The following is a 108,113-nucleotide window of genomic DNA, read 5'->3' as shown; positions in this document are numbered from 1 at the left end:
GCGATACGGCTACTCGCATTACCAGGCTCTTCTAAGGCAAGCACCACATCTCGAAAATTACTGATCAATTCGTCCGCTTGTTTTTGTTTCTGCAGAATATACTGTTGTAGACTTTGTTGAGCGCTATTTTCGAGATCTCTAACCTGCTTGATGAACAGTTCGGCGACATCATCAAGTGCTTTTCCATGTTGACTGCGAATAAGGATCACCGCTAATGCATAACGTTTATTAGACGTTAAGTCCCGCATTTCTTGAGCATCCAGTGCTCGAGCCTCCAACATAAACTGCTGAAACTTGGTAACGGGAATCGCCAGGGTTGGCATTTGACTTTCTAAATCGCGTAACCACTCCACATGTTGCAAATAGCTGCGCACTTCTTTGTTGGTCGGCTTTCTCGGTTCTCGTTTTAGTTGCTGCCAGTGAGAGTACACACCAGCACTGTTTGATTGCCAAAGTTGATCTAGTTTAGATTTTGTCGATTGGCTTAAGGATTGGCAGATCTGCCGATAGTACGCATCATTGACTTGTCGACGTACTGTTCTTGCTAGCTTTTCCAATACGGTAAGCCCAGGAAATTCAAAACAGTGATGGGCCAGTTCTTCTAACATCACATTGATGATATCAGTAACGGTTTCTTTGGTTTGTGCTGCACAATATGCCACATTTTTTAACCAAGAACGTTCTGCCGAAGAGAAGGGCTTTACACCAATGTGTGAGCGGATCATCGCGAGGTGCCGTTGTCGCGTTCCTGACTTATCATATCGTTTCCAATCAGAGGGCTTTGGTACCCAAATAATACCTGCCACTTTTCTGATGTGTTCAATGATCTGATCGGGACAATCGATAGGAGAGATAAAATAGCCAAGACGTTGAAAGAGCTTTAACTGCACCAAGAAGCCTAGGCGGTGTAAGGGATTATGCAGGATTTTACTTAACACAAGCTCATTTTCACTGGGATGATATCGTTGCGATAACACGTTGTATGAGAAGTAGGTTTCTAATCGTGGGTAAGCAGTATTTTCAGCAGTCTTCATAGAAACTCCCTTTCGTTAGTCAATCTGGCTAATCCCAACGTCGGCCGCTTTCATGGTGGACGATTGCCGCTTCCAACATGTATTGATGATCAGTCGCGATACTGTGCATTCGATCCAATAGTTCATCCGCTACTTCATCGAGATCTGCATCCACATATTCAGAGGATAATTGGAGCTGGTAATGGTGTTCATCAATGGTCTTCAGTGCGCCAAAGGCCTTCAACGCAAAGCGTTCTAATTTAAGTCTCACCGTTCTTTCGTTTGGCGATTTATCATGAAAACGCGATAAGCACAGCTGGACGTCCACAATGGTCATTAGTAGGGGGAGAGTAGCTGCGTGCGGTGTAGATGGTTGCAGTTGTTCTGGCGTAAAGGGGGCTCTCACTTCGATATAACGCATTGCTGATTGCGCATCTCTCCAGCCGACATACTCCATTAATTGCTTTAGTGACCATTGCTGCTGCGTTGCCCATGAGGCAAATCCCCGCCGTAATGAATGACTGCTATAGAGGTGAGAGTGACAGATCCCCGCTTGCGCCATTAGCTTTCGCATAAGCGGTAAGATACTGGATGGCCGCAAACTTTCAGAACTCATTTGCCCCCAACGATTAATACCGCGAAAGACCGGACCAGCGGTTAACCCTGAAAGGGCTAACCATTCTTGGTAAGCTTGCACGGGGCATAAGCGTTGTAAGGCGGGGGTACGATATTCCCGACCTTGATTGGTGCGGTCTGATTTAGAACGGGGTAAGTAAATGCTCATCCCTTGAGTAGGCGCGAGCTCGATATGTTCAATGACCATACGACAGAGTTCATCACTGCGGAATCCTCGCCAAAAACCCATGAGTAACAGCGTCTTATCGCGAGTGGCTTTTAAGGCGAGCAGTGGATCATTACTGTGCTGCGTTTGCTCCAAATAGCCACAGATCTGCGTAAGTTCATCAATGGCCAGCGGCTTGGCCTGTCGAGTTCTTGCCGGGTGGATCTCGCGTATGCCTTTAAAGACTTTTCGCACCAGTGGAGATTTCGTTGGATCCACAAATCCCTGCGACACATGCCATTGCCCGAGCGCAGTCAACCGCAGCCGTAGTGTGCTATGTGAAAGCACGTCAGCATAGTGAGCAAGATAACGGGCCACTTGCTCTGATGTGGTGGGCAGCATGCCCCCCCAATCAACTTCGAAGTGCTCAATGGCTGCTTGGTAACTGCGGCGGGTATTGTCCCGTGTTGCTGCTTCAATATAGCGTTCTACATCACTCATGTTAGATTTTTCAGTACACCACTTAGTACACATAAGAAAAGCAGCCTAGCACATTTTTCAACGGCTGTTTTTTGAACAACCTCTATTACGTACCAACTGGCTCCATCAAATCAAGCTTTTTTGTGATAAGAGTAGATAACTCAGGATTATCTACTCTTATAAACTAAATAATATTTGTCTTTTAAATATTACATATTAGTATGTAATTACATGGTACGTAATACAGTATGAAAGGTGGCAATATGGCACGTGGTGGCATAAGTAAAGAAGCGGTTGAGCAGGCAAGAAATGCACTATTGGCGCGAAGAGAGTCAGTATCCATCGACGCGATACGTATTGAATTGGGGAATACTGGTTCTAAAACCACAATCCATCGCTACCTCAAGGAATTGGAGGAGGCTGAAGGTAACACGCAGCTCACAACGTCATTAAGCGAAGAACTCACCTTTATCGTTGAAAAAATGTCGGGCCGTTTGTTACAAGAAGCGAATGAAATCATCGAGAACGAACGCGTGCAGCATCGAGAAGCAATAACGGTAAGAGACGAACGCTATGAACAACTACGCCAAGAACTACTAGAAACTCAATCTCATCGGGATGAATTAATGGGTAAGCTTCAGCAGCAAGAGCATGAAAACAAAGCGCTCAAAACGAATATCGATACTCAGAAGCTGACAATCGAAAGACTGAAGACCAATGAAGAAGCCATGTTATTACGACTTGCCGATAAAGATCAGCAGATAGCCTCATTAGAAGAAAAGCATACACAGTCACGCTCAGCGCTTGAACACTACCGTCATTCCGTTAAAGAACAGCGAGAGCAAGAGCAACATCGCCATGAATCGCAAGTACAACAACTGCAGCTTGAGATTAGAGCGCTAAACCAGCAGTTAACTACTAAACAGTTGGAGAATGCTACGGTACAAAAGCAATGTGCTAGGTTAGAAACTCAGCTAGAGGGGACATCAGCACAGCTGCAAAAAGCAGAAGTATCATTGTCCGCAATGACCAAAGTGAAGCTAGCTTTAGAGGCGGAAAACCATTCATTCAAGCAGCAGATAAGCGCTGTGGAAGATAGGTATCAACACGCAACATCTCGAATTAATTTGTTAAACGCGCAACTCGCAGAGCAGACTGACAAGAACGACGTACTTATCATTGAAGTACAATCGTTGAAATCTACTGCCAATGCACAGAAAGACATTATGGACAGATGGTTCATTGAATTGAAGGGGGCCGATAATTAGAATCGTTCAATATCTAAAAATAACAACTAATTAAGCCCGATTTGGCGGGAATTTCCAGAATCCCGGCGGAACCTCAGAATGACATTGACTGTTTTGAGGTGTGTGATCTCGTTTTGGAAAGTGGGGAGTTATGATTGTCGTTTAGGTAAGCATTCAGGAACAAGCAGCATGGGGAGGCCGCCGTTCCTAACCACAACTGGAAACGAAGCGCCTTTGATATCCTTATATATCCTAACTTGAACATTATCCCTCAAATTATTCATTACATAACTAGATGCCACTTATACATAAATTAACCATAGTTGGCATTTTGATTTTGTAAAGGTAAAAAAACAGATCCCATAAGGAATCTGTTATACGAACTAAGTCTGATTCTTTACTTTTATTTTGGTGGAGAGTACTCGCACAAATCTTCAATAATACAGCTGCCACAGCGGGGTTTGCGGGCAAGGCAAGTGTAACGGCCATGCAGGATAAACCAGTGGTGGACATCGACTTTAAATTCGGCGGGAACGACCTTTAACATACGTTCTTCCACTTCGACCACGTTTTTGCCGGGGGCAAATTTAGTGCGATTGGCGAGGCGAAAAATATGGGTATCTACAGCGATAGTCGGCCAACCAAAGGCGGTATTGAGCACCACATTGGCGGTTTTACGGCCAACACCGGGAAGGGACTCGAGGGCTTCTCTGTCTTCTGGCACTTCGCCATTGTATTTTTCGATCAAGATCTCGCAGGCTTTGATCACATTGACGGCCTTGTTGTTATAAAGGCCAATCGTCTTGATATATTCCTTTAATCCTTCCACGCCTAGGGCATAGATACTGTGGGCGGTATTGGCGACAGGAAACAATTTATCCGTCGCCTTATTCACGCTCACATCGGTCGCCTGGGCCGATAAGGTTACCGCCACAAGTAATTCAAAGGGACTGGAGAAATTAAGCTCAGTTTCGGGTTTGGGATTGTTTTCACGCAGGCGGGTGAGAATTTGGATGCGTTTTTCTTGATTCATAGTGATCCTTGTAAGTCGGTGGGTTTAACGCTAAACCCACCGCTTAAGCTGTTATCTCAATGAGTGGACTGGCTCAACTCACTTTCGTGATCCGCGCCCGTGTCACGCTTGGCTGCACCGCCGCTTCGGGCTGGCGCTCTTTGAGCTTTTTATCGATCACATTTTTAAGGGCGATAAGCAGGCCCATCACGATAAAGGCGCCCGGTGGCAACATGGCCAGCAGGAAGGGCGTTTCCACTTGCCATAGGTGTATGGTTAACGATTTTGCCCAAGGGCCGAGCAGCTGATCGGCGCCATCAAACAGTGTGCCTTGGCTTAGAATCTCCCGGGTCGCACCTAACAGGGCAAGCACTAAGGTAAATCCTAGCCCCATCATCAGGCCATCGAAGGCGGCGCTAAAGGCGTTATTACGGGAAGCAAATGCCTCGGCGCGGCCGATGATAATGCAGTTGGTCACAATTAGCGGTAAGAAGATCCCCAAGGACAAATACAGTCCATAGGCATAGGCATTGATCAACAGTTGTACTGTGGTGACTAGGGCGGCAATGATCATCACAAACACAGGAATACGGATCTCCTTGGGCACATAATCGCGCACTAGAGAGACTAAAATATTCGAGCCAATCAGCACTAACATAGTGGCTACCCCGAGTCCAAGGGCGTTGGTGAGTGTGGCGGTGACGGCAAGTAATGGACATAAACCTAATAGTTGCACTAGGCCAGGGTTATTTTTCCACAGTCCTTGCCAAGCAATATCACGATAATTACTCATGGTTGGTCTCACAATTCAGTGGTTGGCTGAAAATCTGTGTTTGATTTTGGTTAAAATACCATAGCGCCCGTTTGACCGCTTTGACATAGGCGCGTGGGGTAATAGTGGCGCCAGTAAATTGATCAAAATCGCCGCCGTCTTTTTTCACTAACCATTGTTTGTCGTCTTCTGAGCCGAGGACCTTACCGACAAACTGCGTTACCCAATCGGATTTACGTAACTCGATCTTATCACCCAGCCCTGGGGTTTCTTGGTGGGAAAGCGTGCGAACCCCTAATACTTCCCCTTGGGTATTGATCCCGACAATCAACTTGATATTACCGCTATAACCATCCGGTGCTATGGCCTCGATGGCGATTGCCACGGGTTTACCCGCAGCGGTGGCAATATAGGCGGGCATAGGCTCATCAGTGCCCAAGGCCTCTTTGTTCTGTAGCAGAGTGCAATGCGCCGTCAGTTCATTATCGTGGATTTCATCGGGGATCAATTGGTGCAATACCCGCATTAATTCCTGTTGCTCTTGCTGTTTTATTTGGTCAAAGGTTTGTTGATTGACAACGGCAACGAGGCCGGTGCAGATCAGGGCAAACAGTGCCAATAAAAAACCATTTTTAATCATCGGATTGTTCAACATTCTTTCCTTTAGCTTATATCTCTTGCCCGCGGAATGACTCTTCTTAGCTTACAGAATGCCCCCTAACTTACTGAATGACCCTAGTTTACAGAATGACCATAGGTACGAGGACGGACGTAATAGTCGATAAAAGGGGCGCACAGATTCGCCAGTAATACGGCAAAGGCGAAGGCATCGGGATAACCGCCCTTAGTGCGGATGATATAGACCAACACCCCAATCAGGGCACCGAAAATAAGCCGTCCACGGGGACTGGTGGCTGCGGTAACAGGGTCGGTCGCAATAAAGAATGCCGCTAACATAGTCGCCCCAGAAAATAAGTGGAATAGGGGATTCGCTTGGGTGTCTGGGGACAGTAAAAAGCCAACACTCGATGCCACAAATAGCCCTAACAATACCCCAGTGCTGATATGCCAGCGGATCGCTTTCAGTTTAAGTAACACTAGGCCGCCAGCAAGATAAGCTAAATTTACCCAGAACCAACCTACACCAGTACTGCCATCAAAAATGGCCTTGCTCATACTTTCAGTGCTAGTTAATCCCATGGATAAATCGGTTTTTAGGGTATCGAGTGGCGTCGCCATACTGATGCCATCGATCCCTAAACGGAATTGATCCATATTCACATGGGCGCCCATATTAAAGATAAGTTGTAGGCTATCGAGCAGGCTAGGTGAATGCAGCGCTATGGTACTCGGAGCTATCCAAGTGGTCATTTGTAGTGGGAAAGAAACTAACAGCAGCACATATGCCGCCATGGCTGGGTTAAACAGGTTATGGCCTAAACCGCCGTAGAGGTGCTTGACGATCAGGATGGCAAAGGCTGTGCCCATCACTATCATCCACCAAGGGGCCAGTGGTGGGATGGCGACACCAATTAACATCGCTGTCAGCATAGCGCTATTGTCGCTAAGGCTGGCTTTGATGCTGCGATGACGCAATTTCATCACCGCAGCCTCACAGCTTAAGGCCACAATAATTGCCAGTAGCACTTGAACGAGCGTGCCCCAACCAAAAAAGGCACATTGCACCACAAGGCCGGGGAGTAAACATAAAATCACCCTTTGCATAACCGTCGAGGTATGCAAATTACGGGTAACATGGGGTGATGAGGCTATTTTAAACGCCATTCTGATCCCTTTTATCTAATCTTGAGTCGCTAATCTTTAAGTTACTGATTTTTAAATCATTGATTCTTCTGTCACTGATCCGTATATCAGTTGAGCTATTCATTTGAATCACTCGTCGCATCCGCTTCCCTTGCCACTTTTTTCGCCTTTGCCTTGGCAACGGCTGCCGCTATCCTGACTTTTTTTAGCGCGTCTGCGTCCTCTGCCGGCAGTATTGCATTGACCTCTACCACAGTTTGAGTCGCAGTGACTGGCTCTACTGGCGTGTTATCGACTGTGCTATCCGTGTCTGTTACGGCAAGTGTTGAGTCCGCCAGCGCGGCTTTTTTCGCTTTTGCTCGGGCGACGGCGGCAGCGACTCTGGCTTTTTTATCATCCTCAGGACTCAGTGCAGCTGTGCTTGGTTCAGGCTCTGCGGCAGGTGTCTCCACAGTTTGAGCTTTAGTTGCTGTAGTTGCTTTAGTTGCTTGAGTCTCTAATGTTTGATCTTCGCTTAGCATATTACTCTGCTGGGCCGCTTGCTTGGCTTTAGCACGGGCAACGGCAGCGGCGATTTTGGCCTTTTTATCGTCCTCAGTGTTCGAGCCTACCGCATTGGGTTCAGTGTGGTTTGCCTCCAAGGGGGGCGTTTCACTAGCGTTAGCACTCTGCTGTGCGGCTTTCTTGGCCTTAGCTCGGGCAACGGCGGCGGCGACTTTATCCTTTTGCGATAAAGGTGCTGCGCTGTTGGCCTCGGCGTCAGTGGTCTCACCAGTATTAACAGAACTGGCATTAACAGAACGGGTCGTTACTGAGCTGGTATCAGCATCGGCCTGTGCGGCTTTTTTTGCCTTAGCGCGGGCGATGGCGGCGGCAACGACGGCTTTTTCCTTCGGCACTTCATCGGTTACGGCTGCGGGAGTGATTGCCGTGTCGCTTGATGCCTGCGCCGCAGCGGCTTTTTTTGCGGCGATACGGGCCATTGCCTCGGCGACGGCATTTTTATCTGTGCCCGTCATAGTGGCTTGTCGCCGCTCAGCGGCTTCTTTGGCTTTCGCTTCGCGGGCGAGTTTTTCTTCCTCTAGGCGATGTAAGCGTGCTTCGAAGCGGTGCTTAGCCCGTTCTGCCTGCTGTTTTTCATCGGCGGCTTGTTTGAGTGCCGATTTTGCAATGCGGTAGTATTCCACTAAGGGAATATCACTCGGACACACATAGCTACAACAACCGCATTCAATACAATCCTTTAGATTGTAACTCGCGGCCTTATCATATTCCTCGGCTTTGGCATGCCAAAACAGTTGCTGGGGTAACAACAGTGCAGGGCAGGCATTGGCGCATTCACCACAGCGAATACAGGCTTTTTCTTCTGGTGTCGTGCCAATCTCTTGGCTACTCGGCACCAAAATACAGTTAGTACCCTTTAAAATCGGCACTTGGATAGTCGGCAGTGCATGGCCCATCATAGGCCCGCCAATAATAACCTTTTGCTGTGGCTCTGGCTTAAACTCGGTGGTGCTGAGCACGTGCTCAACGGGTGTACCTATGGGCAACCAATAATTGCCGGGTTTACCGACATTTTGCCCTGTGACGGTAACGACCCGCTCAATCAGCGGTTTACCTTGAGTGACTGCTTGATGAATCGCAAAGGCGGTACCGACGTTATGTACAACTATCCCAAGTTTGGCGGGAATGGCCCCCGAAGGCACTTCGCGGCCAGTGATGATCTGAATCAGCTGCTTTTCACCGCCCGAGGGATATTTAGTCGGGATAACCGTTACTCGCACTGTGCCTGCAGGGATTGAGCTCTGCTTGACCGCCTGCTGCATAGCGCTAATGGCTTCGGGTTTATTGTCCTCGATGGCGATAACGATGCGTTTTGGCGTTAATAAGCGATAAATTATGCCTATGCCTGCCAAAATATCCTGACTATATTCGCGCATTAATCTGTCATCGGCGCTGATATAGGGTTCACACTCGACCCCATTAATGATGACTAAATCGATTTCACTGACAGGATTGAGTTTGATATGGCTCGGAAACGCCGCGCCGCCCATGCCTGCAATGCCAGCGGCATGGATTTTCTCAATGATCTGTTGATCGCTCAGGCCTTCAAGCTCGCTTGGGGCTAACTCGCACCAGGTATCTTTACCATCGGCGGCAATCACGCAGGTATTGACCGGCAGTGCGGATGCATGATTACTGGCTCTGGGCTCAATGGCAATCACAGTGCCTGAGGTGGGCGCATGTACGGGCAAATGCCAAATAGAAGTGCCATGGGTTAATGGCATGCCCTTTAGTACTTTATCGCCGACCTTCACCGCAAGAGTGCAGTTTTCGCCGACCTGTGGCACAGGCACTAAATATTCCTGCGCTAAGGGCAACTGTCCTATCGGCGTTGTATTGGAGAGGAATTTGACTTCGGGGGGATGAATACCGCCGGGTGAGCGCCAAAGGGTTCCTTTATCTAATTGATCTAATAAAGTTAGCACCGCTTATCCTCTCTTTTCTTCGTGCTGGCTCTCTTGGATAAGAGTCACGGGAATCGCATTTAAACGCCAATTCCAGTTTTTCAGATTTTGGGTCACAGGGATCATATCAATACAGTCGACGGGGCAGGGCTCAACGCAGAGATCACACCCTGTGCAATCTGTGGTCAGCACGGTATGCATTAATTTGCCCGCACCTATAATGGCATCCACGGGGCAAGCCTGAATACATTTAGTGCAACCAATACATTCATCTTCGCGGATGTAGGCCACTTTTTTAACTTGAGACTGTGCTTCCGCATTGAGTGGCTCGGGATCGACACCCATCAGGCTCGCCAGCTTTTCCATGGTGGCAGTGCCGCCTGGAGGGCATTTATTGATTTTATCGCCATTGGCAATGGCTTCAGCGTAGGGACGACAGCCGGGGTAACCACATTGGCCGCATTGGGTCTGTGGCAAAATGGCTTCGAGCTCATCGACAATGGGATTGCCTTCAACCTTAAATTTAAGGGCGGCAAAACCGAGTAACACCCCAAAGACCAAGGCCAGTAGGGTCAACAATACGACTGCAATTACAATGGTGGACATCTTACTTAACCAATCCTGTAAATCCCATAAAGGCCAGCGACATCAGGCCCGCGGTGATCATGGCAATGGCGCCGCCCTTAAAGGGTAAGGGCACATCTGCGGCGGCTAAGCGTTCACGCATAGCCGAGAAGAGAATTAACACTAAAGAGAAGCCCACCGCCGCACCAAAACCGTAGATAGCCGATTGAATAAAATCGTGTTTTTCATTCACATTAAGCAGAGCTACACCCAATACCGCGCAGTTTGTGGTGATAAGCGGCAAATAAATACCGAGTGCACGGTGCAGCGTCGCGCTGGTTTTTTGGACGACCATTTCAGTAAATTGCACGACAACGGCAATCACTAAAATAAAACTCATCGTGCGCAAATAGCTCAGATCAAAGGGGAGTAATAGGTATTGATTCACGAGATAACTGAGTATCGAGGCTAAGGTCAACACAAAAGTGGTGGCCATAGACATACCAATCGCGGACTCCAATTTACTGGAGACCCCCATGAAAGGACATAAACCTAAGAATTTCACTAAAACGAAATTGTTGACCAGTACAGTGCTGATCAACAACAGGAGATATTCACTCATCTCAATACTTGTCTAAACGGATCTTGGCCGTATTATCGACTTTTCCGTTTGTATAAACAACATATAGAATGCAGGGTTAACCATCTTTACTGTAAATATTGGCGATGAATTAACCGAGTGTACAATTATACTTGGTCGCTAATAGTCAATGCCTGAGGCTGGGCAATATAATAGCCCTGTAGGCCATCGACTAAGAGTTTTTCGAGGGTTAATTTTTCCTCTTGCCGTTCGACACTGGTTGCTATCACGCGAATGCCAATACGTCTGGCGACATCCACCATCATGCGCACGAAAAATTTATTATTGTTATCTTCATCAATGGCGTTGGAATAGCTACCATCGAGCTTGATGTAGTCTGGGCGCACCTCGTGGAAGAATTTGAAGGAGGTGAAGTTCATGCCAAAACGCTCGACAGAGACCCTAGAACCCACACTGTGTATTTCACGGACAAATTTGAAGCTGGCCCCTAAATTGGCCTGCAGACCCGACTCGTTGATCTCAAATACTAAACGAGAGGCGATAGATTTATGCTTGCCTAAAATATCTTTTAGCCAGCCAACAAAGAGTTCTTGATGGGCTGAATACGCACTAATATTGATGCCGAAATTGCCGCTAATGGTGGGATTTTCCTTAAGCATTTTTAATGTGCTGATCACCACTAATTTATCTAATTCCGTACTTAAGCCGTGGCGTTCGGCCATGGCAATCACTGTGGTAGTTGGCAAAAATTTGCCTTCACTATTATAGAAACGGGCCAACAGCTCGCGGTAAACCTCAACATCGTTGCGACAGGGCTGGATCGGCTGTTGATAGAATCTCAAGGCTTGGCGATTGATGAGCTCCAGGATCGCCAGCTTCCAACGGTCATCGCCAAACTGCTCATCACCGTTGAGTTTTTCTTGAATATGATAGCAATTGGGCCCCAAGGTTTGGGCAATACTCACCGCAGTATCGGCAAGGGTGAGTAGGGTAACGGGATTGACCCCTTGCTGATAGGGGACTAAGCCAGTGTGCGCCGTGGACTCGGTCTTGATGAGCAACTGATATTCATCGAGAAAAATTTTGAGCTGTTCTAAAAACTTAGGTCCATCCTTCAGCACAACATCGGGAATGAATACGGCAAAATCGGCGCTCGAAATACGAAAACATTCGGCATCTGGGTATTTTGAACAGGCCTTACGAATACAATTGGCCACGTTAGATAAATATTCATCCCCTGCGGTGCGCCCCTGTAACTGGTTAACATGGGCAAGTTCAGTGGCCTTTACCATCGCTAGCAGGCCCAATTGGGGCACGCTGGGCTGACTAATGCTCTCTAATTTACTGGTGAACGGTGGGCGACTACCAAAACCAGTAATAGGATCTTGATAGGCGGCCCTATGGAGTTTTTCGTTTTCCTGGGTGAGCTTATCTAATTGGGTTTTAAGTTGAGTACGACATTCTTCTAACGCCAGCTTTATCGGACTCATCTCACCGGAGAGTTTGGATGTGGCAATGGCGGAAAAACTCATATCAGGAAGATGGGAAATATACTGGGCGGCATAACCAATAGCGGCTTTCATCCTCGCCATTAACACCATAAAAATGACGAGTAAAATCAAATAAATCACTAACAGCATTAGTCCAAATGTCTCAGTGTTACTAATGGCCTCTTCGATGGCTTGGTTGGCGCTGAGTTTGACCTGTAAGCGGCCCGTCGCTATTTTTTGGGTATGGGCTAAGTTAAGGGGAAATAAGCCCGCGAGTGGATGGTTATCCTTCGCCGTGAGGCTGCCCTCGGTATGATTAAGCTCGCCATCGGTATCATCCACATACTGAAAAAATAGGAACCGATAATCACTCGATAACAGCCGATACAGCTCTGCACCACTGCCTTGCCACTGGGCAAAATCGCCAAGATGTTTTTTAAAATCGTCGAGTTCTTGCTGTTGCTGGATTTGTAATTGGCTATTCTGGCTTTGATAAACCCAGCCAAATAGCGCCAAAAAGATCAGTAATAAAAAGACGGGATATGATTTTGACATGGCCATAAAAAATCCGCTCTCAACGTATGCGAGTACAAAGATAGCTGAGCTCCTGTGATGCAACTACGCTATCTGTGTGATGACACTCAGAATTTTGGTTAATAAATTGATCACAGTGTAACTGTATTTGTTTTAAAACAGAAATTAAAAAGACAATGCAAGGAGCTAAACAACAGGGAGGTAAATAGGAGATTTTGCGAAAGATTGGCTCCCCTGACTGGACTTGAACCAGTGACATACGGATTAACAGTCCGCCGTTCTACCGACTGAACTACAGGGGAGTAGAGGGTGCGATATTGCTATCGACTTTATAACATATGACTAGCTTAAAATGGCTCCCCTGACTGGACTTGAACCAGTGACATACGGATTAACAGTCCGCCGTTCTACCGACTGAACTACAGGGGAATCGAGGTGCGATATTGCTATCGACTTATAAGCTTGCTTAAAGTGGCTCCCCTGACTGGACTTGAACCAGTGACATACGGATTAACAGTCCGCCGTTCTACCGACTGAACTACAGGGGAATCATTTTAACGCTGCAGTGATATAGTAAGTGGCTCCCCTGACTGGACTTGAACCAGTGACATACGGATTAACAGTCCGCCGTTCTACCGACTGAACTACAGGGGAATCGTGATTACTCTTACTGCTTGTTCCTACGCACCAACACTCGTTGAAAGTGGCTCCCCTGACTGGACTTGAACCAGTGACATACGGATTAACAGTCCGCCGTTCTACCGACTGAACTACAGGGGAATCGTTTCACACAGTCGTATTGACTCGTTGAGAACGGAGCGCATAGTAAAACGCTCTGTGGGATGAGTCAACTCGAGTTACTAAAAAAAGTGTAATTATGCTGTTAAGTGCTCATCTAATGTGCATCGTGGTGTAGAAATCAGCATTTTGATGAAGAAATAACTTAACTTTTCGCAAGATAGCGTTTCTTGCTGTGGATGTTTGTTGGCTTAGGGCAGGTAAAAACAGCGCGGCCTTAGGCCTACTAAAACGCTGCGCCGCTCGAAGCTAGGCGCAAGCATTGATAGTCTAGCTACTAAATAGCCGTTTCTTATTATGCTAGATCGCAGGATATTGCTATACGATGTTCACCATGGCCTAGAGGGCCTGCTACCTACTCAGTTGGTACTATAAAGTAAGCTCCATTCGAAACGGCTATTTAGCATTCTTACCTGAGGCAACTCGTCCTCACGGAGCTTAATCCATGGCATGATTTTGATCTAAAGGTCATGGATACAAGTAGCAACATTTATCAAATGTAATTAAATTACCAAATGTTGCTTTGGTGTTGTTTAGGGGGCGAGCAGTGCTCAATCCCGCATGGATCCTAGGTTATTCTGACTTATCAACAAAATCTGTGGATAACCCTGTGGGTTGTGCTTTAAAACAGGCGTCAAAGCCTTGTGGTATGGGCGATGGACTTAAATTGCACTATTTTGGCAGCCAAAAAATAAAATCAATAAATACAATGTGATAGCAAAAGCAATCGCTATTTTATTTGGTCCTTATTTAGGTTGCAATTTTGTAATAGAGTAAAAGCCCACTCTTGTGTATTAAATTGCCATTTCTACTGCGTTTTAGGGTGTTTTTTGGCCAGTTTTAGCCTCAAAAAACTGTGGTCAAAAAATTTCATTTTCCATCCATAAAATTGTCATCTTGTGACGGTATTGGGAGCCGCTATTAGTATATTGCGCCGATAACTGCTGGAGCTTAATGGGCGACTTGATTAGAATGGGGACGGCTAACCACAAGGATATGTACGAGTGTCAGAATCTGTTTTTCAGCTTGAATCACAATTTGCCCCCGCGGGGGATCAACCCACAGCTATCGCGAAATTAGTCGATGGTCTAGAGTCGGGGCTGGCTTGCCAAACCTTGCTCGGGGTCACGGGTTCGGGTAAAACCTTCACCATTGCGAATGTGATTGCCAAATTAGGGCGGCCAACCATTATTATGGCGCCGAATAAAACCCTTGCAGCACAGCTTTATGGCGAGATGAAGGAATTCTTCCCCCATAATGCGGTGGAGTACTTTGTCTCTTACTACGACTATTACCAGCCTGAAGCCTATGTACCCGCATCGAATACCTTTATTGAAAAAGATGCCTCTGTGAATGCCCATATTGAGCAGATGCGGCTCTCGGCAACTAAGGCGCTGTTAGAACGTAAAGATGTGGTACTGATCGCTTCTGTCTCGGCTATCTACGGTTTGGGTGATCCCGATTCTTACCTCAAAATGCTCCTGCATCTTCGCCAAGGCGATACTATGGGGCAACGGGATATTCTTAAGCGGTTGAGTGAACTGCAATATACGCGCAACGATATTGAATTGCAGCGCGGTACTTTCCGCGTCCGTGGTGAAGTGATTGATATTTTCCCCGCCGATTCCGATCGTTATGCCATTCGCGTCGAGTTATTTGACGATGAAATTGAGCGTTTAAGTGAATTTGATCCCTTAACGGGGCAGATCATCAAACGCATTGCTCGCACGACGGTTTATCCTAAGACCCACTATGTGACGCCGCGGGAAAAAATTATTGCTGCCACTGAGTTCATTAAAGAAGAACTGCGCGAGCGTAAACAGTATCTACTCGATAACAATAAGTTAATTGAAGCCCAGCGTATTCATGAACGGGTGCAATACGATGTGGAGATGATGGTCGAGCTGGGTTACTGCTCTGGCATCGAAAACTACTCCCGTTATCTGTCGGGCCGTGCCCCGGGCGAAGGGCCGCCAACACTACTGGATTATTTGCCCGCCGATGGCTTGCTGATCATCGATGAATCCCATGTCACAGTGCCGCAAATCGGCGCTATGTATAAAGGGGACCGTTCCCGTAAAACGACCTTAGTGGAATACGGTTTCCGTTTGCCATCGGCACTGGACAATCGGCCACTGAAATTTGAAGAGTTTGAGCAGCTGATGCCGCAGACCATCTATGTGTCTGCGACGCCTAATCCCTACGAGCTTGAAAAGAGCGGCGGCGAGATTGTTGAGCAGGTCGTGCGCCCGACAGGCCTGTTAGATCCCGAGTTGGAAGTGAGGCCCGTTGGCATACAAGTCGATGATTTATTATCGGAAGTCGCTAAGCGGGTCGCCGTTAATGAGCGGGTATTAGTCACGACGTTAACCAAACGTATGTCGGAGGATTTGACCGAATATCTCGACGAGCACGGGGTAAAAGTGCGCTATTTGCACTCGGATATTGATACGGTCGAGCGGGTTGAGATCATCCGCGATCTGCGTTTAGGCAAGTTCGATGTGCTGGTTGGGATTAACCTGCTGCGTGAGGGCTTAGACATGCCAGAGGTCTCCTTAGTGTGTATTTTGGATGCCGATAAGGAAGGTTTCCTGCGCTCCGAGCGTTCGCTTATTCAGACCATTGGCCGCGCAGCTCGAAATGTGAATGGCAAGGTCATCCTCTATGCGGACCGGATCACCAACTCTATGGCAAAGGCGATGGGTGAAACTGAGCGCCGCCGTGAACGGCAGCGTGCCCATAACTTGAAACATGGAATTGTGCCTAAAGGGGTAGTGAAACGGATCACCGATGTGATGGATGTCGACGATGGTCGTGATAGTAAAGCGGTTTATGGCAGAGTCGCCGAGTCAAAACCTAAACATTATCATGCAGATGCTGCGCAACTAAGTCACGATATCGATAAGCTAGAAAAGAAAATGCATGAACATGCCCGCAATCTAGAATTCGAGCAGGCGGCAGCCGTGCGTGATGAAGTCAAACGCTTAAGGGAATTATTAATCACCGCCTAAGAGCTTTGAAACTGAGCAAAGGTGAAGTGTGTCCATAACAGTGTAAAAAGCCGCTTTCCAATAGGGAGGCGGCTTTTTCATTGGCTGAACTTATGTTGCCATGTAACCTTGCCATGCAGCGCTGCCATGTTATTTTGCCACTTGAGGTGCCCATTTCCCTGCGAGGTACACGCCAAGCGCGCAGATCAGGCCGCAGATCAAACCCACTAAGTGTGACTCAGTGGCAACCCGTGCTCCTATCATGGCAGTTACATCGGTACTGGCACCATAAAATTGTTCATGGCCCACTTTAACCATCACGCCTAATAGTAAAAGATAACCCGAGCGCATTCGACACTGAATATCTCGCACCGCACCATAGGCAAATAGGCCGTGCAGCATGCCGCTTAAGCCGACATAACCCAGCAGCTGCGGATACCCAAGGTATAAACCTAGACCCTCGAGTAAACACAATAGGGCAAATAAACCACTTAAGCCTTTAATGCCATAGTGGAAGTGATGCAAAAAGAGCACAATCCACAGCCCCGCAAGGTTCATCAAGAGGTGCCAATGGTTGGTATGCAGTAGGTTCCCGGTGACGAGTCGCCACCATTGGCCATCTGCAATGGCACTGCGTCGATAGGGCAGTAGTTCATCGATAGTGGGCGTAGCCAGCCCTGCGAAGTACAAGCCTACACAGAGCAAACTGACGACCAATGTTACCCAGTAGGGACCAAGTTTCACGCTTTGGGCTCGTTTTTTTCACTGGCTTGCGCAAGCGAAGCCATAACCGCCGCTTTATTCTGTAGATAGTCATCTAATCCACGTTTGCGAAGATGACAGGCAGGACAATCGCCGCAACCATCGCCTATCACGCCGTTATAGCAGGTGAGGGTATGGTGGCGCACGAGATCGAGTTGTTGATATTTATCCGCCAGCGCCCAGGTTTGCGCCTTATTAAGCCACATCAGCGGGGTGACTATTTGGAGTTTTTTGTCCATCCCCTGTACTAGGGCCGATTCCATGGCTTTGACAAAATCGTTGCGGCAATCTGGATAGCCAGAAAAGTCGGTTTCGCACACGCCAGTGATAATGGCATCCGCACCCAGTTGATAGGCGTAAATGCCCGCTAGGGTTAAAAACAGAATATTGCGCCCGGGCACAAAAGTATTAGGCAGGCCATTTTCCATTAATTCGTGTGAAACGGGGATCGCATCGCGGGTGAGGGCCGATATAGCTAACTCATTGAGTAAACTCACATCCATCACTTTATGGCTGGTGATGTTTAGACGTTTTGCGAGGGATTTTGCGACTTCAATCTCTTCGCGGTGACGTTGGCCATAGTCGAAGGTGATCCCATGGACTTCATCGTATTGGGTGAGGGCCTGAATAAGACAAGTGGTTGAATCTTGTCCACCACTGAATACCACGACAGCCTTTGATACCGCCGCTGTTGACCCTAACGCGTTTGCGCCTAATTTGCTTGCCATAAACCGATCACCGTTCACTGAACTGAACACAAAAAAAGAGGCCGCTAGTGTAACTCAGGCATTAGGGCTTGAAAACTCTTTGCTCCCAGCGCCGCGCCTGAGTTTGCAGTGTAAAAACTTGCAGCTTGGCTTAAAATCCTCTATAACTGCCGCCCCAGAAAAATGGAACGCCAGCATGAACTATCCCGTCAACGAAGTCTTTGAAACCATTCAAGGTGAAGGTGTCTTTACCGGTGTACCCGCCATATTTGTGCGCCTACAAGGTTGCCCCGTGGGATGCGCTTGGTGCGATACTAAACAGACTTGGGATGTCCTTGAGGTCAATAAAGTTGCCCCAGAACAAGTGATTACCGTGGACGGCACCGTTGGCCGCTGGGCAAATCATACTGCCCAGAGCCTTATCGCGGCCTTTAATGCTAAGGGGTTTACTGCGCGCCATATAGTGATCACCGGCGGCGAGCCTTGTATGTACGATTTACGAGACTTGACCGAAACCTTACACGGCCTTGGCTTTGCTACCCAAATTGAAACCAGTGGTACCTTTGAAGTGCTCTGCGACGACAGCACTTGGGTCACGGTTTCACCTAAGGTGAATATGAAGGGCGGTTATCCAGTCTTGCCACAGGCCCTTAATCGTGCCAATGAAATTAAGCATCCTATCGCCACCGAGAAACATTTAGATGAGCTAGATGAACTATTGAAAGGTATCGATATTTCATCCAAGACCATCTGCCTGCAACCGATTAGCCAAAAGCCCAGAGCGACGGAACTGGCGATGAAAACCTGTATAGCCCGCAATTGGCGCTTATCTATCCAAACCCATAAGTATTTAAATATCGATTGATGCCAAAGTGTTAGCCTAGATCTATAAAAAACGCTCCATATATATGGGGCGTTTTTTATATTAAAGCCTGCGGGGACTAAAAATATTGATGAGTTATGGTATGGCTGAATGGAGCCGTATTCTAATACGTTAATTTAGTTAGATTAAGATGATGGCGGAAGATTGGCGGTTTTACTGCTGCAGCGTTGGGCATTTAATACAGATCTAGGCAATAAAAACGAGAACTAGGGGACACACTAAAAGGGGGAATACATTCACTAGATAGTAAGAAATGGTGGAGGGAGAAGGATTCGAACCTTCGAAGGCTGAGCCGTCAGATTTACAGTCTGATCCCTTTGGCCACTCGGGAACCCCTCCACAAAACTTTCTTTTACAAACGCTTAAACATTTGGCCGTGTTTAAGTTTACCGCAGATTAACTCACATCACTGAAATCAACACCACACATGGCGATTGGGACAAGATGGTGGAGGGAGAAGGATTCGAACCTTCGAAGGCTGAGCCGTCAGATTTACAGTCTGATCCCTTTGGCCACTCGGGAACCCCTCCACGAATATCTCAATCGTTGTCGTGCTTACTTCAGTGCAAATGGTGGAGGGAGAAGGATTCGAACCTTCGAAGGCTGAGCCGTCAGATTTACAGTCTGATCCCTTTGGCCACTCGGGAACCCCTCCTCAATTGCGGCCGCCATAGTAGTCAGAAACCTTTTGCATGTAAAGGGCCAAGATAAAAATTTTCCTAAAGTTATGTCTCAACTGGTCGATTAACTAACAACGAATTGTTTTAATGATGTTTTTTTATGCATATTGATGTTCCTTTAGTCAACGAAGCCCAAATCGGCACCCGCTTAAATGCGGCGATAGAACACAACAGGCGGGGAGAGTTCGCCCTGTTGTTGTCTTTGTTGTCGGCCGACGCTCGGGACATGGCGCAGTTTCAATGGCAAAAAGAGCTTGATACGGCACAAAAATTACAACGTCAGTTTGAACTCCCGCCCAAACAGCCCTTATTGGCGGACTTATCCTTAGGTGAGCCTATAGTCGATAATAGCCCGCTTTTTAACGAAGCTGGGGCGAGGGCATTTCAATTACAACAGGCAATATGCCCAGAGGCCTTGGTTATCCGTGGTGGAGAATCGATGGCGATGGCCGAAGTGCTTAGCAACTGCGACTTGAACACTCAATTACGTCAACGTGGGCAACTCACATCCCCTAAGATTGATATTATGCACTTTGCCGATCAATTAGCGATCCAGCGTAATTTAGTTCCCCTATTAGCTACTGCTTGAGTGGGTTCAATAACTACAACTTTCACCCTAAATCGCCATTAGTGGCATTTATTAACTTAATGCATCTAACAAGCGTGAGCTAAACCTGAGTCTGTTTAGTCTAGATTGCCTATAATAATGGCAAATTATCCCACGCTTGCAGACCTAATCCTCTAAACGGATTGCTGGCTTAGCCTAGCGTGAACACTTTGACTCTAAAGAGGAATGTTTAATGAAAGGTATTATCGCGGCCCAGGCCCACACAGTGAATGACACATGTACAGATTGCGGTAGCTTTGTCGATATTGGCGCTGTCATCGATGAACACGATACCCTGTTAGAATTGCAGTTTAACGGCGTTAACGCCCAAAGTGATGCCGAGGCGATGGCCAAGCGAGCTAAGGCGCGTTTTAGCCAAACCCAGGCAAAGACGATGCCGACGGATTCTGGCGTGAGTTTACAGTTAACCTTTGATGTCAGCGCCGAAAAAATGATTTTTCAGTTAGAAAATGGTCTGTAATTGCTCCTATCGCTATGATGCAATAGTGATTTAATTTGTAATTAAATATGCTCGATATTGCTGTGTTGAACGAAGATAGTGTAATCTGCTTCGACAAAAAATAAGCATATATTGGCTCAATTAATGCGCTTTTCCCGATAAAGTGCATTAGTCGCAGCAGTACAGTAGTTACCCAACACGAAGTTTTGTAGGGATCAGCGTGAAGCGACGTCAACATCAGTATTTATTCGAGTCTTTAGTACATTCGGCGGCTAAACAGCAGGGCGATTTTACTAAGACCGCAGAGTTAGCGACAGAGTTGTTGTGCCAGAATTTAGCGGTGTCCTTGGTGTCGGTATGGCTATTTTCCGCCGATCAGCAAACCCAATCTTTGGTGGCTCAATTTGGATCTATGATGTTGCAAGAGGTACATAGACCTCACTTGCTCAAGGATTGCCCCCATTATCTGCAGGAACTCAAAAACCACCGTCATATCGATGCGGGTAATACCTTAGTTGATCCGCGCTTAAGTGAGTTGGCTGGGGTTTATTTTGAACCAAGGCAAGTGCTCTCTAGCCTCGATGTTGGGATCCGCATCAATGGTCACCTTGAAGGCGTACTCTGCATCGAACGCGCCCACTTAACCCACCATTGGCACGATAGTGAAATTCACCTCGCCAGCCAAATGGCCGACCAATTAGCCCTCACCTTAGCCACTAAATACACCTACGATAAAGAAGAGCGCCTTAGCCTCTTTCGCTGTGCAACCGAGCAATCGCGACAAATGAGTATGTTGATCAATCTGCATACGGAAAAGGTCGAATACGTGAACCAAGCCCACGCGGATATTACCGGTGTGTTGCGGGATAAGAGCATAGGCTCGAATCTGCGGGAACTTGCAATATTTAAGCAGCACAGTGAACTGGCCGAGCACACCCTTGCACAAATTTACCGTGGGGAGCAGGCCAAGGGGGAAGTGCAGTTTAGCCGTGTGGACGGCAGCCGTTATTGGCTTAAATTTGTTGTTAGTCAGTTTATTACCGACCGTGGCAACCACTACGCCTTAGTGTCGGGGGAAGAAAGTACCGATGAACACAATTATAAGGCGGAACTCGAGCGTTTAGCCTGGCGCTGCAGCTTGACGGGACTCCATAATCGTAGTCATTTCAATCGAGTGTTAGAACGTACAACGGAGGGGTTGCTGCTCCTTGTCGATCTGGTTGGATTTAAGCGTTTTAACGACACCTACGGCCATGAGAATGGCGACAGTCTATTAATTGAAATTGGGCGGCGCTTAAAACATTTTTCTGAGGTCAATAAAGCCACTGAAATTGCCCGAGTCGGGAGTGATGAATTTGCCGTGCTACTGACGGACAGTCAGGCCGTTTATGATCTCGACTATTTCAGTACGCGTTTATATCAACATTTAGCCATGCCTATATTGATCGGGCGCGAGCAAATAGAGCCTAAACCCGCTTTAGCCGTGGTCGATATTGCCTCCGTGGCTAATTTATTCGCACCTTTAACCTGCGCAGATATTGCCGTGCAATACGCGAAAAAGAAAAAGGGCACAGCAATTCAAGTATTTAACAGCACGTTACTCAGTGCTTTTAAGGAAGATGCACAAATTGAGCGCGATCTGCACAGTGCCATTCGTGGGCGGCAGTTTGAGCTTTATTATCAACCCCTAAGGGATCTTGAGCAGCAAACCTACATAGGTGCCGAGGCGTTGATCCGTTGGCATCACCCGAAAAAAGGGGTGCTTTACCCTGGGGCATTTATCGATATCGCCGAGCAATCGGGGATGATTAACGCGATTGGTAGTTGGGTGCTTGAGGCGGCTTGTCGGCAGTTAAATCTTTGGCAGCACCATAACCCCGATCTGAGCATGCATGTGAATGTGTCTGCGCGGCAATTCTTTAGTGGCAATTTGTACGAACAGGTGTGGCAATTACTGACTCGCTACCGCTTGAAGCCCAAAACCTTGATCCTCGAAATTACTGAAACAGAGTTAATGGGCGATATTCGCCATGCAACTATACTGTGCCAAGAGTTAGCCGAGTTAGGTGTTGGATTGGCTATCGACGATTTTGGCACTGGCTACAGTTCGATGCGTTACTTAAAACAGTTCCCGATCAGTAAGTTGAAAATAGACCGCTCCTTTATCTCAGATCTAACGGTAAGCCGTGAGAGCCGTGAAATTGTGTCCGCGATTATTGCTATGGCGAGCGCGCTGAATATTTCGTTAACGGCAGAGGGGGTTGAAACTTCGGAGCAGGAGGACTTTTTGGCCAAGAGTCTATGTCACCAGGCACAGGGGTATTTGTACAGTCCTGCACTGCGAGAGCCAGAGTTTGCCCAGTTTTTATTGTCGGCGAAAAGCACGCCTATGGTGACGCACTAACTATTCGCCTCAATACAGCCTAATACTGGGTATTAAAAGTGATTAGCAGAATCAAAGCTATAGGCGTTTTAAAGCGTCTTTAAGCAACATTGCTTAAATTTTTTACCGCTATGACAAACACAGGGATCATTTCTGCCGGGTAATTTAGTCCTCATCTGCCTGCCTTGGGTGTAATACCATCGCCCCTGTTGATGAACAAACTCTGAGCATTCATAGATAGCATCTATCTCACCCTCGAGCTTATACCAAGCCTTAAAGGTTACCGTTCCCTCCCTTTGCCCTGAGGCGTCGAGTTGCTCCCTTGAATCAAGCACATCGAGCCCGAGCCAGTGGGGATGGGGCCCGCTTTGCAGGCTTGCTAGGGTTAGATCCTCGAGAAAATCGGGGTGGTGAGTCTTAATAATGTAATCAAAATTTTTCAACACAAACGCACAGTAACGCGACCGCATAAGCTGCTCGGGCGAATCTGCTATTTGCTCCCCACCATCCACATGGATATGCAGTGGTTTACAGCAATCTTGATAGTTTTTTGTGCTGCCGCAGGGGCAGGAAATATCTGAAACCATAGGTATAAAACTTAAAAATTAGCTATAAAATAATGGGGTTAGACTATTTTGTTTTTTTGCTGTCGGGCAAAGGTGAGAACTGACGACCATAGTATAAGTTAGGCACTGGCTTAGCATTGAGATAGAAGCTAGGCTCTGCTCGGTTATTCATATCTAAGGTGACACTCCAGCGAGTCGAAGACACTTTTTGCGTCCCAATAACAAATTTGCCTGCAAATTCACTCACAGGTTCACCGGTCTCTTCGGCGGGGTAGAATCGCACTAAATAATAGCCGGTATCTATGGCGCTGTTGCCGACCATTTTACGTTTCAGTATGCGAAAATCGATATCAATACGTGCTTTTTTAGTGCGGATTTTATCGAAAAACTTTTGATAAATCGCCACTATGCTGTCGCGGCCATAATAGATTTCTTTACTTTGGCTTTCAGAGAGATAACTGGCATCTTCAGTGTAAATTTCGCCGGTGACTTCAGGGGCGAGCTCGTTAAAGGCCTTAGTAAAGAGTAAATAATTGGCATTGATCAGCTGATCCGCCGTTGCAGTCGTTTTGGTTTTAGCTGGATTGGCGAAACTTGAGGTCGACAATAGGCATATCAGGGCTAGCAGCAAAAATCTCATTACATTATTCTAATCGAGCAATCATGGCGCCACTATAATGTAGGCGCCCAGTGAACTAAAGTGTTGAATGTTTACAAAGTGTGTTTCTGCACTAAAAATGTGCGTTAATACTAAAGTAGTGGAAGGAGCATGCCATGCTGGATGATGGAGCTGCGCTGTTTTTTGAAGAAATGGCGGGTGTTGTGCCACTTAAGGGCGATGTAAAAGCGGTGAATTTACAACCTAAGGCATTAACGGTTGAGCAAATTCAGCGCCGTGATGCGCTGCAACGTGAGGCTTATTTGACCTGTATGCCCTTGGATTTAAGTTTAATCCCGATAATGGCACCCGATGATATTGTCAGCTTTAAGCGAGAAGGGGTGCAGGGCGCGGTATTTAAGCGCTTAAGGCTGGGGCAGTACAGCATTAAGATGGAGTTAGATGTACATGCCTACCGTTTGAGTCAGGCCCGTGATGCATTGCTCAATTACCTGTTAGCGGCGCAGGCCCATGGAGAACGCTGCGTCATGCTCATTCATGGCAAAGGCCATAATAGTAAACCTGTCGCAGGGCTACTGAAATCCGCAGTATCTCATTGGTTATCTCAGCTTGATATGGTGCTTGCCTATCATTCGGCGAAAACAGAACAGGGTGGAACGGGGGTTTTGTATGTGATGCTAACGAAATCCGAGCAGCTTAAGCTTGAAAATAAAGAAGCTAATCGCAAGGGGATGGGCTGGCGTTAAGGGAGTGCAGTTTAGTGGAAAATAAAAATGCCCAATCGATTTGGGCATTTTTGTTTTATATATCACAAGATGACGATTAGATTACCAACCGCATTGACGATTAGCGGCGGTATTTTGCTCATCAAGCCATATTTTCAGTGGCGCAAAATAGTCCAGTACGGCTTTTGCATCCATAGTGTCTTTACCTGTGACTTCTTTCAAGGCGACAGGCCAGGGCTGACTCGAGCCTAACGCTAACATTTTATTGAGCTTTTCACCGGCTGCTTGATTGCCATAAATACTGCATCTATGAACTGGCCCTTTATCGCCCGCAGTTTCACACAGGGCTTGATGGAACTGGAATTGCAAAATATGGGCAAGGAAGTAACGCGTATAAGGCACATTGCCTGGCACATGGTATTTAGCGCCGGGATCAAAGTCAGCTTCACTGCGTTGAGTCGGCGCTTTTACGCCTTGATATTTCTCCCTTAAATCCCACCAGGCTTGGTTATATTGCGCCGGAGTGATTTCGCCACTAAAGACCTTCCAGCGCCATTGATCGATCATTAAACCAAAGGGGAGAAAGGCAATTTTATCTAGGGCTTGTTTGAGCAATAAACCTATATCCTTAGAGGCATCGGGCACATCTTCTAATAGGCCAATTTGCTTTAAGTAACTCGGCGTGATGGAGAGGGCGATGGTATCGCCAATGGCCTCATGGAAACCATCGTTAGCACTGTTTTTAAACAGGAATGGTTGCATTTTATAGGCGCGCTGGTAGAAATTATGCCCAAGCTCATGGTGAATAACACTAAAGTCTTCGGCGGTTTTCTGGATACACATCTTAATGCGGATATCGTCGAGATTATCCAGATCCCAGGCCGAGGCGTGGCAAACCACATCACGATCCTTTGGCTGAACAAATAAAGAACGAGCCCAGAAGCTTTCGGGTAGTGCGGCAAAACCTAAGGAAGTGAAAAAGCTTTCTGCTTGTTTCACCATTTTGTGCTCGTCATAGCCTTTTTCTTCTAAGAGTTCGGTGACATCGTAACCCGGATCGGCATCATCGGGTGCCACTAAGTCATATACGTTGCCCCATTGCTGGGCCCACATGTTGCCGAGTAAGTGGGCGGGGATAGGGCCCGTTGTCGGCGCAATAGCATCGCCATATTCTCGGTTGAGTTCCCCCCTCACATAACAGTGCAAGGATTCATAAAGCGGCTTCACTTGGCCCCAGAGACGATCGAGTTCCTGTGAGAAATCATCGGGTTTCATATCATACTGACTGCGCCATAGCTCAGACAGATTGGCATAACCAAGATCCTTAGCGCCTTCATTGGCTAATTCGACTTCCCGCTGGAATAACGGGCGCATAGGTTTAGCGATTTCACGCCAGCCTTTCCATGCTTCTAACAGTTTGGCTGGATCGCGTGATTCGGCCATCAGCGTCGAAAGTTCTGGCTGAGTCATGCACTTACCATCGGCAAAACAGTATTTTCCTTTGCCGTATAAGCCATTCAATTCGGAGCTTATTTGGGCAAGCTCGGCATTTTTCGCAGGATCGAGCGGGGCGGGTAACACTAAGGCGCTGCGCAGTATGTTGAGCTTACGGGTATTAACGGGATCGAGGTCCACATTGGCGTACTTGGCCGCCTCGGTAGCAAATTTTACCGATGCCGCACTGATTTTCTCACCGACCGCAGCGGATAACGCTGCAGTATCATCGGTAATAAAATTGCTATAAATCCACTCTGCTCGGTTGGACTCTATGGATAACTGCGCCATTTGGGCTTCGGCATCATTAATAAAGGCAATGGCCTGCGCCTTATCTGGTACAGCATTTACCGTTGCCGTTTGCGAAGGCGCCGTGCTTTCGGTTTTGTCTTGTGCATCATTACACGCGGTTAATCCCAACGCTAACGCGACAGTAAAGGCGATTTTTGTGGGACGATTCAATCGAATAGCCATGTGTTGCAATCCTTTGTTGTTTTTGTGTTACGCATTTTACCTAACAAAGGTGTTTTTTGCACAAGGCTTAATGGCTTTCTTTATTGTTTGTGGTGATCAGTTAATATTTTGTTGGCCTTGGCGTCGTTAAAGCAGCTTATTTGGCCATTTTTAGTTTGACATCCTGAGTGTCAATGTTTAATTTAAACGAGTGTTTTAAATTAATTCAAGGTCACGGAATGGCAAGTCGATCCGATACAAAAACGAGAATTCTTGATGCCGCGGAAAAACTGTTCGCGGAAAGGGGCTTTTCCGAAACCTCCCTGCGACTCATCACCAGCAAAGCTGAGGTGAATCTGGCATCGGTTAATTACCACTTTGGCTCTAAAAAGGAGCTTATCCGTGCGGTGTTAGCCCGTTATTTAGATATGTTTATGCCAGCTGCGGCGACTGAAATAAAGCGATTGAATGCCGCATCGTCACAGGCTAGCCTAGAAGAGATCTTCTCTTCTTTAGTCAATCCACTGTTAGATCTTAATAAGTTACGTACTGAAGGCACCACGATTTTCCTCCAGCTTTTGGGCCGAGGTTATATCGAAAGCCAAGGGCACTTGCGTTGGTTTATCACCACCCACTATGGCCAACATTTAGATACCTTTGTCAGGGCCGTTTCGGCCAGTGCACCCCATATTCCACCCGCAGAGATGTTCTGGCGCTTACACTTTACCCTCGGCACTATCGTGTTCACTATGGCGTCCGCCGATGCCTTAAACGATATTGCTGCGGCGGAGTTTGGTGAGCATAACGACATCGAAGCCGTTATCCGTAAAGTGATTCCCTACATGGCGGCTGGTGTTTCAGTCCCCGTTGCATCTTAATAAAAGGTCTTGATCATGTTAACGATTATAATCCTTGCCCTGATAGCCGTTGTCCTGTTGTTTGCGGTCAAAAATATCAGAAAGCAATTTATTACCCAGCCTGTATTTCATTTTTTCAAAAAAGTCTTACCGCCATTATCCGATACTGAGCGTGAAGCGATGGAAGCGGGCGATGTGTGGTGGGAAGGGGAGTTATTCCGCGGCAATCCGAATTGGAATACCTTGCACAGCTACGGCAAACCTGTGCTGAGCGCCGAAGAAAAAGACTTTATCGATAATCAAGTGATGACGGCACTGACGATGATCGATGATTTCGACATAGTGCATAACCGTAAAGATTTGCCGCCAGAGTTGTGGGAATACTTCAAGAAAGAAGGCTTCTTTGCGCTGATCATCCCGAAAAAATTCGGTGGTAAAGCGTTTTCGGCCTATGCCAACTCTACTATTGTCAGCAAATTAGCCAGCCGTAGCGTCAGCGCCGCGGTAACGGTTATGGTGCCGAACTCCTTAGGCCCAGGTGAGCTATTGACTCACTATGGTACCAGCGAGCAAAAAGAGCGTTGGTTACCGGCCTTGGCCAAAGGCGATGAAATTCCTTGCTTTGCGTTAACAGGCCCCGAGGCTGGCAGTGATGCAGGCGCTATCCCCGATGTGGGGATTGTGTGCCGTGATACCTTCAATGGCGAAGAAATGCTCGGCCTTAAACTCACCTGGGATAAGCGTTATATCACGCTCGCACCTGTAGCGACGGTTCTCGGTTTAGCGTTTCAAATGCGCGACCCTGACGGTTTGCTTGGGGATAAGAAAAACTTAGGCATTACCTGCGCACTGATCCCCACAGATCATCCTGGTGTGGTCATTGGTCGTCGCCATAATCCACTGGGCATGGCGTTTATGAACGGCACCACCCAAGGTAAAGAAGTGTTTATCCCGCTGGATTGGATTATCGGTGGCCCTGATTTTGCGGGTAAAGGCTGGCGTATGCTGGTCGAGTGTTTATCCGCCGGCCGTGGCATTTCACTCCCCGCATTGGCAACGGCCTCTGGTCATATGGCGACTAAGACGACAACTGCCTACAGCTATGTGCGTCACCAGTTTGGTATGGCAATTGGCCAATTTGAAGGGGTGCAAGAAGCACTTGCCCGTATTATTGCCAATACTTACCAGTTAGAAGCTGCGCGTCGTTTAACGACCACAGGTATCGATCTTAAGGTGAAACCCTCAGTCGTGACTGCCATTGCTAAGTTCCACATGACGGAATTAGGTCGCTCTGTGATGAACGATGCGATGGATATTCAATCGGGTAAGGGTATTCAATTAGGGCCGAAAAACTATTTAGGCCACCCTTATATGTCAAACCCGATTTCAATCACTGTGGAAGGGGCAAATATTTTAACCCGTTCCTTGATGATTTTTGGGCAAGGAGCGACTCGCTGCCATCCTTACGTGCTGGCTGAGATGGAAGCGGCCGCGATGGAAAATCAGCATGAAGCGCTCGAGCGGTTCGATTCATTGTTGATAGGCCATATGGGCTATGCCACCCGCAACGCCTTCAGTGCCTTGTTTAATGCGTTAACCGGCAGCCGTTTTGGCAGCGCGCCAGTAAGTGGTGAAACAAAGCAGTACTATAAAGATATGACGCGCATATCCTCGGCCTTAGCGTTAATAACAGACTTATCAATGCTGATCATGGGCGGCGATTTAAAGCGCAAAGAAATGCTCTCGGCCCGTATGGGCGACGTATTGAGCCAGTTGTATTTAGGTTCTGCCACCCTAAAACTGTTTGAAGACAATGGTCGTCAGCAGGATGATTTACCTGCAGTGCGGTATGTCATGGCTAACCGTTTACACTTAGCGGCGAAAGCATTGGAAGACACAATTCGTAACTTCCCAAGTCGTCCCGTGGCATGGCTACTACGCGGTTTAATCTTCCCGCTCGGCAATCACTTTAATGCGCCAAGTGATAAAATGGTCACCGAACTGGTAGGGGGGATGTTAAAACCAGGGCCAGCCCGTGAGCGTATTACTTTCCTTTGTCCTGAGTTTGAAGGTGATATCGGGGGAATTGCCGAGGTTGAACAAGCCTTTGTGGCACAATATGCCTGTAAAGATATCTATAAAAAACTGAAGAAAGCCCAGCGCGCCGGAGAGTTGCCAGCCAAAGTGCCAAATCTCGTCCTGTTCGCAAAAGCACTCGAGACTGGTGTTATCACTGCCGATGAAGAGCAAAAGTTACAGCATGCCGATAAGCTACGTTTAGCGGCAATTAACGTGAATGACTTTGAGACCCTGTAGTGATCGCCAGTGCTGTAATCTGAGCATTTCTATTGTTTGAGTGATGCAGTCTAAGCGGTTTATGTTCTATTGAGCCGCTTGGATTTTTCTCTGATAAGCCACAACAGTCACAACGAATTGCAGGTATAAAAAAACCACCTTTATCAGGTGGTTTTTTATTGGCTTGGTTTCTAACCCGCTTGAGTCACGAGAAGAAACTTAAGCGACGATCAGCACTTTACAGGTGTTTGTGCCACCGATGGTTTCCATCGCGTCACCCTTAGTCATCAAGACTAAATCACCGCTTTGTAAATAGCCGGCTGTGGTCAGAGCCTCTAAAGCTTTTTGCGCTAATAGATCGGCTGGATAGATAGTTGAATCGAAGTAAATCGGTAATACACCACGATACAGCGCCATTTTTGCCAGCGTCGTAGAATGACGGGATAAACCTAAGATCGGCAGTGAAGAGCTGATGCGTGACATCAGTTTCGGGGTTGCGCCCGATTCGGTTAAGGCGATAATCGCTTTAACACCTTCAAGGTGGTTTGCCGCGTACATGGTTGATAGCGCGATAGTTTCTTCAACCGAGGTGAATCGTGCATCTAATCTATGCTTAGAGACTTTCACACTTGGATGAGACTCGGCGCCCAGACACACGTTCGCCATGGCTTTCACTGTTTCTTCAGGGAAATCTCCCGCCGCCGTTTCAGCTGATAGCATCACAGCGTCGGTGCCATCGAGCACAGCGTTCGCAACGTCCATCACTTCGGCGCGGGTTGGCATTGGGCTCGAAATCATCGATTCCATCATCTGCGTTGCAGTGATAACGATTTTGTTCAATTGACGTGAACGGGCGATGAGTTTTTTCTGCACGGCAACCAGGGCCGCATCACCGATTTCAACCCCTAAGTCACCACGGGCAACCATGACAACGTCAGAGGCGAGGATCACATCATCCATGGCTTCGTCACTGGCAACCGCTTCGGCACGTTCAACTTTGGCAACAATAAGAGCATTACTGCCGGCTTGTTGTGCTAATGAACGGGCATAGTCGAGATCGGCACCACTGCGAGGGAAAGAGACCGCCAAGTAATCCACTTGGATCATGGCTGCCGTCAGAATGTCAGCCTTATCTTTTTCCGTCAGCGCCGCAGCAGAAAGACCACCACCTTGCTTGTTAATACCTTTATTGTTAGATAAAGGACCAGCAACTGTCACTGTAGTGTGGACTTTACGGCCTTCAACACGTTCGACACGTAATTGCACTCGGCCATCGTCTAGCATCAGAATGTCACCGACATTTACATCGTCAGGCAGCTGCTTATAGTCGATACCGACTTGGTTTTCGTCGCCTTCGCCTTTCGCTAAGTCAGCATCTAAGGTATAGGCTTGACCTAATTTCAATTGGACTTTTTTGTTGTCCTTGAAAGTAGAAACACGAATTTTAGGGCCCTGTAAGTCACCAAGAATAGCAACATGAACACCCAATTCTTTTGCTATTTCGCGGGCTTGAGTTGCGCGCTTTAAGTGATCTTCAGGGGAGCCGTGGGAAAAGTTTAGACGTACAACATTTGCACCTGCCGCGATGATGCGGCGTAGATTATCATCACGATCAGTGGCGGGACCAAGGGTGGTGACGATTTTGGTTCTGCGGAACATAAGATACTCCGTTAAAGTTAAAAAATCTTGGGACTATATTACCATGCTATTCCAGATTATGTAGTAAAGTTACAATCAAATTGATCTAAAGTTATGTTTCAAAATTGTGAGGCATCGCTGAAATTTGCACTAAAAATGGCTAGGTGGTGGATTGGTACTAGCCATTTTTAGGATAGGAAGTGAATTACAGTATCGGATCTTTATTGATACGAGATTCCTTCAGCACTTCTTTAACGCGTTTAAGGTTGTCACGGAAACGTGGGCCGCGGCGTAGCGTAAAACCCGTTGCCAATACATCTATAGTCACCAATTGGGCTAAACGCGAGGCCATAGGCAAATACATATCGGTATCTTCTGGTACCTCCATTGTCACTGGCAGTGTACATTCCATCGACAGCGGTGAGTTGCGTGCCGTAATACCAATCACAGCGGCGCCGTTTTCTCTGGCTAAACGTGCTATTTCAATCAATGACTTAGTGCGGCCAGTGTGGGATATGAGCACCACAACATCACCTTCATTGCTGTTGATACAGCTCATACGCTGCATAAGAACATCGTCAAAACAGATGACAGGCACATTAAAACGGAAAAATTTATTTTGTGCATCATGGGCCACAGAGGCCGAAGCGCCTAAGCCAAAGAAGGAAATGGTCTTAGCTTGAGTCAGAATATCAACCGCTTTGTTAATGGCTGAAACATCTAAACTTTGACGGGCGGTATCTAACGAAGCCATTGAAGATTCAAAGATTTTTGTCGTGTAAGACTCGGGAGAATCATCTTCTTCAACATGGCGACTCACATAAGGCGTACCGTTAGCAAGACTTTGTGCCAGATGTAACTTAAAATCAGGGAAGCCTTTGGTATCTAAGCGGCGACAGAAACGATTCACAGTAGGTTCACTGACATCTGCCATCTTAGCCAGTGTGGCGATGCTGGAATGAATCGCTGTTTGTGGGGATGCTAAGATCACCTCTGCAACCTTGCGTTCTGACTTACTAAAATGGGTGAGGCTTTTTTGAACCTTTTCTAGGGTATTCATACGCGTACGTCCGCTAAATTGAGAATGTAATTTTATTTATTTTTGTTTAGTGGGGCAGAGCAAAATGGTTACACCACTAAATAGCTGCTTTGTAGTAATTTTTTAGTACAATTTTGAAATAAGATTTTACTACCTTCAGTAATTTAAGCACAAAAAGCATATCAGATTTATGCCCTAAGTGCCTAGTTAGCTAAAATGTTAATATTGATAAAAATAGATGCATTTAACAAATTCTGTTGTTATATTACAACAAAAGTGTGGATTTCTTCATCGGCATGAAGGGACACGACATACAAAGGAGAGCGTAACGCAATGGGCAAAACAACATCAGGCGCCAAAGCTTGTGACTTCGTACTCTTTGGTACTAAAGGCGACTTGGCACGACGCAAGTTGTTACCTTCTTTATACCAGTTAGATAAGGCTGAACTTCTCGATAAAGATACGAAAGTGATCGGTGTCGCAAAGGATGAGTTTAGTCAGGATGAATTTAGAGAGTTAGTCATTATTGCGTTAAACACCTTCGTCAAAGAACCCCTTTGCGAAGTCACACTCCAACGCTTCCTGTCCCGCTGCCACTATATAGGCACTAACTTTACTGATTCTGCAGGCTACAGTGCCTTCCATGATTTGCTCAAGCCAGAAGAGCGAGTGATGGTCAGTTACTTTGCGACGCCACCCGCTATTTTTGGCGAAATCTGCCGCTGTTTACATGAACAAAATCTTATCCACAGCGATTCTCGCGTGGTACTCGAAAAACCCATCGGTTCCGATTTAGCATCCTCCCATGTTATCAATGATCAAGTTTCCGCCTATTTTAAAGAACGTCAGGTTTATCGCATCGACCATTATTTAGGGAAAGAAACCGTCCAGAACTTGATTGCGCTGCGTTTTGCTAACTCTTTGTTCGCCTCTAAATGGGACAACCGGACCATTGACCATGTCCAGATCACAGTGGCAGAAGAAGTCGGGATTGAAGGCCGCTGGGGTTATTTCGATAAAGCGGGTCAAATGCGCGACATGATCCAAAACCATTTGCTGCAAGTGCTGACACTGGTTGCAATGGATCCACCAGTGAACTTAGACGCCGACAGTATCCGTGATGAAAAGGTAAAAGTGCTTAAGTCACTGCGGCCCATCAATGCCGACAATGTGTATGAAAATACCGTACGCGGTCAGTATAGCGCCGGTTTCTTAAAGGGCAGTCCAGTTCCTGGCTATTTAGAGGAAGAGGGTGCCAATCTTCAGTCTCACACTGAGACCTTTGTGGCGCTGCGTGTCGATATCGACAATTGGCGTTGGGCTGGGGTGCCTTTTTATTTGCGTAGCGGCAAACGTATGCCGTTTAAGAGTTCTGAAATTGTGGTGTATTTTAAAAATCCACCCCATAACCTGTATCGCTCAAGCTACCGTAATCTGCCACCGAACAAGCTGACTATTCGTCTGCAGCCCCATGAAGGGGTTGAGATCCAGATGATGAACAAGGTGCCAGGGCTAGAGCAGAAGCAGCGTTTACAAACCACTAAACTCGATTTGAGTTTCTCGGATACCTTTAAAAACGAACGTATTGCCGATGCCTATGAACGACTATTACTCGAAGCTATGCTCGGTAATCAAGCCCTGTTCGTGCGCCGCGATGAAGTGGAGCAGGCATGGACTTGGGTCGATGGCATTATCCAATCCTGGGAACAAAGTAACGAAAAACCAAAACCTTATCCTGCGGGTACTTGGGGGCCGGTGGCATCGGTTGCCTTGATCACCAAAGATGGCCGCTCGTGGGATGAATAGGGGGCTTCGATGATAAAAGAAACCGTATTTAAATCCTTTGATACCCCTGCGGCGCTTGAGCTACAGCTGGCGAATAAAATTGCCAGTCAGTTACAGGAAGCCGTTGATGCTCGCGGTAAAGCGAGCCTAGTGGTCTCCGGTGGTTCGACACCGCTTAAGTTATTTGAATTGCTCAGTATGCAATCGATTGACTGGAGCGATGTTTACATCACACTTGCCGATGAGCGCTGGGTCGATGTCGAAGACAGTGCATCGAATGAGCGGCTAGTGCGTGAACATCTACTGCAAAATCGCGCCGCTAATGCCAAATTCCGCGGTTTGAAAAATATGTTTTCCACCGCCGAAGCGGGCGCCGATATGGCTGCTGAGTCATTGTCTAACTTTCCCCGTCCCTTCGATGTGGTCGTACTGGGTATGGGCAATGATGGTCACACTTGCTCATGGTTTCCCTGCAGTGCGGAACTAAACGAAGCGTTATCCACGCCGGCGCTGTGTGTGGCAACTCACCCGACAACGGCTCCCCACGGCAGGATCACCTTGTCCAAAAGTGCGATTCTCAATAGCAGACAAATTTATCTGCATTTGGTCGGGGGACAGAAATTATCCGTATATCGTCAAGCCTTAGAGAATGATGATGTTAATGCTATGCCTATCAGAGCCGTATTAGCGCAGCGTAAAACGCCCGTTGATGTGTTCTGGAGCGCTTAAGGAGTCACAATGCACTCAGTAATCATGAACCCAGTAGTTCAAGCCGTTACCGACAGAATTATTGCCCGTAGCACAGCGTCACGTGCCGCTTATCTTGCCGCATTGAACGATGCTCGTAACCATGGCGTGCACCGCAGTTCCTTAAGTTGCGGTAACTTAGCCCATGGTTTTGCCGCCTGTAATCCAGACGATAAAAATGCCTTACGACAATTGACTAAGGCGAACATCGGCATAGTCACGGCATTTAACGATATGTTATCTGCGCACCAACCCTATGAAAGCTATCCTGAACTGCTGAAAAAAGCCTGTCAGGAAGTCGGCAGTGTCGCGCAGGTGGCGGGCGGTGTTCCTGCTATGTGTGACGGTGTGACCCAAGGTCAGCCGGGTATGGAATTGAGCCTACTGAGCCGCGAAGTGATTGCCATGGCAACGGTGGTGGGGTTATCCCACAACATGTTTGATGGCGCTTTACTGCTCGGTATTTGCGATAAAATCGTGCCCGGCCTGTTAATTGGTGCCTTAAGTTTTGGTCACTTACCTATGCTGTTTGTGCCAGCTGGCCCAATGAAGTCCGGTATTCCAAACAAAGAAAAAGCCCGCATTCGCCAGCAATTTGCCCAAGGTAAAGTAGACCGTGCGCAGCTGCTTGAAGCCGAAGCCCAGTCTTACCACAGCGCGGGGACTTGTACCTTCTATGGTACCGCCAACTCAAACCAGCTGATGCTTGAAGTGATGGGTCTGCAGTTACCTGGCTCATCCTTTGTGAATCCAGACGACCCACTGCGTGAAGCCTTAAATAAAATGGCGGCCAAGCAGGTTTGTCGTTTAACCGAAATGGGCACTCAATACAGCCCGATTGGTGAAATTGTTAATGAAAAATCCGTCGTCAATGGCATAGTGGCGCTGTTGGCTACGGGTGGTTCCACAAATTTGACCATGCATATCGTCGCTGCGGCTCGTGCGGCGGGCATCATAGTGAACTGGGATGATTTTTCCGAGTTATCCGATGCAGTGCCTCTACTGGCCCGCGTCTATCCAAACGGTCATGCGGACATTAACCACTTCCACGCCGCGGGCGGTATGGCGTTCTTAATTAAAGAATTGCTCGATGCCGGATTACTGCACCAAGATGTGAATACTGTGGCGGGCTTTGGTCTTCACCGTTACACCCAAGAGCCAAAACTGCTCGATGGTGAGTTGCGTTGGGTCGATGGTCCAACGGTAAGTTTAGATACCGAAGTTTTAACCTCGGTCGCATCGCCTTTCCAAAATAACGGTGGTTTAAAATTGCTTAAGGGTAACCTTGGCCGCGCCGTGATTAAAGTCTCTGCGGTTCAAGACCAGCACCGGGTGGTGGAAGCGCCAGCCGTCGTGATTGACGATCAAAATAAACTCGATGCCTTATTTAAAGCTGGCGCTTTAGATAGGGATTGTGTCGTAGTCGTTAAAGGGCAAGGTCCAAAAGCCAATGGCATGCCTGAGCTACATAAGCTAACGCCACTCTTAGGCTCGCTGCAGGATAAAGGCTTTAAAGTGGCACTGATGACCGATGGTCGTATGTCGGGCGCATCGGGCAAAGTGCCTGCCGCCATTCACTTAACGCCAGAAGCCCTAGATGGTGGTTTAATTGCCAAAGTACAAGATGGCGATTTGATCCGCGTCGATGCGCTCACTGGTGAACTCAGCCTACTGGTGTCCGAGGCTGAACTTGCCGCCAGAGCCGTGGGTGAGGTGAATTTACATCGTTCACGTTATGGTATGGGTCGCGAGTTATTTAGCGCACTGCGTGCAAACTTGAGCAGTCCTGAAACGGGTGCGCGCTGTACGAACGCCATCGATGAACTTTATTAATACTAAGGAAGAATAACGCAATGCTTGAGAATAACTGGTCATTACAACCACAAGATATTTTTAAACGCAGCCCTATTGTTCCTGTGATGGTGATTAACAAAATAGAGCATGCAGTCCCCCTAGCTAAGGCACTGGTTGCCGGTGGGATCACTGTGTTAGAAGTCACTTTACGCACCCCATGCGCCCTTGAAGCTATCACTAAAATTGCGAAGGAAGTACCAGAGGCCTTAGTCGGCGCGGGTACCATTTTAAATGAAGCCCAACTCGAGCAAGCCATTGCCGCTGGCGCGCAGTTTATTATCACACCGGGTGCCACGGTTGATTTACTTAAAGCAGGGATGAAGGGGCCTATCCCTTTGATCCCTGGTGTTGCCAGTATTTCAGAGGTGATGGCAGGAATGGCACTCGGTTACACCCACTTTAAATTCTTCCCGGCGGAAGCCTCGGGCGGTGTGGATGCTCTGAAAGCCTTTTCTGGCCCACTCGCGGATATTCGCTTCTGCCCAACGGGTGGCATTACGCCAAGCAGCTATAAAGATTATTTGGCCCTTAAAAATGTCGATTGTATTGGTGGTAGCTGGATAGCGCCAACGGATGCAATGGAGCAGGGTGATTGGGACCGTATCACTCAGCTTTGTAAGGATGCTATCGGTGCTTTATAAGCTGAGCTCGAAATAGTAAAAATAAAAACCACCGCGAGGTGGTTTTTTGTCTTTCATTTTTCACAGGGTGATAAAGAATGGCTGTGATAGTTGGCGCTATTGAAAGTCAGGCTTTTATAAAAGTAGGAAACTCAATGTTGCTTGCCTACATTTCTTTGCTCAGTTCGACATTCGAGCCCGCTTTGGGGCTAAATAATTGCTGATATAATCGCCCCGCAAACTCATCTGTCATTCCCGAAATATAGTCCGCCAACACTCTGTGACTGTTTAAACCCTGTTGCTCACTTTCGCGCCAGCGCTCCTGGGTGTTCAGCGGCAATAAGCGCTCGGGATCGGAAGCAAAAGCTTCAAATAATCCCATCACAATCTGCTGACCCTTATATTCGAGCATTTGCATTTCGGGTTTACGAATAACGTATTTATATACCAATTGCTTAAGTACATTGAGCGCAATGGCAAATTCGGGTTCAAGGTTGGCATTAAAGCGCAGTAAAGGTTCTTCGAAGGCCGGATCTTCGGTGATGATAATGGCTGTGACAAAACCATTGACCAGTGTGCCTATGGCATCCTTACGCAGATGATGCTCGTGGGAGAACAGTTTTTTGCCAATATCGGCTAGCTCTTGCTTTATCCAAGCATCATTGCTGTGGGTCAGTGTCGGTGCGACATCCTGCTGCCATTGGGATGCTGTGACTATGCCCATCACGATTGCATCTTCAAGATCATGCACCGCATAGGCGATATCGTCCGCCAATTCCATAATCGAGCAGTCGAAGGATTTAAACTGGGTTCGCAGATGTGGATAGTGGTGCAAGGCCGGGTGAGTGCTTTGCTGGGCCGAAGTAAAACGCGCTCTATCCGACTCTGATAAGGGCTCAAGCACCCAGGCAAAAATGTCATTATCGTCGTCGAATATGCCCTTAACGGGTGGCCATTGTGAGGGTTTAAGCTGTCTGTGGCTGGTGATCTCCGTATGCTCACATGGGACAAATAGCTGCGAGCGCGGTGCTGGGTATTTCAAAATCCCCAGCATAGTACGGCGGCAGAGATTCATTCCAAAATCTAAGGTGTAGGGCTCAAGCTTAGATAAAATGCGCAAGGTTTGGCCATTGCCTTCGAAGCCGCCATGATCGCGCATCATGTAATTCAATGCCACTTCACCACCGTGGCCAAAGGGCGGATGGCCAATATCATGGGCAAGGCATAAGGCTTCCAGCAGGCTCATGGAATCGAGTAGGGGCTTATGCTCAGGATATTTTCGGATTAACTGGGCGGCGATCCCCGTACCAATTTGCGAAACTTCGAGTGAATGGGTTAACCGCGTGCGATAGAAGTCATTCATGCCCACACCGAGCACTTGGGTTTTTGCTTGCAAACGACGAAAGGCGGCGGAGTGGAGGATACGCGCCCTATCTCTTTGATAGGGACTGCGGTGATCGTTGCGCCTTTGTTTATCTTCGCCATGGCGGCGTTCTTGCCAAACACTTGAAGTCATAGGTATTCCTAACGGCAGTAGCAAATCAAAGCATCTTGTTTATTTCGTCCAAATTCAGGGTAAAACTCGGGACAAAACAATCCATAAAGTATTTCACCGCAGGATCGGCATTGGCGGCGAGCATGGCCTCTAGGCGTTTACGGGCGGTATTAAATTCGGTATTACCGGCGCGATTCTCCTCTAGGCATTTAAGGTAAGCACACAGAGTATCAGCCGATTTGACTATGGTTTTGTAAAGGGGATCGGTGTAATCGCTGATAAATAGGCTGCGATAATCCTCTTTAAATTCTTCTGGCACCATATCCAGCATACGCTGCTCGGCAATAGCCTCGATTTTTTTATACTCGGCCTCGATCTCTTTATTGAAGTATTTCACCGGTGTCGGTAAGTCGCCCGTCAGGATCTCACTGGCATCATGAAAAATCGCCAGACTCGTGGCTTGGTGGGGATCGAGCGTCGTGCCAAACTTTTTATTGCTAATGATGACGAGTGCATGGGCAACCATGGCAACCTGCAATGAATGTTCTTGTACATTCTCAGGGCGCACATTGTACATCAAGGGCCAGCGTTGAATGAGTTTCATCCGAGCTAAATGGGCAAATAGGTGGCTCATAGTGATCCTTCTATTGAGTTAACTGGATAACGTCATGATCTGCAATGAAAATCACTTAAATCTATTAGGACAGATTTAACGTTAATGTTGGCTTAGACTATCACAGCCATGAACGACAAGTGAGCGCAAATCCTAGGGATTTTATGAAAAAGGCAAAAAATAAAGCGATCGCAAGGATCGCTTTACAGACCAACAGTTAGCTTCCCACTGACTATTGTCGATAGGTCTCAAGGAATGCACCAAACTCGGTCAGCGCTTTAGTGAGATCTTCCTTATAGGGTAAGAATACCACACGTAAATGATCGGGCTCTGGCCAGTTAAAGGCGCTGCCGTGGACTAACAGGATTTTCTTTTCCCTGAGTAAATCCAGCACTAAACGCTCATCATCCCGCAAATTGAATTTTTTCATATCCAGTTTTGGGAAAGCATAGAGAGCACCTTTAGGTTTTTTCACACTCACGCCGGGAATTTGGTTGAGCAGCTCATAACAGGCATCCCTTTGCACCGTGAGCCGGCCATTAGGCAAAATAAGCTCATTAATACTCTGGTAACCGCCAAGGGCCGTTTGAATCGCATGTTGATTGGGCACGTTTGCACACAGGCGCATTGAGGACAACATCTCTAAGCCTTCGATGTAACTTTTAGCGGCCTTAAGATTGCCCGATAACATCATCCAACCGATACGAAATCCGGCAACGCGATAAGCCTTGGATAGCCCATTAAAGGTAACAGTTAAAATATCGTCAGACAGACTAGCCGCCGGAATATGTTTAGCTTCGTCATATAAAATTTTGTCGTAAATTTCATCGGCAAACAGGATCAAATCGTGTTGACGACAGAGTTCAACCACTTGCAGCAGCAATTCTCTGCTGTATACCGCTCCCGTTGGATTATTCGGGTTAATCAGTACTATGCCGCGAGTACGCGATGAAATTTTGCTTTTAATGTCGTTGAGATCGGGAAACCAATCGGCTTCTTCATCGCAGCGGTAATGCACGGCTTTACCGCCCGCAAGGTTGGCCGCCGCAGTCCACAGGGGATAATCGGGTGAGGGGATTAAGATCTCATCATCGGTATTTAGTAAGCCTTGCATGGCCATCATAATGAGTTCTGAAACGCCGTTGCCTATATAGATATCTTCGATATCGACACCAAAAATCCCTTGGGCTTGATAATGCTGCACTATGGCCTTGCGGGCAGAGAATAATCCTTTTGACTCACAGTAGCCTTGGGCACTGGGTAAATTGAGGATCACATCGCGCACAATTTCCTCAGGCGCTTCGAAACCGAAGGGGGCCGGATTACCGATATTCAGTTTGAGGATCCGATGCCCCTCGTCTTCTAAACGTCTGGCTTCCTTGTGCACTGGGCCGCGGATGTCATAGCAAACGCTATCCAGCTTGTTGGATTTGATGATAGGGCGCATTTACACCTCGAAACATGCAGTTAATTTGGGCTTAAGTTAGCGCACCATAACGAAATTTTATCGGTTAAGGAAGAGGACTAAAGCACAGATTGGCACTTTTTTTCATAAAAAAGCTTAGTTAAATATGCTTTAACGGCCAATTAATAAAATGCATACAAGTTTTAAATTCTAAAAATTAATCGATATAAGGCTGAAATGACTTTTACATTAACTGCTATATGGCGGGTTATCGTACAGAGATAACGCTTGAGGATAGTTGTTAAGCGAGTAGATCTTACTCACTGATTTTATTTAACACTTTTTTAATAAATTGGGATAACGCCATGTTCGAGTCTATATTGATAATTAGGCAAATTAACTGAATGCTTATTAAGCATCTGCTATCGAGTGGTCTTTTGATTGTTTTCAATTAAATTTGTTTAATATCATGTTGTTATTATTTTTGTTGGGTGAGCGGGTAAAATTATTTTCCCTTAGAATAAATTTATAGTTGACTCAATATTCGATGCGCTTTATTTTCTGCGCGATGTTTTTGGCAAGGCACCTCAGATAGCAAGCTTTTAGCGGGTTTTATCAGCAGGGTCATCATGAAGCAGCTGTGTTGGCGCTCTGTATCGAGGTGATTTCAGGCGCTGTTCTAAAAACTTTTGCCTTTTAGGCGACTTATTTAGAGGACCTAAGTGCATGTCTGAACCGACAGCGTTAAGTCTTATTCCACCTTTGGTGGTCTTGGTGCTAGCTATTTGGTTACGCCGCCCCATTTTGTCCCTGATCATCGGTGCGGTAACGGGTTTTCTGTTACTCGACCCTGCCCAAGTGTTAAATAATTTTGCCAGTGTCTCCTTAAAAGTCATGGCCGATGAAACCATTGGTTGGTTGATTTTAGTCTGTGGCTGTTTTGGTGCCTTAATCGCGCTGTTAGTGCGTACCGGCGGCGCGCTGGCGTTTGGCCGTAATGCACTTAAATTTGCTAACGGGCCTAGATCCTCCCTGTTTATGACCTTTATCCTCGGCATTGTGATTTTTATTGATGATTATCTCAATGCGCTGACCGTGGGTGAAACCATGAAGCGAGTCACGGATAAGTTTAAGGTGTCCCGTGAAATGCTCGCTTATGTTGTCGATTCAACAGCGGCGCCCGTATGTGTGTTAGTGCCCCTATCGACCTGGGCAGTATTCTTTGGTGGCTTGTTGGTCGATAACGGTGTGGCAGCGGAAGGTCAGGGCATTAGCGTTTACATGCAGGCCATCCCATACATGCTTTATGCTTGGTTAGCCGTGGCTATGGTGCTACTGGTGGTATTAGGCATAGTACCTGCGATTGGTCCAATGAAAACGGCGCAGCTTCGTGCGGCGCAGGGTGAACCTGCACAGGCACAGGTCGATTTTGACCAAGTGCAAACCTCAGACGAATATGCCATTGCTGCTATCGAAGAAGAGTTTAAGCATGCTGACAACCAGGGCAAATTGCACAACTTCCTCGTCCCTATCCTGTTGCTGGTAGCCTTTACCGTGTATTTCGATATCGATGTGTGGAAGGGGCTATTAGCGACCTTAGTGATCACGCTGCCTTATTATGCGGTGCAGCGTTTAATGCCATTATCCGAGATGATGGATCAAATGATCGATGGTTTTAAGAGCATGTTACCCGCCATTGGGACTGTGATTGCCGCGTTCGTTTTTAAAGACGTATGCGATCAGCTGTTACTGCCCCAGTATGTCATTGAATCCTTAAGCCCGTTTATGACACCTAAGTTGCTGCCCGCAGTGGTGTTCTTATCCATGGCGATCCTTGCATTTGCCACTGGGTCGAGCTGGGGTATTTTTGCGGTGACCATTCCAATCGTGATGCCATTAGCGCAATCGGTTGGGGCGGATATCCCCTTAGTGATCGGTGCGCTGTTGTCGGCATCATCATTTGGTAGCCAAGCATGCTTCTACTCTGATTCAACCGTATTGGCGGCGCAGGGCTCTGGTTGTAACTTAGTGAGCCATGCTGTGACTCAGTTGCCCTATACGCTTATTGCTGCTGTACTGGCCTTTATCGGCTTTATCGTGATTGCGTAAAAACTTTCATGTTTAGAATAAGAAACCAGCTGCGGCTGGTTTTTTTATGTCTGCCGTAATTTGGTTCAGTGGTTAAAGTGGGTAAAAGGTGAATGGATGGTGATAGTGAATAGTGGAGAGTCGCTAGGCTTGAACTAGGATAGACGCATAGCGACTCGATGCTGTTATTGTCAAATTATATTTTACGAATTTGTCATTTATATTTTACATTTTTTATGTTCACTATATAGCTTTTCAACAGCAAGCCTGATTATACTCTGCATCCTTCATGGTGTTATTTTCAACATTAGCGGCCAACGGATCAAATGGACTCAACCCTTCTTACTGCGTTTTTCCAGCACGGTACAATACGTGATGTCGAATGTTTATTCCCTGATATTTCTGGCTATCCGAGGGGGAAGCTGATGCCAGCCCGAAGCTTTGCTAAGGGAGCTGAGCTACGCATTGCCCAAGCGATTTCGATGCAGGCGATTACTGGGGAATATTCCTACGATCCCATCTTTCCCGATGCCGATCCTGATCTCCTCTTAATTCCCGATTACAGTACCCTAAAAATGGTCCCCTGGAGCACAGTGCCGCGGGCATTTGCTATCCATGACTGCGTGTTGCTCGATGGCAACTTATGTCCATTTGCGCCGCGATCCATTTTAAAAAATGTGCTGGCCCGCTATCAAGCCCTCGGACTCACGCCCGTGGTCGCCCCTGAGATTGAGTTTTATCTGACTGAAGCCAATACGGATCCCAGTGTGCCTTACCAGGCGCCCATTTCAAAAAGTGGCCGAGCTGAAAACGGCCAATCTGCATTTAGCATGAATATGCTCAATGAACTGGCGCCATTTTGGGATGAGTTTAATGCTGCTATCGATGCGATTGGGATCAAGGGCGATACTTGGATCCATGAGATGGGGCTCTCGCAGTATGAAATTAATTTAGTGCATGGCGATCCGCTGACCTTAGCGGATCAGGCCTTTATGTTTAAATATGCGGCGAAGGAAATCGCGATTAAACATGGCTTGAACGCGATTTTCATGGCGAAACCCATAGCGGGTCAACCCGGCAGTTCTATGCATTTACATCAAAGTGTGGTGGATGATAAAGGCAATAATATATTCAGCCATGCGGACGGCAGCGACAGTGAACGTTTCCATCATTATATCGGTGGATTACAGAAGTATCTGCCTGATTTGATGTTGTTATTCGCGCCTAATATTAATTCCTTCAGACGTTATATTTCCGGCAGTCAAGCGCCGATTAATTTAAGCTGGGGCGTTGATAATCGCACTACAGGTTTACGCGTGCCCTTAAGTGCGCCGGTGGCGAGACGGGTAGAGAATCGTATTGCGGGCGCCGATGCTAATCCGTATCTGATGATTGCCGCATCTTTGGCTGCGGGTCTTGCGGGAATGGAAGAAAAACTCGCACCCAGCGCGCCAGAAACCGGTAGCGCCTATGAGAGCAGCCATGATCTCGCGCCTACGTTCTTAGCTGCGTTAACGCAAATGCGCCAAAGTGGCTCGGCAAGACGTTTACTCGGGGATGATTTTGTCACGGGCTTTGTGTCGGTGAAGGAGATTGAGTTTCAAAGTTATTTGAGTGAGATAGGCGCATGGGAGCGACGTTTCTTAGGGCCGCAATGCTAATGCTTTTGTTGATAAGAAAATGTCTTTTAATCAGTTAAGTACCTGACCTTCTATATGCCTAGCTAAAAAATAGCGACAAAAAAGCCAGTGCAAGCACTGGCTTTTCTTCGTCTGGAAACGGGAAGGGCGATTATACGCGCTTCTTGAATTCACCAGTGCGAGTGTCGATTTCAATCTTGTCGCCAACTTTTACGAAGTCAGCAACGCTGATGGTGCCGCCGCCAGTGATAGTGGCTGGCTTCATCACTTTACCTGAAGTATCGCCACGAGCTGAAGGCTCAGTGTAGATCACTTCACGTACGATAGTGGTTGGCATTTCAACGGAGATAGCTTTGCCATCATAGAAAGTTACTTGGCAAGTTTCTTCCATACCGTCAACGATATAAGCCGCTGCATCACCTAGGTTTTCAGCTTCTACGTCGTATTGGTTGTACTCTGCATCCATAAATACAAACATAGGATCAGCAAAGTAAGAATAAGTACAGTCAAGACGATCTAAGATGATGTCTTCTAACTTATCTTCACCTTTGAAAGTCGTTTCAGTACCAGAGTTAAGCAGTAAGTTTTTCAACTTTAACTTAACGATAGCAGCGTTACGGCCAGAACGAGTTGTTTCAGTTTTCTGCACAACCCATGGGCTGCCATCTAACATGATCACGTTACCAGGACGGATTTCATGAGCAGTTTTCATTACACTATTTCCTATATTTAGATTTTTCTGTTTTCGCGCAGTATCTTAGCTGTTTTTAACGAACTGGACTAGTCGAGTAGCGAGATCTGCAGCATTTAATGCATTAATTGGCCATTGTTTAGCATGGTGCAACAAGGGCAAATTAACAGGATTAAGGTTTTGCCAGTGAAGACTCACGGCCGATTGCTGTGCTTGGTTGAACGCAAGATTCAATTCAGACCAATAACCCGCAATTTTAGGTGGCAGATTATCGCAGTAAAGTTTGAGAAAAGCTTCTAATTTTACGAGGTGATAATCATCTTCTTGGGGATAAATGTGCCAAATGAAGGGTTTTGCGGCCCATTGGGCGCGTAAAAAAGAGTCTTCACCGCGCACGATATTAACATCACAGCTCCAAAGCAGGCGATCAAACCCCTGTTGATCTGTCATTGGCAAAATGTGCAGAGTCAAATTACCATGGGCTATTTGCTGGCCCGGCACTAGGGCGGCAATATCACAGGGGAGTAGATGCTTCAGGCTGTTTAGGCTGCGCCCTTTAGGGATCAGCGCATGGATTTTTTCGCCCGATTGCTGCCATAACTCGCATAGTGCGGGTAGCGCCTCGGTCTCATAGCTAAAGATGCTAATCACAGTATCTTGAGCCTCAATCCCCTTAAGGCCTAACTGACTAAAAAGCTGTAATTTATTGGCCGTGTCCGCTTGCCAGGCATCGCGCTCGGCAAACAACTCTTGCTCGCAAATGAGCCCACCGGTTTTAGCGCTAAAGCCTGGGAAGTAGAAATATTTCTTTAAACCGCTTGCCTGTAGTGAAGGCAAACCATGGCAACCTTCTACCCAGTCTTCGGCACTTAAATACTCTAAATTCAACCAGATAGGCACAGATTTGGGGTCTACTTGATGTAAATGCACCAGTTGGCTTTTTACCTGTTCGGGTAATTCACAGGCAAAGGCCTCGATGATCACAGAACCAGCGACAAACGCTATGGGTAAAGGCTTAGTCCAATGAATAATATTCACGCCATTAAAAGTTTGAGTGGCTTTTAGCGGATCGAGTGTGGGTAATATATGGGAGAAGCTCATCAGATCATCGACCCACAAATTAACGGGGATCTGATACTCATTGGCAATTTGTTTGGCCAAACGCCAAGTTACGCCAATATCGCCGTAGTTATCAACGACGGTGCAAAAGATATCCCAATGATTGGAGTGGGGCGTAGTCATCATGTGTATGGTATGTCGTTATTCAGTGGTGAAACGAGTCGATTCTCTATGGCGATGCATAAAAAAAGCGGCGTCAAGGCCGCTTTAATCGAATGGTTAGGCAAATTAATCTTCTAATTCAGCTAAGCACATTTCTTCGTAAATTTGCTTAACCCAGGCATCGACACGTTCTTCGGTCAGTTCAGGCTGACGGTCTTCATCGATACCTAAACCGATAAAATGGTCGTCATCGACTTGGCCCTTGGAAGCTTCGAAGTTGTATCCCGCCGTTGGCCAATGGCCGATGATAATGCCGCCGCGCGCCTGAACAATATCGCCTACCATGCCCATGGCATCGAGGAAATACTCGGCGTAGTCTTCTTGGTCACCACAACCAAAAATGGCGACAAGTTTGTCGGTGAAATCGATTTGCTCAAGCTCTGGGAAAAAATCATCCCAGTCGCATTGGGCTTCGCCATAATACCAGGTTGGGATGCCGAACAGCAACAGGTCATATTCTGCGATCTGTTCTTTGGTGCTCTTGGCGATATCTTTCACCTCAACCATTTTTTTACCCAGTTTTTTCTGGATCATCTTGGCGACAGCTTCGGTGTTGCCTGTGTCGCTACCGAAAAAAAGACCTACAGTTGCCATTGTCTATCCTTTAATATCTAGTTCACTTATATGTTAATCTTGCTGGTATTGATTGTTCAGCATTCAATTTGTTGCTGAAGAATAAATTCGATTAACTGGCTACGGCTGATGTTACTGGCCAATGCCTGCTCATTCAAGGCGTCATACAAATCTTGTGACACCTTTAACTCTATTCGCTTTAATCCTTTGGCTTTATCCCGCTGGATCTGGTTGCGCTTATTGACCTTGAGCTGTTGGCTACGGGACAAAGGATTGCTACGTGGGCGGCCCCGGCGCTTTTCATTGGCAAAAAGGTCAATGGTGGTTCTGTCTGTTGCTTCTTTTGCCATGTTCTTATTGTTTAACCGATACCTGAACCTTCCCAGGACATCTGGATAATACCTTTTGCAATAAACCCGGCGCAGCCGAGAAATAACACTAACCAAACAATAAATCGACCAAATTTAGGCACATTACCCTGTTTGAGCACATCATGGATGGCCATGCCGATAAAGAAAAATATCGCTGCAAAAAACAGGTTCAGGCCAATGGCTTCAATTTGTTCCATGTACTGAGATAACATACTTTCTTAGTCCTCTAGAGTCTTCTAAGGCTAAAAGAGGCGCGAATATATCACAACAAGATGGCGGCTGCTATATGATTTAGGTCAGGGATCCTTGTCATTTACATTGCTTGTTTGTCAATAAATTCAGACACAATTCGGTTAAATATGGCGGGTTTTTGTGCATGTAACCAATGGCCGCAACCTTCTAGGGTTTTCGCCTGGGCCGATGGGAATTGCGTCATGATGGCATTTCTATGTTCACCAGTGACATAGTTAGATTCCCCTCCACGGATAAAGAGACTGGGCCCCTGGTAAACTTGGCTACTTTCTCCTCCCTGGTTATGCCAACCAATAATGTTGGGATAACACGCTTTTAACCCGCTTAAGTTCATTTTCCAGCGAAAGCCTGTCTCAGTCCGTTGTAGGTTTTTGAGGAGAAATTGGGCTGTCGCTTCATCAATGCCACTATGGGTTAAATGGGTCAAGGCAAAACGGCGATCGGTATGGCCTTCTAATGGCAGACTTTCTAAGGCTGCAAACACTATATCGTGCCTTGGCTCATAGGCCACAGGCGCGATATCGGCCGCCACCACGCTAAGAATGCGTTCGGGATAGGCTAGGGCGGTGGCCATGGCAATCTTGCCCCCCATGGAATGGCCGACGATATGGGCGCGCTCGATTTGGCATTGATCCAATAAATTAACCATGGCCTTAGCTAAGCTTGGGTAATCCATGAGTGCCCAATGTTCACTTAAGCCGTGATTAGGTACATCAACGCGGATAACCTGATGATTAGCTTCGAGTACTTGGCCTAGGCCCTTAAGATTATCGAGATTGCCGAATAGTCCATGGATAAGGAGGACAGCCTCTCCTTGACCTGAGGTTACAAAATTCATGGAGTTACCTGTGCTGTGATGCAAAAAGTTTTGCGGATTGTGCCCCTAATGCCTTTAGTTTGACAAGTGTGTCACGGTTTTTGCCCTCGGATAATGCCGAACTTGGCTGCTTTTTCAGCAATTACCAGCGTTGTGATAATTTGATGTGCGATTTCACCCATTTTTAGATTAATGATGCTTTATCAGATTGATAGAGATAGATACACTGGGGGGCGATCGCAACGATCCTTTTGCGAGGATCGCCCGCGGTACACTTTTTTCGGTTATGCCTATCGAATAACAAAGGATAATAAGGTTATGAAATATATCGAAGTGGATGAAGAGCTCTATCGTCATATTGCCAGCAAAACAGAACGCATTGGTGAGAGCGCCTCTGACATTCTTCGTCGATTACTCGGCCTGTCCGTCAATGCGGTTGAGCAAGCCGAGCCAAAGGCTATCAGTCAGCCTAGTTTGGAAGTTGAGCCCCTCGCTCCAAACGTTGAAGTGAAAGAGATAACACCCTCAGTGGCGGATTTTACCAGCCTAGTGGATGAACACAGATTATCACTGCAAAAAGGGGCCGTTGGGCGTTTCTTATTTTTACTCGAGAGTTTATATCAGCAAAGCCAAGTGGCATTTTCACAGATCCTGCTGATCCAAGGCCGCGATCGCCTCTATTTTGCCCGTTCACGTGAAGAATTACTGCAGGCGAGTCCTTCGGCGAATCCGAAGGAAATCGGCAGCAGTGGCTTTTGGGTGACCACAAATAACAATACCGCGAAAAAACGCGCTATTTTATCGGAAGTGTTAGTGCAGTTTGGTTGCGATGCACAAGTTGCCAGCACTATCGCCGAACGCGTATAAGATTGATCAGCGCCGTAAGTACAGGGCGTTTCACACTATTTAACCGATTTTCCAGTAGGAGAGGATCAGGTGGCAATACATCAACGGGCAGGACAAACCGCAAATCAGACGGATCTGGTGAATATTCCAAAACTGATGAGCCATTATTACAGCATCAAACCCAATGTGGATGATGCAGGGCAACGGGTAGCGTTTGGCACTTCGGGGCACCGTGGCAGTGCTTTTTTGGGGAGTTTTAACCAAGACCATATCTTGGCCATTACCCAAGCTGTGGTGGATTATCGCCAATCGGTGAATATCGATGGGCCGCTGTTCCTTGGGATAGATACCCATGCCTTATCCTACGCCGCTTATGTCTCTGCGATTGAAGTCTTGGCCGCAAATAAAGTGACAGTGCGCACCCAACAAAACGATGGTTTTACGCCGACACCCGTGGTTTCCCATGCGGTGATTTGCGCTAATCGTGAGGCCAATATCAATGGTGCCGCCTTGTCCGATGGTTTGATCATCACGCCGTCCCATAATCCGCCACAGGATGGTGGGATTAAATATAACCCTCCCCATGGTGGTCCAGCCGAAGGCAATATCACAGCGTGGATTGAAGCGCGCGCCAATGATTATCTACGCGCCGAGCTTAAGGGAGTGAATAAACTCGCCTATGCCGATGCACTGACTTCGGGCTATGTGCATGCCATCGATTTAATCAGTCCCTATGTGGCCGATTTAGAAAATGTGATTGATATGCAAGCCATTGCGAAAGCTAAGCTTAAGCTAGGCGTCGATCCATTAGGCGGCTCGGGTATCCATTATTGGGCTCCGATTGCTAAGCACTATGGTATTGATATCACCCTAGTGAATGATAAAGTCGACCCAAGTTTTAGTTTTATGCCACTGGATAAGGACGGCAAGATCCGCATGGATTGCTCGTCTCCCTATGCGATGGCCGGTTTGCTCGCCCATAAAGATGCCTTCGATTTATGTGTCGGTAATGATCCCGACTACGACAGACACGGTATCGTGTGTCCAGGCACAGGGCTGATGGACCCCAATCACTATTTAGCGGTAGCGATTGATTATCTGCTGACCCATAGACCGAATTGGAGCGATAGCTTAGCCATAGGTAAAACCCTGGTATCGAGTGCGCTTATCGACAAAATTTGTGCTTTCCACGGTAAAAAATTGCTCGAAGTGCCCGTGGGCTTTAAGTGGTTTGTCGATGGATTAGCCGAGGCAACTGTTGCATTTGGTGGTGAGGAGAGTGCGGGAGCGGCATTTTTACGCCGTGATGGCACGACTTGGTGTACCGATAAGGATGGTTTTATTTTGGTACTTTTGGCCGCAGAAATGCTCGCGGTCACGGGGAAAACCCCGGGGCAACGTCATCAGGAATTAGTAGCCCAATTTGGCCAAAGCTTTTATAAGCGTATAGACAGCCCGATTAGCCTTGAAAATAAAGCCAAATTTGCCAAACTCAATGCAGATACCTTAAATGCAACTGAACTTGCGGGTGAGAAAATTGAAGCGGTATTGACCCATGCGCCGGGCAACAATGCATCGATTGGCGGCATTAAAGTGACGACGGCCAACGGTTGGTTTGCGGCGCGCCCATCGGGCACCGAAGCCTTATTTAAGATCTACGGTGAAAGCTTTATTAGCGAGCAGCATTTAGCTGAGATCATTAAGGATGCGCAGGCATTAATTGATAAGGCGCTAAACGCTTAAGTGAGCTTTTCAGAGATAAAAGTGAGCTTTTGAAAGATAAAAAAACGCACTCAGGTTAACCCATGAGTGCGTTTTTTATTTGGCCCGATTTAAGGCCAACGCGTATTAGTACTCGATATGACAACTGGGTAAGTTATTCTTATCAATATAATTTTGATGATATTCTTCCGCCACATGGAATTGCTGTAGTGGCACTATCTCAGTCACTATATGACGCAGTCCCCAACGGCCAGAGCGGGCAAAGGCGAGTTTGGAGGCCTCGGCAATGGCTTTTTGTTCACGGTCGTGGAAGAAAATGGTGCTGCGGTACTGAGTACCAATATCGCCGCCTTGCATGTTCAGGCTAGTGGGATTGTGGTTTTTCCAAAACACGTCGAGTAAGTCTTCATAGCTGACAACAGCGGGATCAAATTCCACTTGCACCACTTCGGCATGGCCTGTGTTGCCTTTTTTCACTTCTTCATAGATGGTCGCGGCGTTATTGCCGCCCATATATCCGCAGGTGGCATTCGATACGCCGTTCACTTGCCTAAAAAAATACTCCACGCCCCAGAAACAGCCGGCACCAAAGGTTGCTAACGCCATAATTAAATCCAATAGAAGTCTAGATGGCTAAGGATTGTGATTAATCTCCTGCCTAAAAGCAAGTATCGGAATGAAAATTTATCCCATACTGAACGCTGCCACCGATCCGCTGAGCTTTTGTTATCAACCGGGTTAGCTAAGTTTTTTACTTCAAAATTCAGTTGTATGACCAGAATGACCGAGATACGCCCTAAAAACTTGTGTTAGTATTGATGCGCTTTTAAAGGTGGGTATAGCCAATTGCCGTCATGCACGGTTTTATTGCACTTGATACTGAGTTTTATTGAACTGAATACTGACCTTTAGCACACCATTATAAGGAGAATTCTGTGTTACAAGCTCTGTTAGATTCAAAGGATTTTTTAGCCTTGACCCTCGCCAATCCCGAGTGCCTCGGCGATGAATTCAGCTTTACACTGGGGGAGCATACCCGAGTGGAAGTATGGGATACGGGGGTGATTGTCTTTGAACCAGCCCAAAGCGAAGGTAAAGATATTATCCTCTCCTGCGGTGTCCATGGTAATGAAACCGCCCCGATTGAACTCTGTAATACCTTAATCAAACAGCTTCTCCAGCAAAAAATCATCGCTAAGCAGCGCACGCTATTTCTTATCGGCAACCCATTAGCCATCAACAACGGCACCCGAATTATTGATGAGAACATGAATCGTCTCTTTAGCGGCGAACATTCCAATCCACCGGGCTTAGTCAATCCTGAACGGGTGCGGGCGAAAAAGCTTGAAGCCTATGTGGACAGATTTTTTACCGCAGTGGCAGAGAGTCGGCATCGTATTCACTACGACTTACACACGGCGATGCGCGCCTCAAAGCATGAAAAGTTTGCTATTTATCCCTATCGTCCTGGCCGCGCCTATAGCGGCGAGCAAATTATGTTTTTAGCGGCAAGTGGCATCGATACTGTGCTGTTTCACCACGAGCCGACCACGACATTTAGCTATTTTTCCTCCGAATGTTACGGCGCCGACGCTTTTACCATTGAGTTAGGCAAGGTCTATCCCATGGGGCAAAACGATATGACGCGTTTTATTGCCACCCAAGAGATGTTTATGCGCTTGATCACCGCTAAGCCATTGGAGCTAGATGCATTTGATGTCGAGAAGGTCAACTTGTATCAAGTGTGTCGCGTCATCAATAAACATTTCGATGATTTTGAATTTACCTTCGCCACCGATGTCGAAAATTTCAGATCTTTCCCTAGGGGCTTTGTGCTTGCGCGGGAAGGTGGGCAAGAAATCAAAGTAGAACAAGAATTTGAAGCCATAGTATTTCCCAATGCTAAGGTGCCTATTGGTAATCGAACCGTGATTTGCCTGATCCCCGCAGTCAATCCGAACGTTCGCTAAGGTTGTAAAGCAATATATACATCCAATCCGGGGATAACTTGCGGTTCGAACTGTGCCAACGGTTGATAGGTAGTTTACGTTAACGTAATGTTCGTCCGGCATATTCGTATAAATTAGGCGCCGCAAACCTTTTGCGGTGTAACGAGATAACAAGAGCACAATATGAGCAAAGCAACACTCAACACTGATACAGTGCACCGTGTCGGCTTCTTGGATAAGGCATCGCTTCACATTCCTATCCTGAGAATTCTACAGGCCGATGGCACTACCTATGAAACCGCGGTTTTGCCTGTAATAGATGAAGCCTTAGCCACCAAAATTTACGATACCTGTGTGTTCACTCGGGTACTCGATGAACGTATGTTAGGTGCCCAACGTCAAGGGCGCATCAGCTTCTATATGACCTGCACAGGTGAAGAAGCGGCAATTGTTGGCAGTGTTGCAGCACTCGATCAAGGGGATGTTATCCTCGCGCAATATCGCGAACATGCGGCGTTGCGTTACCGCGGCTTTACCACTGAACAGTTCATGAACCAAATGTTCAGTAACGAGAAAGATCTCGGTAAAGGTCGCCAAATGCCGATCCATTACGGCTGTGCGGCGCTCAACTATCAAACCATTTCATCGCCACTGGCGACGCAAATCCCACAGGCGACAGGCGTGGGTTACAGCTTGAAGATGCAGGGCAAGCGTAATGTCGCCGTGTGTTACTTTGGTGAAGGGGCCGCGTCAGAAGGGGACTTCCATGCGGGTCTCAACATGGCGGCGGTATTAAAATGCCCAGTGATTTTCTTCTGCCGTAACAACGGTTATGCCATTTCAACCCCAACCGAAGAGCAGTTTGCCGGTAACGGTATCGCCAGTCGCGGTGTGGGTTATGGTATGCATACTATCCGTGTCGATGGTAACGATATGCTCGCCGTGTTAGCCGCAACCCAACAAGCGCGGGCATATGCGATTGAGCACAATGTGCCAGTACTGATTGAAGCTATGACTTACCGCCTTGGTGCTCATTCATCATCGGATGACCCATCAGGCTATCGCTCGAAAGATGAAGAAGCGAAATGGCAACAACACGATCCGGTAAAACGCTTCAAGCTATGGCTTATCAATAAAGGTTGGTTAGCCGAAGCGGATGATGTCAAACTGCATGAAAAATATCGTGAAGAAGTATTAGCTGCAGTAAAAGTGGCTGAAAAAATTCCTGTGCCTATGCTGGATGAAATTATTGAAGATGTGTACGACAAGCCAACACCTGCACTGAAAAAACAGCTCAGCGAGCTTAAAGAACACATCAAAAAATATCCGCAAGCCTATCCAAAAAGTGCAGGGAGACTATAAGCCGTGGCTGAAATGAATATGTTACAGGCCGTCAATGAGGCCTTGTCGATCGCCATGCAAGCCGATGAGCGCATGGTGGTGTTTGGTGAAGATGTGGGCCATTTTGGTGGAGTATTTCGCGCCACTTCAGGGCTTCAAGAAAAATTTGGCCGTGATCGCTGCTTTAACACTCCGCTGACAGAGCAAGGTATTGCGGGTTTTGCTAACGGTTTAGCCTCCAATGGCATGACCGCCGTGGCCGAGATCCAATTTGCCGATTATATCTTCCCGGCGTTTGATCAAATCGTCAACGAAGCCGCCAAGTTCCGTTACCGCAGTGGTAATGAGTTCAATGTGGGCAGTTTAGTGTTTCGTACCCCATACGGTGGCGGTATTGCCGGTGGTCATTATCACTCCCAATCACCCGAAGCCTATTTTACCCAAACCCCAGGCTTAAAAGTGGTGGTGCCGCGTAATCCTGAGCAGGCCAAAGGATTATTATTAGCGTCAATCCGCGATAAAAACCCTGTGGTATTTTTTGAGCCTAAGCGTTTGTACCGTGCATCCGTGGGTGAAGTACCCGCAGGCGACTATGAAATTGAACTGGGCAAGGCCGAAGTGGTTCGTGAAGGTAAAGACATCACGCTAGTCGCTTGGGGCGCACAAATGGAAATCCTTGAAAAGGCAGCCGAAATGGCGGCTAAAGAAGGTATTTCCTGTGAAGTTATCGATCTTCGCACCTTAGCACCTTGGGATGCGGACACCATCGCCGACTCCGTTAAAAAGACGGGACGACTGCTTATCAACCACGAAGCGCCGCTAACGGGTGGCTTTGCGGGGGAAATTGCGGCAACGATTCAGCAGGAGTGTTTCTTATACCTCGAATCGCCCATCAGCCGAGTCTGTGGTTTGGATACACCGTATCCACTCGTCCACGAAAAAGAATATATGCCCGATGCGCTTAAAACCTTTGAAGCCATCAAAGCATCAGTGACCTTCTAGGAGTCCGGTATGATTAAAGATTTTATTTTGCCGGACATTGGTGAAGGCGTTGTTGAATGTGAACTCGTGGAATGGCTGGTGAAAGAAGGCGACACAGTCGTTGAAGACCAACCCATAGCCGACGTGATGACAGACAAAGCACTCGTGCAGATCCCTGCGCCCTTTGGTGGTGTGGTGACTAAGCTGTATTACGCGAAAGGCGATATTGCTAAGGTGCATGCGCCGCTCTATGCCGTGCAAATCGAAGGTGCTGATGAAGCCACTCCAGCAACACTTGCAGCAACACCAACGCCTGCGCCGACGGTTCAAACCCCGGCGAGTTCATCTAGTATCGAAGAATTTCTACTGCCCGATATTGGTGAGGGCATTGTGGAGTGTGAACTGGTCGAATGGTTAGTGCAGGAAGGCGATACCGTGGTTGAAGATCAACCCATTGCCGATGTGATGACAGATAAAGCCCTAGTGCAAATTCCGGCCATTAAAGCGGGTAAAATTGCCAAGCTGCATTATCGCAAGGGGCAGCTCGCTAAAGTGCATGCGCCTTTATATGCCATTGAAGTTGAGCAGGCGGCATCTGCATCAACATCTGCCACATCAGCCGCAACGACAAATACTGTGACTGCTTCTATGGCTGGGGCAAATGCAACACCAGCGGCGCAGGCTGTGAGTGCAGAGCCCGCCCGTCAAGGTAAAGCCTTAGCCAGCCCTGCGGTTCGCCGTATGGCGCGGGCGTTAGATATCGATTTAAGCCAAGTACCTGGCAGTGGCAAGCATGGCCGAGTCTATAAAGAAGATATCACTCGCTATCAAACTCGGGGCGTCGATAGCCCGGTTTCTGCCACGGTTCAAAGCCAAGCCGCTTCGCAAACCCAAGTGGAATCGAGTTTAGCCGCACCTCAGAAGGCGGATATTGTAGAGCCTATTCGCGGCGTAAAAGCCGTGATGGCACGCATGATGGTGGAATCGGTATCGAGCATTCCGCACTTTACCTATTGCGAAGAGTTTGATTTAACAGACTTAGTGGCTCTGCGTGAAACCATGAAGGTGAAGTATTCATCCGATGAAGTGAAGCTGACCATGATGCCTTTCTTTATGAAGGCCATGTCGCTGGCATTAACTCAGTTCCCTGTGATGAATAGCCAAGTGAATGCTGATTGCACTGAACTGACCTACAAGGCGCGTCACAATATCGGCATGGCGGTGGATTCTAAAGTCGGTCTTTTGGTACCCAACATCAAAGATGTTCAGGACAAGAGCATTTTAGAAGTGGCGGCAGAAATCACCCGCCTGACCCAAGCAGCCCGCAGCGGCCGCGTGGCGCCAGCGGATCTGAAAGACGGCACCATTTCCATCTCTAACATTGGCGCCTTAGGTGGCACAGTGGCGACGCCTATCATCAACAAACCTGAAGTGGCGATTGTGGCCTTAGGCAAGTTGCAAACCCTGCCGCGCTTTAACGCGAAAGGGGAAGTCGAAGCCCGCCAAATTATGCAAGTGAGTTGGTCTGGCGATCACAGAGTGATCGATGGTGGCACCATTGCGCGCTTCTGTAATCTGTGGAAGCAGTATCTTGAACAGCCGCAAGAGATGCTATTAGCCATGCGCTAAGCCGTTGGCACAAATAACTGACACTAAAAGGACGCTAAAAGCGTCCTTTTTTATTTGCATTGCACAAATGGGTTAATCTTTTGATCCCGATTACGTATAATTCCCGAACGTCGTTATCCTGATGGATGTGTTATGAGTCAGTTAGCCCAAAGCCCATTTGCTCCAACAATAGAAACCATTGATTACCCGTTTCCGCCTAAGCCTGTGCCTTTGTCCGATGCGCAAAAGGCCGAGTATAAGGCACGTATTAAACAGCTGCTCATTGAAAAAGATGCCGTGCTGGTTGCCCACTATTATACCGATCCTGAAATTCAAGCCCTTGCCGAAGAAACCGGCGGCTGCGTTTCAGACTCCTTAGAAATGGCACGCTTTGGCCGCGATCACCCCGCAAAAACCTTAATCGTTGCTGGGGTCAAGTTTATGGGCGAAACCGCGAAGATTTTAAGCCCAGAAAAAACCATTTTAATGCCGACCTTAGAAGCCACTTGTTCATTGGACTTAGGTTGCCCAATCGATAAGTTCAGTGCTTTTTGCGACGCGCACCCAGATCATACTGTGGTGGTTTACGCTAACACTTCAGCTGCGGTTAAAGCCCGTGCCGATTGGGTGGTAACCTCAAGCATTGCCCTTGAAATCGTTGAGCATTTAGACAGCGAAGGGAAAAAGATCATTTGGGGACCAGACCGTCATTTAGGCAGTTATATCGCCAAACAGACGGGCGCCGAAATGTTGATGTGGCAGGGCGATTGTATCGTTCACGACGAGTTTAAGGCCAATGCATTACGGGACTTAAAGAGCGTTTACCCCGATGCCGCTATCTTAGTGCACCCTGAATCTCCCGCCAGTGTGGTGGCGATGGCCGATGCCGTTGGCTCGACCAGTCAGCTGATCAAAGCAGCGCAGACTATGCCAAATGAGCGTTTTATCGTGGCGACCGATCGTGGTATTTTCTATAAAATGCAGCAGGCGGCGCCGGGTAAAACCTTAATCGAAGCGCCAACGGGCGGAAATGGCGCAACCTGTAAGAGCTGCGCCCACTGTCCTTGGATGGCGATGAATGGCTTAAAAGCCATTGAAGCGTCACTCAGCGATAGCGATAAAACCACCCATGAAATCTTTGTGGATGAAGACTTAAGAGTGAAAGCGCTTATTCCGCTGACGCGTATGCTGGATTTCGCTAAGACACTGAATATGAAAGTGAAGGGAAATGCCTAAGCGCATTATTTAGCTTTTCCTTCAGCCTAATAAAAATCCCTACCATAGCGTGGGGATTTTTTATGTCTGTTGTTTTTATTAAAACTAAGGCAATAAAAAGCCCCGCAAATGCGAGGCTTGATTGAGTAACGCGGGATCTAGTGACTAGATTGCTTTACGCTTAATTATTTGGCATTCATCAGTGCAACCGCGTTATCTAACATACGGTTACTGAATCCCCACTCGTTATCATACCAAGACATCACTTTCACTAAACGGCCGTTCACACGGGTTTGAGTAGCGTCAAAGTTTGAAGAAAACGCATTGTGGTTAAAGTCGATAGACACCAATGGCTCTTTATTGACCGCTAACACTTCGCTGAGTGGTGCTACGCTGGCTGCACGTTCGATAATGGCGTTCACTTCTTCAACCGTAGTATCACGGGCAGCGATAAAAGATAAATCCACTAAAGATACGTTAACCGTGGGTACACGTACCGCTAAACCGTCGAATTTACCTTGTAATTCAGGTACAACCAAACCTACGGCCGCTGCTGCGCCCGTTTTAGTTGGGATCATCGACAACGCCGCAGCACGGGCACGACGTAGATCTGTGTGGTACACGTCTGATAAACGTTGATCGTTGGTATAAGCATGAATGGTTGTCATCAGGCCTGATTCGATACCAATCTCGTCATTTAACGGCTTAGCGAAAGGCGCTAAACAGTTAGTAGTACATGACGCATTTGAAATCACAGTCATATCTGAGGTCAGTACATTGTTGTTCACGCCGTAAACAACGGTGGCATCCACATTTTTACCAGGTGCAGAGATAATGACTTTCTTCGCGCCCGCGGTTAAATGGGGTTGCACTGTTTCTTTAGAAGTGAAGATACCGGTACATTCAAAAACTACGTCAACTTGCAACTCGCCCCAAGGCAATTTTGCAGGATCACGTTCTTGGAAGGTCAGGATCTTATCGCCATTCACATAAATGGCTTCGGCATCATGGTCAACTTTCGCATTGAAACGACCGTGAACAGAATCGTATTTTGTCAGGTGGGCGTTGATTGAAGCGTCGCCTAAATCATTAATAGCGACAATCTTAATTGGATACGCTTTTTCGCTTTCATATAAGGCGCGTAATACGTTTCTACCGATACGGCCATAGCCATTTATTGCTACACGGATAGTCATCTCATATCCCTCTGGTGATTATAAAATTCAACTGGTAGTAAAATTACCAAACTGACAGCTATCGTCAAGCTAATTCGGTGATTCCCCCTATATTTGGTTAACAAATTAGGTGTTTTTTTACATTGCTCGCGAATTTGCTATTTTCAGCGGTCTTTTTGGGTAAAAAATTACAAGGTGGCAAACATTTTGCCGACTCAGAAACTGGGCTATTTTTCTTCGACCAAGGCGTCAGCGGTAGGCTTAACGTCAGTGCTTTGAGCCTGTGGTTCGAGCCAAGATCTCACAGTGCTAGTTGGATATTTGCCACTCTTTAATGAATCAATTAAATTCTCGGCATAACTGTCGAGTTCTGCCGCCAAACTTTTGTTACCACCGATCAAGGCTAGCATCTTATCCTCAGAATACTTCTGCTGCGTAAGTAGTAAATTTGCCTTGGTCAGCATATAAGTTTTTTCGAGTTCCTGGGTTTGACGATAGGTTGAAGCGAGTCCAAGCAACCAGTTTGCATCAAAATCATCGTAATGGATCTCTGCAAACACCTTAAGATAGAGTTGTTGTGCTTTAATGGCATTTCGATTGCTATAGTAAGTCGCTACCTGTGCGAGTAGAAAGGGATCGGTGACTTCGCCAGCATTTTCAAGCGCTAACAATCGATTTAATGCCGCGGTATCGTTAAAGCGAGTCCATTGATAGTAAGACATAAAGGGATCTTGCCGTTCGCGCGTTTGTTCTTGTAACAAACTCAAATTTTGGGTGCTAAGCCTAAATGCCCTAGCTCTGTCGGCGGTGCGATTGGTGTGGATAATGTGTTGTACACCCGAGGCCAATTCGATACAACGACTGTAATCCTCAAGATAGGTGAGTTGCTGATAAAGCTGCTTTCCTGTGGGATTAGGAGTGTCCTTTAAATCCAAGCGGTTCTGAATGAGCTTGGTTTTCTCCGGCATACACCAGCTATCTTTATGCAGATCGGCACAAATTTCAGGATTATTTTTACAAATCGTTGTGATATTTCGACCATTATCACAACCGAAAAGACCGAAAAAGCTTATCCCGAGCATAAATGATGTAATTATTACTAGATTTTGTCTCAAAATACTCTCCAATTGATATTTTTTCTAATAAAATTACAGATTTACGGAAAATATCTTACTGGCAAGAAAGCTCGCTTTTCATTACAATGGCGCCGACCAAAACCGGGTTTTCCCTAAAACCTATATAAGATTATTGGTCTTTTCGTCATGTTACTCAAACCTTTCAGTACATTTTATTGAAAAGTGAGATAAAGGATCTGTAAATGAGCGCTGATAAACACCTACAAAGTTGGCAAGAACGTTTTGAAATGGCAGAGGCGATGCAGCCTTTGCTTGGCAAGTTGTACCGTAACCAAGGCGTCGAAGTGGTGGTTTATGGTAAGCCGCTACTCAATGCTTCTACTATTGAAATCATTAAAGCGCACCGTTTAGTTCGTCGCCATGTGGGCGAAAAATTACGTTTACGCGAGAGTTTCCCCTTCGTTCAAGCATTAAGCAAACTCGCCGTTAAACAATGCAAAGTGGATATTGGTAAGCTTGCCGTTAACTATTGGCGCGACCATACCGATACCAGCGAAATTGAAAGTTACATGGCAAAATCCTTGGCTGATGCCATAGATCATGCCGATGATATCGCTCCACGTGATGTTGTACTTTATGGTTTTGGTCGTATCGGCCGTTTATTAGCGCGTTTATTGATTGAACGCACAGGTCGCAGCAATAAGTTAAGATTGCGCGCTATCGTGTTACGTGGCGGTAAGAAAGGCGATTTAGAAAAACGCGCCAGTTTGTTACGCCGTGACTCAGTCCATGGCCCATTCAATGGCTCGGTAGAAGTCGACGAAGAAAACAACGCCATCATAGCCAACGGCACTTATATCCAAGTGATTTATGCTAATTCACCCGATGAAGTGGATTACACTAAATATGGTATTAACGATGCTTTAGTCGTTGATAACACGGGTATTTGGAAGGATGAGGCGGGTCTTGGTTTACACCTTAAGAGCCCAGGTGCTAGCAAAGTATTGCTAACAGCTCCGGCAAAAGGCGCAATCAAGAATATCGTTTACGGTGTTAATGAAGGCGATATTACTCCAGAAGATATTATTGTTTCTGCGGCAAGTTGCACCACCAATGCCATTACACCCGTGCTTAAAGCCGTGAATGATAAGTATGGTATCGAGAATGGTCATGTTGAAACCATTCACTCTTACACCAACGATCAAAACTTGATTGATAACTACCACAGCGCCGACCGCCGCGGCCGCAGTGCACCATTGAACATGGTGATCACTGAAACGGGCGCAGCGAAAGCCGTTGCTAAAGCGTTACCTGTGTTAGCAGGCAAGTTAACTGGTAATGCGATTCGTGTACCAACACCGAACGTCTCTATGGCGATTATCAGCATGAATCTGAATGCTGAAACCAATAAAGATGAACTGAACGAGTACCTCAAAGATATCGCGCTACAATCACCGCTACAAAATCAAATCGATTACACTGACTCTACTGAGATTGTATCGAGCGATTTAGTGGGTTCTCGCTACGCGGGTGTGGTTGATTCGCAAGCTACTATCGCTGAAGGTAAACGTGCAATTCTGTACGTATGGTATGACAACGAGTTTGGCTACAGTTGCCAAGTGGTTGGCGTCATGCAAACCATGTTAGGCTTAACGACGCTCTCTCTACCTGCGTAAGATATTTGTGTAAAAGCAAAATCGCTAAATAAAGCGCCCAATAGGGCGCTTTTTGTTTTGACTATTTTGTGGCTGATGGTGGTTTATTGGGCAAACGATGCGGGGAAGATCATTTTTTAAAAATTGTTGATTGACTCTGAGATCTAAATCGGTAGAATGCCAATCCGCAGTCAGGGAAAGCGGTTAGATTATTTCTTTGAAGCTAAACAGTCAGTTTAAGCTGGCACAAAACGCGACATTAGCTCAGTTGGTAGAGCGATACCTTGCCAAGGTATAGGTCATCGGTTCGAACCCGATATGTCGCTCCAAGTTTTAACACTTGGTAGATTGGCGCGATGGCAGAATGGCTATGCTGCGGATTGCAAATCCGTCGATCTCGGTTCGACTCCGGGTCGCGCCTCCATAGATTAAAGTGTTAATGACACGATTCCCGTCGTTAATACACAGAGTTTGCCCGAGTGGTGGAATCGGTAGACACAAGGGATTTAAAATCCCTCGCTGGTAACAGCGTGCCAGTTCAAGTCTGGCCTCGGGTACCATAATTAAAAAGGCCTAACTTAATCGTTAGGCCTTTTTGCTTTGTCTGTGTTATTCCCATCTCCCCTACAATCATTGCTGTCATCTAATTGTGATCTAGGCAGTAAAAATCATATTTATAAAATATTTCATCATTCTGACTAAGAATGCCTCATTTATTTGCCACTTATGTTGATAAATCTATAATAGTGAAACAATTTCCTTAAGATCGGGGATAAGGAGCTATTACCCCTCCGAAGAGAGTGGTATAAATAAGCCAAAATTTCCCTACACGCGAATATTTAGGATAAGTAGTCATGATTTTCTCTCAGGTAGTACTTGCACCCGCCGATCCCATCCTTGGTTTAACTGATACTTTTAAGGCTGATCCCCGCCAAGATAAAGTCAACCTCGGTGTAGGAATTTATAAGGACGAAGCAGGACAGACCCCCGTATTACAGTCTGTTAAAAAGGCTGAGGCACTGTTGCTCGAGCAAGAGAAGACAAAAAACTACTTAGGGATTGAAGGCGTACAAGCCTATAACCGCGTAGTCCAAGAACTGCTGTTTGGTGCGGACAGTGCACTTATCACCTCGGGTCGCGCGGCCACAGCGCAAGCGCCTGGTGGTACTGGAGCATTACGTATCGCGGCCGAGTTTTTACTGCGTAACACGCCATCCCGTAACGTGTGGGTGAGTAATCCCACTTGGGCAAACCATCAGAATATCTTTGAAACCGCAGGATTAACGGTCAAAGAGTACGGCTATTACAATGCCAGTGCCCATGATATCGATTTTGATGCCATGATGACGGATCTTGCTGGTGCCGAAGCGGGCGATATCATTCTGCTGCATGGTTGCTGCCATAATCCAACGGGTATCGATTTAACGCTGGCGCAGTGGGAGAGCGTTGCAAAGCTTTGTGCCGATAAAAAACTGGTGCCGTTATTCGATTTTGCCTATCAAGGATTTGGTAGTGGAATTGAAGAGGATGCTGCAGGTTTACGTTTGGTCGCATCTAAAGTGCCTGAGCTATTAGTGGCAAACTCATTTTCTAAAAACTTTGGTTTGTATAATGAACGTATCGGCGCCGTGACTGTGGTTGCCGCGGATGCGGATGCTGCCGTACGCGCCTTTAGCCAAGTGAAGCGTACTATTCGTGCAAACTACTCAAACCCGCCCGCCCACGGCGCCTTGATCGTCAGCACCATTCTGGGTGATGCGACACTAAAAGCCATGTGGGTACAAGAAGTGACAGAGATGCGTGAGCGTATTGCCGAAATGCGCACATTATTTGTCGAGAGCTTGAAGGCTGAAGGGGTCACACAGGACTTTAGCTTTATTTCCCGTCAAAATGGTATGTTCAGCTTCTCAGGCTTAAATAAAGCCCAAGTTGCACGCCTAAAGGATGAATTCGGGGTCTATATTGTGGGTTCTGGCCGCATCAGTGTCGCGGGTATGACTAAAACCAATATGCCAGTGATCTGCAAAGCGATTGCACAAGTGCTTTAAGTTATCGCTGTGGTGATATTCGCCATAATGAAAAGGACAGCCTAGGCTGTCCTTTTCATTTTTGCTTACTTTACGTTTTTGCCTTTCATGCTTTTGAAGATGAATTAACAGGCGAGGGATTGTAAGCCTAAATCCGATTTTATTCGCAGCACAGCACTGAGTGCATCCCTCAGTCCCGCTTGATCATGCAGGTTGGGATTATGTCTGTTTTTAAGTGGAAAATAGTTAACTAACGTGTCTAAACGAACCTGCTCACCGTGGCGTAGCACTTTAGTGATCACAGGCTTTCCAATCACCTGATGGCACCAAGCAATGCGTTGTTCAAGACTAAATTGAGCCGCTGGGGATGATTCTTCATCGAGATTATCAATAAAGATCACTGGCGCTTTAGATGCCGCCACACTTTTGGCAAAACGGGGCAATAGGAGCGGAGGCATAATACTGGTCAAGAAACTACCTGGGCCTAAGATGATCAGATCGGCTTGACCAATGGCTTCACAGGCTTCAAAAGTGGCATCCACCATAGGTTCAAGGCACAGTGCAATCGGTGCTTCAGCCATTTTATCGACATTCACTTCACCAAAAACTTTGCTACCACATGCCTGAAGCGCGACCAAGTGTGTAGGCTGTTCCGACATAGGAATAAGCCTAGTCTCTATTTTCAAAAGATTGCGAATAATATCCACCGCCTCGAGAGGCCTAACGCAGAGTTGATCCAGCGCTAACAGCATGAGGTTCCCTAGATTATGACCACTCAACTCAGAATCGCCTTGGAAACGATATTCAAACAGCTGTGAGCCGACAGAAGGGCGATAGGCGAGGTGTGATAGACAATTGCGAAGATCACCCCAGGCAATACAATCCTGCTGCGCCCTTAATCTGCCCGTTGAGCCACCGTTATCCGTTGTGGCGACAATACCAGTAAGGCGCTTACCTAGAAAATCGAGTGAGGAGAGGACTCGGCCTAAACCATGGCCCCCACCAATGGCGACGACATTATTATACTGATTTAAGAGCTGATGCTGCATATGGGTTGTTCCTTCCTGAATACCCGATAAAATCTTGGCCTGTCCATTCGCAAAACCTAAATTACACTATTTGAATTGAATTAAGGTGGGTACGGTTCCAATCCGTGCCCCTCTTAACGCACTCAATCAATGCATTCAATGGTTCTGCCAGCGATGGGAACCTTAGTATAAAAGCTCAGTCAAAAGCATGCACTAAAAATTCGACTTAAATATTGCACCTATGGGTGCTTGCTCTTGTTTTAGAGCTGACGACAAGCTTGCCATATATCCGCTTGATGTCACATAGGAATATTGGCTCAAGATCACTCGATTTCGTAAAATCCAAGATATGGCATATAATCTGGCGTTTATTTTGCCAATACAAACTGAGAGAACAAAGGTGGCTTATTGAAAACGGGTAGAATTGGTTCATTTACACTGGCGTTAGCCATGGTGATATTAGCAATATTTTCGCTGAGAATTTGGCTCATCCCTACTGCAGATGAGTCCGTTTCCATTGTGGCCCAATTGGAAAACTCCGTCGATCCTGTGACTCAAGTACCTGACTTCTCAGCTATAAGCGATATCACGCAAAAGAAGAAAGCTTTTTTCGATTTCCTAAGACCCATCATTCAACAACAAAATGCCATTATTGCTACCGAGCGTGATTTTGTCAGCGACATGGGCAAGTTGATTGAGAGTGGTGAAAGTCTATCGGAAACACAGCTAGCGCAGCTCAATCAACTTTTTGATAAATATCAGTATGCCGCACGAAATATTGACTCTAAGTCACTGAACAGCCTGCTTAAACGTGTTGATATAGTGCCAGAATCTATGGTGCTTATTCAGGCTGCGAATGAATCTGGCTGGGGAAGTTCACGTTTCGCTCGAGAGGGTTTTAACTTTTTTGGCGAGTGGTGCTTTAGTGAGGGGTGTGGCATTGTGCCATCTTCCCGCGGCTCAGGAAAAGTCCACGAAGTCAAAGTCTTCCCTTCGGTTGATGCCTCAGTGGCATCATATATGCGCAATTTAAATGCGAATACGGCCTACACATTGTTTCGCTCTATTCGCGCCGACTTACGGTCGCAGGAACTCGAGCCCACCGCAGATCAATTAATTTATGGATTAGTGAATTATTCTGAAAGGCAAGAAGCTTATATCGATGAATTACTCGATATGTTACGTCACAATGAAAAATATTTGGTGAAGCTTGATGTATAAAAAATGCTTATTAGCAGGGTTATGTTTATGGACGTCTATGGCACATTCATCAACTATATCCCTTGAATATAAAGGTTTCTACGATAGATTAAAGCAAGTTAATAAGGGCGGTTATCAACTCGTCGAAGTGGCATTCAGTGTGCCTATGCAACCAAATTGCATTATACAAAGCGGTACCATTTCAAGTGAAAAAACTTCAACGCCATTAACTTATACCTCGGCTCAGCGATTATTTATCCCCTTCGATGATGCTTTAAAGGATCAGCGGGCCTTAGTTAATCTGAATTTTGCAGGCAGTGCCGAGGGCTGCGCCATTGCGATGCAGGTCCGTGCTAAGCGAACCCTAACTGAGTACGATAAAGCGCAGTTGCAGCAACTCGTTGATGAAATGGATAATTTACTTGGGACCATGCAAGGATTCCCCATGCGCTATTTTAGGGAGCCAATTGCAGGGCTGAATTTTGAGTTTAGCCCCGAGCAAGACATTAGCGTCAGTGTTGATGGACGTGAGCAACACATCAAAGGCAGTTTTAAATTAACCGCCGCAGAGCTTGATTCAGTGAATTCATTAGGTTTCAGCCAACCACCTGCGATATTAAGTCCTTGGGTGAAATAACCCCTTAAGAAACAAAAAGTTTAGCACAATAAAAATGCCCACAGATGTGGGCATTTTTATTGTTAGCCTAGGGCATTAAACCTCATAGACATTGACAATATCGATACGCTTAACCGCGTCTAAATCAATATGGCCATTATTGGCAATATCGAGAAAATCGAAGGCGGGTAAGTCGGCCTCGGCTACATCCCCTTTCATCGGGGCATTGGGGTCGCGTTTGAGCGAGATAAAGTCAAATTGCTCACGGTCAACACCTTGGGATGGCGCGGTATTTTGCATGGCGGTAAAAATGGTTTCGATACGGCCTGGATATTGTTTATCCCATTGGTTAAGCATGTCTTTAACGGCTTGACGCTTTAAGTTTTCCTGTGAGCCACATAGATTACAGGGAATAATAGGGAACTGCTTTAGCTCGGCATATTCCTCTAAATCTTTTTCGCGGCAGTAGGCTAAAGGGCGAATAACCACATTGGCCCCATCATCCGACAGCAGTTTAGGTGGCATAGCTTTCATCTTGCCGCCGAAGAACATGTTTAAGAACAAGGTCTCGATAATATCGTCCCTGTGATGGCCTAGGGCAATTTTTGTCGCGCCGATACGTTGGGCAAAGCCGTAGAGCGTGCCGCGGCGTAGGCGAGAGCACAGGGAGCAGGTAGTTTTCCCCTCGGGGATTTTATCCTTTACTATCGAGTAAGTGTCTTTCTCGAGAATATGATAGGGGATGTTTAACTTATCCAGATAAGCGGGCAGCACATCTTCGGGGAAACCGGGTTGCTTCTGATCTAAATTCACCGCAATAATTTCAAACTGAATGGGTGCGCGTTGCTGCAGATTCATCAGAATATCGAGCATGGCATAACTGTCTTTACCACCACTGAGGCAGCACATGACACGGTCACCATCTTCAATCATATTGTAATCGGCGATGGCGCTACCCACTTCACGACGCAGACGCTTTTGCAATTTATTCAGACGGGTAGTTTGTTTTTTTGATAATTCTTCAGACATTTGACTCGCCATAACTTCAGACATAGCTTCCAACATAAAAAAGCGCCCAGTAACACAGTTTCAGGGCGCGTATTATTCCAGCTATCTTAGGCGGGGTAAAGAGCGGAGTGCTTTAAGCCTCTTCTAAGGGGGATTTATAACCATCAGGCTTAATCGCTAATAAATCGCAATTAATGCTATCAATCACATGCTCTGCGGTATTGCCAATTAATGCGGCGGAGAACCCAGTGCGGCCTACAGTCCCTAGGATCACAAGCTCTGCATCTAATTGCTCGGCCAGTTCAGGAATAACATCCTCTGGTAAGCCTTCTTTTACATGGCAACGGTTTTCATCAATGCCATAAGCCTTCGCAAGGTAATTGACACGTTGTTCATGTTGCACGCGAATAGTGTCATTGTAGGTTTGTGCATCAAAATCAGGCAATTCAATCGCCAAGTTAATTGGCGTTCCCGGATAACCATTGACTAAATGGACTTCGGCAGCAAATTTAAGCGCCAAATCCTTTGCATGTTCGATAATTTTACCGTTTAGCATTTGATGATCGGTATCTTCGGTTGCCACGTTGACGGCACAAAGAATTTTGCCCGCATCTGGCCAATCATGGTCCTTGACCATTAATACCGGCACAGGGGCTTTACGCATTAAATGCCAATCGGTTGGGGTGAAGATCACCGCCTTAAGTTTGTCATGGGCGTGGGTTCCCTTAACAATCAAATCGTATTGACCTGCAATCGCATGGTTAATAATGCTTTCGAAGGGACGATTATGCCAAATGACTTGGGTGTCGATACTGAGTTGTAAATGACTATAGGCCGCGAGTAAGTCTTGGATCCATGCTAATCGTTGGTCGATCACCCCTTGACGCATGGCTTCACGTTCCTGATTAGACAGAATCGAGGTCATTTCATAGGAGAAATCAAAAATAGAAAGAAACACAGTTACATGGGCATTAGATTTACTCGCTAAGGTTACGGCGCGAGCGAGGGCAACCTGATTTTCAGTCGTGGGGTCAACGACAACCAGTATTTTTTGATAATCCTTCATAGCATGTTCCTTTAGTCATAGGCTCATCTTTATCATGAGCCTTTGGCAGTTAGCTGTATTGTTCTAGATCAAAAGTCATTTAAAAAACAGTCTCTAACATTCAAGCAGTATAAATATTAACCCACAAATGTTTTGCCGCAACGTTTGGGTTTAACACCATTAAGGGGGGCGATTCTCTGCGTGAGTTATCTCGCGATTCTGGCGTTCCCGGCTAATAAGTTTAGCTCTTGGTGATCGACTATAGTGATGTATTTGCCTTTCACTTCAATTAAGCCTGATTTTTGGAAACGGCCGAGTAGGCGGCTGATGGTTTCAACGGTAAGTCCAAGGTAGTTACCTATATCACCGCGAGTCATAGTTAAACGGAATTCTTTGGGTGAAAAACCACGGTTGCCAAAACGATTCGCAAGATTGCTAATAAATGCGGCGAGGCGTTCCTCGGCATTTTTTTTACTGAGCAAGAGGATCATTTCTTGATCGCTCATAATTTCATTGCTCATTAGGCGCATAATTTGTTGGCGCAGCTTAGGCATAGTGCCCGAGAGTTCATCGAGAATATTAAAGGGGATTTCACATACCATGGAGGTTTCGAGCGCTTGGGCAAAACTTTGATGCAACTGCGCGTGAATACCGTCGAAACCAATGACATCACCCGCTAAATGAAAACCAGTTATCTGCTCATCACCTTGTTCGGTAATGGTATAACTCTTGATGGTGCCAGAGCGGATCGCAAACAGGGATTTTAAGGGATCGCCTGATTTAAAAATTTGTTCACCTTTTTGGATAGGTTTTTTGCGCTCAATAATATCATCGAGTTGATCGAGTTCATTGGCATTAAGGGTAAAAGGAATGCAAAGGGTACCCATACTGCAGTCGTGACAATGGATTGTGCATCCGCTAGCAGCGGGGCGACGATTTTTATTCTGTTCGATTGTCATGTCGGTTCTCAAGTTAAGCTACTGTTGCCATGTTAAACCAATTCACTCACTTGGGCTAGTTTAGCTGCGCCAGTGCGATATATAAAGTTTGCCCACCGAAGGCGATTAAAAGTAAGCCACTCAATAGTCTAACTGTTTTCTTTTGCACCCAGTTGGCAAGCCGTTTTGCCGCCACGCCAGCACTCAATAGCGCGGGTAAGGTGCCCAAACCAAAAGCAAGCATGATGAGCGCGCCTTGAATTGCAGAGCCAGAAGCCACTGACCAAGTCAGGGTGCTATAGACGAGGCCGCAAGGGAGCCAGCCCCATATAAAACCGGCCATAACCGCTTGATGTGGATTTTTAATAGGAACAAGGCGCTGAGCTAGGGGTTTTAAATAGTGCCATAACCATTGACCGACGCGCTCAATTTGCACTATTCCAACCCAAATTTTAGCGATATAGAGTCCAGTTGCGATCATCATTAATCCGGCAATGATACGCAGGACAATGAGGTAGATATCCAGTTGAAATAAGTGACCCAGACCTGCCGAGGATGCGCCTACCAAACCACCCGCTAAGGTGTAACTCAAAATTCGCCCAAGGTTGTAACTCAGTAAATACTTGAGCTGATGGGCCAGCAGATCACCTGTTTTTGGATGAGGGATTTGGGCTGAAAAAGCGCCAACTAAACCGCCACACATACCAAAGCAATGGGCCGCGCCCATCAAACCAACAAGAAATGCGCCAGTGACATTGTACTCAATCACAAAGGCATGCCTTTTTGCTGATTTTTTATCGCTTGCTGCGCCGCCATTTCATCATGCTGGGCTGCAGTCTGAGTCACGGGTGTCGGTGTTTGGCCGGGTTTATCGGTGTTTTCATCAAACAGAATGGAAACACTTTGACGGTCAAGATCGTCAAATTGTTCTGATTTCACCGCCCAAAAAAATACCATTACCGCGATGGCGACAAAGATCATGGCAATGGGGATAAGCACATAAATAATTTCCATAATGACCTCTTACTATTCTGGTTAAACTTTTAATGATGTTTACACTTTAACCCGCAATAATCTCAGGCTATTACCAACCACGATCAAAGAACTCGCCGACATGCCAATTGCGGCAATATAAGGTGCAACATGGCCAGTGACGGCTAACGGCAAGATCAGGGCGTTATAACCCAGCGCCCAGGCTAAATTTTGCCTGATAATCTGCGTTGTCAGTTTAGCGACCGCCACGGCTTGGGTGAAGCGCGACAGATGATCCCCAAGTAGGATCAAGTCGGCACTGTTTTTGGCGATAGCGCTACCGCTGCCCATGGCGACCGACAAATCGGCCCCCGCCAATACTGGCGCATCATTAATACCATCACCAAACATGGCTACTTGGGTCGATTTTTGTAACTCGGTAACTAAAGCGAGCTTATCGGCCGGGGTTAAACCGCTATGCACATCCTCAATGCCTAACTCTTTGGCCAGTTGGTGCACGTGCATCGAGCTATCGCCGCTGGCGATACTGACAAGGCAACCCTGTTGTTTTAAGGTCTCCACTGTCACTTTGCTGTCTACGCGAATATTGTCTTGAATATCGAAGCAGGCTATCAGCTCGGGTAATTCACCATTTAAACGGGCTAGCCAAATTTGCTGTAGGGTCAAACTGTTATCTACTTTTGCCCCGGTAAAATGGGCATTGCCAATTCGATACTCAACACCCTCTATTATACCTTTGATCCCAAAACCCACTTCGTGGTGAACTTGCTCGGCAACAAGACGACTATCCGCATAGGGAGCAAACGCATTGGCAATGGGATGGCGGGAGCCACTTTCAAGTGCTGCGGCAATCGCGAGTGCTTTATCCTGTGCTATATCACCATAGCAGGCTATCTGGCCTAAAGAGAGAGTACCACAGGTAAGGGTGCCGGTTTTATCAAAGACCACATGTTTAATCTGCGGCAGTTTTTCAAATACCCCGGCCTTACGGGTAATGATCCCAAGGCGGGTAAAAATGGCGGTGGCGCAGGTCACAGCCGTTGGGGTTGCTAGCGCTAGGGCGCAGGGGCAGGTCGCCACTAATACCGACAGTGTGACCCAAAAGGCATCCTCGGGGGAAATCTGCAGCCAAACCAAATAGGTGATGGTCGCAATAGTCAGAATAGTCCCCGAGAAATAGCGGGATAATTTATCGGCTAATAGCGCAATCGCAGGTTTTGTATTGGAGGCGAGCTCCTGCAGGCGAATAATTTCGGCCACCAGTTGATCTTGCCCCAGTGCAGTAACTTTGACTTTGATGGGTTGTTCGACGTTGATGGTGCCTGCGTAAACTTGGCTAGTAACAGGCTTTTCTATCGGCATTTGCTCGCCAGTGAGCATGGCTTCATTGATGCTAGTATGGCCTTCAATCACGACACCATCGGCCGCAACCATTTCACCTGGTTTCACAAGGATCACATCATCGAGACGTAACTTTTTGGCGGGAACTTCTTCTTGAGCATTTTCAGTGACTAAGTGCGCAGTGAGTGGCACCAACTTATGCAAATTACTGGAGCTAACCGAGGCTTTTTGTCTAGCCTTTTGCTCGAAATACCGCCCAAGTAACAAGAAGAAAGTAAACATGGACACAGATTCAAAATACACTTCGCCTGTGCCATTGACGGTAGCAAAACAACTTGCAGTGTAGGCACCACCAATCGCGATGGAGACAGACACATCCATATTGAGTTTACCGCTGAGCAAGGTGCGAATGGCGCTAAAATAGAAGGGCTGCGCCGAATAGAGCACCACAGGTGTGGCGAAAATCATGCTCACCCAACGGAAATAGTCCCGATATTGCACGTCAAGATCGGTAAAATAGCCGGTATAGAGGGCGAGGGCGAACATCATCACCTGCATGGTCGCAAAGCCAGCTAAGCCTAAGCGCAGCAAAAATTTACGACTATTTTGTTTGCTGCTTCGTTCCTGCTCATCCACTTGATAGGGCGCGGCTTGATAGCCGATGCGACTAATTTGCCCGAGAATATCGCTCAGTTTTACCGCGCGTTTATCCCAACTGATCATCGCCCTTTGGGTGGTGGAGTTAACGAGCACTTGGCTCACACCCGCGAGCTGTTTTACTTTATGCTCAATCAGCCAAGCACAGGCAGCGCAGGTAATGCCATCGATGGAGAGTGACACCGACTCGATATTGTCCACTGAATGCACGAAGTCTTGCTGCACTTCGGGCAAGTCATAGGCACTAAATTGCGTTAAGGCTACGGGGACAAGGGCGGTTTGTTTACTGCCAGGTTCGGTGCGAAATTTGTAGTAACTGAGTAATCCCGCATCCACAATGGCTTGGGAAACCGCCTGACAACCCGGGCAACACATCAGTTCATCACGATCATTAATGCGAGTCACAAACTGTGTGCCCGTGAGTACGGGCTCATTACAGTGGAAACAACTTGGATGTGTCATAGCCATTCTTATTCAACTACAATCAATTCAACCACAACTGGACATTATCTTTTAATTCAACACGTTGATGAATACGCCATTTACCATCAAAACCTTCTAAGCGCACTTCCCATGGACCTGTGAGTACATCGGGCAGGGTAATACGGTAGACATGATTCGCATCGGCGGTCACGGTCAGCTTAAGATCTCTGTCTGCCAGTGTTGGGTGATAAAATTCGACTTTCAATGCGGCTTGATAAGCTGGTCCACCGTGTTGAGTCAGCAGCACTTCATGGTGATTCTGCTCGAGTGAAAATTGCATGCCTATTTGTTTGGCATACTTCACTTTACTTAAGTCCATATTGATGGCTTTGCCATCTTTATAGTAATCCTCGGCGACTAAGGAGTCTGAGTTTGAGAGGGCAATTTTTAGTGTGGTAAAACTTGCGACGACAGCACATAAGGGAAGAATAATTAAAAACCAAGGCCAGAACTGCTTATACCAGGCTTGTTGTTCGTTCATGTTAAATACCCATTCAAAAAATTTGCGCCATTTTACCGTTAAAAGGCAGTTTTAGCACTTTAAAAAAAAGGCCTCGAAGTCTTCGAGGCCTTAGGGTTACTCATATCTAATTACTTGTTTGACAAGCTATAAACATAAGCTGTGATCACGTGAACTTTCTCTTCACCGAGAACGTCCTTCCACGCTGGCATCACACCTGCGCGGCCATGTTTAATGGTTTCTTCAACCATGCCACGGCTACCGCCATATAACCAAACATCGTCAGTTAAATTAGGTGCACCCATGAGTTTATTGCCTTTTGCGTCCATACCGTGACACGCAAAACAACCTTTCATAAATGAACCTTGACCAAGAGCTGCGAGTTTCTCGTCATGCTCACGACCAGATAATTTAATAACGTATTCGGCTAAACCCGCAATCTCGCTGTCATCGATTGGCAAACCACCTTTAGGTGGCATCATGCCATGACGACCGCCCATGATAGTGGTTTTAATCGTGGCTAAATCGCCACCATATAACCAGTCACCATCGGTCAAGTTAGGGAAGCCTTTGCTACCACGAGCATCAGAGCCATGGCACTGTGCACAGTTTTGCAGGAACAAACGGCCACCCACTTTTAACGCTTCTTGGTTTTTCACTAGTTCTTCTAGTGGTGTCGCCAAGTAAGCCGCGAAGATGGGACCATATTTTTCGTTAGCGTGTTTTACTTCTTGGTCATACTGAACATAACGGCCTTCTTCCGCTGCTAGCGCAATCGCTGCTGCAGAATCGACTTTGATACCTTGTTCAGTACCAATGCTTTGGTTGGCACTGCTCCAGCCTAATAGGCCTTTGTAGTTACCTAAACCAGGAAATAAGACTAGATAGATCAAGCCAAACACGATAGTGATATAGAACATATAACTCCACCATTTTGGCAGTGGGTTATTGAGTTCTTCAATACCATCGAAACTGTGACCCATAGATTCGCCTTCTTTCACATCCGTGGTGTTTTTTGAACACACACGTAGTAATAGAAAACATCCAGCGATCACAATTAACGAGAGTACGCTAATCCAAATACTCCAGAAGCTACTCATCACTTATTCTCTCCTGAGTCCTTCGATTTCTTGCCGATTTCCTCATCGGAAAACACAAGATTAGCCGCTTCATCAAAGGATTTTTGACGACGCGAGCTATATGCCCAAGCAAATATACCGACGAAGGTCAGCATCACAATGATGGTCAAAATGCCTTGTAATGTGCCGTAATCCATATATTGCCTCCTTATTTGAGTGCGTGACCCAAAGACTGAAGATATGCGATCAAGGCTTCCATTTCTGTCTTGCCTTCAACCGCTTTCTGAGCACCTGCGATTTCTTCATCGGTATAAAGATCATTACCTTTGTAACCGCCTTTATGCAGGTCACGCAGAATAGTCATCTTATCGCCAGTCAGTTTGCCGTCTAACTTGTTTTCGGCAAGCCAAGGGAAGGCGGGCATATTCGATTGAGGTACTACCGCACGGGGATCGATTAAGTGAACTTCATGCCACTTATCGCTGTAGCGACCGCCAACACGGGCAAGATCTGGACCTGTACGCTTAGAACCCCATTGGAATGGGTGATCCCAAACGGATTCACCGGCAACAGAATAATGACCATAACGCTCAGTTTCAGCACGCAGAGGACGGATCATCTGGCTGTGGCAGTTGTAACAACCTTCACGAACATAGATATCACGACCTTCAATCTGCAGGGCAGTGTAGGGCTTTAAACCTTCTACAGGTTCAGTGGTATCCTTTTGGAAAATCAACGGTGTGATTTCTACAAGGCTACCGAAACTGATAGCGATAACGGTAAATATCGCTAACAAACCGATGTTTTTTTCAACTATCTCATGATTAAATTTCATCGAGTTTGCTCCTTAAGCCGCTGTTGGTTCAGCCAATGCTGGCAATGAATCTTTAGAGGCTTTCACAGTACGAATCACGTTATATGCCATGATCAGCATACCGGTTAAGAAGAAACAACCGCCGAGGAAACGTACGAAGTAGAAAGGATAAGAAGCTTCCAGACTTTCAACAAAGCTATAAGTCAAAGTACCGTCAGCGTTAACTGCGCGCCACATCAGACCCTGCATTACACCCGAAATCCACATAGACACGATGTAAAGCACAGTACCAATAGTCGCTAACCAGAAATGGACGTTGACTAACTTGATGCTATACATACGGCCATGGCCGAACAGTACAGGGATCAAGTGATACAGAGAACCGATAGAGACCATTGCCACCCAGCCTAGCGCGCCGGAGTGAACGTGACCTACAGTCCAATCTGTATAATGAGATAAAGCGTTAACTGTCTTGATGGCCATCATAGGTCCTTCAAAGGTAGACATACCATAGAAAGACAGTGAAACAACCAAGAAACGCAGTACAGGATCAGTACGCAGCTTATGCCAAGCACCAGACAAGGTCATGATACCGTTGATCATACCGCCCCAAGAAGGTGCGAATAGGATCAGTGACATTACCATACCTAAAGACTGAGTCCAGTCAGGTAACGCTGTGTAATGTAAGTGGTGAGGACCAGCCCAAATGTACAGTGCGATCAGTGCCCAGAAGTGCACGATTGACAGACGGTATGAGTAAACAGGACGACCCGCTTGCTTAGGTACGAAGTAGTACATCATCCCCAAGAAGCCAGCGGTTAACAAGAAACCTACCGCATTATGGCCATACCACCATTGCACCATGGCATCGACGGCACCACTATACAGAGAGTATGACTTAAACAGGCTAACGGGTACTGCCATAGAGTTAACTATGTGAAGTACGGCGACTGTGATGATAAATGCACCAAAGAACCAGTTCGCTACGTAAATATGCGAGGTAGTTCGTTTGATAATAGTGCCGAAGAACACTATTGCATAGGATACCCACACGATAGTGATGGCAATATCGATAGGCCATTCTAACTCAACATATTCTTTACCTTGGATGAAACCCATTGGCAGAGAGATGGCTGCTGACAGAATGATGGCTTGCCATCCCCAAAACGTAAATGCGGCTAACTTAGGTGCAAATAGTCGGGTTTGACAGGTGCGTTGTACGACATAATAGGATGTTGCAAAGAGGGCTGATGTTCCGAACGCGAAGATCACCGCATTGGTGTGTAATGGTCGCAGGCGACTATACGTTAACCAAGGTGTTTCAAAGTTCAGTTGAGGCCAGATTAACTGAGCCGCAATTAATACACCGACTGACATACCAACAATACCCCACAAAACTGTGGTTAAGGCAAATTGGCGGACAATGGTGTAATTGTAATCAGCGCCTGTTGGCTGGGAATGGTTCATCATAATGCTTCCACTGCTTATTACTTTTACTTTTAGTAAAGACGAGCTTTACCTGTTATAAATGACACAAAACTCGCTTCCCTATTAGGGTTGTTAAGCCATGTCAATGCGTTACCCTGCACATTTGTGCTCAAATATGAGGTTTCGCAATGATACTTGAGCTATGTCAAAAAAGATACCAAAGAAGGGGGCTGGAAAGTTGATCTAGATCAACCTACACAATAGAATGTTAACACATTGCATCACAAGGTTAATTTTTGTGCATATCCGTCAGGTTATCCCTTTGTTCATCACCGCATTAGTACTAAATCTCAGTGCTTGCAATGAAAAAACACAACAAACCGCAGAAAAAAAAGTGGAAGATCCCTCACTTTGTGATTTTTCACGGGGTGAATGCATTAAAAGCGTGGCAGGTGTTGAGCTTAAATTCATGCTTTCACCTAGTCATGCACCAAGCGAAAAACCATTAATATTGAAGCTATTATCCTCAACTGCCATCAGTGATGTGCAGATCCACCTCGAGGGAAGAGATATGTTTATGGGGGTTATTCCCGTCAATATTCGTGAACTGAATGAAAAGGCCTATGAGGGCCAGATGATTTATGGTTCTTGCAGCAGTGGATACATGGTCTGGCGAGGATTTGTCAGTTTTACCCTTAATGGTGAGCCTAAGGCGGTCACGTTCGACTTCCTTGCCGACAGTAACACCTAACTCTGTGGTAAAGCCTCCGATGCATTAAATCCTTGCAGAACTCTACAATGAGTTTTAGTGACTATTTTTGAAGATGGACGTGCACTCATCATGGTCCTTCCAATTGTCTTTTACGTGAACAAAGACATCAATATTTTGAATAAAGAGCTCCAAGAGATCGGGATCAAAGTGTTTACCCGCGCCTTTACGCATCTCAGTGAGCACATCCTCTAATGGCCATGCCGCTTTATAGCATCTGGCATGGGAGAGGGCATCAAACACATCGGCGATTGCGACGATACGAGCAAAGATATGAATTTGATCTTGCTTAAGGTTAGATGGATATCCAGAACCGTCATATTTTTCATGGTGTTGCAGTGCAATAATTGATGCGGCCTTTAAAATAGGGCGCTCGGAGTTCGCCAAGATTTGATGCCCTATGATTGGATGTTGACGCATAACTTTCCACTCATCCTCATCGAGTTTTCCAGGCTTTAGCAATACCGCATCCGGAATAGCAATTTTTCCTATGTCATGCATGGGGGATGCGCGGCGTAATAGATCGGCTTCGCTTTCACTTAATCCCGCAAGTAACGCCAGTTGAGAACAATATTCAGCCATTCGCTTAACATGGTTAGCAGCTTCCTTAGAGCGGCTTTCGACAACATCGCCTAGACGCAGGATAAGCTCAGATTGAGTATCTTCAACCTCCTGATTTAGCAGTAAGTTCTCAAAGGCAATGCCGACATTAATCGCAAAGATATCGACAAGTTTTTTATCTAAGTCATCGATTTTATCTATGCCATCCATATAAAGCAGATTAATCAATCCACTCTTAGTCGGGAAATAACCAATAAAACAATTATCCTCATAGAGGCAGCGCTTTTGAGTTAATGCACTGCGTAGGAGTTTATCGATATGCTCTGGGAGCATTCTGTCTGAGGGACTGTTTGCAAATTGTCCTGTGCCTGCAAGAATTTCAATTTCCGCCGAGTCGATATGGCCACTGATGGCATCCATCGCATTACAGGTTAAGAGCAAAGTTTCTGAGTCTAAATTGAGCAGTGTTGCGACTTGGGTGAGAAGTCCATCGGCAAACTTATGTAAGGTTCTTAATTCAAATAACCCCGATGTTGCTTCAAGTACGCGCTCAAGCCCCATTCGATGATTAAACTGGGTACGTCTTGCTTGCTCGATTTCCATAATATCGCGATAGGACCGTAGGGAAGAGTAAACACTGGTCATCAATTTACGGGAATCAAGCTCAGATTTTGCTTTATAATCATTGATATCATAATTAACGATGACATCTTCCTCCGGCGCTTGGCCGGGTTGTCCTGTACGTAAGATAAGGCGAATAGTCTTGTTGCGAAGTTCTTCACGGATCCATTTGACTAACTCTAATCCCGCATGATCACTTTCCATCACCACATCAATAAAGGCAATTGCAATATCTTGCTCTTGGCTCAATAAGGTTTTTGCTTGCTCGGCACTGTAGGCATTGATGAAGGTGAGGGCACGTCCATCTAACCTGAAACGGGATAGGGCAAGCTTAGTGACAGTGTGAACGTCGGGTTCATCATCCACAACCAGTATCTTCCAAGGGATCCCAACCTCGGTCGTTTCATGGCTTTTTTGACCGGAAAAAAGAGGTTTTTTCTTTGTAAGATCAATCGACATCCGATACCTCAGTAAAGTAGAAATCCAGCGCACTTTATGAGTGTAGTTCAAGCCTTTTAAAGCAGTCGAAAAAATTAATCAAGAAAATGGGAGATAGGATCAAAACAGTTTAGTTGATAACTATTATCATTTGTGTATGCTGTTATTTCATCATACGAGGAGAGAGCAATGGCCGAACGTATTAATTTATCCATCCCGGAGCTAAAACTCGCGCAATTGATCCGCGATGGTCATTTGTGCGCCGCGGACTTTAGTTGCCTTGACAGTGTTTCGAAGCAAAAAGTCTGGCAACTCTGTTTGATTTGTTGCAAAAAGCGCCTGTTTTGTCGCCAATGTACCTTTATGGATTGCACCCAAATTCACATCCACATTGATGCCGATAAATAACGTTATCGGCATTTGCGTTTAAGTATTATCATTTAAAAAATCTTTATAATTCAAATTGTCTATGCAGCATCCCGTCGTTATTCCTTTATTTGATTCAGTTGAATTCATACAAGATGGCAATTGTATTGTTAACCAGTACATCACTCAAATTAGTCTGTCGAAAGTTGTCGATGCGGGGCTAGTGATGGAACATGCAACTGATTGGTTGTTCGAACAAAAACACAGTGAAAACAACTATAAAGCCTACCGTAGTGAACTCACCACATTCCTGCATTGGTGCTTTGATGTGGTCTCTATGTCGCCAACAGAAGTGATGCGCAAAGACATGAGCCGTTATGTCGATTATTGCCTTAATCCGCCAGTGGAGTTAATCGGGTACTTTAATGTGCCACAGTTCAAATTCGACCAACAGCTTGGAGAACGGATACCAAATCCATTATGGAAACCCTTTGTCGGGAAGAAATATTTAGGACAAATTCAGCCGTATAGACTGAGTGATAATGCATTAAAAACCAAAATTGCGATTTTATCGTCCTTTTATTCCTACCTAATGGGTGAAGAGTATTGTGAACGAAATCCCGCACAAATTTGGCTCAATCACAGCCGTTTCGCACTGACTCGGCGATATCAAAGCCGAACCGATGAAGAGGAAAATAGCCTAGCATTCACAGAGTTACAGTGGTCATACATAATGACGACCGTAACAACATTAGCTGAAGAATCCCCCGAGCTGCATCAGCGAAGCTTGTTTTTAATATCGTTAATTTATTCATGCTATCTGCGTATTTCGGATGTCTCTGCACGCGCAGGATATTCACCCGTTATGGGGCAATTTAGGCAAAATCATCAAACCGGCATATGGAGTTTTCACATTCCTTTGAGCAAAGGAGGCAAAAAGCGCAGCGTAGCCATTTCTAAAGCCTTACTCGACGCATTAGTAACGTATCGCCGCTATTTAAGCTTAACGGATTACCCAAGCCAAAATGAACGCCATCCGCTATTTGTCAGGCACAGAGCCGCGGGTCGTGGACGTGATGTTGGCTTATTGAACGCTAACTTAGGAATACGGCAAGTTCGTGATGAAATTCAAAACATTATCAATCTTGCCGCCGATAATGCGCAAACAGATGGATTCATCCACGATGCGCAGCAAATGCGTAAGCTAACGGCGCATAATATTCGTCACACCGGCATTACACATGATATTAATATCAACCGCAGACCCTTATCCCATGTACAAGCGGATGCCGGCCATGAAAGTATCGACACAACATCTCAGTATTTACACACCACCCAAACGGAAAGGCACGAAAGCGCGCTCAATAAGCCATTAGATCATTTACAGGGCATCAATGAATAAGCCCCAAGTGGAACATCAAGCACTCTCACACAAAACTGCGCACAATGTATATTATGTTAAATCAAGAATGGATAGAACTATCTATTCACTATTGTTGTGTAGTTCTTGGCCACTCAGAATGAGAATTCGCGGAAGATTAAGGTTTGCTTTTTTAGTCTAAATTGTATGACCATCCTACCTGCTGTTTGCTGTTTGCTGTTTGCTGGTAAATGGAAAATGGAAAATGGAAAATGCAGTTTTTGTGTCGCGTCGCTACGTGAATGCTTTTGAGTATTGGCTGGTATAGTCCTCAATTATTCACGTAGCAACGCGTTCTTTGTGACTTTATTCAATACTGCCAATATTCATAGGCCAATGGCAGACTACTGAGTAAATTACGATGCTCTCGCCAATTTGGCATTTGCTTGTCAAAGATGGCGTTCAAGTAAATATCTTGGACATTTCGATTAAAGGACTTTGCCGTCCGTTTATGCCGACTAACTGATAAATAAATACATCGCCTGCCTGTGACTCATTTGATAATTGTTCAGCACTTAAAGAATGCTTTGCGCTGGTGATGATGAGCCAGTCCATGTTTAGCCCACCTATGGAATACTGGTTGGATTGGTGACGGGTAATGTCAGTGTAAGATCAACTTGGCCGTTGGGACGATAACGAACCACTTGGCCGCCCCCATTGGGCGTTCTAAATATATCCAGCGGCATCGACTTCAGAACCATCAGGGAAAATCAATCCATTTTGAGGAGTGCTTAGAAAACCATATCGATCGGTGAAATTAACCTGAAACAGAATTATGAACAGCCTCAGCTTTGAAAGCCTAAAACGATTTGTTACTGTAAAGCCTTCATACTTTTCGAATACGACCTATGCCCTCTTCTTGGTTTTTATTTGATGCTATCCCCGCAGATATTTTTGCTCTGTTAACTCTTAGTACTGCATTTACCTTTTTTTTTACGGCCTGTTTCGGTATTGGTGGTGGCGTCATGTTGTTAGGGGTGATGGCGCAGGTGCTGCCACCACAACTGATCATTCCACTACACGGTATAGTGCAATTAGGTTCTAATGGTGGTCGGGCCGTTCTGGGCTGGCGCCATATTGAATGGCGACTGATAGCAGCATTTTTCCCAGGAGCCATTTTAGGTGCGCTATTGGGGAGTTTTGTATTGGTGGCATTGCCACCATCGGTTATGTATTTCACTATTGCTGCTTTTATTCTGTATTCCTGTTGGGGCCCTAAACTACCTAAAATGGTACTTGGCACCTTAGGAACCTTGACTGCTGGCGCTATTACTACTTTTATTTCGTTATTTGCGGGGGCGACAGGCCCCCTAGTCGCTGCATTTATTAAGCAATTGGAAGTCGATCGTTTTCGTACTGTGGCAACCTTTGTCATGGCCATGTCACTGCAGCACAGTGCTAAAATAGTCGTATTTGAAGGTATGGGCGTATCGCTAGATGATTGGTGGCCACTGCTAATATGCATGATCTTAAGTGGCACTATCGGTACTTGGGCTGGGTTTAAAATGCTCAAACGGGTTGCAGATAAACACTTTCACATTGCCTTTAATCTGGTGCTAACGCTACTTGCGATCCGATTGATTTGGCAGGCGTTCAGCCAATGGTGATAGCAGCGCTTTTTATATGGGGTCTAGCGTTCAAACCGTGTAAACAAAAAAGCCATCATTGCTGATGGCTTTTCCTAAAATATGGCGTGGGAGCTGCTATTCGAATCAGGAACCCAAGGGTTCAAATAGCTAAAATGCAAAAAGCCGCTAAATAAATTAGCGGCTTTTTGACTGAATATGGCGGAGGAGCAGGGATTTGAACCCTGGGTGGGCTATAAACCCACGCCGGTTTTCAAGACCGGTGCATTAAACCACTCTGCCACCCCTCCGAACGATGCGCATAATATAAGTAAGTTTGCTGACTGTAAAGCACTAACTGATAAATATGCGTTAACTGTTCGTATTACATTCAATCTGTTGGATTTTGCTTCCCATGAGTTGCAATACCAATACGGGCAGGATCAGGCGCCGTAAAGTAATAGCCAAAATCGCTCCATTGCTGCTGACTTTTTAGGATATAGCCCAATACCACGACAATTGCACACCCCAGTATGCCCCAACCTATCGCCACTTCGCCTAAACTAGCCCATATTGCGACTAAACTCGATGCACCAAATGCAATAGTGATCTGTAAAAAATTCTGTAACCCCGCAGCCTTAGCCGCATTTTGGCTAAATTGCTGCAATGCATTATTGACGACTATCGGGTAAATAGCACCATTAGCTGCGGCTAAAATCGAGAAGGATATCAACAGCGGGAAAATGCTTTGCGAAGGATAAATTAAGGTAAATCCTGTTATCGATAACACGCAAACAGCAAAAATACCCAGGAGAATATTCAATGTTTGATTTGTGCCAATGCGTTTGATCAGCAACTTACTGGCATAACCACCGACAATAAACATAATGGTTTGAGGAATAAAACTTAACCCTATTTCAGTCGCTTGATAGCCATGCAGTTCCATCACTATCGGCCACACAGTTAAATAGGCAAAAAACGCACCTGAACAAGCGCCAAAGATCACAACATTACCTAAATAGCGGGTGTTTTTCAGAATTTGCCCATAAGATACCAAGGGATGCGCGCTGTGCTTATGCTGTACTTTGCTGGGGACAAAATAGAGTGTCATCAACACCAGTAAAAAAGCGATAACACACAAAGAGATAAAGATTGCACGCCAACCTAACTCATTGAGAATATAAGCGCCAAGAATGGGCGCTAATGCCGGGGAAAGTGCAACGAGCGGCATGATATTGCTAAATATCCCTTGGGCTTTATCTGCATCATATTGTTCAACAACAATGGCTTGCCAGATAACGCCAGCACTGCAAGCACCAATGGCTTGGAAGAATCGGGCAATGTTAAGCATTAGGATTGAATCGCTATTGGCGATGAATACGCTGGCAATGGCAAACACCACAAGGCCAAAAATCAGTGCCCAACGTTTGCCGATTTTGTTCACTAATGGACCGTATAGTAGTTGTCCAAGGGCAAGACCCGCGAGAAAACAAGTCAACGACATGGCGACCTGTGATTGGGTACTTCCAAATGAGCCTTCAATTGCTTTGAAAGCTGGTAAGTACATGTCTGTGGCGATAAAGCCAAGCATGCTGAGCAAAGCTAAATAGAATAAAAATATAAAGAACTTTATATTTACAAAGATGTTACTAGACGGTTTCATAAAATAATTTTGTCAAATGAGCGAAGGCCCGCAGTCTAAAGACTTGTTAATTTTATTGGAAACGTTTATTTTTGACTTATGTTATCAATAATTTTCACATGAATGGATATCAGCTATGCTCTCGGAACAAGCGTTAGAACTCATTGATATTGTGGCTCGTGTTGGGAGTTTTACGGCGGCAGCGAATCGGCTGCATAAAGTGCCCTCTGCGGTGAGCTACGCGGTCAAGCAAATAGAAGAAGAACTCGGCGTTATCCTGTTTGAGCGGCATCATAGAAGCGTGACCTTAACCCCTGCCGGAGAGCACTTTGTTAAGCAGGCGAGAAACCTACTCACGCAAATGGATGAAATGAAGCGGGGAACTCAACGGGTTGCAAACGGTTGGCAGCCCACCCTGTCAATTGCACTAGATAATATCGTCCGGGCCGATAGAATAAGTGTGTTGATCGCTGATTTCTATCGGCATTTTCACGATATTGAGCTGATTATCCGTATCGAAGTGTTCAACGGAGTGTGGGAAGCGCTAGCAACGGGTCGTAGCGATATTGCCATTGGTGCCACCACCGCCATTCCTGTTGGTGGAGTCTATCAATATAAAGATATGGGCGACATTGAATGGGCATTTTTAGTGAGTAAAAATCACCCTTTAGCCAATATTGACCGACCTCTAACCGACGATGAGCTGCGCCCTTTCCCCTCAATTTGTTTAGAAGATACTTCGCGGGAAATTCCCAAACGTATGACTTGGCTTCTTGAAAATCAACGCCGATTAGTGGTGCCAGATTGGATCAGGGCAATCAATTGTTTCCGTGAAGGTTTAGGTTTGGGTTATATGCCGGTTCATTTAGCGAGCGTATTTATTAAAGCGGGAGCCTTAGTGCAGAAACGGCTTGAAAATCCAAAACAAGCAAGCCCTTGTTGCCTTGCTTGGAATGCCGATAAAATGTCACCTGCCCTTGCCTGGGTGCTGGATTACCTCGGTGATACTGAAAAGCTTCACCGGGAATGGTTAGCTTGATGCCGTCACGAGGGACGTGCTGTAGAGGGTGGACATTACATTCACTTTTTATGCACATAGTTAAAATTCACATAAAAATCAATATTAACAATTTGTTATTCAAAGATTGAAGGCTTTTACCTATAGTGCAACTCGCGTATTATCGATAAAGCGCGATCGTTTGTTTTTTTGGAAACTGTACGGAACTAAAGTTACCGTGAAAAATCAAAATGATCAGTTTAGAAATGTGTCAATGGAGAACAACATGACTCAGCAAACCTTGTACTCAACGAGTGCCTCTACACTGGAAGTGAATAAACTTCTTAAAAATACCTATTTGCTATTAGCCATGACCTTAGCGTTTTCAGCGCTGTGTGCCGGCTTAGCCATGGAGTTCAATATCAGTCCATTAATGTCGCTCGGCTTATCCATTGGTGGCTTAGTGCTATTGTTTGTAACGCTGCGTAAAGCCGATTCGGCGGCGGGGATTTTCTGGGTGTTTGCCTTTACCGGTATGGAAGGCGCCTCACTGGGCTATATGTTAAACCATTACGCTGGCATGACTAATGGCTCAGAGCTTATTATGCAGGCCCTTGGTTTAACATCGGTTATCTTTATTGCACTCTCAGCCTATGCGGTCACGACTAAGAAAGATTTCTCTTTCCTGCGTGGTTTCCTGTTTGCAGGCTTGATTGTGGTGATCGCGGCTGCCGTGATTAATATTTTCGTAGGCAACAGTGTCGCCTTTATGGCTATTAACGCAGGGCTTGCGCTATTGATGACGGGGTTTATCCTGTTTGATACTAGCCGTATCGTTAACGGCGGTGAAACCAATTATATCCGTGCCACCATTGCGCTGTATCTGGACTTTTTAAACCTCTTTATTGCCATTTTGCATTTGCTGGGCATTGGTAACGATGATTGATCCCCTTTTAGGGAAACTTACGCTAGAATGGCCCTACTTTTAGGGCCATTTTTTTTATGATGAGCAAATTTATTATTCAAGTGAACGGGCCTGCCTATGGCACATCGGCAAGTGTGAATGCCCTACGTTTCACCCAAGCGGCGCTCTCGGGCGGCCATCAAGTAGTATGTGTGTTTTTTTACCAAGATGGGGTTTATAACTCCACTGAGTTGAGTCTCCCCGCATCCGATGAATATGATGTAGTGCAGCAATGGAAAATACTGGCAGCAAAGTATCAAGTTCCGCTGGTAAATTGTGTCTCCGCCGCCCTGCGCCGTGGGATTATTGCCGTGCAAGAGGCGCAGGAGAATGGCCTCAGTCATTGGAATGTCGAGCAACCATTTATCATGGGTGGCCTAGGTGAACTGGTGACGGGTGTTGAGTCTGCTGATCGTTTGATCTGTTTTTAATCTTCGGAAATCCTATGAAAAAAATCTGTATTCTGTTCCGAAGTGCGCCCCATGGAACAACAAAAGGCCGTGAAGGATTAGATTTGGCACTGCTGAGCGCCAGTTTTGAGCAAGAAGTGAGCCTAGTGTTTGTCGATGAAGGTGTACTGCATCTTCTTAAAGATCAACAACCTGAACTGATTGGCGGCAAAGATTATCTGGCCACATTTAAGGCGCTTCCCCTTTATGATATTGAGTCCGTTTTGGTCTGCAAACAGTCCCTCACAGATTTTGGTTTAAGCCATGGTTTACTCGCTATTCCGGTTACCATAGTGAACGATGAAGCCATTGCAGCCCATTTAAAATCCGTCGATGAGGTCTTAGTATTCTAATGATTTTGCATCATATTCAAACATCTCCTAACCGAGATAATGCCCTTAAACTTTGCCTACGCTACGCCTGTAAGGAAGATGCTATTCTACTCTCTAGCGATGGTGTTAATGCGCTACTGCTACGCCAATGGGCGATGGCATTATCACCATTCAAACTTATGGTGTTAAAGGATGATGTGATTGCTCGCGGCTTAACGGAGCGATTGGCGAATGTCTGTCAGATTGATTACAACGAGTTTGTCGCTCAAACACTAGTGCATGATAAGGTGATAACGTGGTAAATCCGCTGCAATTTAATGGTGTCGATATTGAACGCGACCATCAGGGATATTTAAAAAATATCACGGATTGGCACCCAGATCTGGCGCCACTTTTAGCCCAAGAGGAACAAATTGAACTCACCCCAGCCCACTGGGAAGTGATCCATTTTGTGAGGGATTTTTATCTGGAGTACAAAACCAGCCCAGCAATTCGTGTGCTCGTAAAGGCCATAGGCCAAGCACTGGGGCCAGATAAGGGCAACTCTAAGTATCTTTACACCCTATTCCCTATTGGTCCTGCGAAACAAGCAACTAAGATTGCAGGCTTACCAAAGCCAGCTAAATGCATTTAATCGTAATGGCTTAATCTTAATGGCTTAATCTTATATTTTGTACGTGAGTAAGCTAAAAAGTAGGGTTTAAAATAAAAGGCATGTTCCTTCGGGAACATGCCTTTTTATTGCACAACATGGGTCGTATTAATTCATGTTTTCTAACACAACCCAGACGGCTTTGCCTAGTGTCGCCAACATGACCGCACCAAATACGGCAATGACGGCGGTATAGGAAAGCCAACGAAGATAACGTTGACCTTTATCCATAACGGTTTGCGCAGTATTCCATTAACCGATTTGTGTTAAACCGCCCATATAAGGACGTAATGCTTCTGGTACTGTGATGCTGCCATCGGCATTTTGATAGTTTTCCAAAATAGCCACTAAGGTACGTCCAACCGCTAAGCCAGAGCCGTTTAAGGTGTGTAGTAACGCTGGCTTATTGTCTGCTTTCACGCGGTAACGCGCCTGCATACGACGGGCTTGGAAATCCTTCATATTCGAACATGAAGAAATCTCACGGTAGGTGTTTTGTCCTGGTAACCAGACTTCGATATCGTAGGTTTTGCTTGAGCCAAAACCCATATCGCCGGTACATAACACCACGGTACGGTACGGTAATCCTAAACGTTGCAGTACTGTTTCGGCATGACCAGTCAACACTTCGAGGGCCGCCATTGAATCTTCAGGCTTAACCAGTTGCACTAACTCAACTTTATCGAATTGATGCTGACGAATAAGGCCACGGGTGTCCTTACCGTAGGAGCCGGCTTCACTACGGAAACAGGCGGTATGCGCGGTTAACTTAATTGGTAACTCGTCTTCATCAACAATGCTGTCACGCACTAAGTTAGTGAGTGGGACTTCGGCCGTTGGGATCAAACTTAAGCCTTGGCCTTCTTCGGTCGCAGGTTTAGTGTGGAATAAATCCTCACCAAACTTAGGTAATTGGCCTGTACCCAGTAAGCTGGCTTCGTTAACCAATAAGGGCACATAGGCTTCAGTGTAGCCGTGCTCTGTAGTATGCAAGTCCAGCATAAATTGGCCAAGAGCCCGATTTAAGCGTGCTATCTGGCCTTTCATCACGATAAAACGTGAGCCAGTGATTTTAACGGCATTTTTAAAATCTAACCCGTTTAAGCCTTCGCCTAAATCGATATGATCTTTAATGGGGAAATCAAAAGTGCGTGGCGTGCCCCAGCGGCGAACTTCAACGTTTTCCGTTTCATCGGCACCAATTGGCGCTGACTCGTCTGGCAAGTTAGGCATAGACATGGCAATGGCATTGACTTCTTCAAGCACGGCGGCCAGTTCAGTCTTTTTGGCATCAAGCTGTGAACCTAAATCCCCTACTTGCGCCATGATAGCGTCCACATCTTCGCCACGGGCTTTAGCTTGGCCAATGGACTTGGAGATGGCATTACGCGAGGCCTGCAACTCTTCGGTCGCCACTTGCAGCGACTTACGCTTTTCTTCTAATTGAGTCAGATGAGCGACATCCAAAATAAAGCCACGGGTGGCTAATCGCTCTGCGGTAACTGCTAATTCGTTGCGCAAAAATTTAGGATCTAACATGTGATATATTCTTAATAGTTAAATGCGAGAAAACACCAGTTGCTGACCTAAATAAACCAAAAATAAACATAAACTTAGGTTCAGCACCACATTCAAAATCGCCTTCAGCCAATCCCCTTCTTGCAGTAACAATAAGGTTTCATTAGAGAAAGTCGAAAACGTTGTCAAAGCACCCAATAGGCCAACGCCGATCAAGGCTTTAAATTCGGGGCTGATATGACTCATTTGCCCCAGTGCGTAAATAACGCCCATAAAAAATGAACCAATAACATTGACCAACAGTGTACCAAAAGGAAAACTGCTGCCAAATACTTGGATCATGAATATTGAAATAAGATAGCGAAAAACTGCACCAATTGAACCACCGAGGGCGACGAGTAAGAGATTAGTCATATCTTTTGATCTCACTCGCTTGATCTAATTGGGCTAATTGCGCCAACTTCTCTTTAATTCGTTTCTCAAATCCCCGCTCTGTCGGAAAGTAAAACTGCGTCGCTTGCAGGGATTCAGGGAAATAATTCTCACCGCTGGCATAGGCATTGGGTTCATCGTGGGCATAGCGATACCCTGCCCCCATGCCGATATCTTTCATTAACTGAGTCGGTGCATTGCGTAAATGGTGCGGTACTTCAACTTGCCCAGTATCGCGAGCCAACTCACGCGCCGCCTTAAACGCGGTATAGACAGCGTTACTCTTAGGCGCGCTCGCAAGGTAAACAATGGCTTGAGCTATTGCTCGCTCGCCCTCTGCTGGGCCAACACGGTGAAAACAGTCCCAGGCATTGAGTGCTATGGTCATGGCCGCGGGATCGGCATTGCCCACATCTTCCGAGGCAATCGCCAGTAAGCGCCTTGCCACGTACAGCGGATCGCCACCGCCTTCCAATATTCGACAAAACCAGTACAGCGCCGCATCAGGTGCAGAGCCGCGGATTGATTTATGGACGGCGGAGATTAAATCGTAAAATTGATCGCCATTTTTATCGAATCCGGCAACTTGGTGCCCCGCCACTTGAATCAACATCTCTGTAGTAAAGGTGCCACCATCGGCGAGCATATCGCTCATCAACTCGATAAGATTTAAGGCTTTACGGGCATCACCATCACAGAGTTGTGCCAGTGTGGTGAGCACATCGGTCGGCATGACAAATTGTCGTAGGCCTAGACCACGCTCGTTATCGTTTAAGGCTTGAGTGATAATATGGGCTATCTCATCATGGCTTAAGCGCTTGATAAGATAGACCCTTGCCCGCGAGAGTAAGGCATTGTTGATTTCAAAGGACGGGTTTTCAGTGGTCGCGCCGATAAAAATAACCGTGCCATCTTCAATAAAGGGCAAAAAAGCGTCTTGCTGACTCTTATTAAAGCGATGCACCTCATCGACAAACAATAAGGTGCGTTGCCCCCGGGACTGAGCCACCGCTTTGGCCAGCTCTATCGCCGCGCGAATATCTTTAACGCCCGAGGTGACCGCTGAGATGCGTTCAACATGGGCATTTGAATAATGGGCGATGAGTTCGGCTAAAGTCGTTTTACCTGTGCCCGGAGGTCCCCATAACATCATCGAATGGGCGCGGCCCGCTTCCAATGCTTTGCGTAGCGGTTGGCCTTCACCTAATAAATGGGCTTGGCCTATATACTCAGCGATCGTCCTTGGCCGCATGCGCGCGGCTAGCGGACGAAAGTCGGGGGTGAAGTCAAAGGATAAACTGCTCACGCTCTGGCCTAGTGAGTTGTTTGACGACGTTGATCGTCAACATCGACATTTTCGGGCAACACAAACTTAAACAAAGACTTGTCGTCCGTGCTGATAGCTTGTTGATGGCTCAAATCAAATTGGCTCAAATTACCTTTATCATCAAGCACATTGAATTTAGCCAACTGCGAATCTTTAAAACACACATTGACTGTCACTATGCCCGCATCGATAGCCTTAGGTTTTATCCCATAACAGTCTTGTTTTTTCGTGACTGAGTACTGTGACCAAGTGGCATCGTCACGGTGCACTAATAGCGCAATGGGAGAGGCATTAATCGCCTCGGCAAAATCCATGATGACCACTTCTTCGGCAAATGGATTGTAGATCCATAAATCTTTACCATCTGCGACTATTTGAGATTCATCGGGCGCGGTTAAATGCCAATAAAACTGATTGGGGTGTGCTAACGCAAATACACCAGAACCGGTCTGGATCACTTTTTGGTTCACATCCGTCACTGTCTGTTTAAAATCCGCCTTAAGGGAGGCGGTACTGACGAGCGTATCCCTCAATAGTTGTGCATCATCAGCAAATACAGTGGCGCTAATGAAGTATGGCGAAGTTAACATCACAGCGCACAACAGATTTTTCATGCTAATCCTTACTGCTTAAAAGTGTTATAAAATAATGCATTATCGCTTATTACTAGGCGTTTAGTTTATGCTTAAAAATGTTTCGGTGGCGGAGGCGCTAATACCTCACGGTTACCATTGTGCCCCTGGGCCGATACTACGCCCTGCATTTCCATCTGCTCAATAATGCGTGCGGCGCGGTTATAACCAATCTTAAATTTGCGCTGCACACTGGAAATCGAGCCGCGGCGCGTTTCGGTGACAAAGGCAACCGCTTCATCATACAAAGGGTCGTACTCTTCATCGGATTCCGCCGTCTCGCCTGGCAACAACACTTGCTCGCCTTCACTGACACCATTAAGAATTTCATCAATATACTGGGGCTTACCGCGAGCACACCAGTCGGCCACCACACGGTGAACTTCATGATCGTCAATAAAGGCGCCATGGACCCGGTTTGGCACTGCTGTGCCAGGGGGGAGGAATAACATATCTCCCATACCGAGCAGGGTTTCTGCGCCCTGTTGATCTAAAATGGTGCGCGAATCGATACGCGATGACACTTGGAATGCCATACGCGTCGGGATGTTTGCCTTGATCAATCCCGTTATCACATCCACCGATGGTCGCTGGGTCGCTAAAATTAAATGGATCCCAGCCGCACGAGCCTTTTGGGCGATACGGGCAATCAGCTCTTCAACTTTCTTACCGACAATCATCATCATATCGGCAAATTCGTCGACCACGACGACAATCGAAGGCAGCTTATCTAATGCAGGCGCTTCGGGTTCCATGCTGTCCGATGACTTCCACATAGGATCTAAAATCACTTCGCCATTGGCTTTCGCCTCGGCAATTTTCGCGTTATAACCTTTAATATTGCGCACACCCATCATTGACATGAGTTTATAGCGACGCTCCATTTCGCCCACACACCAACGCAGTGCATTGGCGGCTTCTTTCATATCGGTCACGACCTCACACAATAAATGCGGAATGCCTTCATATACAGACAGTTCCAACATTTTGGGGTCGATCATGATAAAGCGCACATCTTCGGGGCCAGACTTGTAAAGCAAGCTTGTGATCATTACGTTCACCCCCACAGACTTACCTGAGCCTGTGGTACCAGCCACTAATAAATGCGGCATCTTGCCTAAGTCAACCACAACGGGATTGCCCGCAATATCTTGACCAAGCACCATAGTGAGATTCGACTTACTCTCAGTGAACGCCGTGCAATCGAGCACATCCCGCATAAATACAGTTTCACGGAATTTATTGGGTAGCTCTAGCCCCACATAGGCCTTCCCTGGAATAACCTCAACTACGCGCACACTTTCTGCCAGTAATGAGCGGGCTAAATCCTTGGATAAATTAGAAATTTTAGATGCTTTTACGCCTGGAGCTAACTCTAACTCAAAGCGAGTGATCACAGGCCCTGGGTACACACCGACCACATTGGCAACAATATTAAAGTCCGCCAATTTAACTTCCACTAAGCGGGCAACTTGTTCAAGCTCCTCAGGGCTTATAGGATTCTTTTTACGATCGGGCACATCCAGCAGGCTAATACTAGGTAATGGGTCCATAGGTTTAGCTGGCATCGGCTTATCTTCTTGCCCGGGCAGAACCACGATACCATCGACAATTTTTGCCTTTTGATCTGGCTTCCTGCGTTGGGCTGTAACGGCTCCCGTCGATGCTTTGGTATCAAAATCGATAACATCCTCATCGCCAAAATCTAAAGTGTCATCCTCATCGTCATCAATAAATGCCTCGCGGCCAAACACGGGTTCATCTTCTTCAGCGTCAAAGGCGTGGAAGCCTGCATCAAACTCGACCTCGTCAACATGACGGGGTTTTGCTACCCAAGGAGGCGCTTCAAAATGACCATGTTCGGCAATGGCTTCCTGCTTATCAATTTGCGGTTCAACGCGTTGATTGATGGTGTTTTTTGCACTGCTTAAACTCAGAATTTTAGCCAGTGGCGAGCGTTTTTTCTGCGCAGGTTCCTGAGCCTTGGTGTCCTCAGAGGTTATCGCATCGACTTTTTTGGTCACAATTACCTTGGCAGGCGCACGTTCATGCACTCGGGATGTATCGATGACATGTTGGGAATCACGGCGCTGTTTAAACTTCTCAACAACCGACATAAAACCACGGGTATCTTCGGTCTCATGTTCACGTTTCATGGCCTGTGGCAGGCGCTTGAGTTGGTTATATAACCAAATAGAGGCAAAACCAACTTTTTCAACCACAGTCAACCAGCTAATCCCCGTCAGCAAGGTAAAGCCTGAGCCTAAAAAACACAACAATAACAAAGTTGTACCGAGTTTATTAAAATACGGCAGCATGGCTTGGCCTATGACGTCCCCCGCAACACCACCGGCAGAAAACTCATAGATATTATTGGCATTCATGCTCGCTAAAGCGGAAACGCCAAGGATAAGTAGTAAGAAACCTATAATACGCAATGCGACTGAAAAATAATCAATTTCGAGCAAATCGTGGGCGCGTTTAAACAACAGCCAACCCGTCGATGCCACAATAATTGGCATGATATAAGCGGTAACACCGAAAAAATATAACAGTATGTCGGCAATCCAAGCACCAACAGCACCGGTCCAGTTTCTGATCTCACCCTGAAAATGCGACTGACTCCACCCCGGATCAGATGGGCTAAAACTGGTCAGCGCGAGAAGAATATAAGTGGCGAGAACACAACATATAATCAGTCCACCTTCGAGTAGACGTTGCAGCCCTGTGAGCGTGCGTACACTATTTCCTTGAGACAAACGACATAATCCATAAAAAATGAAAACAGGTTGGCTTACGATACCAGAATCCCACTAAATGTGGAGCACATTAGCCTGTTTTTCTCCCGAGATTTGTCCGCGGGAGACAAAAAATAACCGTTCCTCAACATAAAGGAACATATTTAGCCTTAACCAATTAGAGCACTGGGACTTTCTGCCTATAACCTATACACAATCCGCCTAAAAAAATGCCCCTAAGTTGGCAGGCTTAAGGGCGTTGCAAGGTTGAATATTTGAGTGTGCATTGACAAGAGAGTATCAATAAATAAGGGGCCTTGGCCCCTTATGGTAAAACCAAACAATCAGGGGAACTTAGATATCTGAGAGTAGATGATTTATTGCTACACGACTGGTGTGTTTTACTTCTTCCATCACAACGTATGTACGAGTATCTGAAACGGAAGGTAATTTTAGCAATGTCTCACCTAATAGGCGGCGATACGCCGACATATCAGAAACACGCGTTTTTAATAAGTAATCAAAGTCGCCCGAAACGAGGTGACATTCTTGAATGTCATCCAATAATTGCACCGCGCGATTAAACTTATCAAACACTTCGGGCGTATCACGGCTTAAGGTGATTTCCACGAATACCAGTAGGGATGCACCCAGGAAATGGGGATTAACCAGCGCGGTATAGCCGTTGATATATCCTTGCTTTTCGAGTCGTTTCACTCTTTCTAAACACGGAGTTGGACTTAATCCAACTCTCTTTGATAATTCCACATTAGAAATGCGGCCATCAATTTGTAATTCATTAAGAATGTTGCGATCGATGCGATCCAAGTCTTTTACAGGACTCTTTTTATTATATGCCATTTATTTAACCTTGCTTTATCACTAAAACAACATTTTATTCTACGTATGTCCAAAGTTCAGCAGCATAAACTGCGTCGCCGATACTATACTAGATATCCCTGAATTAATCACGTTCAGGTCACGATAAAATAACAATTATGCCCATTAAAAGTGGGTTATCAGGCAATTGAGGCTCAAAGATGATTATTGGTGTTCCCAAGGAAATTAAAAACCACGAGTATCGTGTCGGTATGGTTCCTTCAAGTGTTCGTGAGTTAGCGATAAAAGGTCACGAAGTATTTGTTGAAACAAATGCCGGCACGGGAATTGGTTTTTCAGATCAGGACTATATTGATGCTGGCGCCGCTATTTTAGCTACTGCTGCTGAAGTTTTCGCTAAAGCAGAGATGATTGTAAAGGTAAAAGAGCCTCAAGCAGTTGAACGCGCTATGTTACGTCACGATCAGATTTTATTCACTTATCTGCATTTAGCGCCGGATTTACCGCAAACTGAAGATTTAGTTAAAAGTGGCGCTGTTTGTATCGCCTATGAAACCGTCACCGATGACCGTGGTGGCCTTCCCCTACTCGCTCCTATGTCAGAAGTTGCTGGCCGCATGTCAATCCAAGCCGGCGCTATGGCATTAGAGAAGTCTTCCGGTGGCCGTGGCATGTTATTGGGTGGCGTCCCCGGCGTTGAACCAGCCAAAGTCGTTATCATCGGTGGCGGTATGGTAGGAACCAACGCGGCTCAAATGGCAGTTGGCATGGGCGCAGATGTGGTTGTGCTCGATCGCAGTATCGATGCACTGCGTCGCTTAAATGTGCAGTTTGGCTCTGCTGTTAAAGCCATTTACTCAACTGCCGATGCGATTGAACGCCATGTACTTGAAGCTGATCTTGTGATCGGTGGCGTATTAATCCCAGGTGCCGCAGCACCAAAATTGGTGACTCGCAGCATGATTTCCCGCATGAAGCCAGGTAGTGCTATTGTTGACGTCGCAATCGACCAAGGTGGTTGCGTTGAAACTTCCCATGCCACTACCCACCAAGATCCAACTTATATCGTTGATGATGTTGTGCATTACTGTGTGGCGAATATGCCTGGTGCTGTTGCCCGCACTTCAACTTTTGCACTTAACAATGCAACGCTCCCCTACATTCTCAAATTAGCTAACTTAGGCTATAAAGAAGCACTGTTACAGGATAAACACCTGCTGAACGGTTTAAACGTCATGCATGGTAAAGTGGTATGTAAAGAAGTGGCCCATGCATTAAGCCTTGAGTACACAGCGCCAACAAGCTTATTGGTATAATGCACAGCAGATATTGAGCGCAATAAACATCAATATTGAGTAAAGTTCATTCATCGGCCCCAACAATCTTGGGGCCGATTTTTTTTGCATCTTGGTGAAGTAGTTCTTAGTACAAGCTCCTCTTACCCCTATGGGTAAACTTATACTGACAATACCGCGACCACTCGATTAGCTTAATCTAAAAGAATCGCCAAACAGCGCTTTACCCCTACAGGTAAATTCCCTACAATCCTTGCAATTTGCTAAAGGCACGGAGATAAAAATGAGCCAAGTCAGACACAGTAACTTATTGATTTTGGGCTCTGGCCCAGCGGGATACACGGCAGCCGTTTATGCGGCGCGCGCCAATTTAAAACCCGTGATGATCACAGGTATGCAGCAAGGTGGTCAATTAACCACGACGACTGAAGTTGAAAACTGGCCAGGTGACGCCGACGACTTAACCGGTCCTGCCTTGATGGAACGTATGCAAAAGCATGCGGAAAAATTTGATACTGAAATTTTGTTCGATCACATTAACGAAGTCACCTTAACCGAGCGTCCTTTCCGCTTGAAAGGCGACAATGGCGAGTACAGCTGTGATGCACTGATCATCGCGACTGGCGCATCTGCCCGCTACTTAGGATTAGACTCAGAAGAAGCATTCAAGGGCCGCGGCGTATCAGCCTGTGCCACCTGTGATGGTTTCTTCTATCGCAACCAAAAAGTAGCGGTGATCGGTGGTGGTAATACGGCTGTCGAAGAAGCACTGTACTTAAGCAATATTGCCGCTGAAGTGCATTTAATTCACCGCCGTGACACCTTCCGCTCTGAAAAAATACTCATCGATCGCTTAATGGATAAAGTCGCTAATGGCAATATTATCCTCCACCTCAATCAAACTATGGATGAAGTGGTTGGCGATGCAATGGGTGTCACTGGCCTAAAGATGAAGAGCACTCAAGATGGCGCTATCACTGATTTAGCTGTTGCGGGTGTGTTCGTTGCCATTGGCCACAGCCCAAATACCAGTATCTTTGAAGGCCAATTAGAGATGAATCATGGTTACTTAAAGGTACAAAGTGGTCTGCAGGGCAATGCGACTCAAACGAGCATTGAAGGGGTGTTTGCCGCCGGTGATGTGATGGACCAACATTATCGTCAAGCCATTACTTCTGCGGGCACGGGCTGTATGGCCGCACTCGATGCAGAGCGTTACTTAGACGCTAAAAAGTAACAAGAGTAAGTGTTTCAACGAATAGCAGGCTTAGCCTGCTATTTTTTTGGCTGAAATGTGTCCATTAGAGATCACCCGGTGATGCCAGCTGGCGCCCTACTCTCCAGCCTTTTAAAACGTTACGATTAGCAACTGATTGAAACACCAAAATGGCGCACAAAAAAAGGGACCAAATGGTCCCTTCTCTACAGCGGCAAACTAATTTCTTAGTTTAACGCTTCTTTTGCTTTTTCAACTAAAGTTGCGAATACAACTTTATCGAATACAGCGATGTCAGCCAAAATCTTACGATCGATTTCGATAGACGCCTTTTTCAGACCGTTGATGAAACGGCTGTAAGACAGACCATTTTGACGAGCCGCAGCATTGATACGCGCAATCCACAGTTGACGGAATTGACGTTTTTTCTGACGACGGTCACGGTAAGCATATTGACCAGCTTTAGTTACTGCTTGCACAGCAACGCGGTAAGTACGGCTACGAGCGCCATAATAACCTTTAGCTAATTTTAAAACTTTCTTGTGACGAGCACGAGCGGTTACACCACGCTTAACTCTTGGCATTTTCTAATCTCCTAAATTAAGCGTAAGGTAATTGACGCGCGATTGCTGGAACATCACACTTAGCAACTAAACATTTGGCACGTAAGTGACGCTTACGCTTAGTGCTCTTCTTGGTCAAAATGTGACGTAAATGTGCTTGCTTACGCTTGAAACCATTGGCGGTTTTCTTAAAACGTTTCGCTACACCTCTGTCGGTTTTCATTTTAGGCATTACTAAAACTCCGCATTGGGATGTTAAATAAAAAGCAAGGCGAGCAAAGGCCATAGACCTTTGCTACTTTCGGGTTGCCCTACTTATTTCTTTTTAGGCGCTAGCACCATGATGGCTTGTCGACCTTCCATTTTCGGGAAAGATTCAACAACCGCATACTCATCCAAATCAGTCTTAATACGGTTCAGTAGATCCATACCAAGATTTTGGTGGGCCATTTCGCGACCTCGGAAACGCAGCGTAATCTTCGCTTTGTCCCCGTCTTCCAGAAAACGTATCAGGTTGCGTAGTTTTACCTGATAGTCGTTTTCGTCAGTTCCAGGACGGAATTTAATTTCCTTAACCTGAACCTGCTTTTGCTTCTTCTTTTGTTCCTTGGCTGACTTAGCCTTATCAAAAAGGAACTTACCGTAGTCCATAATGCGACATACTGGAGGTTCAGCGTTTGGACTAATTTCAACTAGGTCTACACCCGCTTCATCTGCCAAATTCTGAGCATCTCTGATGCTTACCACACCAATAGCTTCACCATCAATGCCTGTTAAACGTACTTCTGGTACGCCTGTGATTTCTTCATTGATTCTATTAGGGGCCGGCTGACGCCCTGCTGTTTTTTTGATCTTTATGACCTATTCCTCCAACAATTTGAGACTACGGAGCGAAATTTGTTGATGGATTTTAGCGGCGAAATCTTCGATTCGCATCTTACCTAAATCAATACCATCACGTGTACGCACCGCTACTTCCTTATTTTCCATTTCTTGATCGCCAACGACCAACAAATAAGGAACACGCCTTAAGGTGTGCTCGCGTATTTTAAAGCCTATTTTCTCATTCCTCAAGTCAAAAGACGCTCGAATACCTTGTTCTTTGAAGAATTTGACGACTTCTTCAACATAATCAGCCTGTTTGTCGGTGATATTCATCACGACAACTTGCATTGGGGCCAACCAAGTTGGGAAACGACCTGCATATTCTTCTATCAAGATACCCAAGAATCGTTCCAAAGAGCCTAAAATAGCACGATGGATCATCACGGGAGTTTGACGGCTGTTATCTTCGGCGACATACGTCGCACCTAAACGGTTTGGCAACGCATAATCGAGCTGCACAGTACCACATTGCCACGCACGGTCCAAACAATCGTGTAAAGTAAATTCGATTTTAGGCCCGTAGAAGGCACCTTCACCCGGTAAAAGGGTGAATTCAATATTATTGTCACGCAGCGCTTGCTTGAGCGCTTCTTCCGCTCTGTCCCACATCGCATCGTCACCGATACGTTTTTCGGGGCGAGTCGAGAGTTTTACGACAATGTTTTCAAAGCCGAAGGTGGCGTAAGTATCATAAACCATCTGGATACAAGAGCTGACTTCCGCTTGTACTTGCTCTTCAGTACAGAAGATATGCGCATCGTCTTGGGTAAAGCCGCGAACGCGCATTAATCCGTGGAGCGATCCCGAAGGTTCATTACGGTGACAGCAACCAAATTCCGCCATACGAAGTGGCAAGTCGCGGTAAGATTTCAACCCTTGGTTGAAGATCTGCACATGACCTGGGCAGTTCATTGGCTTGATAGCATATTCGCGGTTTTCGCTGTTGGTTGTGAACATGGCTTCTGAGTATTTATCCCAGTGGCCTGAACGTTCCCATAGCACGCGGTCCATCATTAATGGGCCTTTCACTTCTTGGTATGTGTATTGATTTAACTTACGGCGAATAAATCTTTCTAATTCGAGGAAAATGCTCCAACCGTCGTTATGCCAGAACACCATGCCTGGAGCTTCTTCTTGCATGTGGTACAAATCGAGCTGTTTACCAATCTTACGGTGATCACGTTTAGCCGCTTCTTCAAGACGGGTTAAGTGTGTGCTAAGGGCTTTTTTGTCGGCCCAAGCGGTACCGTAGATACGTTGCAGCATCTTATTTTCAGAGTTGCCACGCCAGTAAGCGCCGGCAATGCTCATTAATTTGAAATGTTGGCAGAAACGCATGTTAGGTACGTGCGGTCCACGACACATGTCTGTGTATTCTTCGTGATGATACAGCGCAGGTGTTGCGTCTTTGCTGATGTTCTCATCCAGAATGGCAATCTTATAATCTTCACCGCGCGCCGCGAATGTATCACGGGCTTCTTGCCAGCTCACCACGCGTTTTACTACGTCATAGTTGGTTTTTGCTAATTGAAGCATGCGCTTTTCTAAGGCTTCGATGTCATCTTGAGTCAGCTTGTGTTCAAGGTCGATATCATAATAGAAGCCGTTATCGATAACTGGACCAATCGCCATCTTGGTTTCTGGCCACATTTGCTTAATCGCGTGACCTAATAAATGCGCGCAAGAATGGCGAAGAATTTCAACACCTTCTTCGTCTTTGGCGGTAATGATTGATAGCTCAGCATCGGTTTCAATGAGATCGCAAGCGTCTTTTAATTCGCCATTCACGCGGCCAGCGATACAGGCTTTAGCAAGACCAGGGCCGATATCGGCGGCAACATCGAGAGTCGATACAGCATGGGCAAACTCACGTTTGCTACCATCGGGAAGTGTAATTACAGGCATGAAATATCCTTGTCCAGTGGTGACCCACACGTAGGGCCACTTGGTGATTAATAAAAAGAGTAATGCTCGCGAGGTTAAGACAGTACAGGAGTCTTAGCCGCCTTGCGTAGCAGGGCGTTCATTCTACGGGATTGGCGCCAAGGGGTGCAAGTGAATTGGCCAAATTGCGTGGCATTGCGCAATAAATGCAAATTCATGATTTTGCAGTGTGTTGGTAACTTGCCAGTCATCAAATATCCCTATTCTAGCGCCAGTTGATTGTACAGCACTCAAAAACATCGAAAGGAAGTTGATATGTTGAACTGTATTCTATTTGCGGTCGCGTTAACCCAATCATCGGCCGTATCGCTTGAAACTCAAATCCCAGAAACCATAGATGTACATATTGATACCCAAATGTTGATTGTTGATATCCAAGCTGAGCTTGAGCAGCAAATGCAGCAATTGACCCTTTCAGTCGTTCAACATGCCCGCGATGGCGTTTTGCACAGTAATGAAATTGAGGGGCTAATAACGGTAAAAGAGTAGTGTTTAATGTATGCGAGCGATGCACCCATTCACTGGGTTTACGCTTTCGCAGCTATACCATATCGCAACTATACTTAGTAAGCCCTATGGAAGGAGTCATTTAATCCATAGGGGCTTAGGGTCATATATTCTTTCATCCCATTGAAGGAGTAACACTATGAGGATCATGAATAAGGTTATCGCCTGTCCCCACTGCGGACATCATCAACATATCAGTATCGATGCCAGCAGTGGCGATCAAGATTATTACGATGATTGCCGTATTTGCTGTAATCCTATCCACTTGCGCCTGCATGTGGATGATGCTCGGCGGACCGTTGAATTGTATGTTGACTCAGATGATGAACAAATTTATTGACTGATATGAGGCAATATCAGCCATTCTTTTGCGCTTGTTCCTTGAGGCGTCTGGCGAGTACGCGCTCAACGGTATCAACGATCACTTGTGTTTGGCTATCGATCTCAATATTGAGCTCATCGCCGACTTGGCACTGACTTAAGTTTGTTAACTTGAGCGTTTCTGGGATTAAGTGCAGCATAAAACTTGAATCACTGACCTCACCAACGGTGAGGCTGCAGCCGTTGACCCCGACAAAACCTTTATAAAAGATGTAATCCATCCATTTAGGCTCAATCCCTAACGTCAGATCGTAATGTTGTTCTGTGTGACTGATATGGATGACTTTAGCCTTGGTATGGATATGGCCAGACAAAATATGGCCGCCGATTTCACTACCGAAGGTTAACGAACGTTCAATATTAACCCTGTGACCTACGGCTAAATCGGCAAGATTGGTTAACCGTAACGTCTCTTCCACTACATCGAAAAATACCCTATCATCAACCACCTGAGTCACAGTAAGACATACCCCGTTATTTGCCACACTTGCTCCAATCGCAAGTCCCTCATGCAAATCAGGTTTAAACGCTACCTCAAGGGTATTTAGGCCATCTTTCTTATGTATTGCAACCACCTCGCAGGTGGCTTGAACTATACCTGTAAACATTTTTTCTCGCTCATTCGTTAAAGGCTGTATTTATGAATCATTCAGGCTTCCAAGCCAAACGTCTTATCCAACTTGCACTCCCTGTGCTCATCGCCCAAGTCACGCAGACCATGATGGGCTTTATCGATACCGTTATGGCGGGCCGCGTCAGTGCTGTCGATATGGCCGCCGTTGCGGTCGGCACTAGCCTGTGGTTACCTGCCATCCTGTTTGTTCAGGGGTTACTTATGGCTTTCACGCCTTTATTTGCCCACTATAACGGGGCTAATAACCAGAAAGCGATCCAACCCTTAGCATTCCAGGCCGCCTATCTGGCCCTTATCGGAGGAATTGGCGTGATGGCATTTCTTGCCTCTGCGCCTTTTGTGCTCGGCCTTATGAATTTAGAACCCGAATTGTACCGCTTAACCATAGGTTATATCGACGGTATTTTATGGGGCGCCCCTGCATTTGTGCTGTATCAAGTGTTACGTGGCTGCAGTGAAGGTATTTCCTATACATTGCCGACTATGGTCATAGGTTTTGTGGGTTTAGCGGTCAATATTCCCGCTAACTATATTTTTATCTATGGTCACTTTGGCGTCCCCGCTATGGGTGGCGCGGGTTGCGGTGTCGCAACAGCCCTTGTTTTTTGGGCAATGCTTATAGCCATGACCTTATATATGCAACTGCATAGGAAATTTGCTGCCTTGGCGCCCTTTAGTCAATTTCATCGCCCCGATTTTAGCACGATGAAAAAAATGACCAAGTTGGGTATGCCGATCGCCATGGCGCTGTTTTTTGAAGTGAGTTTATTTGCCATTATCGCCCTATTGCTCGCCCCTTTGGGCGCAACTGTGGTGGCGAGTCACCAGATTGCACTGAACTTTTCAGCCATCGTATTTATGCTGCCGTTATCTATCGGTATCGCGGTATCGATTCGGATTGGTTACTACTTAGGACGTGATCGGGCGGATATTTCTGCTGTGGTGGCAAAAGTCGGTCTGTGGCTAGCGCTGTCCCTCGCCCTATCTACTGCTATTTTGACTGTACTATTTAGATTTCAAATTGCCGAACTCTATAACAGCGATCCTGAAGTCGTGGTCCTTGCCGGAAGTTTGATGTTAATGGCGGCGTTGTATCAATTATCGGACTCAGTCCAAGTGGTTGCAGCAGGCGCCCTTCGTGGCTACAAAGATACCCGAAGTGCTTTTTATATCACGCTGTTTTCCTATTGGGGTATTGGTATGACGTTAGGCTATACCTTGGCTTATACGGATTATATTGTGCCAGCTATGGGCGCCCACGGATTTTGGACTGGGCTTATCGCCGGCCTCACCTCGGCGGCACTGCTGTTTTTTATCCGCCTACGTTATATCCAAAAACATGGCGTGCATTTAAGCCTTATTGAAGGTGATAATATCCACCATTAGTAAAGTAAACGGCGGGCCTACCCTCCCGCCGTTTGGTTTATCGATTTGATTTCGATGCATTCTCTGGAGATTCTTTGAAGTAAGGCGAAGAAGAAATTGCGGTTTTATCAACGCCTTTGTTGAAACTCTGGACAAGTTGCACAGCAATTCACCATTTGGCAATAAAATTCGTTTTTTTGCTTGCCAGTGATTCGCTATCCCCCTAATATAGCGCTCGTTCCAAAGCGCAATGCTTTTGACACATGTAATACAATGCACCCGTAGCTCAGTTGGTTAGAGCACTACCTTGACATGGTAGGGGTCGGTGGTTCGAGTCCACTCGGGTGTACCACTCTCTTCACAGAGTCTAAAAAGTGATTTCTTATTAAAAAAGTAAACAGTGCACCCGTAGCTCAGTTGGTTAGAGCACTACCTTGACATGGTAGGGGTCGGTGGTTCGAGTCCACTCGGGTGTACCATTTCTTGCTTTAACTCCCTATAAAACCTCAATTTAATATAATCATCTATCAAGATGCTTAATTTTTATTTGTGCCTAAGATAAAATCTTCGTACCTGTTCTAGGTTTTTCTAGAAACATTCAAACATGCCCCTCCCTTCGACTCTGCCTAATTTTGCCTCTATTGCTTAATCCACATTCACCGCTGTTCCCCCACAATTCGCCGTTTTTCTAAATTTGTGCCCATTTAGTGCCAAATCTGTTGGCACAAGAAGCTTTTGACGATTTTTTGTTGACCCCCAGCCTAGTTGGCACACAACAGCAGCTTAAAATTCAAATCTGCTTGAAACTATCAAAGGAATAATCCGAAAAATGAATAAAGTTTTTGTTTTACCTAAATGTTTGGAAGTGAACGTCGATTAAAAAATTGAATAACGATTCTTATTTCTTAGTAAGCAAAAATTGGATTGTTGTGGACTACTCTGTGCGCCACAGCAGTGAGAACTGAAAACGACATTACTTGTCATTTTGGTGAGTACACTATGTTCATTAATGAGAATGGACGATGAAAACTGCTTAAGATGAAAATATTTTTGGATGATGAACGACTCGCACCTACTGGCTGGCTACAAGCTCGCTGGCCAGATGAGGTTATCTCCTATTTAGCCAAAGGCATGGTAACCGATATTAGCCTAGACCATGATTTAGGGGATGATACTAGAGGTACTGGCTACGATGTGCTGCTTTGGATTGAGCAAGCTATTGTTGATACGGGCTTTCAGCCTCCGAAAATTAATGTACATACGAGTAATCCTGCAGCAAGAATAAGAATGCTTGCTGCAGTAGAACAGATCACCCGCCTAGCTGAAATGAAATCACAATGACTGCACCTACAGTTTCACCTTTACTTTTATTGTCCGGCGATCCATTTCATCTGCTTGGCCAACTTTCAACCTTTCATAGTCTGAAGCTAATTTGTCGGCTCAAACAAATCCTACCAGCTCACGTTGGTCGAACTGTCTCGAGTCATGCTGGCATCCCCATGATCGCAGCAGATTTTGAATTACGGATCATCGCAGAGGCATATAATTGTTTTGAGAATTTTGATGTTGAAATCTATTTGACGTTTCAGAGAGATCGCGATGCTTGGATGCATTATCAACAGGAGGCTAACGAAATGATTAAGTTAGGCCATTCGGTGTTAGTAACGGCAGAAGTCTATAGCCACATTGACGGCTCGATATGTGTGTATGATCCACAACTCACACCAACCGATATGCCTTTTATTCAATAGGACTGACAATGAAACTGCTCCATGTTTCCGATCTGCATTTCAACCAAGTTCAAATGCTATGGGTTACCGACAATGCATCCGAAGCTGACGTTGTTTGTCTAACAGGTGACTTCATTGATAGTCGATACAACTGCCCTACACCAATCGATGAGCAAGTGGCCGTTATCTCATGCTGGTTAAAACAGTTCAATCGTCCTATTTTTGTATGCTCGGGCAATCATGATCAATTAGGTGATGAACTCAATTCAACCTGGTTAAGGGAAATTGAGGGGATCTACGTAGATCACGCTATAGCCTCAATCAATGGGGTGATATTCGGTAGCGCGTCATATGGTACATCTGACTTCACACCATTTGCTCGATGCAATGTACTGCTTCACCACGAGCCGCCTTCAGGACTTAGTGTCGCGAAGCAATCGGGGCGAGATTTTGGCTCAAGGGACCTAAGAACGGCAATTAAATCGGGCACCTTGTCTCTTGTATGGTTACTGACAGGTCACGTTCATCAACCAGAGAAATGCGCCTCCAAATTTCGCGGGTGCAGCATTTCAAATCCTGGAGCCAACAGTAAGAGTGAAGTCCCTAATCATCATTGGATCCGTATTTAAGCGTGCCTCAATGCTTAGAAGTATGTACAAAACTGTTCCATTAAAAAACAATACGTAACTGCACATTGCCATTAAAAATCATGACATCTTAGAAGAGGTTATTTTGAGTAAACCCGAGATTGATCCAAACCATATTGTCGTTTTTACTGGAGCAGGAATATCAGCGGATCAGCTAGCGACATTTACTGATGATAATGGGCTGTGGTTGAAGTATCGGGTTGAAGAGGTTTCTTCTGCTCACGCTTTAAAAGCGTACCCAGAAAAAGTTATCGATTTCTATAATTTCCGCAAACAGGAAGTGTTGTCAGCACACCCTAATCCAGCACACATTGCCATTGCCGAACTTGAAAAAAAATATCGGGTTAGTGTTGTAACCAGTAATGTGGATAATCTTCACGAACGAGCAGGCTCAACTCAGGTTTATCACGTTCACGGAAGTCTATTTGAGGCACGGCATGTAGAGAGTGATGTTTCATTTAGCATCGGCGATAGGCTTTATTCGCTCGAGAATAATGAAAGGCCTCACGTCGTTTTATATGGGGAGCAGGTTCCTAATCTTTATGAAGTAAAAAAACTATTCAAAACAGCATCTAAGGTTTTGATTGTTGGCACTTCCCTTACCGTAAAACCTGTATGTAATCTTCCCAAATATGCACGCGGAAGAGCAGAAAAAATTCTAGTCTCTAAACATGTCAACAAACGACCTTATGGTTTTGAGTTCATCCCCTTAGATGCAATTATTGCAGTGCCTCTGATCGTAAAACGTTGGCTTAATCAACATTAATGGCGACCAACTCGCTCCCCACCTACTTTAGACAACATTGTTTCTACGATATCACTTGATGACCATTGGAAAGAAATGATGGATTTTTCGATTTTGAAAAATCCATGTGGCATCCCCTTGGAAATACCGTAATCATCCAGCATGGATGCAAAGATACTATCCAACGCGATTTTTGATTCAAATGGCACATTCTCATCACCATCAACCAAACGCCACTTTTGGTAACTTGCATTTGAATAAGGAGGCTCTTGGCTACACGTACCAATAAAAATATATCCGTTCATACTGGCAAGTGTTGGGCAGATATCCAGTATCTCT

104 protein-coding genes and 14 tRNA genes are annotated in these 108,113 nt (G+C 46.2%); 50 read left to right on the top strand and 68 right to left on the bottom strand.

Annotated elements, in window-relative coordinates:
* Positions 1-1,034 (bottom strand): DUF4158 domain-containing protein (locus tag MJO46_RS03410; protein WP_253988117.1); only part of this gene is annotated, 1,034 nt, incomplete at its 3' end.
* A 28-nt stretch (positions 1,035-1,062) separates the two neighbouring features.
* Complete coding sequence (locus MJO46_RS03405; protein WP_253988116.1) at positions 1,063-2,295, bottom strand: site-specific integrase; 1,233 nt, start codon at positions 2,293-2,295, stop codon at positions 1,063-1,065.
* Positions 2,296-2,537: 242 nt separating this feature from the next.
* Here MJO46_RS03405 and MJO46_RS03400 point away from each other — a divergent pair, with 242 nt between their 5' ends.
* Complete coding sequence (locus tag MJO46_RS03400) at positions 2,538-3,542, top strand: DNA-binding protein (protein ID WP_253988115.1); 1,005 nt, start codon at positions 2,538-2,540, stop codon at positions 3,540-3,542.
* Positions 3,543-3,924: 382 nt separating this feature from the next.
* Here the strand turns inward: MJO46_RS03400 and nth are convergent, their stop codons facing one another.
* From nth to MJO46_RS03335, 13 genes are all read right to left on the bottom strand, one after another.
* A complete protein-coding gene (gene nth, locus MJO46_RS03395) occupies positions 3,925-4,554 on the bottom strand; it encodes an endonuclease III (protein ID WP_253988114.1) in 630 nt (209 codons plus the stop codon).
* Between the two features lie 73 nt (positions 4,555-4,627).
* The gene (locus MJO46_RS03390; protein ID WP_253988113.1) at positions 4,628-5,326 is read right to left on the bottom strand and encodes an electron transport complex subunit E; all 699 of its coding nucleotides are present in this window, start codon (positions 5,324-5,326) and stop codon (positions 4,628-4,630) included.
* The gene (gene rsxG / locus MJO46_RS03385; RefSeq protein ID WP_253988122.1) at positions 5,319-5,957 is read right to left on the bottom strand and encodes an electron transport complex subunit RsxG; all 639 of its coding nucleotides are present in this window, start codon (positions 5,955-5,957) and stop codon (positions 5,319-5,321) included. The genes MJO46_RS03390 and rsxG overlap by 8 nt, the downstream gene beginning before the upstream one ends.
* Before the next feature lie 83 nt (positions 5,958-6,040).
* Positions 6,041-7,090, bottom strand: a complete 1,050-nt coding sequence (gene rsxD, locus MJO46_RS03380) for an electron transport complex subunit RsxD (protein ID WP_253988112.1) — start codon at positions 7,088-7,090, stop codon at positions 6,041-6,043.
* 95 nt (positions 7,091-7,185) lie between these two features.
* Positions 7,186-9,558, bottom strand: a complete 2,373-nt coding sequence (gene rsxC / locus MJO46_RS03375; RefSeq protein WP_253988111.1) for an electron transport complex subunit RsxC — start codon at positions 9,556-9,558, stop codon at positions 7,186-7,188.
* A 3-nt stretch (positions 9,559-9,561) separates the two neighbouring features.
* The gene (gene rsxB, locus MJO46_RS03370) at positions 9,562-10,143 is read right to left on the bottom strand and encodes an electron transport complex subunit RsxB (protein ID WP_253988110.1); all 582 of its coding nucleotides are present in this window, start codon (positions 10,141-10,143) and stop codon (positions 9,562-9,564) included.
* A gap of 1 nt (position 10,144) precedes the next feature.
* Positions 10,145-10,723: an electron transport complex subunit RsxA gene (gene rsxA / locus MJO46_RS03365; protein WP_037458575.1), complete on the bottom strand. Its 579-nt coding sequence runs from the start codon at positions 10,721-10,723 to the stop codon at positions 10,145-10,147.
* Positions 10,724-10,848: 125 nt separating this feature from the next.
* Positions 10,849-12,753, bottom strand: a complete 1,905-nt coding sequence (locus MJO46_RS03360) for a GGDEF domain-containing protein (protein ID WP_253988109.1) — start codon at positions 12,751-12,753, stop codon at positions 10,849-10,851.
* Positions 12,754-12,952: 199 nt separating this feature from the next.
* Positions 12,953-13,028, bottom strand: a tRNA-Asn gene (locus tag MJO46_RS03355).
* Between the two features lie 51 nt (positions 13,029-13,079).
* Positions 13,080-13,155: transfer RNA gene (locus MJO46_RS03350), tRNA-Asn, on the bottom strand.
* Between the two features lie 43 nt (positions 13,156-13,198).
* A tRNA-Asn gene (locus MJO46_RS03345) sits at positions 13,199-13,274 on the bottom strand.
* A gap of 30 nt (positions 13,275-13,304) precedes the next feature.
* Positions 13,305-13,380, bottom strand: a tRNA-Asn gene (locus MJO46_RS03340).
* 50 nt (positions 13,381-13,430) lie between these two features.
* A tRNA-Asn gene (locus MJO46_RS03335) sits at positions 13,431-13,506 on the bottom strand.
* Between the two features lie 1,022 nt (positions 13,507-14,528).
* Between MJO46_RS03335 and uvrB the strand changes: the two genes are divergently transcribed.
* Positions 14,529-16,535 carry an excinuclease ABC subunit UvrB gene (uvrB, locus tag MJO46_RS03330; protein ID WP_253988108.1) on the top strand — a complete coding sequence of 669 codons (2,007 nt, stop codon included), beginning with the start codon at positions 14,529-14,531 and terminating at the stop codon, positions 16,533-16,535.
* Between the two features lie 129 nt (positions 16,536-16,664).
* Here the strand turns inward: uvrB and rrtA are convergent, their stop codons facing one another.
* Together rrtA and queC are read right to left on the bottom strand one after the other, a co-directional pair.
* Positions 16,665-17,258, bottom strand: coding sequence for a rhombosortase (gene rrtA, locus MJO46_RS03325; RefSeq protein ID WP_253988107.1), 594 nt, complete (start codon positions 17,256-17,258; stop codon positions 16,665-16,667).
* A complete protein-coding gene (queC, locus tag MJO46_RS03320) occupies positions 17,255-18,004 on the bottom strand; it encodes a 7-cyano-7-deazaguanine synthase QueC (RefSeq protein WP_253988106.1) in 750 nt (249 codons plus the stop codon). Before queC ends, rrtA begins: the two co-directional genes overlap by 4 nt.
* Before the next feature lie 175 nt (positions 18,005-18,179).
* Between queC and queE the strand changes: the two genes are divergently transcribed.
* Positions 18,180-18,848, top strand: a complete 669-nt coding sequence (gene queE / locus MJO46_RS03315) for a 7-carboxy-7-deazaguanine synthase QueE (RefSeq protein ID WP_253988105.1) — start codon at positions 18,180-18,182, stop codon at positions 18,846-18,848.
* A 272-nt stretch (positions 18,849-19,120) separates the two neighbouring features.
* Here the strand turns inward: queE and MJO46_RS03310 are convergent.
* The 3 genes from MJO46_RS03310 to MJO46_RS03300 form a co-directional block, all read right to left on the bottom strand.
* A tRNA-Tyr gene (locus MJO46_RS03310) sits at positions 19,121-19,205 on the bottom strand.
* A gap of 106 nt (positions 19,206-19,311) precedes the next feature.
* Positions 19,312-19,396 (bottom strand) — tRNA-Tyr (locus tag MJO46_RS03305).
* A 40-nt stretch (positions 19,397-19,436) separates the two neighbouring features.
* A tRNA-Tyr gene (locus MJO46_RS03300) sits at positions 19,437-19,521 on the bottom strand.
* Positions 19,522-19,646: 125 nt separating this feature from the next.
* On the opposite strand from MJO46_RS03300, the gene MJO46_RS03295 reads away from it, so the two are divergent.
* The 3 genes from MJO46_RS03295 to MJO46_RS03285 all read left to right on the top strand — a co-directional run bounded on the left by MJO46_RS03295 (position 19,647) and on the right by MJO46_RS03285 (position 23,017).
* Positions 19,647-20,135, top strand: a complete 489-nt coding sequence (locus MJO46_RS03295; protein ID WP_253988104.1) for a VC2046/SO_2500 family protein — start codon at positions 19,647-19,649, stop codon at positions 20,133-20,135.
* A gap of 211 nt (positions 20,136-20,346) precedes the next feature.
* Complete coding sequence (locus tag MJO46_RS03290; protein ID WP_253988103.1) at positions 20,347-20,634, top strand: DUF406 family protein; 288 nt, start codon at positions 20,347-20,349, stop codon at positions 20,632-20,634.
* A 199-nt stretch (positions 20,635-20,833) separates the two neighbouring features.
* Complete coding sequence (locus MJO46_RS03285) at positions 20,834-23,017, top strand: GGDEF domain-containing phosphodiesterase (RefSeq protein ID WP_253988102.1); 2,184 nt, start codon at positions 20,834-20,836, stop codon at positions 23,015-23,017.
* A 68-nt stretch (positions 23,018-23,085) separates the two neighbouring features.
* Here MJO46_RS03285 and MJO46_RS03280 read toward each other — a convergent pair whose 3' ends face one another.
* The gene (locus tag MJO46_RS03280) at positions 23,086-23,583 is read right to left on the bottom strand and encodes a YchJ family protein (protein WP_253988101.1); all 498 of its coding nucleotides are present in this window, start codon (positions 23,581-23,583) and stop codon (positions 23,086-23,088) included.
* A gap of 43 nt (positions 23,584-23,626) precedes the next feature.
* A complete protein-coding gene (locus MJO46_RS03275) occupies positions 23,627-24,202 on the bottom strand; it encodes a nuclear transport factor 2 family protein (protein ID WP_253988100.1) in 576 nt (191 codons plus the stop codon).
* Positions 24,203-24,336: 134 nt separating this feature from the next.
* On the opposite strand from MJO46_RS03275, the gene smrA reads away from it, so the two are divergent.
* On the top strand, positions 24,337-24,927 hold the full coding sequence (smrA, locus tag MJO46_RS03270) for a DNA endonuclease SmrA (protein WP_253988099.1): 591 nt from the start codon (positions 24,337-24,339) through the stop codon (positions 24,925-24,927).
* An 81-nt stretch (positions 24,928-25,008) separates the two neighbouring features.
* Here smrA and MJO46_RS03265 read toward each other — a convergent pair whose 3' ends face one another.
* Positions 25,009-26,874, bottom strand: coding sequence for a M2 family metallopeptidase (locus MJO46_RS03265; protein WP_253988098.1), 1,866 nt, complete (start codon positions 26,872-26,874; stop codon positions 25,009-25,011).
* Between the two features lie 218 nt (positions 26,875-27,092).
* Here MJO46_RS03265 and MJO46_RS03260 point away from each other — a divergent pair, with 218 nt between their 5' ends.
* Positions 27,093-27,731 (top strand): TetR/AcrR family transcriptional regulator, encoded by a 639-nt coding sequence (locus tag MJO46_RS03260; protein WP_253988097.1) that lies wholly within the window; start codon positions 27,093-27,095, stop codon positions 27,729-27,731.
* Between the two features lie 15 nt (positions 27,732-27,746).
* Positions 27,747-30,026 (top strand): acyl-CoA dehydrogenase, encoded by a 2,280-nt coding sequence (locus tag MJO46_RS03255; RefSeq protein ID WP_253988096.1) that lies wholly within the window; start codon positions 27,747-27,749, stop codon positions 30,024-30,026.
* Positions 30,027-30,224: 198 nt separating this feature from the next.
* Here the strand turns inward: MJO46_RS03255 and pyk are convergent, their stop codons facing one another.
* Entirely contained in the window at positions 30,225-31,664 is a 1,440-nt protein-coding gene (gene pyk / locus MJO46_RS03250; protein WP_253988095.1) for a pyruvate kinase, read from the bottom strand.
* A gap of 184 nt (positions 31,665-31,848) precedes the next feature.
* Positions 31,849-32,703 carry a MurR/RpiR family transcriptional regulator gene (locus MJO46_RS03245; protein ID WP_007648285.1) on the bottom strand — a complete coding sequence of 285 codons (855 nt, stop codon included), beginning with the start codon at positions 32,701-32,703 and terminating at the stop codon, positions 31,849-31,851.
* 312 nt (positions 32,704-33,015) lie between these two features.
* Between MJO46_RS03245 and zwf the strand changes: the two genes are divergently transcribed.
* The 4 genes from zwf to MJO46_RS03225 are packed head-to-tail and all read left to right on the top strand — an operon-like array spanning position 33,016 to position 37,709.
* Positions 33,016-34,488 carry a glucose-6-phosphate dehydrogenase gene (zwf, locus tag MJO46_RS03240; protein WP_198783389.1) on the top strand — a complete coding sequence of 491 codons (1,473 nt, stop codon included), beginning with the start codon at positions 33,016-33,018 and terminating at the stop codon, positions 34,486-34,488.
* A 9-nt stretch (positions 34,489-34,497) separates the two neighbouring features.
* Positions 34,498-35,196: a 6-phosphogluconolactonase gene (pgl, locus tag MJO46_RS03235; RefSeq protein WP_253988094.1), complete on the top strand. Its 699-nt coding sequence runs from the start codon at positions 34,498-34,500 to the stop codon at positions 35,194-35,196.
* A 24-nt stretch (positions 35,197-35,220) separates the two neighbouring features.
* Positions 35,221-37,047 (top strand): phosphogluconate dehydratase, encoded by a 1,827-nt coding sequence (gene edd, locus MJO46_RS03230; protein ID WP_253988121.1) that lies wholly within the window; start codon positions 35,221-35,223, stop codon positions 37,045-37,047.
* Positions 37,048-37,067: 20 nt separating this feature from the next.
* Complete coding sequence (locus tag MJO46_RS03225) at positions 37,068-37,709, top strand: bifunctional 4-hydroxy-2-oxoglutarate aldolase/2-dehydro-3-deoxy-phosphogluconate aldolase (RefSeq protein ID WP_253988093.1); 642 nt, start codon at positions 37,068-37,070, stop codon at positions 37,707-37,709.
* Between the two features lie 145 nt (positions 37,710-37,854).
* Here MJO46_RS03225 and MJO46_RS03220 read toward each other — a convergent pair whose 3' ends face one another.
* The 3 genes from MJO46_RS03220 to MJO46_RS03210 form a co-directional block, all read right to left on the bottom strand.
* Positions 37,855-39,204, bottom strand: coding sequence for an anti-phage deoxyguanosine triphosphatase (locus tag MJO46_RS03220; protein WP_253988092.1), 1,350 nt, complete (start codon positions 39,202-39,204; stop codon positions 37,855-37,857).
* 25 nt (positions 39,205-39,229) lie between these two features.
* Positions 39,230-39,817: a 5'-deoxynucleotidase gene (gene yfbR, locus MJO46_RS03215; RefSeq protein WP_253988091.1), complete on the bottom strand. Its 588-nt coding sequence runs from the start codon at positions 39,815-39,817 to the stop codon at positions 39,230-39,232.
* Positions 39,818-40,028: 211 nt separating this feature from the next.
* The gene (locus MJO46_RS03210) at positions 40,029-41,243 is read right to left on the bottom strand and encodes a pyridoxal phosphate-dependent aminotransferase (RefSeq protein ID WP_253988090.1); all 1,215 of its coding nucleotides are present in this window, start codon (positions 41,241-41,243) and stop codon (positions 40,029-40,031) included.
* Between the two features lie 684 nt (positions 41,244-41,927).
* Here MJO46_RS03210 and MJO46_RS03205 point away from each other — a divergent pair.
* Together MJO46_RS03205 and MJO46_RS03200 are read left to right on the top strand one after the other, a co-directional pair.
* Positions 41,928-43,310 (top strand): Na+/H+ antiporter NhaC family protein, encoded by a 1,383-nt coding sequence (locus MJO46_RS03205; RefSeq protein WP_253988089.1) that lies wholly within the window; start codon positions 41,928-41,930, stop codon positions 43,308-43,310.
* A 305-nt stretch (positions 43,311-43,615) separates the two neighbouring features.
* Positions 43,616-44,950 carry a glutamine synthetase family protein gene (locus MJO46_RS03200; RefSeq protein WP_253988088.1) on the top strand — a complete coding sequence of 445 codons (1,335 nt, stop codon included), beginning with the start codon at positions 43,616-43,618 and terminating at the stop codon, positions 44,948-44,950.
* A gap of 130 nt (positions 44,951-45,080) precedes the next feature.
* Here MJO46_RS03200 and efp read toward each other — a convergent pair whose 3' ends face one another.
* The 6 genes from efp to MJO46_RS03170 all read right to left on the bottom strand — a co-directional run bounded on the left by efp (position 45,081) and on the right by MJO46_RS03170 (position 48,935).
* Positions 45,081-45,641, bottom strand: coding sequence for an elongation factor P (gene efp / locus MJO46_RS03195; RefSeq protein WP_198783397.1), 561 nt, complete (start codon positions 45,639-45,641; stop codon positions 45,081-45,083).
* Positions 45,642-45,686: 45 nt separating this feature from the next.
* Positions 45,687-46,865: an elongation factor P maturation arginine rhamnosyltransferase EarP gene (earP, locus tag MJO46_RS03190; protein WP_253988087.1), complete on the bottom strand. Its 1,179-nt coding sequence runs from the start codon at positions 46,863-46,865 to the stop codon at positions 45,687-45,689.
* 102 nt (positions 46,866-46,967) lie between these two features.
* Positions 46,968-47,495, bottom strand: a complete 528-nt coding sequence (gene fldA, locus MJO46_RS03185; protein WP_011789429.1) for a flavodoxin FldA — start codon at positions 47,493-47,495, stop codon at positions 46,968-46,970.
* A gap of 56 nt (positions 47,496-47,551) precedes the next feature.
* Entirely contained in the window at positions 47,552-47,824 is a 273-nt protein-coding gene (gene ybfE, locus MJO46_RS03180; protein ID WP_007648264.1) for a LexA regulated protein, read from the bottom strand.
* An 11-nt stretch (positions 47,825-47,835) separates the two neighbouring features.
* Complete coding sequence (locus MJO46_RS03175) at positions 47,836-48,057, bottom strand: DUF2788 domain-containing protein (protein ID WP_198783399.1); 222 nt, start codon at positions 48,055-48,057, stop codon at positions 47,836-47,838.
* A 101-nt stretch (positions 48,058-48,158) separates the two neighbouring features.
* Positions 48,159-48,935: an alpha/beta fold hydrolase gene (locus MJO46_RS03170; RefSeq protein ID WP_253988086.1), complete on the bottom strand. Its 777-nt coding sequence runs from the start codon at positions 48,933-48,935 to the stop codon at positions 48,159-48,161.
* Positions 48,936-49,232: 297 nt separating this feature from the next.
* Here MJO46_RS03170 and seqA point away from each other — a divergent pair, with 297 nt between their 5' ends.
* Together seqA and pgm are read left to right on the top strand one after the other, a co-directional pair.
* Positions 49,233-49,781: a replication initiation negative regulator SeqA gene (seqA, locus tag MJO46_RS03165; protein WP_253988085.1), complete on the top strand. Its 549-nt coding sequence runs from the start codon at positions 49,233-49,235 to the stop codon at positions 49,779-49,781.
* Positions 49,782-49,850: 69 nt separating this feature from the next.
* Positions 49,851-51,503, top strand: a complete 1,653-nt coding sequence (gene pgm / locus MJO46_RS03160) for a phosphoglucomutase (alpha-D-glucose-1,6-bisphosphate-dependent) (protein ID WP_253988084.1) — start codon at positions 49,851-49,853, stop codon at positions 51,501-51,503.
* 105 nt (positions 51,504-51,608) lie between these two features.
* Here the strand turns inward: pgm and msrA are convergent, their stop codons facing one another.
* Positions 51,609-52,088, bottom strand: coding sequence for a peptide-methionine (S)-S-oxide reductase MsrA (gene msrA / locus MJO46_RS03155; protein ID WP_253988083.1), 480 nt, complete (start codon positions 52,086-52,088; stop codon positions 51,609-51,611).
* 329 nt (positions 52,089-52,417) lie between these two features.
* On the opposite strand from msrA, the gene astE reads away from it, so the two are divergent.
* The 5 genes from astE to nadA all read left to right on the top strand — a co-directional run bounded on the left by astE (position 52,418) and on the right by nadA (position 58,597).
* Positions 52,418-53,452, top strand: coding sequence for a succinylglutamate desuccinylase (gene astE, locus MJO46_RS03150; protein WP_253988082.1), 1,035 nt, complete (start codon positions 52,418-52,420; stop codon positions 53,450-53,452).
* Between the two features lie 162 nt (positions 53,453-53,614).
* Positions 53,615-54,793: a thiamine pyrophosphate-dependent dehydrogenase E1 component subunit alpha gene (locus tag MJO46_RS03145; protein ID WP_253988081.1), complete on the top strand. Its 1,179-nt coding sequence runs from the start codon at positions 53,615-53,617 to the stop codon at positions 54,791-54,793.
* 3 nt (positions 54,794-54,796) lie between these two features.
* Complete coding sequence (locus tag MJO46_RS03140) at positions 54,797-55,774, top strand: alpha-ketoacid dehydrogenase subunit beta (RefSeq protein WP_253988080.1); 978 nt, start codon at positions 54,797-54,799, stop codon at positions 55,772-55,774.
* Between the two features lie 9 nt (positions 55,775-55,783).
* Positions 55,784-57,382 carry a dihydrolipoyllysine-residue acetyltransferase gene (locus MJO46_RS03135; protein ID WP_253988079.1) on the top strand — a complete coding sequence of 533 codons (1,599 nt, stop codon included), beginning with the start codon at positions 55,784-55,786 and terminating at the stop codon, positions 57,380-57,382.
* A 132-nt stretch (positions 57,383-57,514) separates the two neighbouring features.
* On the top strand, positions 57,515-58,597 hold the full coding sequence (nadA, locus tag MJO46_RS03130) for a quinolinate synthase NadA (RefSeq protein WP_253988078.1): 1,083 nt from the start codon (positions 57,515-57,517) through the stop codon (positions 58,595-58,597).
* 164 nt (positions 58,598-58,761) lie between these two features.
* Here nadA and gap read toward each other — a convergent pair whose 3' ends face one another.
* Complete coding sequence (gene gap, locus MJO46_RS03125) at positions 58,762-59,772, bottom strand: type I glyceraldehyde-3-phosphate dehydrogenase (protein ID WP_253988077.1); 1,011 nt, start codon at positions 59,770-59,772, stop codon at positions 58,762-58,764.
* Between the two features lie 206 nt (positions 59,773-59,978).
* Positions 59,979-60,866: a DUF2989 domain-containing protein gene (locus MJO46_RS03120; RefSeq protein ID WP_253988076.1), complete on the bottom strand. Its 888-nt coding sequence runs from the start codon at positions 60,864-60,866 to the stop codon at positions 59,979-59,981.
* Positions 60,867-61,069: 203 nt separating this feature from the next.
* Here MJO46_RS03120 and MJO46_RS03115 point away from each other — a divergent pair, with 203 nt between their 5' ends.
* The 5 genes from MJO46_RS03115 to MJO46_RS03095 all read left to right on the top strand — a co-directional run bounded on the left by MJO46_RS03115 (position 61,070) and on the right by MJO46_RS03095 (position 64,530).
* On the top strand, positions 61,070-62,503 hold the full coding sequence (locus tag MJO46_RS03115; protein WP_253988075.1) for a glyceraldehyde-3-phosphate dehydrogenase: 1,434 nt from the start codon (positions 61,070-61,072) through the stop codon (positions 62,501-62,503).
* A 232-nt stretch (positions 62,504-62,735) separates the two neighbouring features.
* Positions 62,736-62,811: transfer RNA gene (locus tag MJO46_RS03110), tRNA-Gly, on the top strand.
* Positions 62,812-62,832: 21 nt separating this feature from the next.
* Positions 62,833-62,906: transfer RNA gene (locus tag MJO46_RS03105), tRNA-Cys, on the top strand.
* A 49-nt stretch (positions 62,907-62,955) separates the two neighbouring features.
* Positions 62,956-63,042: transfer RNA gene (locus MJO46_RS03100), tRNA-Leu, on the top strand.
* A gap of 294 nt (positions 63,043-63,336) precedes the next feature.
* Positions 63,337-64,530 carry an amino acid aminotransferase gene (locus MJO46_RS03095; protein ID WP_253988074.1) on the top strand — a complete coding sequence of 398 codons (1,194 nt, stop codon included), beginning with the start codon at positions 63,337-63,339 and terminating at the stop codon, positions 64,528-64,530.
* A 104-nt stretch (positions 64,531-64,634) separates the two neighbouring features.
* Here MJO46_RS03095 and MJO46_RS03090 read toward each other — a convergent pair whose 3' ends face one another.
* Entirely contained in the window at positions 64,635-65,558 is a 924-nt protein-coding gene (locus MJO46_RS03090) for a YvcK family protein (RefSeq protein WP_253988073.1), read from the bottom strand.
* 387 nt (positions 65,559-65,945) lie between these two features.
* Here MJO46_RS03090 and MJO46_RS03085 point away from each other — a divergent pair, with 387 nt between their 5' ends.
* Together MJO46_RS03085 and MJO46_RS03080 are read left to right on the top strand one after the other, a co-directional pair.
* The gene (locus tag MJO46_RS03085; RefSeq protein ID WP_253988072.1) at positions 65,946-66,758 is read left to right on the top strand and encodes a glucosaminidase domain-containing protein; all 813 of its coding nucleotides are present in this window, start codon (positions 65,946-65,948) and stop codon (positions 66,756-66,758) included.
* Positions 66,751-67,374 carry a DUF2987 domain-containing protein gene (locus MJO46_RS03080; protein ID WP_253988071.1) on the top strand — a complete coding sequence of 208 codons (624 nt, stop codon included), beginning with the start codon at positions 66,751-66,753 and terminating at the stop codon, positions 67,372-67,374. Before MJO46_RS03085 ends, MJO46_RS03080 begins: the two co-directional genes overlap by 8 nt.
* A 75-nt stretch (positions 67,375-67,449) precedes the next feature.
* On the opposite strand, the gene ttcA is transcribed toward MJO46_RS03080, so the two are convergent.
* From ttcA to ccoN, 11 genes are all read right to left on the bottom strand, one after another.
* A complete protein-coding gene (gene ttcA, locus MJO46_RS03075; RefSeq protein WP_253988070.1) occupies positions 67,450-68,418 on the bottom strand; it encodes a tRNA 2-thiocytidine(32) synthetase TtcA in 969 nt (322 codons plus the stop codon).
* Between the two features lie 76 nt (positions 68,419-68,494).
* Positions 68,495-69,427: a universal stress protein UspE gene (gene uspE / locus MJO46_RS03070; RefSeq protein ID WP_198783417.1), complete on the bottom strand. Its 933-nt coding sequence runs from the start codon at positions 69,425-69,427 to the stop codon at positions 68,495-68,497.
* A 185-nt stretch (positions 69,428-69,612) separates the two neighbouring features.
* Positions 69,613-70,365 (bottom strand): electron transport transcriptional regulator EtrA, encoded by a 753-nt coding sequence (gene etrA, locus MJO46_RS03065; RefSeq protein WP_198783418.1) that lies wholly within the window; start codon positions 70,363-70,365, stop codon positions 69,613-69,615.
* Positions 70,366-70,420: 55 nt separating this feature from the next.
* Positions 70,421-71,113: a sulfite exporter TauE/SafE family protein gene (locus MJO46_RS03060; protein ID WP_253988069.1), complete on the bottom strand. Its 693-nt coding sequence runs from the start codon at positions 71,111-71,113 to the stop codon at positions 70,421-70,423.
* Positions 71,110-71,358, bottom strand: a complete 249-nt coding sequence (gene ccoS, locus MJO46_RS03055; protein ID WP_198783420.1) for a cbb3-type cytochrome oxidase assembly protein CcoS — start codon at positions 71,356-71,358, stop codon at positions 71,110-71,112. Before ccoS ends, MJO46_RS03060 begins: the two co-directional genes overlap by 4 nt.
* A gap of 39 nt (positions 71,359-71,397) precedes the next feature.
* The gene (locus MJO46_RS03050) at positions 71,398-73,797 is read right to left on the bottom strand and encodes a heavy metal translocating P-type ATPase metal-binding domain-containing protein (RefSeq protein WP_253988068.1); all 2,400 of its coding nucleotides are present in this window, start codon (positions 73,795-73,797) and stop codon (positions 71,398-71,400) included.
* Between the two features lie 22 nt (positions 73,798-73,819).
* Complete coding sequence (locus tag MJO46_RS03045) at positions 73,820-74,299, bottom strand: FixH family protein (RefSeq protein ID WP_253988067.1); 480 nt, start codon at positions 74,297-74,299, stop codon at positions 73,820-73,822.
* 110 nt (positions 74,300-74,409) lie between these two features.
* A complete protein-coding gene (ccoP, locus tag MJO46_RS03040; RefSeq protein WP_253988120.1) occupies positions 74,410-75,378 on the bottom strand; it encodes a cytochrome-c oxidase, cbb3-type subunit III in 969 nt (322 codons plus the stop codon).
* Entirely contained in the window at positions 75,378-75,554 is a 177-nt protein-coding gene (locus tag MJO46_RS03035) for a cbb3-type cytochrome c oxidase subunit 3 (protein WP_198783424.1), read from the bottom strand. Before MJO46_RS03035 ends, ccoP begins: the two co-directional genes overlap by 1 nt.
* Before the next feature lie 11 nt (positions 75,555-75,565).
* Positions 75,566-76,192, bottom strand: coding sequence for a cytochrome-c oxidase, cbb3-type subunit II (ccoO, locus tag MJO46_RS03030; protein WP_198783425.1), 627 nt, complete (start codon positions 76,190-76,192; stop codon positions 75,566-75,568).
* Positions 76,193-76,204: 12 nt separating this feature from the next.
* Entirely contained in the window at positions 76,205-77,641 is a 1,437-nt protein-coding gene (ccoN, locus tag MJO46_RS03025; protein WP_253988066.1) for a cytochrome-c oxidase, cbb3-type subunit I, read from the bottom strand.
* Between the two features lie 223 nt (positions 77,642-77,864).
* Between ccoN and MJO46_RS03020 the strand changes: the two genes are divergently transcribed.
* On the top strand, positions 77,865-78,350 hold the full coding sequence (locus MJO46_RS03020) for a hypothetical protein (protein WP_253988065.1): 486 nt from the start codon (positions 77,865-77,867) through the stop codon (positions 78,348-78,350).
* Between the two features lie 54 nt (positions 78,351-78,404).
* Here the strand turns inward: MJO46_RS03020 and MJO46_RS03015 are convergent, their stop codons facing one another.
* Positions 78,405-80,009, bottom strand: coding sequence for a DUF3369 domain-containing protein (locus MJO46_RS03015; protein WP_253988064.1), 1,605 nt, complete (start codon positions 80,007-80,009; stop codon positions 78,405-78,407).
* A 168-nt stretch (positions 80,010-80,177) separates the two neighbouring features.
* On the opposite strand from MJO46_RS03015, the gene MJO46_RS03010 reads away from it, so the two are divergent.
* Complete coding sequence (locus MJO46_RS03010) at positions 80,178-80,396, top strand: hypothetical protein (protein ID WP_253988063.1); 219 nt, start codon at positions 80,178-80,180, stop codon at positions 80,394-80,396.
* Positions 80,397-80,457: 61 nt separating this feature from the next.
* Positions 80,458-81,756: a site-specific integrase gene (locus tag MJO46_RS03005; RefSeq protein WP_253988062.1), complete on the top strand. Its 1,299-nt coding sequence runs from the start codon at positions 80,458-80,460 to the stop codon at positions 81,754-81,756.
* A 420-nt stretch (positions 81,757-82,176) separates the two neighbouring features.
* Here the strand turns inward: MJO46_RS03005 and MJO46_RS03000 are convergent, their stop codons facing one another.
* Positions 82,177-82,329: a hypothetical protein gene (locus MJO46_RS03000; protein WP_253988061.1), complete on the bottom strand. Its 153-nt coding sequence runs from the start codon at positions 82,327-82,329 to the stop codon at positions 82,177-82,179.
* An 11-nt stretch (positions 82,330-82,340) separates the two neighbouring features.
* On the bottom strand, positions 82,341-82,475 hold the full coding sequence (locus MJO46_RS02995; RefSeq protein WP_253988060.1) for an SMP-30/gluconolactonase/LRE family protein: 135 nt from the start codon (positions 82,473-82,475) through the stop codon (positions 82,341-82,343).
* A 147-nt stretch (positions 82,476-82,622) separates the two neighbouring features.
* On the opposite strand from MJO46_RS02995, the gene MJO46_RS02990 reads away from it, so the two are divergent.
* Positions 82,623-83,381 (top strand): sulfite exporter TauE/SafE family protein, encoded by a 759-nt coding sequence (locus MJO46_RS02990; RefSeq protein ID WP_253988059.1) that lies wholly within the window; start codon positions 82,623-82,625, stop codon positions 83,379-83,381.
* 178 nt (positions 83,382-83,559) lie between these two features.
* Here MJO46_RS02990 and MJO46_RS02985 read toward each other — a convergent pair.
* Together MJO46_RS02985 and punC are read right to left on the bottom strand one after the other, a co-directional pair.
* A tRNA-Ser gene (locus MJO46_RS02985) sits at positions 83,560-83,650 on the bottom strand.
* 80 nt (positions 83,651-83,730) lie between these two features.
* Positions 83,731-85,002: a purine nucleoside transporter PunC gene (gene punC, locus MJO46_RS02980; protein WP_253988058.1), complete on the bottom strand. Its 1,272-nt coding sequence runs from the start codon at positions 85,000-85,002 to the stop codon at positions 83,731-83,733.
* 115 nt (positions 85,003-85,117) lie between these two features.
* On the opposite strand from punC, the gene punR reads away from it, so the two are divergent.
* The 6 genes from punR to MJO46_RS02950 all read left to right on the top strand — a co-directional run bounded on the left by punR (position 85,118) and on the right by MJO46_RS02950 (position 88,357).
* Positions 85,118-86,020 carry a DNA-binding transcriptional activator PunR gene (gene punR, locus MJO46_RS02975; RefSeq protein ID WP_253988057.1) on the top strand — a complete coding sequence of 301 codons (903 nt, stop codon included), beginning with the start codon at positions 85,118-85,120 and terminating at the stop codon, positions 86,018-86,020.
* A 244-nt stretch (positions 86,021-86,264) separates the two neighbouring features.
* Positions 86,265-86,924, top strand: coding sequence for a Bax inhibitor-1/YccA family protein (locus MJO46_RS02970; RefSeq protein WP_253988056.1), 660 nt, complete (start codon positions 86,265-86,267; stop codon positions 86,922-86,924).
* A 59-nt stretch (positions 86,925-86,983) separates the two neighbouring features.
* Positions 86,984-87,373: a sulfurtransferase complex subunit TusD gene (gene tusD, locus MJO46_RS02965; protein ID WP_253988119.1), complete on the top strand. Its 390-nt coding sequence runs from the start codon at positions 86,984-86,986 to the stop codon at positions 87,371-87,373.
* A gap of 14 nt (positions 87,374-87,387) precedes the next feature.
* Entirely contained in the window at positions 87,388-87,744 is a 357-nt protein-coding gene (gene tusC / locus MJO46_RS02960; RefSeq protein WP_253988055.1) for a sulfurtransferase complex subunit TusC, read from the top strand.
* Complete coding sequence (gene tusB / locus MJO46_RS02955) at positions 87,744-88,025, top strand: sulfurtransferase complex subunit TusB (protein WP_198783458.1); 282 nt, start codon at positions 87,744-87,746, stop codon at positions 88,023-88,025. The genes tusC and tusB overlap by 1 nt, the downstream gene beginning before the upstream one ends.
* Complete coding sequence (locus MJO46_RS02950; protein WP_253988054.1) at positions 88,019-88,357, top strand: TusE/DsrC/DsvC family sulfur relay protein; 339 nt, start codon at positions 88,019-88,021, stop codon at positions 88,355-88,357. Before tusB ends, MJO46_RS02950 begins: the two co-directional genes overlap by 7 nt.
* Before the next feature lie 126 nt (positions 88,358-88,483).
* On the opposite strand, the gene MJO46_RS19865 is transcribed toward MJO46_RS02950, so the two are convergent.
* The 7 genes from MJO46_RS19865 to lrp form a co-directional block, all read right to left on the bottom strand.
* Positions 88,484-88,606 carry a hypothetical protein gene (locus MJO46_RS19865; protein ID WP_269819987.1) on the bottom strand — a complete coding sequence of 41 codons (123 nt, stop codon included), beginning with the start codon at positions 88,604-88,606 and terminating at the stop codon, positions 88,484-88,486.
* Between the two features lie 21 nt (positions 88,607-88,627).
* Positions 88,628-89,914, bottom strand: coding sequence for a serine--tRNA ligase (serS, locus tag MJO46_RS02945; protein ID WP_253988053.1), 1,287 nt, complete (start codon positions 89,912-89,914; stop codon positions 88,628-88,630).
* Between the two features lie 18 nt (positions 89,915-89,932).
* Entirely contained in the window at positions 89,933-90,307 is a 375-nt protein-coding gene (gene crcB / locus MJO46_RS02940; RefSeq protein ID WP_253988052.1) for a fluoride efflux transporter CrcB, read from the bottom strand.
* The gene (locus MJO46_RS02935; protein ID WP_253988051.1) at positions 90,300-91,631 is read right to left on the bottom strand and encodes a replication-associated recombination protein A; all 1,332 of its coding nucleotides are present in this window, start codon (positions 91,629-91,631) and stop codon (positions 90,300-90,302) included. Before MJO46_RS02935 ends, crcB begins: the two co-directional genes overlap by 8 nt.
* Before the next feature lie 8 nt (positions 91,632-91,639).
* Complete coding sequence (gene lolA / locus MJO46_RS02930) at positions 91,640-92,266, bottom strand: outer membrane lipoprotein chaperone LolA (protein ID WP_253988050.1); 627 nt, start codon at positions 92,264-92,266, stop codon at positions 91,640-91,642.
* A gap of 71 nt (positions 92,267-92,337) precedes the next feature.
* Positions 92,338-95,043: a DNA translocase FtsK gene (locus tag MJO46_RS02925; protein WP_253988049.1), complete on the bottom strand. Its 2,706-nt coding sequence runs from the start codon at positions 95,041-95,043 to the stop codon at positions 92,338-92,340.
* 333 nt (positions 95,044-95,376) lie between these two features.
* Positions 95,377-95,883, bottom strand: a complete 507-nt coding sequence (gene lrp, locus MJO46_RS02920) for a leucine-responsive transcriptional regulator Lrp (protein ID WP_007647640.1) — start codon at positions 95,881-95,883, stop codon at positions 95,377-95,379.
* A 179-nt stretch (positions 95,884-96,062) separates the two neighbouring features.
* Between lrp and ald the strand changes: the two genes are divergently transcribed.
* Together ald and trxB are read left to right on the top strand one after the other, a co-directional pair.
* Positions 96,063-97,178 (top strand): alanine dehydrogenase, encoded by a 1,116-nt coding sequence (gene ald, locus MJO46_RS02915; RefSeq protein ID WP_253988048.1) that lies wholly within the window; start codon positions 96,063-96,065, stop codon positions 97,176-97,178.
* Positions 97,179-97,440: 262 nt separating this feature from the next.
* The gene (trxB, locus tag MJO46_RS02910; RefSeq protein WP_253988047.1) at positions 97,441-98,394 is read left to right on the top strand and encodes a thioredoxin-disulfide reductase; all 954 of its coding nucleotides are present in this window, start codon (positions 97,441-97,443) and stop codon (positions 98,392-98,394) included.
* A gap of 206 nt (positions 98,395-98,600) precedes the next feature.
* Here trxB and rplT read toward each other — a convergent pair whose 3' ends face one another.
* The 5 genes from rplT to MJO46_RS02885 all read right to left on the bottom strand — a co-directional run bounded on the left by rplT (position 98,601) and on the right by MJO46_RS02885 (position 101,956).
* On the bottom strand, positions 98,601-98,957 hold the full coding sequence (gene rplT / locus MJO46_RS02905) for a 50S ribosomal protein L20 (RefSeq protein ID WP_006081652.1): 357 nt from the start codon (positions 98,955-98,957) through the stop codon (positions 98,601-98,603).
* Positions 98,958-98,973: 16 nt separating this feature from the next.
* Positions 98,974-99,168, bottom strand: a complete 195-nt coding sequence (gene rpmI / locus MJO46_RS02900; protein ID WP_007647659.1) for a 50S ribosomal protein L35 — start codon at positions 99,166-99,168, stop codon at positions 98,974-98,976.
* A gap of 83 nt (positions 99,169-99,251) precedes the next feature.
* Positions 99,252-99,794 carry a translation initiation factor IF-3 gene (gene infC, locus MJO46_RS02895; protein WP_253988118.1) on the bottom strand — a complete coding sequence of 181 codons (543 nt, stop codon included), beginning with the start codon at positions 99,792-99,794 and terminating at the stop codon, positions 99,252-99,254.
* Between the two features lie 3 nt (positions 99,795-99,797).
* On the bottom strand, positions 99,798-101,726 hold the full coding sequence (thrS, locus tag MJO46_RS02890) for a threonine--tRNA ligase (RefSeq protein ID WP_253988046.1): 1,929 nt from the start codon (positions 101,724-101,726) through the stop codon (positions 99,798-99,800).
* 74 nt (positions 101,727-101,800) lie between these two features.
* On the bottom strand, positions 101,801-101,956 hold the full coding sequence (locus MJO46_RS02885; protein ID WP_253988045.1) for a hypothetical protein: 156 nt from the start codon (positions 101,954-101,956) through the stop codon (positions 101,801-101,803).
* A 64-nt stretch (positions 101,957-102,020) separates the two neighbouring features.
* On the opposite strand from MJO46_RS02885, the gene MJO46_RS02880 reads away from it, so the two are divergent.
* Entirely contained in the window at positions 102,021-102,254 is a 234-nt protein-coding gene (locus MJO46_RS02880) for a hypothetical protein (protein WP_253988044.1), read from the top strand.
* Positions 102,255-102,411: 157 nt separating this feature from the next.
* On the top strand, positions 102,412-102,612 hold the full coding sequence (locus MJO46_RS02875; RefSeq protein WP_198779986.1) for a CPXCG motif-containing cysteine-rich protein: 201 nt from the start codon (positions 102,412-102,414) through the stop codon (positions 102,610-102,612).
* Positions 102,613-102,628: 16 nt separating this feature from the next.
* On the opposite strand, the gene MJO46_RS02870 is transcribed toward MJO46_RS02875, so the two are convergent.
* Positions 102,629-103,261, bottom strand: coding sequence for a riboflavin synthase subunit alpha (locus MJO46_RS02870; RefSeq protein WP_253988043.1), 633 nt, complete (start codon positions 103,259-103,261; stop codon positions 102,629-102,631).
* Positions 103,262-103,293: 32 nt separating this feature from the next.
* Between MJO46_RS02870 and MJO46_RS02865 the strand changes: the two genes are divergently transcribed.
* The 7 genes from MJO46_RS02865 (at position 103,294) to MJO46_RS02835 (ending at position 107,795) form a co-directional block, all read left to right on the top strand.
* On the top strand, positions 103,294-104,673 hold the full coding sequence (locus MJO46_RS02865) for an MATE family efflux transporter (RefSeq protein ID WP_253988042.1): 1,380 nt from the start codon (positions 103,294-103,296) through the stop codon (positions 104,671-104,673).
* Between the two features lie 254 nt (positions 104,674-104,927).
* Positions 104,928-105,004: transfer RNA gene (locus tag MJO46_RS02860), tRNA-Val, on the top strand.
* Positions 105,005-105,054: 50 nt separating this feature from the next.
* Positions 105,055-105,131 (top strand) — tRNA-Val (locus MJO46_RS02855).
* A 559-nt stretch (positions 105,132-105,690) separates the two neighbouring features.
* Entirely contained in the window at positions 105,691-105,993 is a 303-nt protein-coding gene (locus MJO46_RS02850) for a cyclic-phosphate processing receiver domain-containing protein (RefSeq protein ID WP_253988041.1), read from the top strand.
* On the top strand, positions 105,990-106,403 hold the full coding sequence (locus MJO46_RS02845) for a hypothetical protein (RefSeq protein ID WP_253988040.1): 414 nt from the start codon (positions 105,990-105,992) through the stop codon (positions 106,401-106,403). The genes MJO46_RS02850 and MJO46_RS02845 overlap by 4 nt, the downstream gene beginning before the upstream one ends.
* 8 nt (positions 106,404-106,411) lie before the next feature.
* Complete coding sequence (locus MJO46_RS02840; RefSeq protein ID WP_253988039.1) at positions 106,412-107,011, top strand: metallophosphoesterase; 600 nt, start codon at positions 106,412-106,414, stop codon at positions 107,009-107,011.
* A 103-nt stretch (positions 107,012-107,114) separates the two neighbouring features.
* A complete protein-coding gene (locus MJO46_RS02835; protein WP_253988038.1) occupies positions 107,115-107,795 on the top strand; it encodes a Sir2 family NAD-dependent protein deacetylase in 681 nt (226 codons plus the stop codon).
* Here MJO46_RS02835 and MJO46_RS02830 read toward each other — a convergent pair.
* A partial coding sequence (locus MJO46_RS02830) for a hypothetical protein (RefSeq protein WP_253988037.1) occupies positions 107,792-108,113 on the bottom strand: 322 nt, incomplete at its 5' end. The genes MJO46_RS02835 and MJO46_RS02830 overlap by 4 nt on opposite strands.

Origin of the sequence: Shewanella sp. KJ2020 (assembly GCF_024197625.1) — a bacterium.
In the GTDB taxonomy this organism is placed as follows: Bacteria; Pseudomonadota; Gammaproteobacteria; order Enterobacterales; family Shewanellaceae; genus Shewanella.
This window is presented reverse-complemented; position numbering and strand designations above follow the sequence as displayed.

Bases quoted from the DNA above. Each gene is read 5' to 3' on its own strand.
- MJO46_RS03220 (WP_253988092.1), bottom strand. From the start codon at position 39,204: ATGACTTCAAGTGTTTGGCAAGAACGCCGCCATGGCGAAGATAAACAA.
- MJO46_RS03170 (WP_253988086.1), bottom strand. From the start codon at position 48,935: ATGAATTTTGTAACCTCAGGTCAAGGAGAGGCTGTCCTCCTTATCCAT.
- ccoP (WP_253988120.1), bottom strand. From the start codon at position 75,378: ATGAGTAGCTTCTGGAGTATTTGGATTAGCGTACTCTCGTTAATTGTG.
- smrA (WP_253988099.1), top strand. From the start codon at position 24,337: ATGCTGGATGATGGAGCTGCGCTGTTTTTTGAAGAAATGGCGGGTGTT.
- MJO46_RS03210 (WP_253988090.1), bottom strand. From the start codon at position 41,243: ATGCGCCCTATCATCAAATCCAACAAGCTGGATAGCGTTTGCTATGAC.
- tusC (WP_253988055.1), top strand. From the start codon at position 87,388: ATGAAAAAAATCTGTATTCTGTTCCGAAGTGCGCCCCATGGAACAACA.
- serS (WP_253988053.1), bottom strand. From the start codon at position 89,914: ATGTTAGATCCTAAATTTTTGCGCAACGAATTAGCAGTTACCGCAGAG.
- msrA (WP_253988083.1), bottom strand. From the start codon at position 52,088: ATGGCGTTAGCAACCTTTGGTGCCGGCTGTTTCTGGGGCGTGGAGTAT.
- MJO46_RS03260 (WP_253988097.1), top strand. From the start codon at position 27,093: ATGGCAAGTCGATCCGATACAAAAACGAGAATTCTTGATGCCGCGGAA.
- ccoN (WP_253988066.1), bottom strand. From the start codon at position 77,641: ATGATGAACCATTCCCAGCCAACAGGCGCTGATTACAATTACACCATT.
- zwf (WP_198783389.1), top strand. From the start codon at position 33,016: ATGGGCAAAACAACATCAGGCGCCAAAGCTTGTGACTTCGTACTCTTT.
- thrS (WP_253988046.1), bottom strand. From the start codon at position 101,726: ATGCCTGTAATTACACTTCCCGATGGTAGCAAACGTGAGTTTGCCCAT.
- punR (WP_253988057.1), top strand. From the start codon at position 85,118: ATGCTCTCGGAACAAGCGTTAGAACTCATTGATATTGTGGCTCGTGTT.
- earP (WP_253988087.1), bottom strand. From the start codon at position 46,865: ATGATGACTACGCCCCACTCCAATCATTGGGATATCTTTTGCACCGTC.
- MJO46_RS03360 (WP_253988109.1), bottom strand. From the start codon at position 12,753: ATGGCCATGTCAAAATCATATCCCGTCTTTTTATTACTGATCTTTTTG.
- tusB (WP_198783458.1), top strand. From the start codon at position 87,744: ATGATTTTGCATCATATTCAAACATCTCCTAACCGAGATAATGCCCTT.
- MJO46_RS03295 (WP_253988104.1), top strand. From the start codon at position 19,647: ATGCATATTGATGTTCCTTTAGTCAACGAAGCCCAAATCGGCACCCGC.
- nadA (WP_253988078.1), top strand. From the start codon at position 57,515: ATGAGTCAGTTAGCCCAAAGCCCATTTGCTCCAACAATAGAAACCATT.
- MJO46_RS03035 (WP_198783424.1), bottom strand. From the start codon at position 75,554: ATGGATTACGGCACATTACAAGGCATTTTGACCATCATTGTGATGCTG.
- rplT (WP_006081652.1), bottom strand. From the start codon at position 98,957: ATGCCAAGAGTTAAGCGTGGTGTAACCGCTCGTGCTCGTCACAAGAAA.
- ald (WP_253988048.1), top strand. From the start codon at position 96,063: ATGATTATTGGTGTTCCCAAGGAAATTAAAAACCACGAGTATCGTGTC.
- MJO46_RS03080 (WP_253988071.1), top strand. From the start codon at position 66,751: ATGTATAAAAAATGCTTATTAGCAGGGTTATGTTTATGGACGTCTATG.
- rsxD (WP_253988112.1), bottom strand. From the start codon at position 7,090: ATGGCGTTTAAAATAGCCTCATCACCCCATGTTACCCGTAATTTGCAT.
- MJO46_RS03095 (WP_253988074.1), top strand. From the start codon at position 63,337: ATGATTTTCTCTCAGGTAGTACTTGCACCCGCCGATCCCATCCTTGGT.
- lrp (WP_007647640.1), bottom strand. From the start codon at position 95,883: ATGGCATATAATAAAAAGAGTCCTGTAAAAGACTTGGATCGCATCGAT.
- MJO46_RS03045 (WP_253988067.1), bottom strand. From the start codon at position 74,299: ATGAACGAACAACAAGCCTGGTATAAGCAGTTCTGGCCTTGGTTTTTA.
- MJO46_RS03135 (WP_253988079.1), top strand. From the start codon at position 55,784: ATGATTAAAGATTTTATTTTGCCGGACATTGGTGAAGGCGTTGTTGAA.
- MJO46_RS03050 (WP_253988068.1), bottom strand. From the start codon at position 73,797: ATGACACATCCAAGTTGTTTCCACTGTAATGAGCCCGTACTCACGGGC.
- MJO46_RS03145 (WP_253988081.1), top strand. From the start codon at position 53,615: ATGAGCAAAGCAACACTCAACACTGATACAGTGCACCGTGTCGGCTTC.
- rsxB (WP_253988110.1), bottom strand. From the start codon at position 10,143: ATGTCCACCATTGTAATTGCAGTCGTATTGTTGACCCTACTGGCCTTG.
- tusD (WP_253988119.1), top strand. From the start codon at position 86,984: ATGAGCAAATTTATTATTCAAGTGAACGGGCCTGCCTATGGCACATCG.
- gap (WP_253988077.1), bottom strand. From the start codon at position 59,772: ATGACTATCCGTGTAGCAATAAATGGCTATGGCCGTATCGGTAGAAAC.
- MJO46_RS03205 (WP_253988089.1), top strand. From the start codon at position 41,928: ATGTCTGAACCGACAGCGTTAAGTCTTATTCCACCTTTGGTGGTCTTG.
- MJO46_RS03005 (WP_253988062.1), top strand. From the start codon at position 80,458: ATGCAGCATCCCGTCGTTATTCCTTTATTTGATTCAGTTGAATTCATA.
- MJO46_RS02850 (WP_253988041.1), top strand. From the start codon at position 105,691: ATGAAAATATTTTTGGATGATGAACGACTCGCACCTACTGGCTGGCTA.
- MJO46_RS02990 (WP_253988059.1), top strand. From the start codon at position 82,623: ATGCCCTCTTCTTGGTTTTTATTTGATGCTATCCCCGCAGATATTTTT.
- MJO46_RS02845 (WP_253988040.1), top strand. From the start codon at position 105,990: ATGACTGCACCTACAGTTTCACCTTTACTTTTATTGTCCGGCGATCCA.
- etrA (WP_198783418.1), bottom strand. From the start codon at position 70,365: ATGACAATCGAACAGAATAAAAATCGTCGCCCCGCTGCTAGCGGATGC.
- MJO46_RS03245 (WP_007648285.1), bottom strand. From the start codon at position 32,703: ATGAATACCCTAGAAAAGGTTCAAAAAAGCCTCACCCATTTTAGTAAG.
- MJO46_RS03255 (WP_253988096.1), top strand. From the start codon at position 27,747: ATGTTAACGATTATAATCCTTGCCCTGATAGCCGTTGTCCTGTTGTTT.
- MJO46_RS02875 (WP_198779986.1), top strand. From the start codon at position 102,412: ATGAGGATCATGAATAAGGTTATCGCCTGTCCCCACTGCGGACATCAT.
- edd (WP_253988121.1), top strand. From the start codon at position 35,221: ATGAACCCAGTAGTTCAAGCCGTTACCGACAGAATTATTGCCCGTAGC.
- lolA (WP_253988050.1), bottom strand. From the start codon at position 92,266: ATGAAAAATCTGTTGTGCGCTGTGATGTTAACTTCGCCATACTTCATT.
- MJO46_RS03175 (WP_198783399.1), bottom strand. From the start codon at position 48,057: ATGTTATCTCAGTACATGGAACAAATTGAAGCCATTGGCCTGAACCTG.
- rsxA (WP_037458575.1), bottom strand. From the start codon at position 10,723: ATGAGTGAATATCTCCTGTTGTTGATCAGCACTGTACTGGTCAACAAT.
- trxB (WP_253988047.1), top strand. From the start codon at position 97,441: ATGAGCCAAGTCAGACACAGTAACTTATTGATTTTGGGCTCTGGCCCA.
- MJO46_RS02865 (WP_253988042.1), top strand. From the start codon at position 103,294: ATGAATCATTCAGGCTTCCAAGCCAAACGTCTTATCCAACTTGCACTC.
- MJO46_RS03390 (WP_253988113.1), bottom strand. From the start codon at position 5,326: ATGAGTAATTATCGTGATATTGCTTGGCAAGGACTGTGGAAAAATAAC.
- MJO46_RS03015 (WP_253988064.1), bottom strand. From the start codon at position 80,009: ATGTCGATTGATCTTACAAAGAAAAAACCTCTTTTTTCCGGTCAAAAA.
- MJO46_RS03400 (WP_253988115.1), top strand. From the start codon at position 2,538: ATGGCACGTGGTGGCATAAGTAAAGAAGCGGTTGAGCAGGCAAGAAAT.
- MJO46_RS02840 (WP_253988039.1), top strand. From the start codon at position 106,412: ATGAAACTGCTCCATGTTTCCGATCTGCATTTCAACCAAGTTCAAATG.
- MJO46_RS02880 (WP_253988044.1), top strand. From the start codon at position 102,021: ATGTTGAACTGTATTCTATTTGCGGTCGCGTTAACCCAATCATCGGCC.
- MJO46_RS03010 (WP_253988063.1), top strand. From the start codon at position 80,178: ATGGCCGAACGTATTAATTTATCCATCCCGGAGCTAAAACTCGCGCAA.
- rpmI (WP_007647659.1), bottom strand. From the start codon at position 99,168: ATGCCTAAAATGAAAACCGACAGAGGTGTAGCGAAACGTTTTAAGAAA.
- yfbR (WP_253988091.1), bottom strand. From the start codon at position 39,817: ATGAGCCACCTATTTGCCCATTTAGCTCGGATGAAACTCATTCAACGC.
- nth (WP_253988114.1), bottom strand. From the start codon at position 4,554: ATGAATCAAGAAAAACGCATCCAAATTCTCACCCGCCTGCGTGAAAAC.
- MJO46_RS03020 (WP_253988065.1), top strand. From the start codon at position 77,865: ATGTTAACACATTGCATCACAAGGTTAATTTTTGTGCATATCCGTCAG.
- uspE (WP_198783417.1), bottom strand. From the start codon at position 69,427: ATGAAGGATTATCAAAAAATACTGGTTGTCGTTGACCCCACGACTGAA.
- punC (WP_253988058.1), bottom strand. From the start codon at position 85,002: ATGAAACCGTCTAGTAACATCTTTGTAAATATAAAGTTCTTTATATTT.
- pyk (WP_253988095.1), bottom strand. From the start codon at position 31,664: ATGTTCCGCAGAACCAAAATCGTCACCACCCTTGGTCCCGCCACTGAT.
- MJO46_RS02995 (WP_253988060.1), bottom strand. From the start codon at position 82,475: ATGGTTCTGAAGTCGATGCCGCTGGATATATTTAGAACGCCCAATGGG.
- MJO46_RS03200 (WP_253988088.1), top strand. From the start codon at position 43,616: ATGGACTCAACCCTTCTTACTGCGTTTTTCCAGCACGGTACAATACGT.
- MJO46_RS02885 (WP_253988045.1), bottom strand. From the start codon at position 101,956: ATGACTGGCAAGTTACCAACACACTGCAAAATCATGAATTTGCATTTA.
- MJO46_RS03405 (WP_253988116.1), bottom strand. From the start codon at position 2,295: ATGAGTGATGTAGAACGCTATATTGAAGCAGCAACACGGGACAATACC.
- seqA (WP_253988085.1), top strand. From the start codon at position 49,233: ATGAAATATATCGAAGTGGATGAAGAGCTCTATCGTCATATTGCCAGC.
- MJO46_RS03115 (WP_253988075.1), top strand. From the start codon at position 61,070: ATGAGCGCTGATAAACACCTACAAAGTTGGCAAGAACGTTTTGAAATG.
- MJO46_RS03280 (WP_253988101.1), bottom strand. From the start codon at position 23,583: ATGGTTTCAGATATTTCCTGCCCCTGCGGCAGCACAAAAAACTATCAA.
- ttcA (WP_253988070.1), bottom strand. From the start codon at position 68,418: ATGTTGGAAGCTATGTCTGAAGTTATGGCGAGTCAAATGTCTGAAGAA.
- pgl (WP_253988094.1), top strand. From the start codon at position 34,498: ATGATAAAAGAAACCGTATTTAAATCCTTTGATACCCCTGCGGCGCTT.
- MJO46_RS02870 (WP_253988043.1), bottom strand. From the start codon at position 103,261: ATGTTTACAGGTATAGTTCAAGCCACCTGCGAGGTGGTTGCAATACAT.
- MJO46_RS03000 (WP_253988061.1), bottom strand. From the start codon at position 82,329: ATGGACTGGCTCATCATCACCAGCGCAAAGCATTCTTTAAGTGCTGAA.
- MJO46_RS03090 (WP_253988073.1), bottom strand. From the start codon at position 65,558: ATGCAGCATCAGCTCTTAAATCAGTATAATAATGTCGTCGCCATTGGT.
- MJO46_RS03275 (WP_253988100.1), bottom strand. From the start codon at position 24,202: ATGAGATTTTTGCTGCTAGCCCTGATATGCCTATTGTCGACCTCAAGT.
- ybfE (WP_007648264.1), bottom strand. From the start codon at position 47,824: ATGGCAAAAGAAGCAACAGACAGAACCACCATTGACCTTTTTGCCAAT.
- ccoS (WP_198783420.1), bottom strand. From the start codon at position 71,358: ATGGAAATTATTTATGTGCTTATCCCCATTGCCATGATCTTTGTCGCC.
- queE (WP_253988105.1), top strand. From the start codon at position 18,180: ATGAACTATCCCGTCAACGAAGTCTTTGAAACCATTCAAGGTGAAGGT.
- MJO46_RS19865 (WP_269819987.1), bottom strand. From the start codon at position 88,606: ATGGATAAAGGTCAACGTTATCTTCGTTGGCTTTCCTATACCGCCGTC.
- queC (WP_253988106.1), bottom strand. From the start codon at position 18,004: ATGGCAAGCAAATTAGGCGCAAACGCGTTAGGGTCAACAGCGGCGGTA.
- fldA (WP_011789429.1), bottom strand. From the start codon at position 47,495: ATGGCAACTGTAGGTCTTTTTTTCGGTAGCGACACAGGCAACACCGAA.
- MJO46_RS03265 (WP_253988098.1), bottom strand. From the start codon at position 26,874: ATGGCTATTCGATTGAATCGTCCCACAAAAATCGCCTTTACTGTCGCG.
- MJO46_RS03225 (WP_253988093.1), top strand. From the start codon at position 37,068: ATGCTTGAGAATAACTGGTCATTACAACCACAAGATATTTTTAAACGC.
- crcB (WP_253988052.1), bottom strand. From the start codon at position 90,307: ATGACTAATCTCTTACTCGTCGCCCTCGGTGGTTCAATTGGTGCAGTT.
- MJO46_RS02970 (WP_253988056.1), top strand. From the start codon at position 86,265: ATGACTCAGCAAACCTTGTACTCAACGAGTGCCTCTACACTGGAAGTG.
- MJO46_RS03290 (WP_253988103.1), top strand. From the start codon at position 20,347: ATGAAAGGTATTATCGCGGCCCAGGCCCACACAGTGAATGACACATGT.
- efp (WP_198783397.1), bottom strand. From the start codon at position 45,641: ATGAAAACTGCTCATGAAATCCGTCCTGGTAACGTGATCATGTTAGAT.
- ccoO (WP_198783425.1), bottom strand. From the start codon at position 76,192: ATGAAATTTAATCATGAGATAGTTGAAAAAAACATCGGTTTGTTAGCG.